99 protein-coding genes and 4 pseudogenes (1 of these 103 running past the window's edge) are annotated in these 113,204 nt (G+C 63.6%); 50 read left to right on the top strand and 53 right to left on the bottom strand.

Annotated elements, in window-relative coordinates; genetic code table 11:
* Window positions 1-242: the 3' portion of a serine hydrolase domain-containing protein gene (locus tag QYS36_RS10560; RefSeq protein ID WP_308839436.1), read on the top strand. 679 nt of this gene lie to the left of the window's left edge; 242 of the gene's 921 nt are visible here — the last part of the coding sequence; the start codon falls outside the window, past its left edge; the stop codon is at window positions 240-242.
* Window positions 243-487: 245 nt separating this feature from the next.
* Here QYS36_RS10560 and QYS36_RS10555 read toward each other — a convergent pair whose 3' ends face one another.
* Window positions 488-1,318, bottom strand: a complete 831-nt coding sequence (locus tag QYS36_RS10555; protein WP_308839435.1) for a hypothetical protein — start codon at window positions 1,316-1,318, stop codon at window positions 488-490.
* A gap of 291 nt (window positions 1,319-1,609) precedes the next feature.
* On the opposite strand from QYS36_RS10555, the gene QYS36_RS10550 reads away from it, so the two are divergent.
* Both QYS36_RS10550 and QYS36_RS10545 read left to right on the top strand, forming a co-directional pair.
* A complete protein-coding gene (locus QYS36_RS10550) occupies window positions 1,610-2,083 on the top strand; it encodes a hypothetical protein (protein WP_111461693.1) in 474 nt (157 codons plus the stop codon).
* A complete protein-coding gene (locus QYS36_RS10545) occupies window positions 2,070-2,429 on the top strand; it encodes a hypothetical protein (RefSeq protein ID WP_308839434.1) in 360 nt (119 codons plus the stop codon). Before QYS36_RS10550 ends, QYS36_RS10545 begins: the two co-directional genes overlap by 14 nt.
* Window positions 2,430-2,500: 71 nt before the next feature.
* On the opposite strand, the gene QYS36_RS10540 is transcribed toward QYS36_RS10545, so the two are convergent.
* A complete protein-coding gene (locus QYS36_RS10540) occupies window positions 2,501-3,406 on the bottom strand; it encodes a LysR substrate-binding domain-containing protein (protein WP_111461691.1) in 906 nt (301 codons plus the stop codon).
* A 159-nt stretch (window positions 3,407-3,565) separates the two neighbouring features.
* Here QYS36_RS10540 and ycaC point away from each other — a divergent pair, with 159 nt between their 5' ends.
* The 4 genes from ycaC (at window position 3,566) to QYS36_RS10520 (ending at window position 8,470) form a co-directional block, all read left to right on the top strand.
* Complete coding sequence (gene ycaC, locus QYS36_RS10535; RefSeq protein ID WP_192425075.1) at window positions 3,566-4,198, top strand: isochorismate family cysteine hydrolase YcaC; 633 nt, start codon at window positions 3,566-3,568, stop codon at window positions 4,196-4,198.
* Window positions 4,199-4,405: 207 nt separating this feature from the next.
* Window positions 4,406-6,754, top strand: coding sequence for an FdhF/YdeP family oxidoreductase (locus QYS36_RS10530; protein ID WP_308839433.1), 2,349 nt, complete (start codon window positions 4,406-4,408; stop codon window positions 6,752-6,754).
* A gap of 195 nt (window positions 6,755-6,949) precedes the next feature.
* The gene (locus tag QYS36_RS10525; RefSeq protein ID WP_308839432.1) at window positions 6,950-7,855 is read left to right on the top strand and encodes an SDR family oxidoreductase; all 906 of its coding nucleotides are present in this window, start codon (window positions 6,950-6,952) and stop codon (window positions 7,853-7,855) included.
* A gap of 63 nt (window positions 7,856-7,918) precedes the next feature.
* A complete protein-coding gene (locus tag QYS36_RS10520) occupies window positions 7,919-8,470 on the top strand; it encodes an ATP-dependent Clp protease proteolytic subunit (RefSeq protein ID WP_308839431.1) in 552 nt (183 codons plus the stop codon).
* Between the two features lie 136 nt (window positions 8,471-8,606).
* Here QYS36_RS10520 and QYS36_RS10515 read toward each other — a convergent pair whose 3' ends face one another.
* A complete protein-coding gene (locus QYS36_RS10515; RefSeq protein WP_308839430.1) occupies window positions 8,607-8,825 on the bottom strand; it encodes a hypothetical protein in 219 nt (72 codons plus the stop codon).
* Window positions 8,826-9,042: 217 nt separating this feature from the next.
* Between QYS36_RS10515 and QYS36_RS10510 the strand changes: the two genes are divergently transcribed.
* Entirely contained in the window at window positions 9,043-9,480 is a 438-nt protein-coding gene (locus QYS36_RS10510) for a hypothetical protein (RefSeq protein ID WP_308839429.1), read from the top strand.
* A 3-nt stretch (window positions 9,481-9,483) separates the two neighbouring features.
* On the opposite strand, the gene QYS36_RS10505 is transcribed toward QYS36_RS10510, so the two are convergent.
* Window positions 9,484-9,750 carry a DUF1652 domain-containing protein gene (locus QYS36_RS10505; RefSeq protein ID WP_308839428.1) on the bottom strand — a complete coding sequence of 89 codons (267 nt, stop codon included), beginning with the start codon at window positions 9,748-9,750 and terminating at the stop codon, window positions 9,484-9,486.
* Window positions 9,751-9,829: 79 nt separating this feature from the next.
* Complete coding sequence (locus QYS36_RS10500; protein WP_308839427.1) at window positions 9,830-10,054, bottom strand: PLD nuclease N-terminal domain-containing protein; 225 nt, start codon at window positions 10,052-10,054, stop codon at window positions 9,830-9,832.
* A gap of 415 nt (window positions 10,055-10,469) precedes the next feature.
* Between QYS36_RS10500 and QYS36_RS10495 the strand changes: the two genes are divergently transcribed.
* On the top strand, window positions 10,470-10,811 hold the full coding sequence (locus QYS36_RS10495; protein WP_308839426.1) for a hypothetical protein: 342 nt from the start codon (window positions 10,470-10,472) through the stop codon (window positions 10,809-10,811).
* A gap of 49 nt (window positions 10,812-10,860) precedes the next feature.
* Entirely contained in the window at window positions 10,861-11,133 is a 273-nt protein-coding gene (locus tag QYS36_RS10490; RefSeq protein ID WP_308839425.1) for a DUF1652 domain-containing protein, read from the top strand.
* Here the strand turns inward: QYS36_RS10490 and QYS36_RS10485 are convergent.
* The 4 genes from QYS36_RS10485 to denD all read right to left on the bottom strand — a co-directional run bounded on the left by QYS36_RS10485 (window position 11,130) and on the right by denD (window position 16,946).
* The gene (locus QYS36_RS10485; RefSeq protein ID WP_308839424.1) at window positions 11,130-12,929 is read right to left on the bottom strand and encodes a methyl-accepting chemotaxis protein; all 1,800 of its coding nucleotides are present in this window, start codon (window positions 12,927-12,929) and stop codon (window positions 11,130-11,132) included. The genes QYS36_RS10490 and QYS36_RS10485 overlap by 4 nt on opposite strands.
* Before the next feature lie 253 nt (window positions 12,930-13,182).
* Window positions 13,183-14,343, bottom strand: coding sequence for a mandelate racemase/muconate lactonizing enzyme family protein (locus QYS36_RS10480; RefSeq protein ID WP_308839423.1), 1,161 nt, complete (start codon window positions 14,341-14,343; stop codon window positions 13,183-13,185).
* 184 nt (window positions 14,344-14,527) lie between these two features.
* The gene (locus tag QYS36_RS10475; RefSeq protein ID WP_308839422.1) at window positions 14,528-15,934 is read right to left on the bottom strand and encodes a gluconate:H+ symporter; all 1,407 of its coding nucleotides are present in this window, start codon (window positions 15,932-15,934) and stop codon (window positions 14,528-14,530) included.
* A gap of 55 nt (window positions 15,935-15,989) precedes the next feature.
* Window positions 15,990-16,946, bottom strand: a complete 957-nt coding sequence (gene denD, locus QYS36_RS10470; RefSeq protein ID WP_308839421.1) for a D-erythronate dehydrogenase — start codon at window positions 16,944-16,946, stop codon at window positions 15,990-15,992.
* Between the two features lie 190 nt (window positions 16,947-17,136).
* On the opposite strand from denD, the gene QYS36_RS10465 reads away from it, so the two are divergent.
* Genes QYS36_RS10465 through otnI form a run of 5 tightly spaced genes read left to right on the top strand, consistent with a single transcriptional unit; the run spans window position 17,137 to window position 21,616 of the window.
* The gene (locus tag QYS36_RS10465) at window positions 17,137-17,847 is read left to right on the top strand and encodes a FadR/GntR family transcriptional regulator (protein ID WP_308839599.1); all 711 of its coding nucleotides are present in this window, start codon (window positions 17,137-17,139) and stop codon (window positions 17,845-17,847) included.
* Window positions 17,834-18,922, top strand: a complete 1,089-nt coding sequence (gene ltnD, locus QYS36_RS10460) for an L-threonate dehydrogenase (RefSeq protein ID WP_308839420.1) — start codon at window positions 17,834-17,836, stop codon at window positions 18,920-18,922. Before QYS36_RS10465 ends, ltnD begins: the two co-directional genes overlap by 14 nt.
* Before the next feature lie 2 nt (window positions 18,923-18,924).
* Entirely contained in the window at window positions 18,925-20,196 is a 1,272-nt protein-coding gene (gene otnK, locus QYS36_RS10455; protein ID WP_308839419.1) for a 3-oxo-tetronate kinase, read from the top strand.
* Window positions 20,193-20,834 carry a 3-oxo-tetronate 4-phosphate decarboxylase gene (otnC, locus tag QYS36_RS10450; protein ID WP_308839418.1) on the top strand — a complete coding sequence of 214 codons (642 nt, stop codon included), beginning with the start codon at window positions 20,193-20,195 and terminating at the stop codon, window positions 20,832-20,834. Before otnK ends, otnC begins: the two co-directional genes overlap by 4 nt.
* A 5-nt stretch (window positions 20,835-20,839) precedes the next feature.
* Window positions 20,840-21,616: a 2-oxo-tetronate isomerase gene (gene otnI, locus QYS36_RS10445; protein ID WP_308839417.1), complete on the top strand. Its 777-nt coding sequence runs from the start codon at window positions 20,840-20,842 to the stop codon at window positions 21,614-21,616.
* Window positions 21,617-21,783: 167 nt separating this feature from the next.
* Here otnI and QYS36_RS10440 read toward each other — a convergent pair whose 3' ends face one another.
* The gene (locus QYS36_RS10440; RefSeq protein WP_308839416.1) at window positions 21,784-22,821 is read right to left on the bottom strand and encodes a LacI family DNA-binding transcriptional regulator; all 1,038 of its coding nucleotides are present in this window, start codon (window positions 22,819-22,821) and stop codon (window positions 21,784-21,786) included.
* A gap of 154 nt (window positions 22,822-22,975) precedes the next feature.
* Between QYS36_RS10440 and pnuC the strand changes: the two genes are divergently transcribed.
* The 8 genes from pnuC to QYS36_RS10400 all read left to right on the top strand — a co-directional run bounded on the left by pnuC (window position 22,976) and on the right by QYS36_RS10400 (window position 29,351).
* Entirely contained in the window at window positions 22,976-23,548 is a 573-nt protein-coding gene (pnuC, locus tag QYS36_RS10435) for a nicotinamide riboside transporter PnuC (protein WP_308839415.1), read from the top strand.
* A gap of 1 nt (window position 23,549) precedes the next feature.
* Window positions 23,550-24,593 (top strand): AAA family ATPase, encoded by a 1,044-nt coding sequence (locus QYS36_RS10430; RefSeq protein WP_308839414.1) that lies wholly within the window; start codon window positions 23,550-23,552, stop codon window positions 24,591-24,593.
* A gap of 89 nt (window positions 24,594-24,682) precedes the next feature.
* A complete protein-coding gene (locus tag QYS36_RS10425; RefSeq protein WP_308839413.1) occupies window positions 24,683-25,849 on the top strand; it encodes a zinc-dependent alcohol dehydrogenase in 1,167 nt (388 codons plus the stop codon).
* A gap of 334 nt (window positions 25,850-26,183) precedes the next feature.
* A complete protein-coding gene (locus QYS36_RS10420; protein WP_308839412.1) occupies window positions 26,184-26,537 on the top strand; it encodes a DUF3509 domain-containing protein in 354 nt (117 codons plus the stop codon).
* A 293-nt stretch (window positions 26,538-26,830) separates the two neighbouring features.
* On the top strand, window positions 26,831-27,340 hold the full coding sequence (locus QYS36_RS10415; protein ID WP_308839411.1) for a DUF892 family protein: 510 nt from the start codon (window positions 26,831-26,833) through the stop codon (window positions 27,338-27,340).
* Window positions 27,341-27,418: 78 nt separating this feature from the next.
* Entirely contained in the window at window positions 27,419-27,967 is a 549-nt protein-coding gene (locus QYS36_RS10410; RefSeq protein ID WP_374990440.1) for a hypothetical protein, read from the top strand.
* A 120-nt stretch (window positions 27,968-28,087) separates the two neighbouring features.
* Window positions 28,088-28,696: an SCO family protein gene (locus QYS36_RS10405; protein ID WP_308839410.1), complete on the top strand. Its 609-nt coding sequence runs from the start codon at window positions 28,088-28,090 to the stop codon at window positions 28,694-28,696.
* Between the two features lie 22 nt (window positions 28,697-28,718).
* A complete protein-coding gene (locus tag QYS36_RS10400) occupies window positions 28,719-29,351 on the top strand; it encodes a cytochrome c oxidase assembly protein (protein ID WP_308839409.1) in 633 nt (210 codons plus the stop codon).
* Between the two features lie 36 nt (window positions 29,352-29,387).
* Here the strand turns inward: QYS36_RS10400 and QYS36_RS23980 are convergent, their stop codons facing one another.
* From QYS36_RS23980 to QYS36_RS10390, 3 genes and pseudogenes are all read right to left on the bottom strand, one after another.
* A complete protein-coding gene (locus tag QYS36_RS23980) occupies window positions 29,388-30,188 on the bottom strand; it encodes a methyl-accepting chemotaxis protein (protein WP_374990446.1) in 801 nt (266 codons plus the stop codon).
* A 57-nt stretch (window positions 30,189-30,245) separates the two neighbouring features.
* Window positions 30,246-31,034, bottom strand: a pseudogene (locus QYS36_RS23975) (MCP four helix bundle domain-containing protein); the annotation flags it as partial.
* Window positions 31,035-31,259: 225 nt separating this feature from the next.
* Entirely contained in the window at window positions 31,260-31,499 is a 240-nt protein-coding gene (locus QYS36_RS10390; protein ID WP_308839407.1) for a hypothetical protein, read from the bottom strand.
* Window positions 31,500-31,716: 217 nt separating this feature from the next.
* Between QYS36_RS10390 and QYS36_RS23970 the strand changes: the two are divergent.
* Together QYS36_RS23970 and QYS36_RS23965 are read left to right on the top strand one after the other, a co-directional pair.
* A pseudogene (locus QYS36_RS23970) lies at window positions 31,717-32,817 on the top strand (HAMP domain-containing protein); the annotation flags it as partial.
* A complete protein-coding gene (locus QYS36_RS23965; protein ID WP_374990445.1) occupies window positions 32,791-33,675 on the top strand; it encodes a methyl-accepting chemotaxis protein in 885 nt (294 codons plus the stop codon). The pseudogene QYS36_RS23970 and the gene QYS36_RS23965, both read left to right, overlap by 27 nt.
* Window positions 33,676-33,895: 220 nt before the next feature.
* Here QYS36_RS23965 and QYS36_RS10380 read toward each other — a convergent pair whose 3' ends face one another.
* The 3 genes and pseudogenes from QYS36_RS10380 to QYS36_RS10370 form a co-directional block, all read right to left on the bottom strand.
* Window positions 33,896-34,282, bottom strand: a complete 387-nt coding sequence (locus QYS36_RS10380; RefSeq protein ID WP_308839405.1) for an NUDIX domain-containing protein — start codon at window positions 34,280-34,282, stop codon at window positions 33,896-33,898.
* A gap of 271 nt (window positions 34,283-34,553) precedes the next feature.
* Window positions 34,554-34,961 carry a DoxX family protein gene (locus QYS36_RS10375; protein ID WP_308839404.1) on the bottom strand — a complete coding sequence of 136 codons (408 nt, stop codon included), beginning with the start codon at window positions 34,959-34,961 and terminating at the stop codon, window positions 34,554-34,556.
* A 444-nt stretch (window positions 34,962-35,405) separates the two neighbouring features.
* Window positions 35,406-35,573: pseudogene (locus QYS36_RS10370) on the bottom strand (general stress protein); the annotation flags it as partial.
* A 348-nt stretch (window positions 35,574-35,921) separates the two neighbouring features.
* On the opposite strand from QYS36_RS10370, the gene QYS36_RS10365 reads away from it, so the two are divergent.
* Window positions 35,922-36,185: a DUF1652 domain-containing protein gene (locus tag QYS36_RS10365; RefSeq protein WP_308839403.1), complete on the top strand. Its 264-nt coding sequence runs from the start codon at window positions 35,922-35,924 to the stop codon at window positions 36,183-36,185.
* A gap of 41 nt (window positions 36,186-36,226) precedes the next feature.
* Window positions 36,227-36,481: a hypothetical protein gene (locus QYS36_RS10360; protein ID WP_308839402.1), complete on the top strand. Its 255-nt coding sequence runs from the start codon at window positions 36,227-36,229 to the stop codon at window positions 36,479-36,481.
* Between the two features lie 13 nt (window positions 36,482-36,494).
* Here QYS36_RS10360 and QYS36_RS10355 read toward each other — a convergent pair whose 3' ends face one another.
* Window positions 36,495-39,032, bottom strand: a complete 2,538-nt coding sequence (locus QYS36_RS10355) for a PAS domain-containing protein (protein WP_308839401.1) — start codon at window positions 39,030-39,032, stop codon at window positions 36,495-36,497.
* A 370-nt stretch (window positions 39,033-39,402) separates the two neighbouring features.
* On the opposite strand from QYS36_RS10355, the gene QYS36_RS10350 reads away from it, so the two are divergent.
* Both QYS36_RS10350 and QYS36_RS10345 read left to right on the top strand, forming a co-directional pair.
* A complete protein-coding gene (locus QYS36_RS10350) occupies window positions 39,403-41,205 on the top strand; it encodes a sensor domain-containing phosphodiesterase (protein ID WP_308839400.1) in 1,803 nt (600 codons plus the stop codon).
* A gap of 82 nt (window positions 41,206-41,287) precedes the next feature.
* A complete protein-coding gene (locus QYS36_RS10345; protein WP_308839399.1) occupies window positions 41,288-41,920 on the top strand; it encodes a LysE family translocator in 633 nt (210 codons plus the stop codon).
* A gap of 83 nt (window positions 41,921-42,003) precedes the next feature.
* On the opposite strand, the gene QYS36_RS10340 is transcribed toward QYS36_RS10345, so the two are convergent.
* The 4 genes from QYS36_RS10340 to QYS36_RS10325 form a co-directional block, all read right to left on the bottom strand.
* Complete coding sequence (locus QYS36_RS10340; RefSeq protein ID WP_308839398.1) at window positions 42,004-43,470, bottom strand: alanine/glycine:cation symporter family protein; 1,467 nt, start codon at window positions 43,468-43,470, stop codon at window positions 42,004-42,006.
* Between the two features lie 325 nt (window positions 43,471-43,795).
* Window positions 43,796-45,616, bottom strand: coding sequence for a hypothetical protein (locus QYS36_RS10335; RefSeq protein WP_192425123.1), 1,821 nt, complete (start codon window positions 45,614-45,616; stop codon window positions 43,796-43,798).
* Window positions 45,617-45,659: 43 nt separating this feature from the next.
* Entirely contained in the window at window positions 45,660-46,535 is an 876-nt protein-coding gene (locus QYS36_RS10330) for a restriction endonuclease (RefSeq protein ID WP_308839397.1), read from the bottom strand.
* Between the two features lie 264 nt (window positions 46,536-46,799).
* The gene (locus tag QYS36_RS10325) at window positions 46,800-47,861 is read right to left on the bottom strand and encodes an SDR family oxidoreductase (protein WP_308839396.1); all 1,062 of its coding nucleotides are present in this window, start codon (window positions 47,859-47,861) and stop codon (window positions 46,800-46,802) included.
* Between the two features lie 88 nt (window positions 47,862-47,949).
* Here QYS36_RS10325 and QYS36_RS10320 point away from each other — a divergent pair, with 88 nt between their 5' ends.
* Window positions 47,950-48,330, top strand: coding sequence for a helix-turn-helix domain-containing protein (locus tag QYS36_RS10320; protein WP_308839395.1), 381 nt, complete (start codon window positions 47,950-47,952; stop codon window positions 48,328-48,330).
* Window positions 48,331-48,522: 192 nt separating this feature from the next.
* On the opposite strand, the gene QYS36_RS10315 is transcribed toward QYS36_RS10320, so the two are convergent.
* Together QYS36_RS10315 and QYS36_RS10310 are read right to left on the bottom strand one after the other, a co-directional pair.
* Window positions 48,523-51,714: a hypothetical protein gene (locus tag QYS36_RS10315; protein WP_308839394.1), complete on the bottom strand. Its 3,192-nt coding sequence runs from the start codon at window positions 51,712-51,714 to the stop codon at window positions 48,523-48,525.
* Window positions 51,715-52,017: 303 nt separating this feature from the next.
* A complete protein-coding gene (locus QYS36_RS10310) occupies window positions 52,018-53,463 on the bottom strand; it encodes a SulP family inorganic anion transporter (protein WP_308839393.1) in 1,446 nt (481 codons plus the stop codon).
* A gap of 388 nt (window positions 53,464-53,851) precedes the next feature.
* Between QYS36_RS10310 and fabV the strand changes: the two genes are divergently transcribed.
* Window positions 53,852-55,060: an enoyl-ACP reductase FabV gene (fabV, locus tag QYS36_RS10305; RefSeq protein WP_308839392.1), complete on the top strand. Its 1,209-nt coding sequence runs from the start codon at window positions 53,852-53,854 to the stop codon at window positions 55,058-55,060.
* Between the two features lie 480 nt (window positions 55,061-55,540).
* The gene (locus tag QYS36_RS10300; RefSeq protein WP_308839391.1) at window positions 55,541-57,139 is read left to right on the top strand and encodes an argininosuccinate lyase; all 1,599 of its coding nucleotides are present in this window, start codon (window positions 55,541-55,543) and stop codon (window positions 57,137-57,139) included.
* A gap of 140 nt (window positions 57,140-57,279) precedes the next feature.
* On the opposite strand, the gene QYS36_RS10295 is transcribed toward QYS36_RS10300, so the two are convergent.
* On the bottom strand, window positions 57,280-58,551 hold the full coding sequence (locus tag QYS36_RS10295; protein ID WP_308839390.1) for a cation:dicarboxylate symporter family transporter: 1,272 nt from the start codon (window positions 58,549-58,551) through the stop codon (window positions 57,280-57,282).
* 64 nt (window positions 58,552-58,615) lie between these two features.
* Here QYS36_RS10295 and QYS36_RS10290 point away from each other — a divergent pair, with 64 nt between their 5' ends.
* Window positions 58,616-59,533 carry a LysR family transcriptional regulator gene (locus tag QYS36_RS10290; protein WP_308839389.1) on the top strand — a complete coding sequence of 306 codons (918 nt, stop codon included), beginning with the start codon at window positions 58,616-58,618 and terminating at the stop codon, window positions 59,531-59,533.
* A gap of 180 nt (window positions 59,534-59,713) precedes the next feature.
* Here QYS36_RS10290 and QYS36_RS10285 read toward each other — a convergent pair whose 3' ends face one another.
* Window positions 59,714-60,820, bottom strand: coding sequence for a Gfo/Idh/MocA family oxidoreductase (locus QYS36_RS10285; RefSeq protein WP_308839388.1), 1,107 nt, complete (start codon window positions 60,818-60,820; stop codon window positions 59,714-59,716).
* A gap of 206 nt (window positions 60,821-61,026) precedes the next feature.
* Between QYS36_RS10285 and QYS36_RS10280 the strand changes: the two genes are divergently transcribed.
* From QYS36_RS10280 to QYS36_RS10270, 3 genes are all read left to right on the top strand, one after another.
* Window positions 61,027-61,404, top strand: coding sequence for a DUF1090 domain-containing protein (locus QYS36_RS10280; protein WP_308839387.1), 378 nt, complete (start codon window positions 61,027-61,029; stop codon window positions 61,402-61,404).
* A gap of 666 nt (window positions 61,405-62,070) precedes the next feature.
* Window positions 62,071-63,018, top strand: coding sequence for a helix-turn-helix domain-containing protein (locus QYS36_RS10275; RefSeq protein ID WP_308839386.1), 948 nt, complete (start codon window positions 62,071-62,073; stop codon window positions 63,016-63,018).
* A 306-nt stretch (window positions 63,019-63,324) separates the two neighbouring features.
* Entirely contained in the window at window positions 63,325-64,527 is a 1,203-nt protein-coding gene (locus QYS36_RS10270) for an MFS transporter (protein WP_308839385.1), read from the top strand.
* Window positions 64,528-65,393: 866 nt separating this feature from the next.
* On the opposite strand, the gene QYS36_RS10265 is transcribed toward QYS36_RS10270, so the two are convergent.
* The 13 genes and pseudogenes from QYS36_RS10265 to QYS36_RS10210 all read right to left on the bottom strand — a co-directional run bounded on the left by QYS36_RS10265 (window position 65,394) and on the right by QYS36_RS10210 (window position 79,214).
* Entirely contained in the window at window positions 65,394-66,689 is a 1,296-nt protein-coding gene (locus tag QYS36_RS10265; protein WP_308839384.1) for an FAD-binding oxidoreductase, read from the bottom strand.
* Window positions 66,690-66,735: 46 nt separating this feature from the next.
* A complete protein-coding gene (locus QYS36_RS10260) occupies window positions 66,736-67,158 on the bottom strand; it encodes a RidA family protein (RefSeq protein WP_308839383.1) in 423 nt (140 codons plus the stop codon).
* A 28-nt stretch (window positions 67,159-67,186) separates the two neighbouring features.
* Window positions 67,187-68,326 (bottom strand): tyramine oxidase subunit B, encoded by a 1,140-nt coding sequence (locus tag QYS36_RS10255; RefSeq protein ID WP_308839382.1) that lies wholly within the window; start codon window positions 68,324-68,326, stop codon window positions 67,187-67,189.
* A 507-nt stretch (window positions 68,327-68,833) separates the two neighbouring features.
* Window positions 68,834-69,601, bottom strand: a complete 768-nt coding sequence (locus QYS36_RS23960; RefSeq protein WP_374990444.1) for a methyl-accepting chemotaxis protein — start codon at window positions 69,599-69,601, stop codon at window positions 68,834-68,836.
* Window positions 69,602-69,691: 90 nt separating this feature from the next.
* A pseudogene (locus QYS36_RS23955) lies at window positions 69,692-70,699 on the bottom strand (cache domain-containing protein); the annotation flags it as partial.
* 386 nt (window positions 70,700-71,085) lie between these two features.
* Window positions 71,086-71,916 carry a metal ABC transporter permease gene (locus QYS36_RS10245; protein ID WP_308839380.1) on the bottom strand — a complete coding sequence of 277 codons (831 nt, stop codon included), beginning with the start codon at window positions 71,914-71,916 and terminating at the stop codon, window positions 71,086-71,088.
* 2 nt (window positions 71,917-71,918) lie between these two features.
* Window positions 71,919-72,773, bottom strand: coding sequence for a metal ABC transporter permease (locus tag QYS36_RS10240; protein ID WP_308839379.1), 855 nt, complete (start codon window positions 72,771-72,773; stop codon window positions 71,919-71,921).
* Window positions 72,773-73,654 carry a manganese/iron ABC transporter ATP-binding protein gene (locus QYS36_RS10235; RefSeq protein WP_308839378.1) on the bottom strand — a complete coding sequence of 294 codons (882 nt, stop codon included), beginning with the start codon at window positions 73,652-73,654 and terminating at the stop codon, window positions 72,773-72,775. Before QYS36_RS10235 ends, QYS36_RS10240 begins: the two co-directional genes overlap by 1 nt.
* Window positions 73,654-74,559, bottom strand: a complete 906-nt coding sequence (locus tag QYS36_RS10230) for a metal ABC transporter substrate-binding protein (RefSeq protein ID WP_308839377.1) — start codon at window positions 74,557-74,559, stop codon at window positions 73,654-73,656. The genes QYS36_RS10235 and QYS36_RS10230 overlap by 1 nt, the downstream gene beginning before the upstream one ends.
* 309 nt (window positions 74,560-74,868) lie before the next feature.
* Window positions 74,869-75,969 (bottom strand): polyamine ABC transporter substrate-binding protein, encoded by a 1,101-nt coding sequence (locus QYS36_RS10225; protein ID WP_308839376.1) that lies wholly within the window; start codon window positions 75,967-75,969, stop codon window positions 74,869-74,871.
* A gap of 41 nt (window positions 75,970-76,010) precedes the next feature.
* Entirely contained in the window at window positions 76,011-77,039 is a 1,029-nt protein-coding gene (locus QYS36_RS10220) for a histone deacetylase family protein (protein WP_308839375.1), read from the bottom strand.
* Between the two features lie 162 nt (window positions 77,040-77,201).
* A complete protein-coding gene (locus QYS36_RS10215; RefSeq protein WP_308839374.1) occupies window positions 77,202-78,206 on the bottom strand; it encodes an AraC family transcriptional regulator in 1,005 nt (334 codons plus the stop codon).
* 210 nt (window positions 78,207-78,416) lie between these two features.
* On the bottom strand, window positions 78,417-79,214 hold the full coding sequence (locus QYS36_RS10210) for an undecaprenyl-diphosphate phosphatase (protein ID WP_308839373.1): 798 nt from the start codon (window positions 79,212-79,214) through the stop codon (window positions 78,417-78,419).
* Window positions 79,215-79,443: 229 nt separating this feature from the next.
* On the opposite strand from QYS36_RS10210, the gene QYS36_RS10205 reads away from it, so the two are divergent.
* Both QYS36_RS10205 and QYS36_RS10200 read left to right on the top strand, forming a co-directional pair.
* A complete protein-coding gene (locus QYS36_RS10205) occupies window positions 79,444-80,727 on the top strand; it encodes an MFS transporter (protein ID WP_308839372.1) in 1,284 nt (427 codons plus the stop codon).
* Between the two features lie 74 nt (window positions 80,728-80,801).
* Window positions 80,802-81,242, top strand: coding sequence for an HIT family protein (locus tag QYS36_RS10200; RefSeq protein ID WP_308839371.1), 441 nt, complete (start codon window positions 80,802-80,804; stop codon window positions 81,240-81,242).
* A 117-nt stretch (window positions 81,243-81,359) separates the two neighbouring features.
* On the opposite strand, the gene QYS36_RS10195 is transcribed toward QYS36_RS10200, so the two are convergent.
* The gene (locus tag QYS36_RS10195; protein ID WP_308839370.1) at window positions 81,360-82,289 is read right to left on the bottom strand and encodes a DMT family transporter; all 930 of its coding nucleotides are present in this window, start codon (window positions 82,287-82,289) and stop codon (window positions 81,360-81,362) included.
* 159 nt (window positions 82,290-82,448) lie between these two features.
* On the opposite strand from QYS36_RS10195, the gene QYS36_RS10190 reads away from it, so the two are divergent.
* Together QYS36_RS10190 and QYS36_RS10185 are read left to right on the top strand one after the other, a co-directional pair.
* Entirely contained in the window at window positions 82,449-82,868 is a 420-nt protein-coding gene (locus QYS36_RS10190) for a 3-isopropylmalate dehydratase (RefSeq protein ID WP_308839369.1), read from the top strand.
* A 45-nt stretch (window positions 82,869-82,913) separates the two neighbouring features.
* Window positions 82,914-84,215 carry an NAD(P)/FAD-dependent oxidoreductase gene (locus QYS36_RS10185; protein ID WP_308839368.1) on the top strand — a complete coding sequence of 434 codons (1,302 nt, stop codon included), beginning with the start codon at window positions 82,914-82,916 and terminating at the stop codon, window positions 84,213-84,215.
* On the opposite strand, the gene QYS36_RS10180 is transcribed toward QYS36_RS10185, so the two are convergent.
* Window positions 84,212-85,408: an MFS transporter gene (locus tag QYS36_RS10180; RefSeq protein ID WP_308839367.1), complete on the bottom strand. Its 1,197-nt coding sequence runs from the start codon at window positions 85,406-85,408 to the stop codon at window positions 84,212-84,214. The two genes, QYS36_RS10185 and QYS36_RS10180, sit on opposite strands and share 4 nt — an antisense overlap.
* A 90-nt stretch (window positions 85,409-85,498) precedes the next feature.
* Window positions 85,499-86,287, bottom strand: a complete 789-nt coding sequence (locus QYS36_RS10175) for an ABC transporter substrate-binding protein (protein WP_308839366.1) — start codon at window positions 86,285-86,287, stop codon at window positions 85,499-85,501.
* Window positions 86,288-86,480: 193 nt separating this feature from the next.
* On the opposite strand from QYS36_RS10175, the gene ahpC reads away from it, so the two are divergent.
* Both ahpC and ahpF read left to right on the top strand, forming a co-directional pair.
* Window positions 86,481-87,044 (top strand): alkyl hydroperoxide reductase subunit C, encoded by a 564-nt coding sequence (ahpC, locus tag QYS36_RS10170; protein ID WP_042552238.1) that lies wholly within the window; start codon window positions 86,481-86,483, stop codon window positions 87,042-87,044.
* Between the two features lie 264 nt (window positions 87,045-87,308).
* On the top strand, window positions 87,309-88,862 hold the full coding sequence (gene ahpF / locus QYS36_RS10165) for an alkyl hydroperoxide reductase subunit F (protein ID WP_308839365.1): 1,554 nt from the start codon (window positions 87,309-87,311) through the stop codon (window positions 88,860-88,862).
* A gap of 871 nt (window positions 88,863-89,733) precedes the next feature.
* Here the strand turns inward: ahpF and QYS36_RS10160 are convergent.
* The gene (locus QYS36_RS10160; RefSeq protein ID WP_308839364.1) at window positions 89,734-90,129 is read right to left on the bottom strand and encodes a hypothetical protein; all 396 of its coding nucleotides are present in this window, start codon (window positions 90,127-90,129) and stop codon (window positions 89,734-89,736) included.
* Window positions 90,130-90,269: 140 nt separating this feature from the next.
* Here QYS36_RS10160 and QYS36_RS10155 point away from each other — a divergent pair, with 140 nt between their 5' ends.
* Entirely contained in the window at window positions 90,270-91,400 is a 1,131-nt protein-coding gene (locus QYS36_RS10155) for a M14-type cytosolic carboxypeptidase (RefSeq protein WP_308839363.1), read from the top strand.
* On the opposite strand, the gene QYS36_RS10150 is transcribed toward QYS36_RS10155, so the two are convergent.
* The 3 genes from QYS36_RS10150 to QYS36_RS10140 all read right to left on the bottom strand — a co-directional run bounded on the left by QYS36_RS10150 (window position 91,401) and on the right by QYS36_RS10140 (window position 96,097).
* Window positions 91,401-91,931: a hypothetical protein gene (locus QYS36_RS10150; protein WP_308839362.1), complete on the bottom strand. Its 531-nt coding sequence runs from the start codon at window positions 91,929-91,931 to the stop codon at window positions 91,401-91,403.
* A 153-nt stretch (window positions 91,932-92,084) separates the two neighbouring features.
* Window positions 92,085-94,460, bottom strand: a complete 2,376-nt coding sequence (locus QYS36_RS10145) for an ATP-dependent DNA helicase (RefSeq protein ID WP_308839361.1) — start codon at window positions 94,458-94,460, stop codon at window positions 92,085-92,087.
* On the bottom strand, window positions 94,457-96,097 hold the full coding sequence (locus QYS36_RS10140) for a VRR-NUC domain-containing protein (protein ID WP_308839360.1): 1,641 nt from the start codon (window positions 96,095-96,097) through the stop codon (window positions 94,457-94,459). The genes QYS36_RS10145 and QYS36_RS10140 overlap by 4 nt, the downstream gene beginning before the upstream one ends.
* Before the next feature lie 150 nt (window positions 96,098-96,247).
* Here QYS36_RS10140 and QYS36_RS10135 point away from each other — a divergent pair, with 150 nt between their 5' ends.
* The 7 genes from QYS36_RS10135 to QYS36_RS10105 all read left to right on the top strand — a co-directional run bounded on the left by QYS36_RS10135 (window position 96,248) and on the right by QYS36_RS10105 (window position 105,236).
* Window positions 96,248-97,408: an ATP-binding protein gene (locus QYS36_RS10135; RefSeq protein ID WP_308839359.1), complete on the top strand. Its 1,161-nt coding sequence runs from the start codon at window positions 96,248-96,250 to the stop codon at window positions 97,406-97,408.
* Window positions 97,409-97,515: 107 nt separating this feature from the next.
* Window positions 97,516-98,958: an ATPase domain-containing protein gene (locus QYS36_RS10130; RefSeq protein WP_308839358.1), complete on the top strand. Its 1,443-nt coding sequence runs from the start codon at window positions 97,516-97,518 to the stop codon at window positions 98,956-98,958.
* A gap of 30 nt (window positions 98,959-98,988) precedes the next feature.
* Complete coding sequence (locus tag QYS36_RS10125; protein ID WP_308839357.1) at window positions 98,989-99,351, top strand: response regulator; 363 nt, start codon at window positions 98,989-98,991, stop codon at window positions 99,349-99,351.
* A gap of 322 nt (window positions 99,352-99,673) precedes the next feature.
* A complete protein-coding gene (locus QYS36_RS10120) occupies window positions 99,674-101,164 on the top strand; it encodes an ATP-binding protein (protein ID WP_308839356.1) in 1,491 nt (496 codons plus the stop codon).
* A 454-nt stretch (window positions 101,165-101,618) separates the two neighbouring features.
* The gene (locus QYS36_RS10115) at window positions 101,619-102,728 is read left to right on the top strand and encodes a nitroreductase family protein (RefSeq protein WP_308839355.1); all 1,110 of its coding nucleotides are present in this window, start codon (window positions 101,619-101,621) and stop codon (window positions 102,726-102,728) included.
* A complete protein-coding gene (locus QYS36_RS10110) occupies window positions 102,725-104,041 on the top strand; it encodes a flippase (protein WP_308839354.1) in 1,317 nt (438 codons plus the stop codon). Before QYS36_RS10115 ends, QYS36_RS10110 begins: the two co-directional genes overlap by 4 nt.
* Before the next feature lies 1 nt (window position 104,042).
* The gene (locus QYS36_RS10105; RefSeq protein ID WP_308839353.1) at window positions 104,043-105,236 is read left to right on the top strand and encodes a polysaccharide pyruvyl transferase family protein; all 1,194 of its coding nucleotides are present in this window, start codon (window positions 104,043-104,045) and stop codon (window positions 105,234-105,236) included.
* A 737-nt stretch (window positions 105,237-105,973) separates the two neighbouring features.
* On the opposite strand, the gene QYS36_RS10100 is transcribed toward QYS36_RS10105, so the two are convergent.
* The 8 genes from QYS36_RS10100 to QYS36_RS10065 all read right to left on the bottom strand — a co-directional run.
* On the bottom strand, window positions 105,974-106,768 hold the full coding sequence (locus QYS36_RS10100) for a WecB/TagA/CpsF family glycosyltransferase (RefSeq protein ID WP_308839352.1): 795 nt from the start codon (window positions 106,766-106,768) through the stop codon (window positions 105,974-105,976).
* A gap of 239 nt (window positions 106,769-107,007) precedes the next feature.
* On the bottom strand, window positions 107,008-108,438 hold the full coding sequence (locus QYS36_RS10095; protein ID WP_308839351.1) for a mannose-1-phosphate guanylyltransferase/mannose-6-phosphate isomerase: 1,431 nt from the start codon (window positions 108,436-108,438) through the stop codon (window positions 107,008-107,010).
* Window positions 108,435-109,187, bottom strand: a complete 753-nt coding sequence (locus tag QYS36_RS10090; protein ID WP_308839350.1) for a WecB/TagA/CpsF family glycosyltransferase — start codon at window positions 109,185-109,187, stop codon at window positions 108,435-108,437. The genes QYS36_RS10095 and QYS36_RS10090 overlap by 4 nt, the downstream gene beginning before the upstream one ends.
* 62 nt (window positions 109,188-109,249) lie before the next feature.
* On the bottom strand, window positions 109,250-110,014 hold the full coding sequence (locus tag QYS36_RS10085) for a glycosyltransferase (RefSeq protein ID WP_308839349.1): 765 nt from the start codon (window positions 110,012-110,014) through the stop codon (window positions 109,250-109,252).
* Window positions 109,977-111,260 carry a hypothetical protein gene (locus QYS36_RS10080; RefSeq protein WP_308839348.1) on the bottom strand — a complete coding sequence of 428 codons (1,284 nt, stop codon included), beginning with the start codon at window positions 111,258-111,260 and terminating at the stop codon, window positions 109,977-109,979. The genes QYS36_RS10085 and QYS36_RS10080 overlap by 38 nt, the downstream gene beginning before the upstream one ends.
* Window positions 111,261-111,329: 69 nt before the next feature.
* On the bottom strand, window positions 111,330-111,791 hold the full coding sequence (locus QYS36_RS10075; protein ID WP_308839596.1) for a GDP-mannose mannosyl hydrolase: 462 nt from the start codon (window positions 111,789-111,791) through the stop codon (window positions 111,330-111,332).
* 1 nt (window position 111,792) lies between these two features.
* Complete coding sequence (locus QYS36_RS10070) at window positions 111,793-112,767, bottom strand: GDP-L-fucose synthase (protein ID WP_308839347.1); 975 nt, start codon at window positions 112,765-112,767, stop codon at window positions 111,793-111,795.
* A gap of 2 nt (window positions 112,768-112,769) precedes the next feature.
* On the bottom strand, window positions 112,770-113,204 hold a 435-nt coding region (locus QYS36_RS10065), incomplete at its 5' end, for a GDP-mannose 4,6-dehydratase (protein ID WP_308839346.1).

Below are 113,204 nucleotides of genomic sequence, written 5' to 3'. Positions count from 1 at the left end.
CGGGTTATGCCCTGGGCTTGATGCAGGGCGATGTGGCGGGCGGCCTGACCCTCGGTGGCCACACCGGCTGTGGGCCGGGTAGCGTGGTTGCGGTGTATCGCTGCGTCACGGCTGCGGGCACGGCGACGTGTGCGGTATTCGGCAAGGACGCTAGCGAAGGGGATGTGGAGGCTGAAATGGTCGCCTTGGTTCGCCGCGGGCTTCTGGATGACCGCACCGTCGCTATCTGCTGTGATTCGTAGCCCGGCTCCAGCGTAGCGATACCCAGGCTACCAGGCAGATTCGCTTGTGCTTTTATGGGAGCGCGCCATGCGCGCGAAATTACGGATGCACGCTTCTGTACCGTTGCAACTATCGCGCAGATCCGTAGGGCGGATGCCGCTTTTACGTCCGCCACAGTGGATTGACGCAGCGCGATCCGCCCTACAGGCCTGAGTCGGTTTTATTGAGCGCTGCGAGGTTGGCCGTGGGCGGTGCTTCGGCCGTATCACACCTGCTCCGACATCGGCTTGTGTTCGCCCTTGGTCCACAATTGCTGCCGCCAATTGTTCGCCATGTTCAGTTGGTGCAAGCCACCCCCCGAGCTATCACGTGGAGCGTCGCGGGCAGCGACTCGTGCAAGCAATTCCGCACCGATATCGATGGTTTGCGCGTAGTTGGCGCGGTTGAAGTCTCTGCCCAGGCTGAGCCGCTCGACCTCGAACAGGGCGATCTGTGCGTCGGCCAGGTCATTGGCCTGTTTTACCAGGTCGTCCGATCCATTCAGGGCTCCCAGCAGGCGATCTTTTTGATCGGCGCTCAGCGTCTCTGCATTGGTCAATACGAGCGCTCCCGTCGCATCGACACTGAAGCCGAAATCGGCACCTTTCAGGTCGGGCTGAGTGCTGGTGATGGTTTCCAGCAGGCGAGTGTAGGTCTGCTCGATCGTCGAGGAGATCGCGCTCAACTGCAGGTTCGCCGTTTTCATGGCCTGCGCTTGTGTTTCCAGGGCCTGTTTGGCGACCGCCGCAGGGTCTTGCCGCAGGCTGGCGCTCAGCGTCTGTTGGTCCTGCTCGCTCAATGCTCCGGGAGTGTGAAACTTCACGCCTTCAGAAAGGCTGGTCGTACTGCGCGTTTTTGCTGTTTCTGTGTAGGCCTGAAACTTGTCCAGGGCCTCTTGGCTGATCTGCACCCTGGTGCGCTCGGCCAGCCCGGCGCTGCCGGGACCGGCAATGGGATCGTTTTCGGCGCTGGTGCCTGCCGCCTGGCCTGGCGGGGTGCGCCACAGAGCAATTGTGTGTGAATTGGCAGCGGCGGAAAAAGTGAGTGAATCACTCATGTCCCTTGTATCTCCTGTTCGTCCTTGCCCGGTCAGCCTTTGCTACTGGCGATTGCCCATGCATTACCTGCATAGCGGCCGCGTTGCCCGGTTCTTTAATAAATCCGCTTGATACTGCAGTGGCGGGACCATAAGCCGAATCCATCCGTCACGTGCGGCGCGAGGCACCCGGCGCCAGACCTTCAGGATTTATTTCCTTTGTGCGTGGTCATTCACGGTGGATCTATTGCTGCGTCGTCATGCTTGTTCAGCGATATGACCACCTACCTGCGTACACATAAGGAGTATGTGATGGAAATGAAGATACTGGCCAGCGGTATTGGCGCCGCGCTGCCCAAGACCAGCATTGGTTTCAGCCTGTTCAGTGGCGTTTATATCCAGCTAAGACGTTCCAGCAGCGACCAGCCGCAGACCTTCGGCATCGCCTCCGGTCCCGAGATCGGTGGCAACAGCGGCACGTTGATCGCCGGCCATATCGAAACGGCGTGGATGAAGATCGACACCACCAAGCACGCCTGGTTGTGCAGCCGCTCTTCGCTGGTTGGCAAGTTGGGCGAGGTGGAACTGAAGGGCACACTGGCATTCAGCGGTACCGTGGACGTGAATTTCACCATCTTCGATGCGAACAACGAGTCCACCTTCTCGCTCAGCCGCATCAAGGTCGAGTCCAAAGGTGGGCAACTGGCGGACACCAAGATTCGTGGCGTGATCAAGGACATGATGGGCAAGACCCAGAACGGGAGCGCGCTCTGTGCACAGCCGTGACGTGGGTCGCTTCCCCCGCCTGAAGACCCTCTGCAACCTGATCCTGCTCGTGCTCCAGCTGATTACCGTGGCGGCGTATTGGGGGCTTGTCGAGGCAAGGCCCGATTACATGGCCATCAGCCAGGGGCTTTACCCGGACAGCGCGCTGCTGATGAACAGCCAAGTCGCCGACTGGTTGGTATCCACGCCGGCGTTTCTGGCCGTGGCATTGGTGTTTGCAGGAAGTGTCGCCAAGGAGTTTTTCGGGCTTTCCAAGGGGCGGCGGATCCTGCTCAACCTGGTGCTGCTGATCGCGCTGGCGGCGGTGTTCGGCCTCGCGGCTTCGCAGCTTCACCCGGGGGTTTGAGAGTCGCTAGCCGGGGGCAGGGTGTCGCGCCTGGTTGTCCACCCTTTGCGGCGTGGGCCATAGCAACTGACTCACGCCATATCGCTCTGCCCAAACTCTTCGGCCAGAAAGTCGATCAGCGTGCGCACCGACGGTAATAGACCGCGGCGTGACGGGAAGATGGCATGGACGATGCCGCATTTGGGTTCCCAGCCCGGCAGCATTTCCACCAGGGTGCCGGCGTCCAGATCCTCGCGCACGGCCACCCTTGGTACGTGGGCGATGCCGACGCCGGCCAGGGCGCCGTGGCGCAGGGCGATGAGGTCGTCGGTGACCATGCGCGGGCGGTGGGGGATGAGCAGCTTGCCGTCGCCCGGGCCGAACAGTTCCCACTGGTACTCACGCTGCGAGCCACCCCAATGCAGGCTCGGTAGCGCGCTCAAGTCGCTGGGCTGGAATTTCTTCGGTAGCTGTTCGAGGAAATCCGGGCGGCCGACCAGGCACTGGCGGCTGTTGCCCAGCACCTTCATCACCATGTCGGTATTTTCCAGCGGCGGGAAGCGCACACGCAGGGCGATATCGAAGCCTTCGTGGAGCACGTCGACGCGCCGGTTGGTGCTCTCGATAAACAACTCCACCGCCGGGTAACGCAGCATGAAGCGGGTCAGCATCGGCCCGACCCAGGAATTGAGCAGGGTGGTCGGGCACGCCAGGCGCACCAGGCCGCGTGGTTCGCTGCGGTTGCGCTCGATCACCTCGGCAGCGCCTTCGGCCTCCACGCGCATGGCCACGCAGCGTTGGTAGTACTCCTGGCCGATCTCGGTCAGCGAGCAGTGGCGGCTGGTGCGCTGCAGCAGGCGTACACCGAGACGCTCTTCGAGCAGGGCAATGCGCCGGCTCAGCTTGGACTTGGGAATATCCAGCGCGCGACCGGCCGGGGCGAAGCCGCCGTGCTCCACCACCTGGGTGAAGTAGTAGAGCGTGTTGAGGTCTTCCATGGGGTTACCGTTCTGAAAATGGAACGCTTGAGGCGATTTTTGCCGTCTGGTGCGAGATGGGTGTCGAATTTAATCTTTCCCACATGCGGCGACAACTGCAAACCACCCAAACGAATCAGCCAAATGAATCGGCAACCACCCAAGAAAGAGGATCGCACCATGACCAACTCCATCGCCTACAACCGCCTGGACAAAGACAACGCCGCCGTTCTGCTGGTCGACCACCAGGCCGGTCTGCTGTCGCTGGTACGTGACATCGACCCGGACAAGTTCAAGAACAACGTGCTGGCCCTGGCCGATATCGCCAAGTTCTTCAACCTGCCGACCATCCTCACCACCAGCTTCGAAACCGGCCCCAACGGCCCTCTGGTTCCCGAGCTGAAGGAGATGTTCCCGGACGCGCCGTACATCGCCCGCCCTGGCCAGATCAACGCCTGGGACAACGAAGACTTCGTCAAGGCAATCAAGGCCACCGGCAAGAAGCAACTGATCATCGCCGGCGTGGTGACCGAAGTCTGCGTGGCGTTCCCGGCGCTGGCGGCCATCGAGGAGGGCTTCGACGTGTTCGTGGTCACCGACGCTTCCGGCACCTTCAACCAGATCAGCCGCGACTCGGCCTGGCAGCGCATGACCGCCGCCGGCGCGCAGCTGATGAACTGGTTCGCCGTGGCCTGTGAGCTGCACCGCGACTGGCGCAACGATGTGGAAGGCCTGGCGAAGATCTGCTCCGATCACATCCCGGACTACCGCAACCTGATGACCAGCTACGCCGCGCTGACCGGCAACAAGTAAGCCTGGCTCCTCCGCAAAGGCACCTCCTGCAGGTGCCTTTTCGCGTTGCCTTGGAAACCTCGCCGACGCAGCGGCAGCACGGCGTTTCGCTTGCCCGCCCCTGACACACCCGCTCATCAATCGCCTGCCAGACCACAGGGCCGTTAGCCCGAACCTTTCGCGAAATGGCTTCGTCGTACCAGAACGAGCCACGTGCAGGAGAGGGATATGCTGACTGATCCAAAGACCCGTTATCGACCTTACACAGACGCGTCCGGAGGCTGGGGATCGGCCAAATCGGTGGCGGGCATCCTGTTGCGTGAACAGGCGGTGTTGAAGATCGGCGCGGCGCTGCTCAAACAGAACAAGCCCGATGGTTTCGCCTGCGTGAGCTGCGCCTGGGCCAAGCCGGGCGATACCCACCCGCTGGAGTTCTGCGAGAACGGCGCCAAGGCCACGGCCTGGGAACTGACGGCCAAACGCAGCAGCCCGGCGTTCTTCGCCGAGCACAGTGTCAGCGAGTTGCGCGGCTGGTCGGCCCATGCCCTGGAACAGCACGGCCGGCTGACCCATCCGCTGCGTTACAACCCGGGTACCGACCGCTACGAGGAAACCAGTTGGGAAACCGCCTACCAGCAGATCGGCGCCAGCCTGCGTGCGCTGCAGCCAGACGAGGTGGTGTTCTACGCCTCCGGGCGCGCCTCGCTGGAGGCCTCGTTCATGTACCAGCTGTTCGCCCGCGCCTATGGCAGCAACAACCTGCCGGACAGCTCCAACATGTGCCACGAGAGCACCTCCGTGGGCCTGCAGGAGAGCATCGGCGTGCCGGTGGGTACGGTGACGCTTAACGATTTCGAGCACACCGATTGCCTGCTGTTCTTCGGCCAGAACGTCGGCAGCAACAGCCCGCGGATGCTCCACCAGTTGCAGGAAGCGCGGCAGCGCGACGTGCCGATCATCACCTTCAATCCGCTCAAGGAGCGTGGCCTGCAGGCGTTCGTCAACCCGCAGTCGCCGGGCGAGATGCTCGGCCCCAATTCCACGCAGATCAGCACTCAGTACCACCAGGTGGCCATCGGCGGTGATACCGCGGCCATCGTTGGCGTCAGCAAGGCGCTGCTGGATCTGCACGATGCAGCATTGCAGCGCGGCGAGCCGGGTGTGTTGGATGAGGCGTTTATCGCCGAGCACACCCACGGCGCCGACGAATTCATCGCCTATGTCCGCCGGCAGCAATGGGCCGAGCTGGAAGCCATCACCGGCCTCAAGCGTGCGGCCATGGAAGCCACGGCGCTGGTCTATGCGCAGTCGCAGCGGGCGATGATCGTCTATGGCATGGGCCTGACCCAGCACCGCCAGGGCGTGCAGAACGTGCAGATGCTGGTGAACCTGCTGTTGCTGCGCGGCAACATCGGCAAGCCGGGCGCCGGCATCTGCCCGGTGCGCGGCCATTCCAACGTGCAGGGCCAGCGCACCGTCGGCATTACCGAGGATCCGGCCAAGGTGCCGGTCGAGCTGATCGAGCAGCACTTCAAATTCAAGGTGCCCGAGCAGATGGGCCTGAACACCGTGGATGCCTGTACGGGCATGCTGGAAAACCGCGTGCGCGGCTTCGTCAGCCTGGGCGGCAACTTTCTGCGCGCGGTGCCGGATACCACGCTGATCGAACCGGCCTGGCAGCGCCTGGCGCTCAACGTGCAGGTGGCCACCAAACTCAATCACTCGCATCTGCTGCCTGGCGAGCAGGCCTGGCTGTTGCCGTGCCTGGGGCGGATCGAGATCGACCGCCAGGAGGGTATCGAGCAGAGCCACAGCACCGAAGACAGCACCGGCTGCATCCACGGCTGGCGCGGCAGCAGTGAGCCGGCCAGCGAACACCTGCGTTCGGAGCCGGCGATCATCGCCGGGCTGGCGCGTGCCACGTTGAGTGGTGAAGTGGCGATCGACTGGGATGCCTGGCGCCGCGACTACGGGCTGGTGCGCAAGGCCATCGCCACTATCTACCCGGAAACGTTTCACGACTTCGAGGCGCGTATGTGGCAGCCCGGCGGGTTCCATCGCCCGCTTGGCGCCGTGCAGCGCCAGTGGGCAACGCAGAGCGGCAAGGCGCAGTTCGCCACGCCGCAACGGTTGATCGTCGACGATGACGTGAACGGCCCCTATGGCCGGCGCGACGTGCTGCAACTGATGACGATCCGCAGCAACGACCAGTTCAACACCACCATCTATGGCTACGACGACCGCTTCCGCGGCGTGCACGGCACGCGCTCGGTGATCTTCATGAATACCGACGATATCGTGCGCCTGGGCCTGGCGAGCGGTGACTGGGTGGATGTGACCACCGCGGTGGAGCCCGAGGTCGAGCGGCGTGTCGGGCCGCTGCAGATTCTCGCCTACGACATTCCCCAGGGCTGCTGCGCGGCCTACTACCCGGAGTGCAACCCGCTGGTGCCGCTCTGGCACCACGCCGAGCGCAGCAAGGTGCCGGCAGCCAAATCGATTCCCGTGACGCTGAGCCTTAGCACCGCGGTGGCGCCCGGAGATGCGCGGCCGACGCTGATCGCCAGCCAGCGCTGAGCGGTTCTCCGCGTCGCTCGGTGGAACAAGCGAAACGGCCGTGCTAGAGCGGCTCATGCCCGCTGCTCGGACGGGTTGAACTTCGAACGGCGGGCTTTCCTCCCAACTGGTAACGCAGGCGATTGATGCCTGCGGCGATTGCGCTTCACACGTGGCGGCAACCGTGAATCCACCAGCAACCTGCAGGAGAATCCGATGACCCGCAATACCAGCAACCAGTTCGCCATGCAGAACCCGTTGACCCAGTATCCACAGCCCGAATTTCCGGCACAGCACCAGACCGAGCCGGGCCTGGATCTGAACATGACCCCCGAACCGGACCATGGCGAAGAGAGCTATGTCGGTTTCGGGCGCCTGGCCGGGCGCAAGGCGCTGATCACCGGCGCCGACTCCGGGATTGGTCGTGCCACTGCCATCGCCTATGCCCGCGAGGGTGCCGACATCGTGCTCAACTACCTCCCCGAGGAAGAGCCGGACGCCCAGGAGGTGATCAAGCTGATCGAGGCCGAGGGCCGCCGCGCGGTGGCCATTCCCGGCGACCTGAAGGACGAAGCCTTCTGCGTGTCGCTGGTGCGCGATGCGGTCGGCGCCCTTGGCGGCCTGGACATTCTGGTCAATGTGGCCGGCAAACAGATCACCCAGAAGCATATTTCCCAGATCACCACCGAGCAGTTCGACCACACCTTCAAGACCAACGTCTATGCCATGTTCTGGTTGTGCAAGGCAGCAGTGGCGCATATGCCGCCAGGTGCGGCGATCATCAACACGGCGTCGATCCAGTCCTACGATCCGTCCGGCACGCTGCTCGACTACGCCACCACCAAGGCGGCCATCGTGGCGTTCACCAAGGCGCTGTCGAGCCAGGTGATCGAGCAGGGCATCCGCGTCAATGCGGTCGCGCCGGGGCCGATCTGGACCGTGCTGCAGCCCACCGACGGTCAACCGCCAGAGAAAATCCCCACCTTCGGCTCCCAGGTGCCGATGAAACGCCCGGGCCAGCCGGCCGAATGCGCGCCGTTGTACGTGCTATTGGCCTCCCAGGAGTCCAGCTACATCACCGGCGAAACCTTTGGGGTTACCGGCGGCAATCCGCTGCCGTAATGCCCTGTGGCCCGCAGTACGCCCGCTGCGGGCCCGTTTCGCCCATTTTCGCGGAGGTGCGCCATGACCCTTCACGTCGTTCACTTCACGGCACCGATCAATTCCCACACCTGCGGGCAACTGATCGACAGCTGCACCAAGGCATTGCAGCAGGGCGCCAGCCGCATCGTCCTGAAGATCGCCACCATGGGTGGCGAGTGCAGCTACGGTTTTTCCCTGTACAACTTCCTGATCTCGCTGCCCGTTCCGGTGCATACCCATAACCTGGGTACCGTCGAGTCGATGGGCAATATCATCTTCCTGGCCGGGCAGCGGCGCACGGCCTGCGCCTACAGCAAGTTTCTCTTCCACCCCTTTCACTGGACGCTCAACGGCTCGGTGGATCATGCGCGCATGGCCGAATATGCCATGAGCCTGGATTACGACATGCACCTGTACCGACGCATCGTCGAGGAGCGCACCGGTGGCGCCCGTGAGCCGCTGGATGTGGTGGCCTGCCTGACTGCCTCACCGCGTATCGTCGATGCCGAACAGGCCCTGGGGGCCGGCCTGATCGATGAGGTGGACTGCCTGACGGCCCAGGCGGATGCCGTGCAGTGGGTGGTGCATTCCTGAGCGACCATCGTGTTGTCGCGCAGGCGCTGAGCCTGGCGCGAAGCGAGGGTGGCCATGGCGGGATGACGACGGGGCCTGCGCCATTCTCCGTTTGGCGTGGCTCCCGTGCCATGGCCGGGAGCGCAATCTTCTCGGCTTATTCCTCGAGCTTGCGGCGGGCTTGCTCCGATGCCTGTTTGATCTTTTCCGCTTCCTGTTCCTTGGTCTTGATCGAGGTTGGGGTGATGGCCCGGTCGACCGCTTCGGTCTTCTCGCCAGGGCGCTGGTTTTGCTTTTTCACGACGTTGACGTTCTCGCCTTCCACGTCCTTGGCAGGGCTGTTGGGTGGCGTCTGGTCGATGGGGGTCTGGCTCATGGGCGCGTTCCTTTTGGCTGGATGGGCAGAGGGCTGATCACGCAGCCCGTGCTAGTTACGAGGCCTCGACTGGCCGTTGAGTTCGGATAATCGACGTCTGTATCCGGATGCTTCAAATGCGCGCTTTTCCGGCCCCCGGGGCGCAGAAAACCGGAATCTATGGGCGCGCGCCGAATCGAATCCAGGGACAGTCGACAATCACGCTACGGAGAACGACATGGGCGAATTCAGGATTTATCTCGACGACCAACTGCTGTGTGCGACCACTTCACCGGTGCTGGCGCAAGCAGCCTGGAACCGTGCCTCACGTGATGCCCGCGTGGCCGAGAAGGGCGGCTCGGTGCGCGCCTACGAAGGTGAAGTGACCGTGGCGGAGATGCGCCCCGAGCCGCGGGTGGGCCACCCATGGCCCGATGGTCGTGATCACCAGCCCGATCTGCGTGACGTGTGGGACAGCCTGTTGCGCGTGTTCAGGCAGCAGGGCCTGGATGATCAGGCACTCACCGGCGCGCTCAACCGCTTCGGGCTCACCACGGCAAGTGTGGAAGCCTCGGTACAGGATCAGTTGGACGGTCGCACGGTGCCGACGGCGGCCGAACTGGTGGTACTGCTCGATGCCGTTTACCAGGATCGCCAACGCCAGCCCCAGGCTTGAGCCTCAGGGCAGGCGCAGCTTGTTCACGCAATGGCGCGTGAACAACTCGGGCTTTTCCAGGCGTATGCGCTCTTCGATCAGTTCGATAATGGTGAAAACCTCCGTTGGAGTCAGCGATGTTCTGCAGGGAATATCGCGTACTTCTAGGGAGGTTTGCGAATCCACTTCCGAAAGTCGCACGACCATGTGCGTCGGCGACTCCAATGACACCTGTACAACCAATGGCTGGAAATAGTTGTACAGCAATGCAGCAGCGTCCAGGAATCTCATCTTTGCCACAACTATTGCTCTCGGTATTACTCCCTTATTAGTGGCATAGTGGATGAACGATACGTATTGTCAATCACCGTTACTTACTTTGTTCCGGCGAGGTGGGTGGTTTTGGCATGCCCCGCGGGCCGGCATATCCCCAGATGATCAAACCGATTACCGGCAATAGCACGATAATCAATGCCCACATCAGGCGCGTATTCAGAGGCTTGTCGCTGCGCCACAGATTCATGATGGTGACCAGGTCAACGAAGGCGATGACGACGAATGCGCCGAGCCAGAAAAGCAGCGAAGGATCGCCCATGGCGGATCTCCTTTCTTTGCGGCGAAGGCCCGTGGGTTCGGGTGTTCGCGGGGTGGTAGAGCGGCGTTGATGGCGCTCGCCGACAGCGGGGTCGGCGCTCGCTCGAGCGCCCGGCGGCCTGACAGTGCACCGGCGCTGTTTATTTCGAAGTGTCGCTAGTTGATTAAGTTCGCTCGAAAAGATGGTCGGCCCTATGGCATTACACGTTAGGCCGAGTTGATGACGGAGAAGACGTGCAGGATGCCCGTGCACGACGACCCGGTTCATGCAAAGTGCAAGACCTTTGCACAAGCGCAAGCGGCGCGATATTCAATAAAACCGGCATATTCATTTAATGGCTGAAGTTGGCATATGTGATGCACCTCCCCGAGGGCAGCAATGACTAACTGCCCACGGCCAATAAGAGGATCGCCAAATGAATACTGCCAACCTCGACCAACTAAGTGTTGCATTGCCCGATCATACGGTTTCCATCACCCCGCGCCCGGATGGCATGTACCTGCTGTGCATCAGCCGGGAAGGCGAGAACATTTTCCTCAAGGCGGTCGACAAGCTGGCCGTGGATACCGAAGACGGTGCCCGCGCGCTGCAGCGCGAGATCCTGCGCGACCGCAAGCTGGTCAGCGGCGAGGTGAACTGGAAGGGCACTGGCGCGCAATGGGTGTCGCGCAAGTTGCCGACCTTCACCGGTGCACCGGTGAACCCCACCGCTGCCAAGATGATGTGGTCACGCCGCAACCTGGATGCCCTGCATTGATTGCCAAAAAAAGCCCCGTCGATTCGGGGCTTTGTGCGTGGCGGTGAAGGTGAGCACGACAGCCGAGGCGCTGCCCGCCGATGAATTGAAGGCACAGCTGGAAGCGGCCTTTCTGCCCTGGCTGTGCCGATGCACGATCACCCACGAGGATGAGCTGGTGGTGCAGATCCGGGATCCTGCCAGCGCTGATGTGCTGTTGCAGGTGCTCGGTCGGCCTGTGTCGAGCCTGCGCAGGGCTGGAGAGTTGCAGCGCTTTATCCTGCAGCTGCGTCAGGAGTTGCAGGAGCGCGCTCGCCTCGATGCGGCGAGCCCGGATGCCTAAGCCTTGCCCAGCAGGCGCGAGGCATCGAAGCCCATGCGCATGTTGCCCCAGTGGCGGCCTTCGAAGAAGAACGGCACGTCGATCTCGGTCATGATTTCGCCGGTGTCGCGCAGGTAGGTCTGCAGCAGGAAGCGCTGGGTATTGCTCGCCGCACGCAGGCCTACGGGGTCGGAGAACATGCGCTTGTTGCGGCACACCGGCAGGTCGACGGCACGGTCGCCGGTGGGCGCCTTGGATACCCAGCTGTTGTTCACCGGGCAGTAGCCCTTGGTGTCGACGATAAAGGTGACGATGCCGCCGGGCGTGCCCTTGGTCAGCCGGTCGATCTCTTCCTGGCAGATCTGGGCGAAACGTTCGGTGTAGCCGGTCATGTATTGCTTGGGGTCGGTGTTGGCGATCAGCTTGTAGTTCTGGTCGAACAGGTTCACCCCTTCACGCTGCAGCGTCGCCAGGCGCGCCTGCAGGGCGTCGCGGCACTGGGTGGCGCGGGTGATGGCGGCATCGAGCTCGCCCTCGCCGAGCACGAAACGGCCCAGCAATGTCTGCACCCGCTCGGCAACCGCGGACAGATCCCGCGTGGCGGTAGCCGAACGCTGCATGCGCTGGTCGATGGCCTGGCTGTCGGCGTGAATCTGGGTGACGCGGTCATTGATGCCGGTGTTGGCATCGGCCACCTGCTGGATGTGCTCGGCGATCTCCGCCAGCTTGCCGTTGGTGGACTCGAAATCGCTGATCATGGTCTCGAAGTGGCCCGTGGCCCGCTCGACCACCACCTGGGTTTCCCGGGCGCTCTGGCTGATGCGCGCGGTCTGCTCGTGGGTGGTGCTGACCTCCTTGAGCATGGCGTCGATGTTCTGCGAGATGTCGCCGGTGGCGCGGCTGACGTTCTGCGCCAGGGTACGCACCTCGTCGGCGACCACCGCAAAGCCGCGGCCGCTTTCCCCGGCCCGGGCCGCTTCGATGGCCGCGTTGAGGGCCAGCAGGTTGGTCTGCGAGGAAATCTGCTGGATCAGCCCGACCACTGACTTGATGTTCGAGGAGCGCTCATTGAGCGCCGAAACCAGGGTGCTGAATTCGTTGAGGCTGCTGGAGATGGCGCTGATGTTGCCGGTGACTTCCAGCAGTTCGGCGTAGGAGTCCTGGGCCATGCCCAGGTTGTGCGCGGTGGTGCTGGAGATCGCCTGGGTCTGCTGCGAGACCTCTTCGATGCGGCCGACGGCGCTGTTGCTCTCGCTCATCACTTCATTGGCGAAGCGCGCCTGGTGGGTGGCGCTGTCGCTGGAGTCGCTGATGTTCTTCAAGGAACGGGCGGACTCGACGGCGATCTGTACGGTCAGCGCCTGCACATTGCTGATGATCTCGCGCTGCTTGGCCAGGAAGCGGTTGCAGGTGCTGGCCAGGGTGCGGATTTCATCGTGGGTGAGCAGGGGCAGGTCGCGGGACAGGTCGCCTTCACCGCTGGCGATTTCTTCCAGGGCACGGGTCATGTTGTCGACCGGGCGCACGATCAGGTGGCGGAAGTACCAGACCATGAAGCTGACCATGGCCAGGGTAAACAGCGCGCTGAGCGCCAGGGCGGTGCCCAGCGTGTCGAGCTTGCCTTCCACCTGCGCTAGCAGCGCCGGGTCGAGTTGTGCGCCGTGCAGCAGTTGCACGATGTCGGCACGCAGGCTGAGGGCCACCCAGACCAGCAGGCCGCTGACCAGCACGAGCAGGAACAGGCTGGATAATTTCTTGGTCAGGGTATCGAAAAAGTGCATTTCGATGGAATCGTACAGCGACTTTAACGACTGCATGTTGCAGCTCCTGACAGAGAAAAGATCCTTGGATTTCCACTACTTCGACCGGCCACGCGCAACCTTTAGTCAAAATCGTTCAGGTTGGCGACCTTTACCTACGGTGGTGAATGTGGCAGGGGCGCGCAGTGTAGTGCGTCGCCTGCCGAGGATAAAGCGTTCAGCATACAAAAAAATGACGTCAAATCTGCTTGCTGGAACGCCGCCACCGGCGCCGTGCCGGTGGCGGCCGTTTCGCTCGGGCCAAAGGGGCTCAGGCGCGCCTGCCGAACTCCGCCTGTTGGGCGGTCCAGCCGGCCACCCGTTGGCTGAGCGAGAGGCCCAGGCCAGGGCGGTTCGGCACCCGCATGCGGCCATCGCGGGTTTCCAGGCGCTCGTTGAACAGCGGCTCCAGCCATTCGAAGTGTTCCACCCAGGGCTCGGTCGGGTAGGTGGCGGCCAGGTGCACATGCAGCTCCATGGCGAAGTGCGGGGCGAGCATCACGCCGGCCTGTTCGGCCATGGCGGCGATCTTCAGGAACGGGGTGATACCACCGACCCGTGGGCCGTCCGGCATCAGGTAGTCGGCGCCGCGGGCTTTGATGAATTCGGCGTGCTCGGCCACGCTGGTGAGCATCTCACCGGTGGCGATCGGCGTGTCGAACGCGGCGGCCAAGGCGGCGTGGCCTTCGGCGTCGTAGCAGTCCAGTGGCTCCTCGATCCACACCAGGTTGAATTCCTCGAACCTGCGGCACATGCGCTGGGCAGTGGGGCGGTCCCATTGCTGATTGGCGTCGACCATCAGCGGGAAGTCGTCGCCCAGGTGCTGGCGAATGGTGGCGACGCGGTGCAGGTCGAGGGCCGAATCGGGCTGGCCGACTTTCAGCTTGATGCCGCCGATGCCTTTGTCCCGCGACAGGTCGGTGTTCACTTTCAACTGATCCAGTGGCGTATGCAGGAAGCCGCCGGAGGTGTTGTAGCAGCGCACCGAGTCGCGCTGGGCGCCGAGCAGGCGGGCCAGGGACAGGTTGGCGCGTTTGGCTTTGAGGTCCCACAGGGCCACGTCGAAGGCGCCGATGGCCTGGGTCGACAGGCCGCTGCGACCCACCGAGGCGCCGGCCCAGCACAGTTTGGTCCACAGCTTCTGGATGTCGCTGGGGTTCTCGCCGAGCAGCGCCGGGGCGATTTCCTGGGCATGGGCGAACTGGCCGGGGCCGCCGGCACGTTTCGAATAGCTGAAGCCCAGGCCGCGGTGGCCGTCCTTGCTCTCGATCTCCACGAACAGCATGGCGATCTCGGTCATCGGCTTCTGCCGGCCGGTCAGCACCTTGGCATCGCTGATCGGGTTGGCCAGGGGCAGGAACACCGAAGCCACGCGTACCCAGGCGATCTGATCCTGGTCCGCGCAGCCTTGGAAAGGGGTGTGGTCACTCACGCTGATTACCTCGCTCGACGTTATCGTAGGGGCCGCCAGCGGCTGGAAACTGCTGGCGTGACCCTGGACGTTAAGCTGATTGGGTAATCATTCAAGCCTGTAGTGGCGCGCCTTCTTGAGGCGCCTGTCGCGGTTCGAGAAGCCGGCAGCCACGGCTTTTGCAGGCCATGGCTGCCGGCGGCGCTCAACCAAGAATGGCGTTGAACAGCAGAAGCGTCAGCAGCGAGGTGAGCCAGCCCAGGGTGGTGGGCACCGACCAGGTGAGCAACTGATGCTTGGCGTTCTTCACGCCCAGCATGCGGTTGACCACCCAGAAGTAGCTGTCGTTGAAGTAGCCGAAGACCATCGAACCAATGGCGGCGGCCTGGGCGGCGAACACCATGTTCACATCGGGGATGGTCGCCAGGATCGGCGCAGAGATCGACGCACCGGTGATCATCGCCACGGTGCCGCTGCCCTGGATAAGGCGCACCAGCGAGGCGATCACGAAGGGGATCAGCACCGCCGGCAACGGCAGCGTCGCCACCCATTCGCCCATGTACTGGCCGGCGCCGCTGTCACGCAGCACGGCGCCCAGGGCGCCACCGGCGCCGGTCACCAGCAGGATGATCCCGGCGCTTTCCACACCCTTTTCCATCTCGGCGATCACTTCATCGCGGGGACGACGCGGCACCAGGCCATAAAGGGCGACGACCACGCCCAGGCCGACCGCGATCACCGGGTTGCCGAGAAAGGCCACGGTCTGGCCGAGCAGGCTCTGCTGCAAGGTGCTGCCGGCATCCAGCTTGGCGACCACGCCGATCAGGGTGTTGGCGAAGATCAGCAGAATCGGCAACAGGATCGGCAGCATCGACAGCCACAGCGGCGGCAGCTCGGCTTCACGCTCGTCCGCGCGCTGCAGCACGTCGCGATAGGCCACCGCCGGATCGACGGGCGCCTGGCCGCTCTGGGCGATCATCGCCTCGATGCGCGGCCCCATGAAGCGGGCGTAGGCGACCAGCACGAAGGTAGCGGGCAATGTGAACACCACGCCCCAGAACATCATCAGGCCGACATCGATATTGAAGATCCCGGCGATGCCCAGCGGCCCCGGGGTTGGCGGCACCGCGTGGTGGGTGAGCATCAGGCCGCCGGCCAGGGCGATGCCCAGGGTCAGCATGGATTTGCCGGTGTTGCGCGACAGCGCGCGCACCAGCGGATTGAGGATGACGAATGCCGAATCGCAGAAGATCGGTACCGAGACGATGTAGCCGGTGACCATCATCGCCCACTCTTCACGCTTGTTGCCCAGCCAGCGCACGAAACTGTAGGCCATGCGTTCGGCCGCGCCGGAGACTTCCAGCAGGCGGCCCATCATCACCCCGAAGCCGATCACCAGGCCGATGGTGGACAACGTGGTGCCGAAGCCGGTGGTGATCGATTTGACCAGGGCATCGGGCGCCATGCCGCCGACCAGGCCGGAGATGGACGCGGCGATGATCAAAGCCAGCAGCGCGTGGATACGGGTCTTGAGCACGAGCACGATGAGCACGACGATGGCCAGAACCAGGCCAACCATCAGCTGTGGCCCGGCGATGGAGGTTGCTTGCATGGTGGATTCCTCTTGTTGTTATTAGATGCAACGGTTGCGGCGCTGGCCGCGTTGGCTAACGACTCATGTCGCGTTGGTGAGCCCTGATCACCGCGTCGAAGTCCTGGTCGGCGGTGAAGCCCAGTTCACGCGAGCGGGTGATGTCGAAGTCGCCGGGCCAGCTGCACACGATGCGCTGGATGCGCTCGTCCGGCTCATGGCTGACCCGCTGGCGCGCCGCTTCGCCGCCAACCCGGGCGAGGCTGTCGAGCATCTCGCTGACCCGCACGCTGATGCCCGGCAGGTTGAGCGTGCGGCGCTGGCCGAGGGCCTCGGCCTCCAGGCGCGCGGCATGAATCAGGTTGGCGATCACCGTGCCGGGCGAGGACAGCCACAGGCGGGTGTCGAGCGGCACCGGGCAGTTGCTGGCCTGGCCGGCCAGCGGTTCACGCAGGATGCCGCTGGCGAACGACGAGGCGGCGGCGTTGGGTTTGCCGGGGCGCACGGAAATCGTCGGCAACCGACACACGCGAGCATCGACGAAGCCCTTGCGCGAGTAGTCGTTGATCAGCAGTTCGGCCATGGCCTTCTGCGCCCCGTAGGACGACTGCGGCAGCGGTGAGAGTGACTCGGGCACCTGCTCGGGCAGCGGCCCGCCGAATACCGCGAGGGAACTGGCGAATATGAAGCGCGGCGCCCGGCCCGCTTGGCGGCAGTGTTCGAGCAGGGCGCGGGTGGCGTCGAAATTGATGCGCAGGCCGAGGTCGAAGTCCGCTTCGGCCTGGCCGCTTACGATGGCGGCCAGGTGATAGATCAGGTGGGTGTCGGCATCGATCAGCGAGGCGAGGAAGGCGGGATCGGCAATGTCGCCGGTGCGCGACTCGACGCGTGGATCGATGATCGGGCAGGCGGCCAGATCCGCCGAAACGATGCGCCCGCCAGGCGGCAGGAGGTCGTGCGCATCGGGCGAGAGCAGCGCCTCGATCAGTCTTGCACCGAGAAAGCCGGCGCCGCCAGTTACCAGTATGTTCATGGATCACGCTCCGCTGGGGAGAATATCCGGGCATTCGGATGCCCCGTATTCTTGTTGTTGGATGAACTAGGTGACAGGAAGTTGTCATGTTGTATGATGAATTTAACGTTGGCGCAACCGTTCGCGTCGTTCTCGTGAGTTCGAGGCGCGCGAGAACCGTCGGGAAGGTTGCCGGGAGATCACTGTGCAGATGCTGAACGAAGCCACCCCCAAGCTCGCCGAGAGGCTGGCCAAGCGCCTGAGCGAGGCGGTGCACGACGGCGAGCTGGGCGCCGGTACGCGGCTGCCCACCGAGCAGGCCTTGTGCGACCAGTACGGGGTCAGCCGCACTGTGGTGCGCGAGGCCATTTCCATGCTCAAGCGCGAAGGCATGCTCATTTCCCGCCAGGGCAGTGGCACCTACGTGACCAGCAAGCCCTCGGTGGCCTTGCGCCTGTCGCAGCCGCAAGGCGATTTCTCGGCGGTGGTGGAGATCCTTGAACTGCGCAGCGCACTGGAAACAAAGGCCGCCGAGCTGGCCGCCAGCCGTCGCGACAATGCCCACCTGCGGGCGATGCGCAACGCCCTGGCCGAACTCGACGAAGCGGTCGAGCGTGGTGAGGACGGCGTCAGGCAGGACCTGGCCTTTCACCGCTGCGTGGTGGCCGCGACCGGCAACCAGCACTTTCTGGAAACCATCGATTTTTTGCACCAGTTGCTGCAGCAGGCCATTGCCGTGACCCGCCGCAACGAGGCGCGCAACGCCCACTACATGCAGCAGGTCGACCACGAACACCACGCCTTGCTGGAGGCCATCGCCGCCGGCGACAGCGAGGCCGCGCGCCAGGCCGCCTCCACGCACCTGTGCAACGCCGAAACCCGCCTGCGTGAGGCGCGCAGCGAGGCTGATGGCGACGGATAACAGGCCGTTGAAAAACGTTAGCGAGGCAGCGGACGCGAGGCGAAAACAGCCGAGAAAGCGGAGTGTACGAGTTGTACATGAGCATTTTGAGGCTGTTTTCAACGAAGCGGCGGCAACGCAGGTAGTTTTTCGACGGCCTGATAACAATCACAAGAGGAGTCACAACATGACAGCCACATCCACCATTGGCGTGATCGGGCTCGGTTCCATGGGCCTGGGCATGGCGCGCTCGCTGTTGCGCGCTGGCCTGCCGGTCTGGGGCTACGACATTCGCGACGAGGTGCGCCGGGCCTTCGCCGCCGAGGGCGGCCTGCCGGTCGCCAGCCTGGGCGATCAGGCTGCGGGCAGCGACGTGCTGTTCATCGTGGTGGTCAATGCTCGGCAAACCGAAGCGTTGCTGTTCGACGAGCAGGGCATCGCGGCACGCCTGCGCCCGGGCACGGTGGTGGTGGCCTGCGCAACGATTGCCGCCGCCGCCGCGCGGCGTATCGCCAAACGCCTGGCCGAGCACCAGGTGGCGATGCTCGATGCGCCCATTTCCGGTGGCGCGGTGCGCGCCGCCGCCGGTGAGCTGACCATCATGGCCTCGGGGCCTGCGACGGCGTTCCAGCAGTGCGAAGCCGCGTTGGCGGCTGTGGCGGCCAAGGTCTATCGCCTCGGCGATGAAGCCGGGCAGGGCTCGCAGATCAAGCTGGTCAACCAGCTGCTCGCCGGCGTGCATATCGCCGCTGCTGCCGAAGCCATGGCCTATGGCATCCGCCAGGGCTGCGACCCGAAGGCGCTGTACGAGGTGATCAGCCATAGCGCCGGCAACTCCTGGATGTTCGAGAACCGCGTGCCGCACCTGCTGGCCGGCGATTACCAGCCGCGCTCGGCCGTCGATATCTTCGTCAAGGACCTCGGCCTGGTACTCGACAGTGCCCAGGACGCGGTTTTCCCGCTGCCGATGACGGCCAGCGCGCACCAGATGTTCAAGCAGGCCTCGGCCGCCGGCCTGGGCCGCGAGGATGACATCGCCGTGGCGAAGATCTTTCCCGGCATCCAGCTGCCTGTCGCCGCCAACGAGGAGATGTGACCATGCCGCTGATCGGATGCATTGCCGATGACTTCACCGGCGCCACCGACCTTGCCAGCATGTTCGTGCGCGGTGGCGCGCGCACCGTGCAGACCATCGGCATCCCGCAGCGCCCGCTGGAGCTTGGCGAGGCCGAGGTGCTGGTGGTCGCGCTGAAGTCGCGCAACCTGCCGCCCGAGGAGGCGGTAAAGCAGTCGCTGCAGGCCCTCCAATGGCTGCAGGCGCAGGGCTGCCGGCAGTTCTACTTCAAGTACTGTTCGACCTTCGACTCCACTGCCGAAGGCAATATCGGCCCGGTCAGCGACGCCTTGATGAGCGCCCTGGGCAGCGATTTCACCATCGCCTGCCCGGCATTCCCGGAAAACCGCCGCAGCGTGTTCAACGGTTACCTGTTCGCCAACGACGTGCTGCTCAACGAGAGCGGCATGCAGGACCATCCGCTCACGCCGATGGGGGACGCCAACCTGATGCGCGTGCTGCAACCGCAGACCCGTCAGCGCGTCGGCCTGATCGACTACCGCACCCTGCGTGCTGGCGTCGCGGCGACCCGCCAGCGGATCGCCGAACTGCGTGGCGAAGGGGTCGGCATCGCCATCAGCGATGCCACCGACAATGACGATTTGAGCGTACTGGGCGCCGCCTGCGCGCAGTTGCCCCTGGTAACCGCAGGCTCCGGCCTGGCCCTCGGCCTGGCCCAGGACTGGAAGGCCCGGGGCCTGCTGGGCGCGGGTAGCGAAGCCGGCAAACTGGACCCAGGCTGGGGGCGCCAGGCGATCCTCAGTGGCAGCTGCTCGCGGGCCACCTTGGCGCAGGTGGAGCAGGCGGCAGCGCTGTACCCGGCGTTTCGCCTCGAGGCCGGCGAGCTGATGGCCCGTGGCGACGAGCTGGTCGCCGAGGCATTGGCCTGGGCCGCCGGGCAACAAGGGCCGGTGCTGATCTACGCCAGCAGCCCGCCCGAGGAAGTACGCCGCGTGCAGCAGCAGTTCGGCAGCCAGCAGGTGGGCGAGCGCGTCGAGGCTGCGCTAGCCGCCATCGCCCGAGCATTGGTGGACGAGCAGGGCGTCGGGCAACTGCTGGTCGCCGGCGGCGAAACCTCGGGCGCGGTGGTGAACGCCCTGGATATCGGGGGCCTGCGCATCGGCCCGAGCATCGACCCGGGCGTGCCCTGGACGCAAACCCTGGGGCGTGCCGGCAAACCCTTGGCGCTGGCGCTCAAGTCCGGCAATTTCGGCAGCAGCGACTTCATGGTCAAGGCCTGGGGGAAACTGGCATGAGCAAAGAGAGCCTGTTGCGCGAAGAAATCGTCGAGATCGGCCGCTCCCTCTACGGGCGAGGCCTGAGCCCCGGCTCGTCGGGCAACATCAGCGTGCGCCTCGACGATGGCTGGCTGCTGACGCCCACCAATGCCTGCCTCGGCCGGCTGGACCCGGCCGACATCGCCAAGCTCGACTGGCAGGGCAATCACCTGGCCGGCAAACCGGCCTCCAAGGAAGCCTTCCTGCACCGCGCGGTGTACGAGGGGCGTGACGACTCGGGCGCCATCGTGCACCTGCACTGCACCCATTCGGCGGCGGTGTCCTGTCTCGATTGCCTGGATGCGAGTTCCTGCCTGCCGCCGCTGACGCCGTATTTCGTCATGCGAGTGGGGCGCCTGCCGCTGATTCCCTACCACCGCCCGGGTGACCCGCAGCTGGGCGAGGCGATTCGCGGCCTGGTCGGCCAGCACAGCTCGGTGCTGCTGGCCAACCACGGGCCCGTGGTGTCGGGCAAGAACCTGGAGGCGGCCACCTACGCCATCGAAGAACTCGAGGAGACCGCCAAGCTGTACCTGCTGCTGCGCCAGCAACCGACGCGGCCTCTAAACGATGAACAAATTGACGAGCTGCGCCAGACCTTCGGCGCCCAATGGTGATCGCAATGCCACGTTTCGCTGCCAACCTGAGCATGATGTTCACTGATGCGCCCTTCACGGAGCGCTTCGCCCGCGCCGCTGCCGCCGGCTTCAAGGGCGTGGAGTACCTGTTTCCCTATGACTATCCGGCTGCCGAGCTGGCTGAGCGATTGGCCGAAAATGGCTTGAGTCAGGTGCTGTTCAACCTGCCGCCGGGCGACTTCGCCGCCGGCGAGCGGGGTATCGCCGCCTTGCCGGGGCGCGAGGCGCAGTTCCGTGAAAGCGTCGACCAGGCCATCGAATACGCCCAGGCCCTGGGCTGCCCGCGACTGCATGCGATGGCCGGGCTGGTCAGTGACGAGGCGCTGCGCCCACGCATGCGCGAGGTGTACCTGGACAACCTGCGCTACGCGGCCCGGCGGCTTGCCGAGCAGAATCTGACCCTGCTGATCGAGCCGATCAACACCCGCTCCATACCGGGCTACTTCATCAACCGGCAGGCCGAGGGGCATGCCATCGTCGCCGAGTTGGGCGAGCCCAACCTCAAGGTGCAGATGGATTTCTTCCATGCGCAGATCATGGAAGGTGACCTGGCCGCCTGCTTCAAACGGTTCCAGGCGGGGGTCGGGCATATCCAGATCGCCGGGGTGCCGGATCGCCATGAGCCGGACCTTGGCGAAGTGAACTACGCCTACCTGTTCGCGCTGCTCGACGAGCTGGGCTACGACGGCTGGATCGGCTGCGAATACAACCCACGTGGGCTTACCGAAGATGGCTTGGGTTGGTTGGCGAATTGGCGCTGAGGGGCCTTTCTACCCCTTGGTGTACCGCCGCGGCTATCGCGTGGTCGGTGATTTGCGCAGGCGGGTGAAGGTATCCAGTCCGTGCCTGCGATTCTTCGCGGGCATGGCCCGCTCCCACAGGGATCGCTGCTCTTGTCAGATATCCGTCTAACAGGGGAAAGCAGCTTTCAGGCGCTCTGCCGCTCGACGATGCTGAAACCGCTATCGATGCGCACCTTCACCGGCTCCGCGTGGGGATGGTCGAGGCGCTGCAGCAGGGCGTGGGCTGCCTGCAGGCCGATCTCCGCGCCGTTGATGCGCACGGTAGACAATGTCGGCTGCAGGTGCACGGCGACGTTCAGGTCGCCAAAACCCATCACCGCCAGGTCGTCCGGCACACGGATGCCGCGTTCGGCGGCCTCCACCAGCACGCCGTGAGCCAGGGTGTCGGAGCTGCACACCAGCACCTCCGGTCGTTCGCCTGCGGCCAGCAGCCGTTGCAGCCCCTCGCGGCCAAGGTCGACAGTCGCCGGTGGCGGCAACACCACCCGCGGCACCTCACCAATACCCTGGCTGGCCAATTCCCCGACCAGGCTGTCGCAGCGGCGTTGGCCGCGTGGGTCGTCGAGGGTTACCACGGCAAAGCGCCGGTAGCCCTTGGCGGTCAGGTAGCGGGCGATGGCCACGCCGATCGCCTCGTGGGAAAAGCCCACCAGCATGTCCAGCGGTCGTGGCGCCAGGTCCCAGGTTTCGACGATGGGAATGCCCGAGCGCGACAGGCGCGTGCGGCTGGCCTTGGTGTGCAACGTGCCGGTGAGCACGATGCCGTCGGGGCGGCGGCGCAGGATGGTGTCGAGCAGCTGCTCTTCGCGCTCGGCGCTGTAGTTGGTCAAACCGATCAGGGTTTCGTGGCCCGCTTCGGTAAGGGTGTCGATCAGTGCCTGCACGGTGTCCGCGAAGATCGAATTGGCCACGGTCGGCACCAACAGGGAGATCAGCCGGCTGCGCTGTGCGCTGGCTTCGGTGAGCATGGCCGGCACGTAGCCGGTTAGCTGTACCGCGCGAAACACCCTTTCGCGCAATTCGGCGCGCACGATCTGCGGCTGGTTGAGGGTGCGCGACACGGTGATCGGTGATACGCCGGCGACCTTGGCGACATCCGCCAGGGTCGGCGCCTTGCCCGCCGGCAGACACGAGCGCGTGCGGGTGGGGCGGTCATCACTCATGGGCATCCTCGCGTGGGTTGTGCAGCGGGCGATAGTAGCAAGCCAGCGCTTGACTGCGCGCGTTGGCCGCAGGCGTTGCGCTATGCTGCGCCATCGACCACCCGCATGGCGCCCACCTCTTTCCTGACCTGGCTGCCCTGACAAGGATCCGTTGATGCCCAGCCCCCTGGAGCTGTTTGCCAATATCGCCAACCTGATCGCCGTGTGGCTGGCGGCGCGCAACAGCGTGCACACCTGGTCGGTGGGTATCCTCGGCTGCCTGCTGTTCGGCTGGCTGTTCTTTACCGTGCAGCTGTATGCCGATGTCACCCTGCAAGGCTTTTTCATCGTCACCAGTGTGATGGGCTGGTGGGCCTGGCAGCGTGGCAATGCCGGCGGCGAGTTGCCGATCAGCCGCACGCCGGCGCGGGCATTGCTCGGCTATCTGGCCATGGCGGTGATCGTTGCCGTCGCCTACGGTCTGTTGCTGCATCGCTTTACCGATGCCTACGCGCCCTTGGTGGACTCCCTGGTGCTGACCTTCAGCGTGCTGGCGCAGCTGCTGCTGATGCGCCGACGCCTGGAAACCTGGTATGGCTGGCTGCTGGTCAATACCCTGGCCGTGCCGCTGTTCGCCTCTCGCGAGCTGTACCTCACGGCCGGGCTGTATGGCCTGTTCTGGTGCAATGCCTGGTACGGCCTGTACCGCTGGCGCCGCGCATTGCAAGCACAGGAGCGGTTGGCCTGAGATGGGCAAAGCCTTTCGACGCGGCCTGGTGGTCGGCAAGTTCGCGCCGCTGCACCTGGGCCACGAGCTGCTGATTCGTACGGCGCTCGCCCAGTGCGAGCAGCTCTTTCTGCTCAGCTACTCGTTGCCCGAGCTGCCCGCTTGCGAGGCGCCGCGCCGCCAGCGCTGGCTGCAGGCGTGCTTTCCCGAGGTGCCGGCGCTGGCGGTCACCCCTGTGTGCATCCAGGCCTGGCGCGGCGAGGGCAAATTGCTGCCCGATTTGCCGCACAACGAAGCGCCCGATCACCAGCAGCGTCAGTTCGTCGCCGAGCTGTGCCAGGTGGTGCTCGGCACCACGGTGGAGGCGGTGTTCACCAGTGAAGGCTATGGCGATGGCTTTGCCGCGCACCTGGCCGCGTGTTTCGGTCACCCGGTGCAGCATGTCTGCGTCGATCAGGCCCGTACTGCCGTGCCGATCTCCGGCACCCGCTTGCGTGAGGATCCCCACGGCCTCAAGGGGTTTCTCGCGCCGCCGGTGTATGCCGATTTCGTCGAGCGGATCGTGCTGCTGGGCGGCGAGTCCACCGGCAAGAGCAGCCTGGCCGCAGCCCTGGCGCGGGCGTTGGGTAGTGTGCATGTCGCCGAGTTTGGCCGTGAGCACTGGCTGGCCAAGGGCGGCGTGCTCGAATACCACGACCTGCTGCATATCGGCCGCACCCAGGTCGCCCACGAGAACGCCGCTGCCGAGCGCGCCAATCGCTACCTGGTCTGCGACACCTCGCCGCTGACCACGCTGTTCTACAGCGGCGCGATGTTCGGGCGCGCCGAGCCCGAGCTGCAGCGCCTGGCTGAACGGCCGTACGCGCACACCTTCTTGTGCGCCGACGATTTCCCTTTCGTGCAGGACGGCACCCGCCAGGACGACCGCTTTCGCCGCCGTCAGCAGGCCTGGTATCGCGACGAATTGCAGCGCCGCGGCTGGGCCTATCACGAGCTGCACGGCACGCTCGCCGAGCGCGTCGCCCAGGCCCTGGAAATGCTGCAAAGGCCCGTACCACAAGCGTAAGCGGCCACTCATCCTCGCGGCTGAACCAAACCGGCCGGCGTTTCCTCGGACTCTAGAACAGGCCCACAAACCTCGTTCTGGAGAGCAGCATGCGTGCATTGACCTACCACGGCAGCCACGACGTTCGCGTCGACAACGTACCCGACCCCGTCATCCAGGAGCCGGACGACATCATCCTGCGGGTAACCGCCACCGCGATCTGCGGCTCGGACCTGCACCTGTACCGCGGCAAGATTCCCCAAGTGAAACACGGCGATGTGTTCGGCCATGAGTTCATGGGCATCGTCGAAGAGGTCGGCAGCGCCGTCACGGCGGTGCGCAAGGGCGACCGGGTGATCGTGCCGTTCGTGATCGCCTGCGGCAGTTGCTTCTTCTGCGACATGAACCTGCATGCCGCCTGCGAAACCACCAATGACGGCCGCGGCGCCATCCTCAACAAGAAGCAGATCCCCTCCGGCGCCGCGCTGTTCGGTTACAGCCACCTGTATGGCGGCATGCCCGGCGGCCAGGCCGAGCTGGTGCGCGTGCCCAAGGCCAATGCCGGGCCATTCAAGATCCCCGACGAGCTCGATGATGAGCGCGTGCTGTTTCTCACCGATATCCTGCCGACCGGCTACCAGGCAGTGATCAATGGCGGGGTGAAGGAGGGCAGCAGCGTAGCCATCTACGGTGCCGGCCCTGTAGGGCTGATGGCCGCTGCCTGCGCGCGGATGCTCGGCGCCAGGCAGATCTTCATGGTCGACAACCAGCCGTACCGCCTCGAATACGCACGCGCCACCTATGGCGTGGTGCCGATCAATTTCGACAAGGTCGATGACCCGGCCGAAGCGATCATCGAGCAGACCGAAGGTCACCGCGGCGTGGATGCCGCGATCGATGCGGTGGGCTTCGAAGCCAAGGGCAGCGCCACCGAGACCCTGCTCACCCAGCTCAAGCTCGAAGGCAGCAGCGGCAAGGCGTTGCGCCAGTGCATCGCCGCGGTGAGGCGCGGCGGCACGGTGAGCGTGCCGGGTGTCTATGCGGGGTTCATCCACGGTTTCCTGTTTGGCGACGCCTTCGACAAGGGGCTGACCTTCAAGATGGGCCAGACCCATGTGCACGGTCTGCTACCGGATCTGCTGGAGCGCATCCAGAGTGGTGTGCTGCAGCCAGAGGTGATCATCAGTCACCGCATGAACCTGTCCGATGCTGCCGAAGGCTACCGCCTGTTCGACAAGCAGGAGGACGATTGCCGCAAGGTCATCCTGCGACCTTGAGCCGTGCCAATGGCGGGCCGCCTACGGGCGGTCGTGCCACGGGACATTGACCAGTGCTGCCTATATAAAGGCAGTATTTTGTTGCTTTGTAAGCATTGTAAATTAACTGGTAAACAGCGCTGTAAATAGGTGTCAGGATAATCTTCGGTAGTTGTATTTTGATGGCATGCAAAATGCGGTGCCCCTGAAGTTGTATCTTGCACTTTGCATTGTCGGCGGGTGCGAAAGTTGCCTGAAGTGCCCTGTTTACAGGTGTTTACTAACTTCCTTGAATTGGCATGCAGTGTGCAATATCGAGTGACGTTAAATCGTCATTCACCAAGGGAGTTTTCCAATGACTGCTGTTGCCATTGAAGTGCTTGCATCTGCGCTGCCTGATCACGAAATCACGTTGACGCCGCGCCCGGATGGAAAATTTCTGCTGACAGTTGCCAAGGGTGGCGCGACTCAGCTGTGCAGGGCGGTGGATCGCCGTACCGTGGTTGATCAGAACGAGCTGCGTGCCCTGGCGCACGAGCTCGAGCGCGACCAGAAGCTGGTCAGCGGCGAAATCTCCTGGAAAGGCACCGGCGCCCGCTGGGTGCGCCGCCAGCTGCCCACCTTCACCGGCGCGCCGGTGAGCCCGACCGCCGCCAAGATGATGTGGACGCGTCGCAGCCTGGATCATCGCCAGCGCCCGACGGCCTGAGCGCCAGCTGTTTCCGAGCCCCGCACTTCGCGGGGCTTTTTATTTGCAGCCGCTAGCCCGCATATCTATACAAATAACTTTATACAAGCGGATGTTTGTATAGGTTATTCAGGGCGTGTGCAGGAATTAATGGTTTTATTCATGGTTACTTCAAGTTGGGTTGTTCAGTGTGGGGTCAGCCCTCTTCGATAAATGTGTGGGCTGTAAATAACCGCTCGTCCTTAATTGCGAACGTATTGGTTGGCGGCTCGTTCCCAATAATGAATCTTCAATCACGTTCGGAGCGAATGATCATGGCGACCAAGACCGAAAACCTGTTGAGCTGGCTGCGCGACGCCCATGCCATGGAGCAGCAGGCCGAGCAGATGTTGAAAGCGCAGGCATCACGCCTCGAGCATTATCCCAAGCTCAAGACCCGTATCAAGCAGCACATCGAGGAAACCCAGGGCCAGCGCGAATTGCTGGAAGGTTGCCTGGAACGCCTTGGCGAGAAACCCTCGATGCTCAAGGATCTCGCCGGCAAGCTCAGCGCCTTCGGCCAGGCGGTCGGCGGCTCGGTGATGAGCGATGGGGTGGTCAAGGGTGCGATGAGCGGCTACGTGTTCGAGAACCTCGAAATCGCCTCCTACACGGTGCTGATCGCAACTGCCAAGGCGGCTGGCGACCGGGAAACCCAGCGTGTCTGCGAGACCATCCTGCCCCAAGAGGAGGCGATGGCCGAGTGGATCAAGAACCACCTGCCTGAGCTCACCGACGCCTTCCTGACCCGTTCAGAAGCGCCGGACACCGAAGCCAAGCGCTAATTGCCCAGGCGACGCCGTACAGCGCGGCTGCACGGCGTCGCCGTCATCACTCACCTTCTTCGTATCGGTACCTTCCTAGTGTCCAGAATCATCATCTCCAGCGATCCCGAACCCCCTGCGGAAAACGGCGAAGTCTCCGACTCGATGATGTTCGGCACCCCCAAGGAGCGCCTGGATTTCTACCGGCGGGAAATCCAGTACGAAACCAATCTGATGGCCGATCGCACCAACGCCTACCTCGCGGCCCAGTCGTTTCTGGTGATCGCCTACGCCTCGTCGATGGCCAACGCCAATCCGGGCTGGGGCGACCTGTTTACCCTGGTGGTACCGACCCTGCTGGCGCTGCTGGGTATCGTCAGTTCGCTGAATGCCTGGCCGGGCATCCGCGCCTCGGCGGCGATCATCGGCCACTGGCATTTCAAGCAGGAGCAGTTGCTGCGTAGCGAGCCCCGGTTCGGCCATGCCTATGACGAGTCGCCGCTGTTCAGCGAGCACGAATCCAGCCAGGACAGCTATTACAAGTCGCTGCGCTTCTCCCTGCGCTCACCCTGGATGTTCACCGTTTTCTGGGCCGGCCTGGGGGCCTTCTCGGTCTGGCTGCAACTGTCGTCGACGACCAAGGTCTGAGCAGCGGCGCCTGAGACCTGCGGTTACCTTTTACAGATCGCACTGCAGCTGATCACCTGCGGTCAGTAAGTCGAGGCAGGCACTGGGGCGCTGCCGGCGCTGGGCGAGGAGGCCGCGTACGTGAAACCCACCTGGATCGCCAGCGCTGTGCTCATCCTGTTGCTGCTCGCGGCCTTGCCGCTGTCCTTCCAGCTGTGGCCGGCGCCTGTTCCGCTGGCCGCGGCCGTGGATGGCGGCCAGCGCATCGGCGGGCCGTTCGAACTGCAGGGCCCCGATGGGCGGCGCGTGACCGAGCAGAGCTTCGAGGGCCAATGGCTGCTGGTGTTCTTCGGCTTCACCCGCTGCGCCGATGTCTGCCCGACCACCCTGGTGCAGATCGCCAAGCTGCTCGACGGCCTCGGCGAGCAGGGCGCCCGCCTGCAGCCACTGTTCATCAGCCTCGACCCGGAACGCGACACGCCGGAGGTGCTGGCCGCCTACACGAGGTTTTTCGATGAACGCATCCTCGGCCTGACCGGCAGCCCGGAACAGATCCGCCAGGTTGCCGACGCCTACGGGGTATACGTTCGCAAGGTGCCGATGGGCGATACCTACATGCTCGACCACACCGGCTCGGTATACCTGATGAGCCCGGCTGGTGAGCTGGTCAGCCTGATTTCCCCGCAGAGGACGGCGGCCGATGCGGCGCGGGAAATCTCCGCCGCCCTTGCGCAAGCCGGCAATGGCTGAGCGGCCCGGGGAGGGCGCCGCCGTGGGTAAAACTGCACGCAACTGGCCGCTGCTGCTCGGTTTCCTGGTGCTGGCCGCCTGCTGGCTGGGGCCGCTGCCGGCGATGAGCCGCACGGCGTTTTCCGCCCACATGCTCTTGCACCTCGGCGTGGTGGCGCTGGCCGCGCCGCTGCTGGCCATCGGCCTCGCTCGCGCCGGCCTGCGGGTGGATGGGCTGCGCCACAGCAGCGCCGGGATCGCGCTGATCTTCACTGCCGAGATGGTGGTGGTGTGGGGCTGGCATGCGCCGCCGCTGCATGAGGCGGCAGCGCTCAACGTCTGGGCCTTCGTTGCCCAGCAGGCCAGCTTTCTCGCCGTCGGGCTCGGTGTCTGGCTGCTCGGCTTCGCCAGTGACTCACGCCGTGGCCTGGCGGCAGCGATGTTCGGCTTCTTCCTGACCTTCGTGCACATGACCATGCTCGGCGTGGTGCTGATCATGGCGCCCAAACTGATCTATCCGGCCGAGTTGTGCCTGGGCGCGTTCGGCTTCGAGCAGCTGGAAGACCAGCGCTTCGGCGGCATTCTGATGGCCGCGTGGAGCGCCGTGGCTTATCTGGGCGGGGCGGTGGTGCTGGGCGCGCGCCTGCTGTCGTCGACCAGCACGGCGAGGCCCTGAAGATACGCCGCCAGCACCAGGCTGGCGGCGCAGGCGTTACAGCTTGAAGTTGCCGACCAGCTCGTCGAGTTGGCGCGACAGGTTCTGCAAGTTGCTGCTGGCGTCGTTCAACTGGTCGGCGATCACTGTGGTTTCCTGGGTGAACTGGTTGATCTGCTCGACGTTGCGGTTGATCTCCTCGACCACGCAGGACTGCTCCTCGGTAGCCGTGGCGACCTGGATGTTCTGATCACTGATCTGGCTGATGTGGCCGTTGATCTGGGCCAGCGCCTCGGAGGCCTTGCCGGCGTACTCGACCACCCGTTCGCTCTGCTGGCGGCCCTTGGCCATGGCGTCGACCGCCGAGCGCGATTCGGTCTGCAGGCGGTCGATGACCTTCTGGATCTCTTCGGTCGAGGCCCCCGAGCGGCTCGCCAGGGTGCGCACCTCGTCGGCCACCACGGCAAAGCCGCGGCCCTGTTCGCCAGCGCGGGCGGCTTCGATGGCGGCGTTGAGCGCCAACAGGTTGGTCTGCTCGGAAATGCTGCGAATGGTGCCCAGGGTAGCGCTGATCGCCTCGATCTGCCCGGCCAGTGCGCCGACCACCTTGGCGGTCTGTTCCAGCTCGCCGTTGAGCGCGTCGATCTGCCGGTTGGCCTGGTCCACTACCTCACGGCCGCCATTGGCATGCTCGGTGGCTTCGCGGGCCACGCGGGCGGCGTTCTCGGCGTTGCCGGCGATTTCGTTGACGGTCGAGCCCAGCTCGTGGATCGCTGTGGCCACCTGCACGGTGCGATCGCTCTGGGCCACGCAGTTGCTCTGGGTCAGGCGGGCGCGCTCGGCCACGTCGCGGGCCATGGTGGACAGCTGGCGGGAGTTGCCGGCCAACTGCTGCATGATGCCGTGAACCTTTTCCAGGAAGCGGTTGAAGCTCTGGGCGATGTCGCTCAGCTCATCGCTGCCACTGAGTTCGATGCGCGAATTGAGTGCCAGGTTGTCGGCGGCATAGCCCAGGCTGCTCTGCAGGGTGGAGACGCGGCGACGCAGGTTGGTGACGATCAGCCAGGAGGCGACGAACGACACCAGCAGGCCCAGGGCGATGATCACCAGCTGGCGTACGCGGCCCTGCTCATAGTTGTCGGTGCTGCGCTGGTTTTGCTGCTCGGCCTGCTGCAGCAGGGTGTCGAGCAGTTCACCGGCGCCCTGGCGCATCACGCCGTAGCTCTTGGCGTACTGGTCGCGGTAGATCTGCTGGGCACGGGGCATGTCACCGGCGTCCAGCGCCTGCAGCATGGGCATGAGCTCGGCGCTTACCATCGCCTCGAACTGATCCAGAAGGCGCTGGGCCTGAGCCCGGCGCTCCGGATTGACCTGCGCCTCGACGGCATGGCGCATGGCCTCGCGCATGCCGGGGATGTCCTCGTTGAGCGCTTCCTGCACCCGGGTTTTCACTCCACGCTCGTCGCGCAGCGCGGTTTCCTGCAGCAGCATCATGTCGATGCCCACGCGCATGCGCGGAATTCGCGAGGCCGCTTCAGCCATGGCGCGCATCGGCGCGGACGTATTGAGGTAGAGCGCGCTGGCCTCCTTCTGCATGTTCGACATGCTGTTGAGGCTGGTCATGGCGACCAGAATCAGGGCGATGCAGGGGATGGCGACTGCAATGATTAGGCGGGTCTTGAGTGTCAGTGTGTCGAGGCGCATGGGTGCAGTTCCATGTCATTGAATTTTGCCCAGTATAGGGGGGGCAGTGATCTCATGTCGCCATTATTTTCGGTGGCCCGAAAAGCGCTGCGGCAGAGCCCGAATTATCACAAAGCGCTCTACCGTGCCAGTACGCCGATGGCGGCAATACGCGCAGATCCTGCGCCCCTGTTGTTCAGTTCGCGGAGCCTGCGCGAGAGCCCGCCGACCCCTGTTGATGCGCGGTTAGGCCGGCAAGGCCAGCAACCCTGAGGTGTTGCTGGGCAACGGTGTGGCGCTGCTGGCCACGCCGTTCAAGATGAACGAGGTGCTGGAAAACGTCCGGCCCTCGCTTTCCGGACACTGAAGCAAGCCTCGCTGCCCGACGGGCGGCGGGCAGAGACCGGGATACTTCACCACGGCGCCGACGCTGCCGATCGATTGCGCATCCGTGCCATGTGCTTTCGCCATCGTGCGAACGGACACGCGCGCTTCACTCTCGGCGCACCGGTGCGCGGGCGTCGCAGTCGCCATGGCGGCAGGGCTTACAAAATTTACAGTTTCGTTTTTGCCCGCCGATAGGGTGGGTCACACCGTGGGAAAACCGGCCATTTCACTGGGCAGGCGTTTCACGCTGCTGCAGGTGCCGGCGCGCACGTGACCAAAGGGCTTTGGCCTATTCGCATCATCAGGGAGTTACTCAATGTCCATTGCCAATCTACTGCTCAACATGAGCGTGAGGAAAAAACTGTTCAGTGGTTTCGGCCTGATCCTGGCCATTACCTTGGCAATCGTCTGGGTCGGCCAGTCGGCCCTGCAAACCACCTTGCGGCGCTTCGACATATTACTGGGGGTCAGCAGCATCGACGCCAGGCTGACCGAGGCGCGCCAGCAGGAAAAAAACTTCATCCTGCGTGGCGACGACAAGTATCTGCAGCAGGCCGAGGCCTTGACCGACCAGGTCCAGCAGCAGGCCAAGGCCAGCGAAAACCAGATGCAGCGCCCGCAGAACAAGGAGTTGATGCGCAAGATCCAGGAGGACGTGCAGGGCTATCGCGATGAACTGCAGAGCCTCAAGCAAGCCACCGAAAATAGCCAGTCGGCGCAGCAGGCCATGGAAAATGCAGCCCGCGCCGCGCTCGAGCGCTTCGCGGTTGTGGAGGAGCGCCTGCGCAAGGCCGCCGTCGAGCAGATCCGCCTGAGCGGCGACCAGACCAGCATCGACGTGCTGAGCCAGGCCAACCAGGCCAATGCCCTGAGCATGGAGCTGCTCGAGGCACGCCGCCGGGAAAAGGACTTTCTGCTGCGCGAGGACGAGCAGTACGCCAAGTTGCTCCAGCAGCACTTCGTCTCGCTGGAACAGAAGGGCCGCGCGCTGACGCGTGAGCTCGATGATCCGTCCGACCGGGCCGATGTCGAGGCGGCGTTGGCGCAATTGCAGCAGTACAACGAACAGTTCGGCAATGTGCGCAAGTCCATTGTCGCGTACGACAGCACCGAAGAGGACATGACCGAGCGGGCGCGTCAGGTCGCGGCGGCCGCCGAGAAAGCGCTGGAGCTGCAGTTCAACCTGCTCAACCGTGACGCCAGCCAGGCCAAGACCATGCTGTTCAGCGCCGCGGCCATCGCCTTCGTGCTGGGGCTACTGTGCGCGCTGCTGATCACCCGCATGATCGTCGGCCCCCTGCAGCGGGTGGTCAGCGTGGCGCGGCAGGTGGCCAAGGGCGACCTGTCCAGCGATATCAAGGCCGACCGCAATGACGAGCTTGGCCAATTGATGCAGGCCATGCAGGACATGACCCTGAGCCTGCGCGACCTGCTGGGGCGCCTGGGCAATGGCGTGGCCCAGCTGGCCACGGCGGCGGAGGAGCTGTCGGCGGTAACCGAGCAGACCAGCGCCGGGGTCGCGCAGCAGCGCATGGAAACCGAGCAGGTGGCCACCGCCATGAACGAAATGACCGCCACCGTGCTGGATGTCGCACGCAACGCCGAATCGGCGGCCGAGTACGCGCGCAACGCCGACGAGCAGACCCAGGAAGGCCAGCAGACCGTCCAGCAGGCGGTATCGCGCATCGAGAAACTGGCGGTGTCCATCGAGGACTCGGCCCATGCCATCGAGGCGCTCAAGCATGACAGCGGCAATATCGGTACCGTGCTCGACGTGATCAAGGGCATCGCCGAACAGACCAACCTGCTGGCCCTCAACGCGGCCATCGAGGCCGCGCGGGCGGGCGAATCGGGGCGTGGCTTCGCGGTGGTAGCCGACGAAGTACGTGCCCTGGCGCGCCGTACCCAGGAGTCCACCGAGCAGATCGAGGGGCTGATCGGCAATCTGCAGAGCGGTGCGGAGAAGGCCGTGGCGATGATGGGGCAGAGCTGCGCCCAGGCGGAAACCACGGTGCACGCCGCCAAGCAGGCCAACAGCGCGCTGAACGCGATCAATGCCGCGGTCTCGGAAATCCAGCAGATGAACCAGCAGATCGCCACCGCCGCTGAGCAGCAGAGTTCGGTGGCCGAAGAGATCAACCGCAGCGTGTCGAGCATTCGCGACGTGGCCGAGCAATCCTCGGCAGCCACCGAGCAAACCTCGGCGGCCAGCGTCGACCTGGCGCGCCTGGGGGCCGATCTGCAAACCCAGGTCAACCGCTTCAAACTGGCATGAGCCAGCGTCGCTGAACCTGCCCCGGCGTCGTGCAGCAGCGCGGCGTCGAGGTTGCGCCGAGCCGTGGTCGGCTGCGACTACAGGCTGGCGGCCTGGTGGCCCAGAGCGCCCGGGCGGGTTGCCGATATCGCTGGACAACGGCGTGTCGAGCACGCCTGCGAGCCGTTCTTCAACACCAAGCCGAGGGGGCAGGGCACCCCCATGGACATGCCGCCGCCGATCAGGCGGGCTCCCGGGAATTACCGGGGAAGTACAGCTCCAGTAGCTTGCGCGCGGACTTCTTGATCGCCATGTCCAGGTCGGCGGTGGAGAACCAGCGGCAATCGGCGATTTCGTTCAGCGGGCGCGCAGCCAGGGTTTCCGGCACCGTGACGCGAAAGACGTGGTGCGGGCGGCTGTCGAACTGGTGCAGGGCGAGAAACTCCAGGCCCTGGCTGTCCAGCCCCGTTTCTTCGCACAGCTCACGCAGCGCGGCTTCGGCCGGGCCCTCGTTGGCTTCGATCTTGCCGCCTGGCAGGGTCCATTTCGCGTCGGCCTTGCGCACCAGCAGGACTTTGCCGTGCTGATGACAGATGACGGTGGCGCGGTGCTTGGCGGATTTGATCATGGTGTTCCCGAACGTCGGTTGCAGTGTTCATACAGGGTGCGGGAATGGCAAAAAGTTCGGACTGTTTGACCACTGACCGGCATTGCTGCCACGCCCCACAATCCGACTCTAGACGCTTGCGCGAAGGATTTCAGTCACGCTGCGTGCCGTATGTCGAATTGATCACGGCTTGCCCTTGCCGATCGTGAGTTTGCTGCGGCGGGCCCGCTCGGAAGGTGCCGTCGAGCGGACACCCGATCACCCGATAGAGGCCAACAGCATGCAAGGCGGCTCATTGCCAGGGCAGCCGCTGGCCCAGCGCGAACTTTCCGGCGCCGGCGATCAGCAGGGTGGTGAAGATGATCGCCAGCAGCCAGGCAAATTGCCCTTCGCCCAGGCTCCATTCAGGGTGCACGACTGCCAGCGACACCACCAGCACGGCCAGTACCGGCAGTGTGGCGAGCCGGGTGAACGTTCCGGCGATGATCAGCAGCGGGCACAGCACCTCGGCGAAGATTGCCAAGCCGAGCGTCAGCTGCGGGCCCAGCCCGAACGGATCTTCGATCAAAGCGAGCTCGGCCTGGAAGTTGAGCACCTTGGGCAGCCCGTGCACGACCAGCAGCAACAGGCTGCCCGTCACGCGTAAAAACAGCAGTGCCCAATCGTGGGGGTGTCCTTGAGGTACCGTCGCAGTATTCATGAGGCCTCCTGTGTGAAGGCTTCACTGTGTGCGTCTGCCCGGCGTAGGTCTTGTATGGCTGTGCTCGATGAGCCTGCACCTGTTCACCACCAGTCGAATTTGCAACACAGTGGCAGTCGGCACCGTTCTTGAATAACGGGTGCCCCGTTCCAATGGCGGTGGAGAGCTGTTGCCGAAATGAAGTAACGGGTGGGTGCGCTGTTATAAGTTTGTACGCGTGTTGGTTTTGTATAGGAAAGAGTGTTTTTTGATAAAGAATTTGTTTGCAAATGGCACTCTTGTACCGCTTTTTTAAACACTGGCGAGTAACGCTGTTGGTGGGAGTGAATTGAAAAATTGTACAAGGGTTTATTATGTACAGCTTATAGGGTGTTAGTTGTTGTTTGGCCGCTTCATCCCGCTATAAAAAAATCCAGGCCCTGGGCAGGGCCTGGCTTGTCGCTGTCAGGATTCCTGCTTACTGCCACCGCCACCGCCATGACTGTTCTGGCCGCCCTTGCGGCCTGCTTCTGCGGCCTTTGCACGGTCGTTGGCAAAGTTGCCGCCGCTGTTCTTGCCGCCCTTGCGGCCTGCCTCTGCCGCCTTGGTACGATCATTTGCAAAGTTGCCTGGATTGCTATGAGCCATTTTCATCTCCTTGTCGTTCAGGGGTGAGGCATGCCTCAGGAAATACGAATTAAGTTCTGCGCAATTCGTTCGAAATGAATGGCGTGCTTTAGGATGAACGGCAACCTCGACGGGTAGTGCGTTGTGAAGGTTTAAACGGAGCGTGCAAAATGCAGGGGTCGCCCGGCATGTTATTGCATTGTGCATGATGAATATTTTGAACAGCGCTGTTTTTATTGGAAAAGTTTTTGGCATTCTTGATGCACGGATTTTAACGGCGAACTTATTGGCCTATCGCCGCCAGGCACTTTCTTTCATATATAACTACGCGCTCAGCGTTCGAGGTGAGTCGTGATGATGTCCATCTTGGAACAACGGCAGATCATTGAATCCGCCTTTCTGCCCTTAAACTGCCGCTGCACCATCGAAGCCGATGACAGCATGACCCTGGAGATTCGCGCACCCCGGAACGATCAGGTACTGCTGCGCGCCGCTGGTATCCAGCGCGGCGAACTGTCCAGCTCCCGTGCCATCTCGCAATTGGTATTGCGCCTGCGTCAGCAGCTGACGAGCGGGGAGACCGAGAGCCGTGCCCGGCCAATGGGCTCCCTGGCTTGAATGGCCGCGCGTTGATCATCAGCAGTAGAAAAGGGGGACCCATGAGTAACGAGCCAATGGATAGCCTGTGGGCCGAGCAACGCGGTAGCGTCCTGGCCCAGGCCCTGGGCATAAGCCGCGAGGAAGTCGAGCAGTGGGTGATCGACGATTATCCGGACACTGAATCCGAGGGGCTGCTGGCCGGCCACGTCGTGGAACTCTCCGACGAGGCGCCAGCAGCGCTGGTCGAGAAGCTCGGCGGCACCTCTGTCAGGTTGCCGCCGCTGCCATTCAAGCAAGGATTGGAAGGCGCCTGATCCACCTGTCGGCTCAGCTGGCCGAGTGATCGGCGCTCAGCAGCCGTGCCAGGCGATCAGCCAGGTCGCGGCGCCGGAAGGGCTTGGCCAGCACCTCGAAGCTGCTGATCTGGGTGGGCGTCAGGTTGGCATAACCGGTGATGATCAACACCGGCAGGTCAGGCATTCGCTGGCGCAGTTCCTGGGCCAGTTGGGCACCGGTCTTGTTTTCCATGATGTGGTCGGTCACCAGCGCATCCGGGCGCAGGCCTTCTTCGATCAGTTTGAGGGCCGCCGCGGCAGAATCCACTTCGGTCACTTGATAGCCCAGGTCGAGCAATTGCAGGCTGGTGGTATCGCGTACCAGGGTTTCGTCATCGACCAGCAGGATATGCGTCGGGCGCGCTGCGTGCGGCACTTCCTCGTCACGCTCGGGCTTCTCGCAGGCGGCCGGTGCATCGGTGGTCGGCAGCCACAGGCTGACCCGGGTGCCGTGCCCTGGCGACGAGTCGATGGCGAAGCCGCCGCCCGACTGCACCAGCAAGCCCTGGACCATCGACAGGCCCAGGCCGGTGCCCTTGCCCACGCCCTTGGTGGAGTAGAACGGCTCGGCGCAACGGCGCAGGGTTTCTTCGTCCATGCCACAGCCCGAATCGCTCAGTACCAGGCGGGCATACTGGCCACCACTCAGGCCTGCCGGGTTCTCGCCGTGCACCTCGTTGAGTTCGGCAACGATGCTCAGCCGGCCGTTGTCGCCTATGGCATCGCGGGCGTTGACCGCCAGGTTGAGCACCGCCAGCTCCAACTGGTGCGGGTCGATGAACACCGTGGGCATGCGTTCCGGGATATCGATGCGCAGCTCGACCATCGGCCCCAGGGAGCGCTGGATCAGGTCGCGCATGTTGCGAATCAGTGTGCACAGCGCCACGGGTTGCGGCTTGAGGGTTTGCCGGCGGGCAAAGGTCAGCAGCCGGCCGACCAGAATGCGCGCGCGGTCGGCAGCCTGCAGCGCGCCATCGGCCAGCTTGGTGCAGCGCTCGTCCGGCAGGCGCCGGCGAATCAGTTCCAGCGAAGCCATGATGGGCGTCAGCAGGTTGTTGAAGTCGTGGGCGATGCCGCCGGTGAGCTGGCCAACCATCTCCATCTTGTGGGCTTCATGCAGCTGCGCGAGCGCCGCCTCCCGCTGCGCCACCATGGTGGCGACGCGCTCTTCGAGGGACTCGTTGAGCTCGCGCAGCTCGGCCTCGGCGCGCACCCGTTCGCTGATGTCGACACACACGCAGATGGTGCCGACGACCTTGCCCTGTTCGTCGAGCAGCGGTGAAACGTGATTCTGTACCCACACCATGCTGCCATCGGGGCGGCTGTGGCAGCGGCTGTTTTCGAACGGGCGGCCATGGCGAACGCTGTATTCGCAGGCCGAGGTGACCGGCGCGCTTTCCCCCGACTCGGCCAGCTCGTACAGGCACTGACCGAGCAGTTGGGCACGGCTGCGACCGACGATCTGGCAATAGTGATCGTTCACACGCACCAGCTTCATGCTCGCGTCGCACACGGCGATGCCGGCCCCGGCCTGGTCGAACATGGCTGACAGCTGCGTGGAGCTCTGCCGCAACGCCACCTCGGCGCGGGCGTGGGTGATCCATACCCAGGCGAGCTTGGCGGTTTCCTCGGCCAGCTGGATTTCGAAGTCGGAGAACAGGTGCTGGCTGTCGTGCTCGATCACCAGCACCGCCTCGAGTACGCCATGGCGCACCACGGGTACATGCATGGCAGCCGGCGCGGCGTCGTCGCCTTCCTGGATCAGCGGCCGGCCGGCCAACAGCACCGCGTTCTGCTCGGCACTGTAAGGTTGCAGCGCTTGGCCGCAGGGCGCCTGGGGTACCACGCTCTGGCGCAGACCCACTGTCGCCTCGGCATCGAGGTTTTCAGCGAGGAACACCTGGGAGGCGTTCAACTCTTCGGCCAGCCTGCGCAGGATCAGGGCCTCGACCTGATCCGGCTCACTGACCGACGGCAGCGCCTGGCCCAGTTCGAGCAGAAAGGCCTGGCGGCGCTCGAACTGCACGCGCTGAGTGGTTTCATTGACCACGCACAGCACACCGCCAACCGAGCCGTCGGCTTCCCGCACGGCCGAGTAGGAAACATCGAAATACACCGCTTCGCCGCGGCCATGGCGCTCGATGTAGAAGGGGCGATCCTTGGCTGAGAAGGTCTCGCCGGTTTCACGCACGCCGCGCAGCAGCGGCTCGAGGTCGTCCCACAGCTCCGACCAGTTCTCCACCGCCGGGCGGCCGAGGGCACGCGGGTGCTTGTTGCCGATGCTCGGCGCGTAGGCGTCGTTGTACAGGGCGATGTATTGGGGGCCCCAGAACAGCACGATCTGCGCCTTTACTGGCAGCACGGTGCTCATCAGCGTCTTGAGGGCCGTCGACCAGCCTGCAGGGGCTCCCAATGGCGAGGTACTGCTATCGAGCGCGTGCAGCAGCTGGCCAGCCTGCCCGCCATTGGCGAGGAAACCGAGGCGCTCGGTGAGCAAATCGTCGGGTGCTGGCTTGGTCAACTGATCCATATCATCAAGGCGAGCGCAGTAATGGGAGGCAAACGGGGGTGTCTGCTAGCTAAGAGCGTTCGAAGCGGCTGCGCGTTCCGCTTTCTTTCGCGTTGTCGACTCGCTGGCGCCAAGCCGCTGCGCCTGCTTGATGGTGGATGTCGAGTGAGCGCCAGTCTACTCGCTGACCGCACTCCACTTCTTGAATGCGGTCTGATATTCAGCAAGCCGTCGTCGCTGCCTGGATGCGCCGTGTTGCCAACCGCCGAGCGGTCGTAAAGATTCACGCAACTCCCTATGGGCTGTGATGTCATTTGGTTATCATCTGCCGGAAGGTCTGCGAAAGAGATTCCGGCACCCTTTTTTGCACGCAATAACCGAGAGAAGAACAATGCTGGCTCCTTACCCACCTCTGCCGATGAACGAGCTGAGCCGGCAGCGGCTGATCGATGAGCATCCGTGCTTCGTCGAGGGCAACAGCGATACGTTTCTCGATGAAGTGGTGAAGATCGCCGCGCTGTACTTCAACACGCCCATTTGCCTGATCACCATTCTCGACCGCAAGCGCCAGTGGTTCCGCGCGCGCGTGGGTACCGACCTGCAGGAAACCCCACGGGCCGATTCCTTTTGCGCCTATAGCGTGGCCCTCGGCGGCAGCGTCGAGGTCTGCGATGCCCAGCAGGACGAGCGCTTTCGCGGCAACCCGCTGGTCACTGGCGAGCCCGGCATCCGCTACTACGCCGGCGTGCCGCTGGTGCTCGACGGCGGGCTGGTGCTCGGCAACCTGTGCGTGATCGACACCCAGCCGCGCCCGCTGATGTCCGCTGCCGACCAGGCCATGCTGGAACAGATCGCGCGCCTGGCGGTGGCCCGCCTCGACGAGATGCGCGCCGCCGCCTTCATCGACGGCACCACCGGGCTGTACAACCACGCCAAGCTGGACGAAGACATCAGCGATGCGATCGACAGGGGCGAAAGCCCGTTGGCCGTGGCGATCGAACTGGTGTCGCCGGCGCAGCTCAACGACATGCTCAAGTCGCTCGGTTTCCAGTTCCTGACCGACTTCACGCTGGCCGTGAAGAACCTCCTGCGCAGCCTGCTGCCGGCCAGCTGGGAGCTCTACAAGATCAGTGCCTTGCGCTTCGCCTGTGCAGTGCCCGGCAACCAGCTGGAGCAGGCCGAGGCGGTATTCGCCACGCTGCGCGAAGCCTTCGGCAAGCCCATCCATTGCCAGGAGCTGCCGGTGCTGCCGCAGATCGGTATCGGCGTGCTGCGCCTCGAGCCCGGCGCGGTGCCCGAGGACTGGATGCGCCTGATCGTCTGCGCCGCCGATGAGGCGCGCCGAACGGGGCAGGGCTGGGCCTATTACGATGAACAGATGGACGCCGCGCAGCAGCGCAGCAATCGCCTGCTCAACGACCTGGCTGGCGCGGTGCGTGCCGATGACCAACTGCGCCTGGTGTTCCAGCCGCGCGTGGATCTGAACAGCGGAGCCTGCCTGTCCGTGGAGGCGCTGCTGCGCTGGACGCACCCGATCCTGGGCGAGATCAGCCCAGGCGAATTCATCCCCCTGGCCGAGCAGACGGCGCTGATCCACGCGGTCAGCTTCTGGGTCATCAACCAGGCGATCAACCAGATCGATGCCTGGCGCCGCGAGGGCGCGAACCTCAAGGTGGCCATCAACGTATCGGCGGCGGATCTCAACAACGATCACCTGACCGACGAGATCGTTCGTCTGCTGGCGCGCCACGAACTGGATGGCTCGTGCCTGGAAGTGGAGTTCACCGAGAGCGCGCTGGTCGGCGACTTCTCGGTGGTGATCACCCAGATCGAGCGGCTCCAGGCCATGGGCGTGGAGATCGCCATCGACGATTTCGGCAGCGGCTACAGCAACTGGTCGTACCTGCGCGACATCCCGGCCAACACGGTGAAGCTCGACCGCTCGTTCATGGACGACCTGCAGCCGGGCAGTAAGGATTGGAACATCGTGCGCGCGCTGATCAGCCTGGCCCGAGAACTGGGCCAGCGCGTGGTCGCCGAAGGCATCGAGACCGAGCACACCCTCAAGGTGATCCGCGACTGGGGCTGCCAGGAAGCCCAGGGTTTCTATATCTCGCGGCCGCTGGAGGCCGGTGACATGCTGGCCTGGCTGAATCGCTGCACGTTCGCCACCAGCAGCTCGGAAATGGCATGAGCCGCCTCGGTTGAATTCGGTGCTGCCTGAAAAATTTGGTTACTGCTAGCATCAGGCTCGTCAGCCATCACGAGCCGCCGCCATGGCCCTGCATCTCTGGTTCACGTTCTTCCTGGCCTATCTGGCCACCACGCTGACGCCGGGGCCGAACGTGCTGCTGGTGGTGCGCAACGCGCTGCGCCACGGGCCGACTGCCATGGGCGCGACTCTGGTTGGCAACCTGTCTGCCCAGCTGCTGGTGGTTACTGGGGTCGCACTCGGTGTGGGCGCGCTGCTGGTCGCTATGCCATCGGCATTTCTGGCCCTGAAAATCCTCGGAGCGGGCTACCTGATCTACCTGGGTGTGCGCCAACTGTTCAGCCGCAAAGTAGCCGTCAAGGCGACTGAGGCTGCGACGACCGGCAGCCCGGTGGCGAAATGGCGTATCGCCGGTGAGGCCTTTCTGGTCTCGATCAGCAATCCCAAATCGATGATCTTTCTGTGCGCCTTCCTGCCGCAGTTTCTGCAGGCGGATCGTTCCGTGCCGCTGCAGTTCATCATCATGTACCTGACCATCGCCGCGGTGGTGATCAGCGTGCACCTACTCTATTGCTACACCGCCTTTCGCTTCAGCAAACACCTCAGCGCCGGCTATTGGGTTGCGCTTATCAGGCGCCTCAGTGGCGCGCTGTTCATCGGCCTGGGTCTGCGCCTGCTGACCGCCCGGGCGGTGTAATCCGTCAACTGTTTGCTGACTGCCGATAGCAGAACGCCGACCTGGGCAGGTCGGCGTTGTTGCCTGCAACGCTGGGCCTCGCCTTAGTTCTTCAGCGCCGTGGTGGCCGATTCGCTATAGGTTTGCGCGTGGGTGACGTGATCGCTGCCGTCCCAGCATTCGATGTTCTTGAGGTCCGGCATGTCGTCGCGGTGGAACACCGGCTCCACGCCACGCTGACGCTGTTCGCGGTAATGCTTGAGCAGGCGGGCGACGGTGCCGGCCAGTGGCACGATGGCGATCAGGTTGGTGAGCGCCAGCAGCGGCATGAATACGTCCGCCATGGACCACACCACGGACATATGCACCACCGAGCCGATCATCACGAAGGCCATCACCGCCACCCGGAACAGGTTGAGCAGCAGCTTGCTGCCGAACATGTACTGGATGTTGGATTCGCCGTAATAGTAGTTGCCGATCACCGAGGTGAAGGCGAACAGCAGGATGGCCAGGGTCAGGAAGTGCAGTGACCAGTTGCCCAGCTGTTCGGCCAGCGCCCACTGGGTCAGGCCGGCGCCCATGGTGCTGTCGCCATAGGCATGGCTGGGGTCGGCCAGCAGCACGATGATCGCCGTCATGGTGCAGATCACCATGGTGTCGAAATACACGCCCAGGCTCTGCACCAGCCCCTGCTTGACCGGATGAGACACCGACGCCGTGGCACTGGCGTTGGGCACCGAGCCCATGCCGGCTTCGTTGGAAAACAGCCCGCGACGCATGCCCATCATGATCGCCGCACCCACGCCACCACTGGCGATCTCGCGAAAGCCGAACGCATGGGCGAAGATCTCGCCGATCATCGCCGGCACCTGGCCGATGTTCAGCACGATCACCAGGGTGCCGAGCGACAGGTACATCACCGCCATCACCGGCACCACGGTCACCGATACCTTGGAGATGATCTGCACGCCGCCAAAGATGATCGCGCCGGTCAGCACCGTCAGCACGCCGCCGATTATCCAGCTCAGGTTCGGGTTGCCGTCCTCTCCACCGAAGGAAGTCTGCATCACGTCGATGATCGAGTTGGCCTGCACCGAGTTGAACACCAGGCCGTAGGTGATGCTGATCATCACCGCAAAGGTGATCGCCAGCCAGCGCCAGCCCAGTGCGCGCTGAATGTAATAGGCAGGCCCGCCGTGGTAGCGGTAATGCTTGTCGGACTTGTACAGCTGGCCCAGGGTCGACTCCACGAAGGCGGTGGCGCCACCCAGCAGGGCCACCATCCACATCCAGAACACCGCACCCGGGCCACCCAGCGCGATGGCCGTGGCCACACCGGCGATATTGCCGGTACCCACCCGCGACGCGGCGGAAATGGTGAATGCCTTGAAGGACGAAATAGCCTTCTGGTCGCCGTGGTTGCGCTCGGTGATCACCCGGAACATCTCCGGGATCATGCGCACCTGCACGCCGCGGCAGACCCAGGTCAGGTAGGCGCCGCTGAGCAGCAGCATGGGGATGGCAAGGTAGGTCCAGAGCAGGCCGGAGAAGGCGTCAAGCAATGCAGACACGGGCGTCTTCCTGTGGTCGTCTTGTTCGAAGGGGCGCGAGGATAGGGCAATATGCCCGAATTCCCAAACCCGATTGCGCTGCCAACCGGCCACACCTGCCCGATTCCTTTCCCTGCAGCGGTTCTGCTTAGGGCGGGAAAGGGCGGGTTGGTTCAGGTTAACGAAGCGGCTCGCGTGCGTGTGAGACAGTCACGTCATCGATCTAATGTATTGACATGAAGTTTCGCGCATTCACCGTGGTGACGTGAGAGTGAGTTATTTTTTTATAGAAAATAATTAGTGCCTGAGAACGGTTGATTGTTCTAGGGGCGGAAAATATATTGCGTTACTTGCTTTGGGTTTGTGATTGATTGTCTGCTTTGAGTTTTCTCAGTTCTTCTTTGAGGAGAGCTACTTCGTCAAGAAGATTTTTGTTTTCTTCGAGAATAAATTTTTTAGATGGGCTGCTAGGGTTGTGGTATGGCTTTATAGAGTAAATTAGGTCTAATTCATCTTTGTAAGGCATGAGAGGCTGATATAGCTGATGGAACGCGCGGCCGACGGCGCCTCTGAATAATTCAAGATTTGGTCTTTTAGCACCCACTGACAAAATGTGATCTGTGGCGATGCCGGGATATGGGTCTATGTAGATTACTTTTGTTATGCCAAGTTGATAGGCTTTTTTTGCGCAGAGTTCACAGGGGCTTGCAGTAGTAAGCAGTATACCTCCGCTAAGCTTCTGTCCTCCATTTTTCGCAATTTGCAAGAATGCATTTTCTTCTGCGTGTAAAGCACGGGTATGTACTTGATTTTTTTCTCCTTCAATTTCATTTTGGACGCTTTTGAAGCAGAATGGAATGTTTCTTGTTTTTGCTCCCTCCTGTATTAATCCTATATATTTGTCGCTTATGGCCTTTCGGAATACGTTGTCATTTTTCTCGTAGTCGCTGTAATCAGAAGGGTTGTTTCCCCGGAGCAAGTCTTCTGCATTACGCAAAAGGCATGGTGTCTGACCTTGAGGCGTATTATTCCAGCCAACGCTTTTTATACTATAGTTCTCATCCGTAACTACAGCTCCAACTTGGCGAGATATACAGCCTGAGCTCTGTTTGACGGTATATGCGACCTGCATGCAGTTTTCGACAGAAGTTGGCATCACCAGCCCTGGATGCATCATGAGTGCCAAATACCAACCGAGTTGCGATACTAGATCATTCTGATTAAATTCATTTTTCTTCGAGTTGTGAATGTGTATGTCGGATATCTCAATGCAGGCCTGGATGTTCTGAGCAATAAATTTCTTTTCTCCCGATATTTTTTCGGGGTATTCCTTGCTGTCGAGATCGTTGATTTCTTTACTAGATAGTTTTCTCGCTTCTCGTAAAGTATTGAGGCGCTGTGTATCAGGTGTGTTAATCGAGAGGAGGTAAAAGTTAGCGTATCGCCTTTTTAGGAAAAAGGCCTCGTAAGGGTTTCGTATTGCATCAATTACTATCCTACAAGGTGTATTTTTTTCTTTTGACGCAGCGTGCGCAATTTTAATTATTTTGTTTATGTGCTTGGGGAAATTAAATAGTTTTTCGCTGTTGAAGCGGCTGTCATCTGCAGCACCTGAAGATCTTACGTTGTCACCGGCGCTTTGATACAGTTTCGTAAATGCAGCGAGACCGATATGCTCTTTGATTATATTAGTGGCGACAGGGAGTCGTTCGAAATAAAGATCCAGCCACTCTTGATTGGTTGCTTTTTTTTTGGTGTGTTTGGTAGGGGTAAGGATCTGCAGCTTTTCACGTACAGAGATAAGGTCTTTATATGTTTGTTCTATTGTCTCTTCAGTGGTTGTGTCGCTAATTGTGTTTTTTAAGTATTCGTAGAACTGTTTTTGTTTTAGCAGTAAAAGGTGGTAGGTGATTATGGAGCGCGCTTCAAGTTTGTAAAATGTATGCCACTTTTCATTGTTGAGAAATTTATGAATAATTTTATGTTTCTTTAATTCATTGTTGGTTAGCCCTTCGTATCCATCTGCCGGGATGTCAAGGGACTGGGCGCAAAGTTTTGCTGCTGCTGTAGAGCAGCCGGATCCAGTTCGCCCAGTAAGCCCGATGATTAAGAAATCTCTCGCTTCTTCATAAATACTTTCAATTGCTTCGGCCGATGTAGAGTTCATAGTGCAGGCTCAAGTTCTTATATTTAGGTTTTTTGATTTTCTATTAAGGCTGCGTAGCAGTTCCTTTGCAGCCAGGCCACTTGGTACATCCCCAAAACTCCCGGCCGATACGCGGCCCTCGTTTGGCTACACGTTTGAGCATGGTCGAGTTGCAAACAGGACAGGTGGGCGTTTCGATTTTTGGGCCTACTTCTTCCAAGACTGGTTTTTTCTGAGAGGCTGTATGCGCCGGTCGAATCGGCGCGCGCTTGGCCGCAGCAATCCACTTATTCAGTTCCACCCCATCCACCAGCCGAATGTTGCGACCGCTGGCAAACTCCTTGGCTTCGGTGGTGAAACTGCCTGCTGTGACGACGAAGCCGCCAACAGCACCGTGGGTGACCATCGCGCCGAGAAACTCGCGGATGACCGGCACACCAACTCTGATGGCGCGCCACTGTTTGCACTGAACGATATAGCGCTCGTCCTGAGGGCTACGCAGGATCAGATCAACGCCGCCGTCCGGGCCGTTACTCCCGGTTTCGGTTATGCCGTAACCCTGTTGGCGCAGGGCCTCACCAACCAGTTGTTCGAATTCTTGCCAAGAGATGTTTTCCAGAGTGCGCCCGCTGAGCGTTGCAGAAGCGACCTCTGCGAGCAGTCTGCGGCGACGGATACGGCCGAAGATTGAGGCGATGGCACCGAATACGCACGCGGTGGGAATGATGTATTGAAACGCTGTCGCCCAACCGCGAAAGGCTGCGCTGGTCAAGTGGTTGGAGAATTGGCTGGCATCGCTCAGGCGCGGAGGGGGGCTGGTAGCGTAGGTGTGTAGCCAGTACCAGCTGAGCAGCGCCAGCAGGAAGCTGAGCCACCAGGGCAGGCGGCTGGCGATGGAGATAAGGTCGTCGAACGCGGAGGTCTTGCGACGTCTGGCCATCCCATTACTTCCCTATCTGCGGCCACTGACCGGCAGATGTCATGTCCCTGACTACCTTACTGCTGCGCTATGAAACACCGATCAACAGGTTACTTCACTAGCGCGGCAGAGGCGTGGCTTATCGCTATCAACGAGGCCGACGTTAGCCAATCTGATAGCCAATACGCAAGCCATCCGATAGTGGTAGTCGCGGGTTTAGTACTGTCGGGAGGAGTTTTGAGCAAGGAGCCCCTATTGAGGCTCCCGACGTAGGGGGGGCAGGGTTTACGGAATCAGCCTGGCCTTACGCAGCTGCTCGAAAACCGCGAAGAACGCCTCGTCGCTGGCCTGGTAGTCGAGAAAGCCCAGCTTGCGGCTTTTCGACATGTCGGTGACCACTTCGATGGGGCGGCCCAGGTCGGCGTCGGTGTGCCACGGGGAGGTCAGGCGGGTGATGTCGGCTTCAGCCAGGTCGTGCTGGGCGGCGAGGCTGAGCCAGATCTCCGCGTCGTTGGCCATCTGTTCTTCAAGCGGTGCGGGCTCGCCGTCGAAGGGCGCGGCCTGGATGCCGAACCACTCGGCGATGCGTTGCCACATCCATTTCCAGCGAAACACGTCGCCGTTGACGATATTGAACGCCTGGTTGGCGGCCGCCGGGGTGGTCGAGGCCCAAAGCAGTTGTCTGGCCAACTGGCGGGCATCGGTCATGTCGGTGAGGCTGTTCCACTGCACGGCCGAGCCAGGGAAGCGGAAAGGGCGGCCGGTTTCCCGGCAGATCGAGGCGTAGACGGCGAGGGTGGTTGCCATGTTCATGGCATTGCCGACCGCCACGCCGGTGATGGTGTGTGGGCGGTGCACGCTCCAGGTGAAACCGTCACGCTTGGCGGCGGCGAACACTTCATCTTCCTGGGCGTAGTAGAAGTTCTCCACGTCGAGGCGGCCCTGTTCCTCGCGAAACGGCGTCTGCGGCAGGGTGCCCTTGCCGTAGGCCTCGAACGGGCCGAGGTAGTGCTTGAGGCCGGTGACCAGGGCGACGTGCTCGACGCTGCCGGCCGGGCGCAGGGCATCCAGCAGGTTGCGGATCATCGCCGCGTTGACGCGGATGTTTTCCGCCTCGGTGGCCTGGCGCGCCCAGGTGGTCAGGTACAGGTGGGTGGGCTTCAGGCCTTCGAGGGCCGTGGCCAGCGAAGCGGGGTCGAGCAGATCGGCGGCCAGCGGGGTAACGTTATCGGCGGCCTTCGGGTTGCGAGCCAGGCCGCTGACCTGCCAGCCCTGTTCGGCCAACAGGCGCGAGGTAGCGCTGCCGACGATACCGCTGGCGCCGACGACCAGTGCGTGATGTGCCATGAATCTATTCCTCCACAAGAACGAGTGTTGGCACCATAACGACGCTGCAGACTCAAACCAAGACGGCACCAAAAGGTAACCACCCCCGATGCAACCTGGCACTCCCGATGAACAATGGCGCGAAGACTGCGCGCCGCGCCGCGTACTCGAACTGTTCGCCACCAAGTGGACGAGCATGATCCTGCACACCTTGCATGCCCGCCATGGCGGCACCGCCCGCACTGGCGTGCTGCAGCGCAGCCTGCCCGGTATCTCCAAGAAAATGCTGGTGCAGACGCTGCGCGAACTGGAAGCCAGCGGCCTGATCGACCGCCAGGTGCACGACAGCGTGCCGCCCACCGTCGACTACTCGCTCACCGAGCTCGGCCGGCGGCTGGTCGAGCCCATCGAGATGATCTACGACTGGGCTCGCGACAATGCCCAGGCGCTCGATGCCTTGCAGCCGCGGCAGACCTCACGCAGGCGTTGAGGGTGCGGGGCGAGTGCGCTTTCAGGCCTTGAGCTCGGGGTGAGCAGCCTGAGCTCGCCATGCTGAACGTGGTGGACAGGCTGCGCGTTGGCCACCAGCTCTCCTGCGACGTGCAGCACCAGCTGCGCAAGCGCGCCCATGGGGAGCATGGGAACGCCTGTCGCGCGTCGCTGCTGCCAATCCGGGCTTGGCTCAGGAGCCGACGGTTGACCCCCGATCCATGACGGTATCCAGGTTGTCGCCGTCGCCCTTGTAGTCCTCGTGCTGGCCGTCCCAGTAGGTGTGTCCGCGGTCAACGAAGTAGTCCCATTCGTCGTTGCGGTATTCGAAGATGCTCTTGTCGTCCGGCGCATCGCGCTGGCCGTAGCTGTGCATGTATTCGTCGAGGAATTCGAAGCGCTGCAGGCCGTCGTCGGTGAGCAGGTCGTCGCCTTCCAGGTCGGTGAACAGGTCCTTGAGGCTGTCGCGGTAGTCGTCGAGTTTGTTGTTGTACTTGATGTCCTCGATGATGCTGAAGGGCAGGGTGGCGATGGTCAGCGCGGCGGATATCCAGAACATCGGGCCGACCGCGGCGCGGGCGAAGCTGAGCTTGGCCAGGGCGCCGGCCGAGGCAGCGCCGCCGCCCACGCCGAAGGCCCCGGCGGCCACCGTGATGGCGCCCTGGGCGATCATCGCCTTGTCGCCGGCATCTGCGCCTTTCTTGATCATCAAGCCGCCAAGCACCGCATCGGCGACGCCGACGAAGGTGTTGGCGCCGGCATCCAGCACGCGCAGGAAGGCACCGGCGCCGCGGCTGAAGGCATTGGAGTCGGCGAGCACTGGCGTGCCGCTGAAGCCTTCCTTCATGCCCTTGATGACCTCCTTGTAGTCGGATTGCGAGAGGTCGAGCTTGTCCGCCATCTTGGCGTCGTCGGCCAGTGGCGCGCTGGCCAGCAATTCATCGAGATTGGTCTGGAAGCGCGCGCCGATTTCCGAGGTGAACGGCCGGTTCTCTGGCAGGCCCTTGCCGAAGATCTCCGGCAGGGATTTGTCCAGGCCCAGCATGGCGTTGAGGTGGCTGCCATTGACCTTGTCGATGATGTGGGTGCCGAGGTTGACGAAGTGCTGGCTGGCGCCAAAGAAGGCGACCATTTCCTTGGCGATGGCCAGGCGCTCTTCCGGGGTGCCGCCCAGCTTGCCGCCGGCCATCTGGTAGATGCCCGAGGCCAGGGATATCAGGCCGCCGGTGGAGCCCAGGGCGCCGTTGCTGTTCAGCACGCTGATGGTGGACAGCATGCCGCCGTCGGTCTTTTCGTTGAGCGCCTTGTAGACGTCTTTCTTCATCAGATCGTCGATGTCGCTCTGGGTGACTTCGCCGTTCTTGATGAAACGGTCGCCCAGCTCCTGCAGCGCCTTGCCGAAATCCTTGGCGGTCTGCTTGTCGCCGAGGAATTCGTTGATGAATTTGTCGAGGCTTTCGGCGGTGCGCCGCGGCAGGTCGACACCGGCTTTTTTCAGGGCGGTGAGTACGGTCTTGACCACGTCCTGGGTGGCCAGGGCGAGATTGTCGTCGTTGATCAGCTCGGGGTTGGCCATCAGCTTGTCGAGGTCGACGATGGTGGCGTCGAGCTGCAGCTTCTGGGCGAACTCGGCGGCCTTTTCCGGGTTGGCGATGGCCAGTTGTGCATAGGTTTCGCGGATGTCGGCGGCAGCCAGGTCGTCTTTGCCGTCGGCCTGCAGGTCGCGGATGTGCTTGACGTAGTCCTCGCTGAAGGCCATGTCCTCGAGTTTCTTGGTCACCTCGTCCTTGTTGGGCAGGGCGTCGAGGGCGCTCTTCTGCGCCGCGAGGAAATCCTTCTGCACGGCTTCGCTGGAGAACAGCGTGGTGAGCTGCTCGTCGACCTTGCGGCCGTCGATGATGGTTTCGAAGTCCTCACCCTTGGTACCGCTGGTGCTCTGGCCCTTGCCGATGTCGAGGGTGACCATGTCCAGGCCGCCCTCCAGGGTGCCCTGGGCGCGCAGGGCGCGGTACATCTTGGCGCGGTCGTCGTCTTCCTTGATGGAGCCGTCTTCGATGCCTTTCTTCCAGCCGTCGATGACCTTTTGCCAGGTCAGCTCGCTGACGGTCAGCGAGCGTTTGCTGTCCTTGGGGTCTTTCTCGCTGGTTGTCATGCTGCCGATATCCAGCTCGCCGGTGGTCGGTAGCTGGCTGTCGCCACGGGCATCGTCGACCATCTCGAGGTTGTTGCGGCGGCCCTGGTCTTCGGCGACCAGGCGATCGTACAGGGTGGGATTGAGTTCGCGGGAGACGATGACCTTGCGGCTGTTGTCGCCGTCGAAGATTTCAGCGCGCACGAAACCGTCGCCGACTTCGCCTTCGGGGCCGATGGTGGCGCCGGCGATTTCCTCGCTGGTCAGGTAATCGTCCGGGTGCAGCATGGCGTAGCCTTCCTTCTCCTGCTCGTTGGCCTTGAGCATGATCTCGGCGTTCTTCTTCAGCTGGGCGAACAGTTCCGGGCTGAGCGCCTCGGCGACCGCGACCTTGTCGCCGTCCCAGGTTTCGTAGGTGATGAGGCCGTTGTCGCCGACGTTGCCTTCCCAGCGAATCGCCTTGTAGTCGGGGTAGGGCGGTGCTTCGCCATCGCGCTCGAGCAGGCTGTGGCCGTCTGCCTGGGCGCGGTCCATGGCACCGCGGGAATCGTCGTTGCTGATGAGCTTTTCCATCTTGCTCAGGTAGTCGAACAGGCCCGGGTTGTCGTCCTTGTGCAGCACCACCTTGTCATCGCCGTTGTGATAGCGGATCACCCCGGGGCCCATCTCGTCGACCTTGCCCACGCCCAGGCCGCTGTAGGGCGGCCAGGTTTCGTTGTCGCTGGCGCGGCGGTAGCCGTCTTCCTCGCTGGCCGCGATGCCGTCGAGGGACTCCTTGAGGCTGCCGAGCTTGTCGAACATGTCCGGGTTGTCGGCCCTGGCGAGCACCATGCCTTCGCCGTCCCTGTTGAGGTAGCGGATCACGTCGGGGGAGAGGCTTTCGATGGCCTGGTAGTCGCGCACGCTGTCCGGCGCCTTGTCGTCCTTGCCGGCGCGGCGGTCACCCTCGGCGGTGGCCTGGTTGAGCGCCTTGAGGGTCTCGAAATCCTTCTTCACCTGCTCGAACAGCGCCGGCGAGGTGGAGCGCAGCACGATGACCTTGTCGCCGCTGTGGGTTTCATAGCGGATGGTGTCGTTGGCCACCTCGTTGGCCGGGCCGATGCTCTTGTAGTCGCCGAGGGCAGGCGCCTTGGCGTCTGGCGCCGCGGGTTTGTAGTCCTGGCGAGGCTTGGTCTGGGCGAGTGCCAGGTTGGCATCGAAGGTTTTTTCGGAGGAGGACGGCGGCGTTTTCGACAGACGCGGGATGCTGCTCATGGTGGGCTCCATTCGACCTGAGGGATAGTTGCCTGACAACGACGACTCCAGCACAGAGCCGAAACAAGCACGACACCACGGGCAGAGCCGCGGTGAGCGGAACTGTGCAAAGGGCGGATGACAGAATCATTGCAGGCGGCGCAGGGCAAACGGCTCGCCATGGTCGGCGAAGCGGCGCCAGGCCAGGGCTGGTGCGGGGGAGCGGGGCAGCAGCAGGCACCGGGCAACTCGTCCTGTTTAACAGCTTTTCACAACGGCGCGCTGCGAAACAGGCCCGGCGCGTTTCGCCGGGCGCTGTGAGTGTCAGGCCGGGTGCATGCCGGAGCGCTTGAGCAGCTGCTTGCAGCGTTCGGACAGGTGCACCACGCGCAGGTGCTTGCCGGCCTTGCTGTAGCGCTCGCGCAGGGTCATCAGGGCGGCAATCGCCGAGTAGTCGACGAAGCTGAGGTGGCGGCAGTCCACGGTGACGTGCTCGGGGTCGTTGGCGGTGTCGAACTGATTGAGAAACTGCGTGGTCGAGGCGAAGAACAGCGTGCCGCGGGGCAGGTAGAGTTTGCTGCCGTCGGCTTCCAGGTGGCTTTCGGCATACAGCTCGCGGGCGTGTTGCCAGGCGAAGTTCAGCGCGGCGATGACGATGCCGCACGACACCGCCACGGCCAGGTCGGTAAGCACGGTGATGATGGTCACGGCGATGATCACCAGCACGTCGTTGAGCGGTACCTTGCCGAGCACCCGCAGCGAGGCCCAGGCGAAGGTCTGCTGGGCGACCACGAACATCACGCCGACCAGGGCGGCGAGGGGAATCAGCTCGATCAGCGGCGACAGGAACAGGATGTAGAGCAGGATCATCACTCCGGCAACGATGCCGGACAGCCGGCCGCGACCGCCGGAGCTGAGGTTGATCATGGTCTGGCCGATCATCGCGCAGCCGCCCATGCCGCCGCACATGCCCGAGGCGATATTGGCCGCGCCCAGGGCCACGCATTCGCGGTCCGGGTGGCCGCGGCTTTCGGTGATTTCATCGGTGAGGTTGAGGGTCAGCAGGGTTTCCAGCAGACCGACCATGGCCATCAAGACTGCGTAAGGCAGGATGATCTGCAGGGTTTCCAGGCTCCAGGGAATCTGCGGCAGCGCCGGTACCGGCAGGCCGCCGGCGATCTTCGCCATGTCGCCCAGGGTGTGGGTCGGCAGGTGCAGGAAGTAGGTAAGCAAACCGACACCGAGAATCGCCGCCAGGGCCGGCGGGATCACCTTGGTCAGGCGCGGCAGGCAGTAGACGATGGCCATGGTCAGCGCTACCAGGCCGAGCATCAGGTACAGCTCGTTGCCCTCGATCCAGCGGCCGTCGCGCTGGAAGTGCTCCAGCTGCGCGGTGGCGATGACGATGGCCAGGCCATTGACGAAACCGAGCATCACCGGGTGCGGCACCATGCGCACCAGCTTGCCCAGGCGCAGCAAGCCGAAGGCCATCATGATCAGGCCGCCGAGCAGCACGGTGGCCAGCAGGTACTCGACGCCGTGCTGCACCACCAGCGCGACGATGACCACCGCCATGGAGCCGGCCGCGCCGGAAATCATCCCGGGGCGGCCGCCGAACAGCGCGGTGATCAGGCAGATGAAGAAGGCGCCATAGAGGCCCATCAACGGGTTGACCTGGGCCACCAGGGCGAAGGCGATGCATTCGGGCACCAGCGCGAACGAGGACGTGAGACCGGCCAGGATATCGGCGCGCAGACGGGCGATTTTCATGGGTTACCTGAATCGAGCAAGACGGACACCCGGCAGCAGGCGGGGTGCGGTACGGCCTGTGCGGCCTTGGAATAGGAAGGCCTGCGATGGTAAGGAATCGCGTGGGCGAAGGCCAGTGCGGGGGGATGGCTGGGGAAAAGATTCCCGGGTTTCGCTGCGCTCCGGACCACCGCCATGCGCTCGTAGCCTGGGTTGAGCAACACGATACCCGGGGACCTGGATGGCGCCATTCACAACGTCGTCGAGACCCTGCGACAAAACAACCAGGCGACCAAATGTGGCCTGGCTGGCTTTTGCAGCGACCAATAGGTCTAATTAGCCTTTTTCTCGGGCGGGAAATCGGCAGTAAACTGTCGCCTGCCCAACACACGATGACGAGGTAAACACGTTGATTATCCACCCTAAAGTTCGTGGCTTCATCTGTACCACCACCCACCCGCTGGGTTGCGAGCGCAACGTGGCCGAGCAGATCGAGGCGACACGCAAACTGGGCGTGCGTAATGACGGTCCGAAAAAGGTGCTGGTGATCGGTGCTTCCAGCGGCTACGGCCTGGCTGCGCGCATCACTGCCGCCTTCGGCTTTGGCGCCGATACCCTGGGCGTGTTCTTCGAGAAGCCGGGCACCGAGACCAAGGCCGGCACCGCTGGCTGGTACAACTCGGCCGCGTTCGACAAGTTCGCCAAGGCCGAAGGCCTGTACAGCAAGTCGATCAACGGCGACGCCTTCTCCGATGAAGCCCGTGCCAAGGTCATCGAGCTGATCAAGAACGAGATGGGTGGCAAGGTCGACCTGATCGTCTACTCCCTGGCCTCGCCGGTGCGCAAGCTGCCGCAGAGCGGTGAAGTGATCCGTTCGGCGCTCAAGCCGATTGGCCAGCCGTACAAGTCGACCGCCATCGACACCAACAAGGACGTGATCATCGAGGCGTCCATCGAGCCGGCCACCGAGCAGGAAGTTGCCGACACCGTCACCGTCATGGGCGGCCAGGACTGGCAGCTGTGGATCGACGCCCTGGCCAGCGCCGACGTGTTGGCCGAAGGCGCGCGTACCGTGGCCTTCAGCTACATCGGCACCGAAATCACCTGGCCGATCTACTGGCACGGTGCGCTGGGCAAGGCCAAGCAGGATCTGGACGAAACCGCCCTGCGCCTGGACCAGAAACTGGCCGCTGAAGTCAAGGGCGGCGCCAACGTGGCCGTGCTCAAGTCGGTGGTCACCCAGGCCAGCTCGGCGATTCCGGTGATGCCGCTGTACCTGTCGATGGTGTTCAAGATCATGCAGGAAAAGGGCGTCCACGAAGGCACCCAGGACCAGCTCGACCGTTTGTTCCGTGACCGTCTGTTCCGCGCCGATGGCGCCCCCGCCGAGGTCGACGAAAAAGCCCGCCTGCGCCTGGACGACTGGGAACTGCGCGACGACGTACAGGACGCCTGCAAGGCCATGTGGCCCCAGGTGACCACCGAGAACCTGTTCGAACTGACCGACTATGCCGGTTACAAGAAGCAGTTCCTCAACCTGTTCGGCTTCGAGCGCAGCGACGTGGACTACGATTCGGACGTGGCCACCGACGTCCAGTTCGACGTGGTGCAGCTGTAATCCGCAGGCACTAGCGGCACGCAAAAAGGGACGCCTTGCAGGCTGTGTGAAAACTACTGCGCTCGGCCATGCTGCGTTAAAAACCGGCTCAAAATGCTCATTTACACCACGTAAACTGCGCTTTTTCGCCGGTTTGCGGGGGCGCCTAGCCCTTGCCTGACCTTCGCTCGCTACGTTTTCACACAGCCTGCTGGCGTCCCTTTTTTGTTCCTGTTGTGCCGTGCTGAACAAGGGGGCACAGCGTCGTCCCGGCGCGTCTGGGAGGCGTCGCCAGATCGACCCAGGCCTGCTGGTGAACACCTGACGCCTGCGCGAGGCATCCGCAAACCATGGCCTTTGGCTGAATCGATTCGGTATCTTTTAGATATTGAGTGGATATTTTTAATATATTTTATATCTCTATTGCCCGTCGCTAGCATGTCGGGGCTGCTGTCTTTCACGGCAGCCGTGCCCTCATTGATAGCGAGCGGGATTGAAACCATGAGAACAACAAAGACCCTGCTGCACCTGGCCGTCGTCTATGGGCTGTGCGCCTCCAGCGGCGCGCTGGCGGCCAATACCGCCGAGCTGCCTTGCCGCACCACGGCCGAATGCGCCGAGCAGGCGCGCAAGATCGGCGCGACGGTAGACCAATCGGTGCTCAAGGGGGGCGCCTACGAAAGCCAGTTCGCCTGGATAAACCGCATCAACAAGGCTTCGATCGTCATGCTCACCGAGGAGGGCATCGTCAAGGCCCCCCAGGGCAAGCGCATCGCCAGCGGTGTGCAGCACGTGATCGAGCAGGCGACCGCCGCCGACGGCAAACGCCCCAGCGATGTGCTGCAGATCGAGCAGATCATGATCGACAAGATCGGCCCGCAAGCGTCGCTGATCCATTCCGGGCGCAGCCGCCAGGACATGTACGCCACCTATCGCCTGGCCGTGCTGCGTGCCCAGGTGCTTGCCTACGGCGATGCGCTCAACGCCTCGCGCGCGCGCCTGCTGAAGCTCGCCGGTGATAACGTCGACACCCTGATCCCGGCCTACACCAACGGCGTGCAGGCCATGCCGATCAGCTACGCCCATTACCTGCTGGCGTTCGAGGCTTCCTTCGAGCGCGACGCGCAGCGTATCCGCGAGCTCTATGCGCGGCTGAACCTCAGCCCGATGGGCACCGCGGTGTTGGCCAACTCCGGCTGGCCGCTGAACCGCGAGCGCCTGGCCACGCTGCTGGGCTTCGATGGCGTGCGCGAGAACTCGCTGGATTCGAGCCAGGTATCGACCTTCGACATTCCCCTGGAGGCGGCGGGTATCGCCTCGTCGTCGGCGATTCGCGTGGGGGCGCTGATCGGCGACATCCACACCCAGTATCACCAGACCCGCCCCTGGCTGCTGCTGGAGGAGGGCTCGACCTATACCAGTAGCGCCATGCCGCAGAAGCGCAATCCCGGCCTCTTGATGCGTACCCGCGAATCGGCCTCCGATGTCGTCGGCCTGGCGGGCGCCACCACCATCCGCGCGCACAACGTCACCACCGGCATGACCGACTACAAGGCCGCGTTCGACGACCTTGGCCTGTTCAAGTCGGCCACCGAGATGTTCGAGCGCCTGGACATGGTGCTCGATGCCCTGGTGATCAATCCCGAGCGGGCCATGGAAGAGCTGGATGCCGACTGGACCACCTCGATGGAGCTGGCCGATACCCTGGAACGCGAGCACCAGGTACCGTTCCGCATCGGTCACAGCTTCGCCTCGCTGATCGTCGGTCAGGCGCGTGCTCAAGGCCTGCTGCCGAAGACGTTCCCCTACGCTGAGGCGCAGAAGCTCTATGCCAAGGCCGCGCAGAAATACGATTGGCAAGAACAGCGCCTGCCGCTGAGCGAGAGTGCCTTTCGCGCCACCCTGTCGCCGCGCACCATGGTCGAGACGCGCAAGGGCACCGGCGGCCCGCAACCTGCCGAGGTCAGGCGCATGCTGGCCGAGGCCGGCAAACGCCTGCAGGCCGATGAAGGCTGGATGAGCGAGCGCCGTCAGCAACTGGTCGAGGCGGACCAGGCGCTGGACAAGGCCTTCGCCAAGCTATTGCCGGCTTCGCGTTGATGTCGGGGCGGCGAGGCCTTGCTGGCCTCGCCGCTCAGTTTCGGCAGAGCCCGAAAGGTCAGAGATCGGCGCCGCTACGCCTGGCTGCTGCGTTCGCTCGTGCTGGCCGGCACGCTATCGAGCGATGCGCTGGCGCGCCGTCAGCCCAGCACTTCGCGCAGCTTGTGCCTGTCCACCTTGCCACCCCAGTGGGCGATGACCACGCAGGCCACGCAATTGCCCAGCACGTTGGTCAGCGAACGGCATTTCATCAGGCGTTCCACGCCGATCAGGATGCCGATGCTTTCCAGTGGCACGATATTCAGCACGCTCAGCGTGGCGGTGAGGATGACGAAGGCCGAGCCGGCCACGCTGGTCGAACCCAGGGACGTCAGCAGGCTGACCAGCAGGATGCTGCCCAACTGCAGGGCGCCCAGTTCGATGTGGGCCAGTTGGGCGAGAAACACGATGGCGACCGCCAGGTACAGGTTCGAGCCGTTGAGGTTGAAGCTGTAGCCGGCGGTGAGCGTCAGGCGCACGGCCTGGCTGTCGCAACCGGCCGCTTCCAGTTTATCGATCAGGCGGGGCAGGGCGGCGACCGAGGAGCCGGTGGTGGCTACCAGCAGCAGCTCTTCCTGGATGTAGCCGAGCAGCCGCTGCAGTCGGCAACCGGCCAGGCGCAGGGCGATGGCCGGCACCAGCAGCAGATAGACCAGGCATGCGGCATAGGCCACCACGACGAACTTGACCAGTGGGACGGCCGCTTGCAGCCCGTACTTGCCGATGATGAAGGCGAGGGCGCCGAAGGCGGCCAGCGGCGCGAGGCTGACGATCACCTGCATGACGCGAAACACCTGCTTCACGGTCTGCTCGAGGCGCGGCGCCAGGTACTGGCCGGCCTTGCCGCTACGCCCGAGCAACAGGCCGCAGACCACGGCGACCAGCAGCACCTTGAGGATGACGCTCTGCTCCAGCGCGTCGAGCAGCAGGCCGGGCAGTTGCGAGTAGAGTGGGCCGTCGTCCGCGGCTGGCACGGCGGGCCAGTCGCTGCCCATGTGCTGCAGGCCGCCGCCAGGCTGCATGAGCAGGGCGACCAGCAAGCCGACCAGCAATGACAGCAGCGACATCAGTTGCCAGTAGCCAACGGCCTTGAGCCCCAGCCGCGCCGTGGCCCGGTAGTCGCTGAGGGCGGCGACGCTGGAGCACACCAGCACGAACATCACCACCGGCGTGCACAGGCCGATGGCGGAAATGAACAGATCGCTGAGCGGCTTCATCTGCACCGCCAGATCAGGCCGCCAGACACCCAGCAGGGCGCCCAGGACGAGTGCCAGCAGAAGCAGGGCAAGGCCTGTTCGCGAATGCCTGAGAATCATCAAGGCCTGTCTTGTTCTTGTTGTCGGCGTGACGTCGAGGCCACCGGGGGCGTTCATCCTACCCCATCGCCGGAGGGATTCGGTATGGTGTGCCGGCTTTACCAACCTCCCCGAGGGCTGCATGGAACTTCGTCATCTGCGCTACTTCGTCATGGTTGCCGAAGAACGGCACTTCACCCGCGCTGCCGCCCGCCTGAACATCCAGCAGCCGCCGTTGAGCCAGCAGATCCGGGCGCTGGAACAGGAGCTCGGCTTCGACCTGTTCATCCGCCACGCCAAGGGCGTCGACCTCACCGTTGGCGGCGAGGTGTTCCTGGGCGAGGCGCGCGACATCCTCCAGCGGGTGTCGCAGGGCGCGCTCAAGGCCGCGCGCACGGCGAAGGGCATCGAGGGGCGGCTGAACGTCGGCTTCACCAGCTCGGCGGCGTCGCACCCGCTGATTCCCAGGATCATCCGCTGCTATCGGGATACCTATCCGGGGGTGGATATCGGCCTCAATGAAGGCAATGCCCAGGAACTCACCGATGAGCTCAGTGGCAGCGATCTGGATGTCGGCATCCTGCGCGCGCCGGTGGGCAATCCCCCAGGCGTCGCCTACCACCGCCTGCTCAACGAAGAGCTGCTGCTCACCCTGCCGGTGGGGCATCGGCTGCTGGCGGGCAAGGGCGCGGTTTCGCTGAAGGATCTGGCCGGCGAAGCGCTGATCCTGGTGCGCCGCCCCGGTGCGCCGGGGATGTACGCCAACTTCCTGCAGGCCTGCCGTAATGCGGGTTTCGAGCCGCACGTGGCATTCGAGGTGGAGCGCATGCTCACCAACGTCAGCCTGGTGGCCGCTGGCGCCGGGGTTTCCGTGGTGCCGGCGTCGATGCGCGGCTTTCACGAGCACAGCGTGGCCTACCGCTCGATTGGCGATGCCAAGCCGCGCCTGGTGGCGCCGATCACCCTGGCCTGCCGGCAATTGCATCAGTCGCCCCAGGTGGCCAACTTCATTGCCCTGGCACGGGAGCTGGGGGGCGAACACCGCAGGCAGCCACGCTGAGGTGCAGCTGGCTTGGCCTCGGCCGGTTGGCGAGCCCAGCAGAGCGAGCGCGCCGGGTGGCCGTCTCGAGCCCCGCAATGGCAAACGCCCGGTGCGCAGCACCGGGCGTTTTCAGTCGCGCCTAGCCGCCGGCAACCAGGTAAGGCGGTGCGCGCGCGGGTCGGCTACGGCTCGCTGGACTCAGCTCACCGGTTCGCTGGTGTTGACGTACTCCGGCACGTTGGCCAGCGGCAGGCGGCGTGCCTGCTCGACACTCACGCCCGGGCGCTTGGGCAGCGGGTCGAGGCGCTGCGGCTGGCCGGTTTCCAGGGCGCGCTCGATGGCTTCCAACACGCGTACGTCGCGCCAGCCTTCGTCGCCGTCGGGCTCCGGCTCACGGTTCTGCAGGATGCAGTCGGAGAAGTACTGGGTTTCCCCGGCGAACTGGTCGACCACCGGGTGCTCGTGCTCGCTGGTCTTGCCGCCGATGGTGGCGCGGTAGCTGACCGCGGTGCCTTCGCCAAAGCCGAAACAGGGTGAGGCCTCGAATTCACCCTTGCTGCCGAGCACCTGCAGACGCTCGGTGTAGGGCAGGCTGTAGCTCACGGTAAAGACCGCCATGCGCTCCTCGGCGAAGCGCATGGTCACGGCTACCGTGTCTGGCGTGTTGATTTCACGGCCAGGGGTTTGCACGGCAACCGCGCGTACTTCCAGGGGCTCGTCGTCGAACAGGTTGCGCACGGCATTGATCGGATAGGGGCCCATGTCGGTCACCGGGCCGGCCCAATAGCCGCTCTGCATGCGGTGGTTGGCCGGGTCGACGGTCTGCGTGAAGGTGGCGTTGAACAGCCGTGGGTCGCCGATATCGCCGGCGCGAACGCGGTGGATCATCTCCACGGTGCCGGGTTCGAAGTGCAGGCGGTAGGCGATCATCAGCTTGGCGCCCGAGCGTTCGGCCGCCGCGGTAATGGCCTGGCAGTCTTCCTGGCTGGTGGCCATGGGCTTTTCCAGCAGCACATGGATGCCGGCATCCAGCGCCGGCTCGGCGAACTCGCGGTGGCGGAAGTTGGGCGTGGCCAGGTAGATGGCGTCGATCTCGCCTGAAGCGAGCAGGGCGGGGAATTCTTCGTAGCGGTAGCTCTTGATGTTGTAGAGCGCTGCCAGCTTGTCGGCCTTGATCGGGTCGCCGGTTACCAGTGCGGTGATCACCGAGTTGTCGGTCTGGCCTACGCCGGGCATGAACGCGCCCTGGGAAATCCAGCCGCCACCGACCACCGCGTAACGAACCTTGCCTTGAGCATCGGGCATTTCATCAACTCCTCTGCAACGCCGAACTGCATTGTTCAGCTTCTTATTCAATCGGCAGGTGAGGCTAGATGAAGTTCCCGCAAAGCGCCTGCCGGTCGGCGTTCGAGCGCCGTTTGCAGCGGCTGTGAAATCATCGCGGCAAACCGTGGTCTGTATGCGCGGCACGCCGTCCGGCGCAGCTGTCTGCCGTTAATGGAGCGCGTTAGATGAAAGCCCTGATTCCCTGCCTGTTGTTGGTGGCCGCCTTGCCGGCTCTGGCCGACTCATCTGCCAACCCGCTGTGCGAGACCAAGGCCGAGAAAATCGAAAAGCAGCTGCAGGCTGCCTGGGCCGAAGGCCTTACCGGAAAAGCCAAAGGCCTCAGCGCGGCGCTGGACGGCGTACGCGAGAACTGTTCGGACAAGGAATTGATGCGCGAGCTGCAAACCAGGATCGACAAGGCCCGCGATGAGATACGTGAGCGCGAGGCTGACCTGCGTGATGCCGAACTGAGCGGCGACCCGGGCAAGATCGCCAAACGCCAGGCCAAACTCGATGAAGCCATGCAGGAGCTGAATGCAGCCGAGGCCGAATTCCCCCGCTGAGTGGGCGAATCTGCCGGGGCTGCGCCAGCAGCCTTGTGCGCCCCGGGGGAGCGCCCTGGCGTTTCGATAATCGCCCACAACCCGGTTTGCACCCGTCGACATGACTAAAACGGGATAGCCGCCGCCCATGCCGAGGGCTAGCATCGACCCTAGTTGATTGGCCCCATAATAATTATTCGCCGTCTGCGGCTACTGCCGGGCGGTTTATTTCTCGCAAAGACTGCCCCTACAACAGGTCTAGCAGAATGATTGTCTCCCCTTGCGTTGCGCACCCTCCCCACTACCGTGATCACCTGGTTCACGCCGCTGCGTCTTTCGATGAAGCCGTGTTGCCCTGGGTTCGACGATCGTTTGCCCCTCTGCTGGCCAACGCCTGCTTCGCCAGGATGGCGCCGGTAGGCATTAGCCGGTCGGCGATCTCCCGAGGTCGTTGATCACGGCAAACGTGCGATGGGCCAGCCTGGCTGGCCGGTACCTGCCCGGAATCGGGCCTGGAGGGGTGCTGTGTCCTACTTTCAGAATCATCACGCTGCATCGTCACACCAGGTAGCGGCGTTGGCAGCGGCGCGCCGGTCTGCGCAATCATCAGGCATGGCGGCGGCCATCCGCCCCGCTGGCATGGCCGGTGGCGCGGAGCTTGCAGCAAATGGTCGAGCGTCTGCAAAGATGGGTACGACCACCATGCTGGTGCAATGCAACTGCTTCGACGATGTGGATGTGCACGCCAACTCGGTGATCGGTTGGCAGCAAACCTATGACCAGTTGGGTGCCGGGCACGCCCATACCACGCTCAAACACCTCACCGCAGAGCGCTTCCAGATTTTCCGCGAGACCTTCGACAAGCGCATCGTGCAAATCGGTGCTGCGCCGGCGGGGCGACTGTGCCTGGCGATGCCGGTGTGCAGCAGCGAGCCGAGTGTGTTCCAGGGCAAGCCGCTGACGAGCGATAGTGTCACCGTTCTTCACGGTGGCCAGGAGTTCTTCGTCCAGTCCCCGGGCGGCATCGACCTGCTGTGCGTGGCGGTGGATATCGCCAGCCTGGAGACCTTCGCCTCGCGGGCGTTTTCCAGCACGCAGCTGTGCCAGCTGTCGCGCATCACCCGGCTCGACCTGGAGCCGGCGATGATCAACCACATGCGCCGACATCTGGAGCGCTTGATCGATCGCGCATTGCTGGGCGAGGCGCTGTCGGAGGCGGAGCTCGAAGAGCAGGTGCTGGAATTCATGCTGGCGTTTCTCGACAGCGCGCTCGAGTGGTCGGTGGGGCGCAGCGCCAACTCCACGGTGAGCACCTATCTGGTCAAGCAGAGCCAGGAACTGGCCCTGGCCAACCAGGATGAGCCGCCCTCGGTGCTCGACCTGTGCAAGTACCTGAACGTGAGCCGCAGTACCTTGCAGCGCAGTTTTCTCAGCGTGACCGGTTTGCGGCCCGTGGAGTACCTGCGTGCGCTACGCCTGAATATCGCCCGTCGCCGGCTGCGCAGCACCGAAACCGAGCAGCTGACGGTTGCCCGTGTTGCCAGCGATCTGGGATTCAGTCACCTGGGGCATTTCTCCGGCGCCTACCGAACCCTGTTCGGTGAGACGCCTTCGCAAACCCCGCGTGCACGTTGAGGAACCCGAGTGATGAAAACACCAATCAGCTTTGCTGCTGATCAGGGGCCGCCAATCAGTTAGCGGCGCCGTTCAATCGATAACCGTACTTGCCAAGTAAGCGTGGCTGGAAAGTTGCCGGGCAGCCTCGTTGCGCCCGCCAATCCGTATGCCGCGACAGTGCGGGTGAGGTTTCAAGTGCAGGTTTCAGCCAGTAGCACCGTTGTTTCGCAGCACGCATTGCTGCGCCGTTAAACCACCAGCACGTGGCACTTCAACTGCAGATAGGGATGAAGTGCCAGCCGTCCAACTTATCAGGAATAGGTCATGAACAGCCCAAGAAAAAATCCAATAGACAATGTTCGTGTTTATATATGCGCCGGCCTGTTGTCGGCCTGCGGCGCGTTGCTGCTCAATGTCATGCCGGTGCTGTTCGGCGCTATCGGCGAGACCCTGGGTTACGGCGAGCAGCAGCTCGGCACACTGGCATTGGCCAGCAACCTGGCCTTCGCCCTGGTCGGCGTGATCTCGCTGGCCTGGCTGGGCGTATTCGGCTGGCGCACCATCGCCGCCGTGGCAACCGTTATCGTCACCCTGGGGATTCTGGCCATTCTCAACAAGCCCTCGTACGGCCAGTTGCTGGTGATCATGGCCGTGGCAGGCGGCGCGACCGGCGCGCTCTACGCCCTGGCGATGGTGATCTTCGGTGGCAGCGACCGCCCCGAGCGGGCCTTTGGCTTCAAGCTGGGGATGGAGTCGATTCCCGGCGCGGCGCTGCTGATTCTGCTGCCGGTGGCCGTGGCGCCGCAGTGGGGCTTCGACGGCATCCTGATCGTGCTGGCCGTGTCGGCCTTGCTGATGGGCCTGGCGCTGTTCGGGGTGCCGAGCCGCGCGGTGAAACGTGAAGACCTGATTGCCGCAAGCATTCATGCCGATGCCGGCAAGCACCAGTTCATCGTGTGGATGAGCCTGGCAGCCAGCCTGGTGTTCATGACCGGGATCATGGCCGTGTGGCCGTTCCTGGAACTGATCGGCAAGAAGACCGGGCTGTCCTCCAACGAGATCGGCGCCGTGCTGTCGATCGGCTTCCTGATCAACGCCATCGGCGGCTTCATTGCTTCCTCGCTGGGACTCAAGCTCGGGCGCGTGCTGCCTGTTGCGGCCATCGTCGCGGTGGTGCTGGTCGGCCTGGTGATCATCGGCCAGTTCACCTCGATGACCACCTTCACCGTCGGCACGCTGCTGTTCCTGCTGTCGATCAACTTCGTGCTGGCCTACACCTTTGGCCTGATGGCCGAGTTCGACACCTCCGGCAAGCTGGTCGCCCTGGGCACGGTGTGCATCTCCCTGGGCGCCGCCTTCGGGCCCGCCATTGCCGGCGACCTGATCGAGCGTTATGGCTACTCGGCCGCGCTGATCTTCTCTGGCGTCTGCGCGGTGCTGACCCTGGTGATTCACGCCGGGCTTTCCATGCGCGCCACGGCCCTGCAGCAGGGCGCCGCGCAAAGCCGCCTGGTGCCGATGCCTTGAAAGCAGCCCACCGTTACGCTTTGCGCCCGGTGGCCACCTTCCAATAGCAGGCACCACTCTGGCAAAACAGGCACGTAGCTCACGCTCGTGCCTGTTCTGCTTTTTGCAGTCGGGGTGCTGGACACAAGGGCGCACTATGTCAGGGCAGGTCGGAGGCCTAAGAACCTGTTCATGATCTTTCATCCCAGGTTCGTTGATTTGGTAGCTAAGTGGCGGAAGCGGCCGTTCGCGATCTCGTGGGAGGGGCTTTAGCCCCGAGCTCTTTACGCCTAGCCAAACCTGTAGGGTGGATGACGCTTTTTCCATCCACCGTTGCGGTCGGGATGATGGACGGATGAAGCATCGGACTGTTGCAATATCTGTGGGAGCGGGCCATGCCCGCGAAAATCAGGGCATAGCTCGCTCTCATATTAATCCGCCAGCATTACTGTGTTGTTTGCGCGCTCAGTTCCGCTCTGACGAGCGGGTTCCTTTTGGCATTGCCCCAAAAGGAACCAAAAGGTCTAGCCCCGACATACGGCCCCAGCTGCGCTGGGGTTCCCTCATTGCATCGTCGTTCCGGGGGCCGGCCTGGAAGGGCCATCCATGGCCCATCAGGCCTCTCGCCGCATCCATGCGGCTCGTCCCCCTGCACAACGATTCCATTCGGCCTTCTGAAGGGGCGATTGGTGTCGTCTGTTATTGCCGTGCAGAAGAAACACCAAAAAGCCAAAGTGGCGAACGTCCGCTCTTGCCTTGTAGCTGCCGCTGCATGCGAGTAAAGATCGTGAGCAGGCTCTAAGGCGAGTTGTTGAAACAGCTAAATCACAGGCAAAAAAATGCCCCGCACTTTCATGCAGGGCACAAGCCGGAGCAGGGCAAAGCGCTTAGCTGAGGCGCTCGAAACGATACGGGCTGGGATCGACGATGGGCGTGGTGCCGCACAGCAGGTCGGCCGCCAGTTGCCCAGCCGCAGGTGAGGTGCCGAAGCCGTGACCGGAAAAGCCGGTTGCCAGGGTCAGGCCGGGAATCTTCGCGACCGGGCCGATGACCGGGTTGGAGTCCGGGGTGATGTCGATGACGCCGGCCCAGCTTTGCTCGATCTGGGCGTTTGCGAACATCGGCCAGGCCGCTACCAGGTTGCGCATCGCCTCGGCATTGAGCGACGGGTTGGCCGCCGGGTCGAGGGTGCGCACCTTCTCGAAGGGCGTGACGGAGGTGCCTTTCCAGCTGCGCGCCAGGGCCAGGTCCTTGAAGAACTCCTTGCCGAAGGACACCCGCAGGAAGTCGCGCTGGGCCTTGAGCTGGGGCAGGTAACGCATGCCGATCAGCAGGTGGTCGAGGGTCAGGTGAGCATCCAGGGCGCCGCGCTGGGTGACGATGAAGCCGCCATCCTTGTGGCGCCGGAACGAGAAGTCCGGGGCGCCCAGGGCGATCTCGGTCGGCCCGTCCATGGGTTTGGTGCGCATCACCGAACAGGTCAGCGGCAGGGTCGGCAGGTTGATGCCGTGGTTGCCGAGAAAACGCCGCGACCACATGCCGCCGGCCAGCAGCACCTGCTCGCAGCGAATCTCGCCGCGCTCGGTCAGCACGCCGCTGACGCGCCCACCGCTGGTGACCAGGGTGCGCACCGCGCAGTTCTCGATGATCAGCGCGCCCTTGGCCATCGCCGCCTTGGCGATGGCGCTGGAGGCCAGGGTCGGCTCCGCGCGGGCATCGGACGGCGTGTAGATGCCGCCAGCCCACTGGCCCTGGCCGCCGGGGGCCAGCTTGGCGATTTCCGCGGCGCTGACCAGCCGCGAGTCCAGATCCAGGGAGGCGACCGATTTCAGCCAGCCGTCGTGCATGGCCATCTGCGCATCGTTACGGGCGACGAACAGGATGCCGGCCTGGCGGAAGCCAACGTCCTGGCCGACCCGTTCCGGCATTTCCGTCCACAGCCGCTCGGCGGCCAGGGCCAGGGGAATGTCGTGCATATGGCGGTTGGTCTTGCGCACCCAGCCGAGGTTGCGCGATGACTGCTCGGCCGCGATGCGGCCTTTTTCCAGCACCACCACCGGGATGTTGCGCTCGGCCAGGGTCAGGGCGGCGGTAAGGCCGATGATGCCCCCACCGATGATGACTACGGCGCTGCTAGCGGGAAACTCGGTGGAGGTTTGTACGGGCTCTATTCGAGGCGACATGAAGAGCACTCAACGGTAAGGGTGATGAGGTGACCGTGAACCTGGCTCACTGAGCCAGGTTGATTTTCTTCACGTCGGCGCGCGAGGCGCCACGGAAAGCGGTCAGCTCCAGCTCGACCTTGTAGACGGTCGAGCCCAGAGGCGGACAGGTCACGGTCGAGGCCGGGTCGATGCCGCGAAACTTCTCGCCGACGATGGTCATCACCGCAGGCACGTCCTGCGGGTTCTGGATGAACACCCGCGAGCACACCACGTCGGCCAGGCTGGCATCCACGGCGGCAAGTGCCGACTCGATGTTGGCGAACACCTGGTGGGTCTGCTCGGCCAGGTCCTCGGAGATTTCCTTGGTGTCCGGGTTACGGCCGGCGGTGTTGGACACGAAGATCCAGTCGCCGACAGCCACCACTCGGGAGTAGCTGCCCATTTCTTCGTACTTGGAACCGGTTTTGACTTTGCTGATGCTGGTCATGGCGTAATGTCCTTGAAGGGATGAGGGGTTAGCGAAGGGCCGGGGTTTCCCAGAGGTTCAGCTTCACGCCGATGCCCAGCTCGAGCGCCTTGCGGTACACCACGGTGCCCCAGGCCACGTCCTCGACCGGCATGCCACCGACCGACATGATGATGATTTCGTCTTCGCTGCGACGGCCCGGGGCTTCGCCGGCGATGATCTTGCCGATGTCTTCGAGCTGCTCGAGGGTCAGCTTGCCTTCCTCGAGCATGTCCATGAACCGCACGCCGATCACCGGCACGTGGTTGTGGGCCGGCTTGGGCAGTTCTTCGTACCAGGCCTGGTACAGGCCAACGTTGTCGAGCACCTTGCGCACGTCCGCCTGCTCCATGCCTTCATCGATGTTGCAGCCGGCCGGCATGGCCAGGAAGGCGCCGGGCTTGACCCACTCGCGCTTGACCAGCGGGTATTCGCTCGGGTCGCCGGTACGGCCGGAGGTGCAGTAGGTGACCAGGTCCGAGCCGCGCACCACGTCTTCGATGCTGTCGACCACCTCGATGGTGGTGATCTGCGGGTAGGTTTCCCGCACCCAGCCGATGAAGTCGTCGAGGCTCTTCTGGCTGCGACCCTTGAGCTTGAGGGTGTCGATCAGCGGGCACACGGCGATGAAGGCGGCGAGGGTGGTCTTGCCCATCACGCCTGGGCCGAGCAGGCCGACCACTTTGGAATCCTTGCGCGCCAGGTGGCGGGCGCCGACGCCGGGGATCGCGCCAGTGCGATAAGCCGACAACAGGTTGGCCGACATGTGGGCGAGCGGGGCGCCGGTGTCGACGTCATTGAGGGTGAACATCAGAATCGAGCGCGGCAGGCCCTTCTCGCGGTTCTCGACGTTGGAGCCGTACCACTTCACGCCAGCGGTACGGAAGCTGCCACCCAGGTAGGCCGGCATCGCCATCATGCGGCGGTCGGCGGCGTGGCGCGGCATGCTCGGGAATGGAGAGTCTTCCGGGAAGCACACCATGGCGCCGTGGGAGTCGTTGTTCGGGCCGGCCATCCGATAGTCGCCTTTGTACAACAGGTCGAATACCTCTTCCATGGTATTGACGCAGGCGAGCATGTCGGTCACGCCAGCGCGGATCATGTCTTGTTCGGAGAGGTAGATGAAATCGATTCTTGTATTATTAGTCATGGCATTCTCGGGGTCGGAAGTGCAGGCCTGGCACAACGTGGTGGGTGACGCTGCCGTGCAGTGTGCAAACAAGAAACTTCGTTGAAGTTCCACAACGCTCAGTGCGAACAGCGCAATTGGTAGTAACGGAATTGGTTTATTCGCGGCGAATTAAGCAAAACCAAAAACCAGTTGGGCCGAGTTGATGGTAGGTAAGTCGCCCCGATGCCGGCTATCCCATATTGGTCACTGTTGCAGGCAAATCGCGGCCGCAGGCGCACTCTTTTGGGGCGCCAGATAAAGCGCCTGTTCGGGCGGCATTCAAGTGCCTACGAAAGTGTTTATCACGGCTGTTCACGGGCGCGCGGGACGGCGCCAGAGGGGGCTATGGCGATGCGCTCCAATAGCCGGAATGTCGATAACGGGACGCTATCGAGCGCGGGTGTTTGGGGGGATTTCAGGGGATAGCAGAGGGCGGCGAAACAATCCCGCAGGGCAAGCATTGCGCTTGCCCTGCGGGATTGTCGATCAGGTACGGAAGCGACCGACCAGGCCGTTCAGTTCGCCCGATAGCGACTCCAGCCGCTGCGAGTCGGTTCGTGCCGAATGGGCCAGTTCTTCGACCAGCTGGGCATCGGTGTGGATCTGCGCGATGTGCCGGTTGATGTCTTCGGCCACGTGATGCTGCTCCTCGGCGGCGGTGGCGATCTGGTTGTTCTGATCGCGGATCTCGTCCACCGAGGTGCGGATCTGCTCGAAGCTGTCGCGGGCCTGCTGGATGCGTTCCACGCTTTGCAGCGACATGCTCAGGCTGCTCTGCATCTGCTTGGTCACGTCCTGGGTGCGCTTGGCCAGGCCACCGAGCAGGCCGTCGATCTCGCCGGTCGAGTCGGCGGTGCGTTTGGCCAGCGCGCGCACTTCGTCGGCGACCACCGCGAAACCACGACCCTGCTCGCCGGCCCGCGCCGCCTCGATGGCCGCGTTGAGGGCCAGCAGGTTGGTCTGCTCGGCGATCGAGCGGATGGTGTCGAGGATGGCGTTGATGTTCTTGCTGTCCTGCTCGAGCACCTGCATGGCCTGGGCGGATTTCTGCAGGTTTTCGCTGAGCTGGGTGACACTGCCGGTGGCTTCGTCGATCTGCAACTGGCCGTCATGCACCTGGCGCTGCCCGGAGTCGGCGGACGAAGCGGCATTGCTGCAGGAGCGGGCCACTTCGTTGGCGGTGGCGACCATCTCGTTGAAGGCGGTGGACACCAGTTCCACCGCTTCACGCTGGCGGCCGGCGGCGTCGTTCATGTCGCGGGCCACCCGGGTGCTGGCGTCCGAGGCGGTTTGCAGGTCTGCCGAGGCGCTGCCGATGCGCTGCACCAGGGTGCGGATGGCGCCCAGGAACTGGTTGAACCAGCGCGCCAGCAGGGCGGTTTCATCATTGCCGCGCACCTCCAGGCTGCGGGTCAGGTCGCCTTCGCCCTGGGCGATGCCTTCCAGGCCGCCGGCCACGCTGCGGATCGGCTTGACGATCAGCCCGGCGAAGCTGGCGCCGACGATGGCGAACAGCACGGCCAGCACCGCGGCGATCACGCCGATCTGCCAGGTCAGGCTGGTGGCCTTGGCCATCACTTCGCTGCGCTCGATCAGGCCGATAAAGCGCCAGCCCAGGGTTTTCGACGACCAGACGTTGGCCATGTAGGACTCGCCGCCAAGCTCGACCTCGACCAGGCCGCTCTCGACGCCGGCCAGCTGCGCATAGCCATCGCCCAGTTCGCTGATCAGCTTGAAGTTGTGCTCCGGGGTGCGCGGGTCGACCAGCACGTTGCCGTTGCTCTCCAGCAGCATCAGGTAGCCGCTGTCGCCCAGCTTGATCTGCTTGACCAGTTCGGTGAGCTGCTTGAGCGACACGTCCAGGCCCACCACCCCGGTCGGCTGGCCTTGCTGGTTGTCGACGGTGCGCACGGTGCCCATCAGCACCACGTCATCGGGCGCCCAGTAGTAGGCGGCGGTGCGCACGGTCTTGCCGGGCGCGGCCATGGCGGCCTTGTACCAGGGCCGTACGCGCGGGTCGTAGTTGCTGATCTTGGCGTCGTCCGGCCAGGAGACGTAACCGCCGTCGGCCTTGCCAAGCGACAGGTAGGCCGTGCTCGGGTGGCTGGCGGCGAATTGCCCGAACATCTCCAGGAACGTCTTGCCCTGGTCGGTCTGCGGAATCTGCGCGGCGTCGGCGCCGGTGTAGTTCTTCAGCTCGCCGGCGTTACGCACGGCAGGGTGCTTGGCCAGGTATTCGACGTTCTGCGCGATGGCGTCGAAGAACTGGTTCATGGCGTTTTCGATCTGCCTGATCTCGCGGCTGCTGCTGTCCAGGAAGTCTTCCTGCGCCTGTTCGCGCAGGTTGACCACTACCACGACGGCGACCAGTACGACGGGCACACAGGCAATGGCCGCGAAGGCCCAGGTGAGTTTCTGTTTGATGTTCACGGTGGTCCCTGCAGGGTGGTAAAGCGTTTTTGTTGAGTTTTTTAAAGCTTAGAAGCAGGCAGAAGGAGTCGTTGGCGAATTTGTAGTCGTTGTGAACACTGAATCGGCGTGGCCGACACAAACTTGAGCGCCCAGCCATGAGGTTCTACGTGACGGGCAGTCACCAGGTATAGGCTCCAATGCTGGCTGGTGGCCATCACTGTCGAGTCGAGGGTGCCTTACTGGTGTTGCAGATGTGCGAACGCAGAAGTGGCTCGCGAAGTGCTGCCGCGCCCGCTTGCGGCGCGGCGGGTGGTGCCGGCGGCCAGTTACCGCTGCGCCGCGATCCTGCGCTCGCGTCGGCTGGAATAGACGAACACCGCCACGAACAGGACGCTGAGCAGCACCACGATGGTTGGCCCCGGTGCGCTGTCGATGAAGAAGCTCAGGTACACGCCGCTCAGCGCCGCGCCCACGGCGATGGCCAGCGCGGTAAGCAGCATGGCGCCCATGGTGCGGGTGAGCAGGAAGGCGATGGCGCCTGGGGCGATCAGCAGCGCCACGGTGAGCACGATGCCAATGGCCTTGAGGGCACCGACGATGGTCAGCGACATCACTGCCAGCAGGCCATAGTGCAACAGGCGTACCGGCAGGCCGACGGTGCGCGCCTGCACCGGGTCGAAGGCGTGCAACAGCAGGTCGCGCCATTTCAGGCCGATGAAGGCGCTGACTGCCAGGGCGATCAGGCCGCTTTCCAGCAGGTCCGCCCAGCCGATGCCGAGCATGTCGCCGAACAGGATGTGATCCAGGTGCACGTCGCTGTGAATCTGCGTGTAGAGCAGCAGGCCGAGGCCGAACATGCCGGAGAACACCACGCCCATCAGGGTGTCCTGCTTGATCCGGCTGTTTTCCTTGAGGTAGCCCGAGGCGATGGCGCAGAGCATGCCGGCGACGAAGGCGCCGAGCGAGTAGGGCAGGCCGACCATGTAGGCGATCACCACCCCGGGAAACACCGCGTGGGCGGTGGCGTCGCCCATCAGCGCCCAACCCTTGAGCACCAGGAAGCACGACAGCAGCGCGGCAGGAATGGCCACCAGCACGGCGATCAGCAGGGCGTACTGCATGAAGTCGATCTGCAGCGGCAGCAGCAAGGCTTCCATGCTCATGGCTCCAGGCGGGACTGGGCGGCGCGGCGGCGTGCCGCCAGCAGGCCGTGCTTGGGCGCGAAGACGAACGCTACGAGGAACACGCAGGTCTGCAGCACGATGATGATCGCCCCGGTGGCGCCATCGAGGAAGTAGCTGGCATAAGCACCGATAAAGCTGGACAGGCCACCGATGCAGGCGGCGATCAGCAACAGCCGTTCGAACCGGTCACTGAGCAGGTAGGCGGTGGCGCCCGGGGTGACCACCATGGCGATGACCAGAAAGGCGCCGACCGTCTGCATCGCCGCCACCGTGCAGGCCGACAGCAGGATGAAGAAGATCGCCTTCAGGCGCGCCGGGTTCAGGCCGATGGTGCGCGCGTGATGCTCGTCGAAAAACACCACCATCAGGTCCTTCCAGCGCAGCGCCAGCATGGCCAGGGTGATGCCGGCGATCAGCAGCAGTTGCAGGGTGTCACCCGGGGTGATGGCGAGGATGTTGCCGAGCACGATGGTCTGGATGTTCACCGAGGTGGGCGACAGCGACACCATGAACAGCCCGAGGCCGAAGAACGAGGAGAAGATCAGCCCGATGATCACGTCTTCCTTGAGCTTGCTGCGCTGGTTGAGGAACAGCATGGCGCCTGCCGCCAGCGTGCCGGCGCCGAACGCACCCAGGGCGAAGGGCAGGCCGAGCATGTAGGCGCCGGCGACGCCAGGCACGATGGAGTGGGCCAGGGCATCGCCGATCAGCGACCAGCCCTTGAGCATCAGGTACACCGAGAGCAGCGCGCAGACCACGCCGACCAGGGTCGACACCCACATGGCGTTGACCATGTAGCCGTAGGAAAAGGGTTCGAGCAGGCTGGGCACTATGGATCCTTGTCGTCGACGCGGCCGCGGATGGTCGACTTGCCGTCGTAGAGCACCAGTGGGCGTTCGTCGTCGGTGATGATGCCGATCAGCGGCGAGCTGCGCTGGCCTTCGCCCGGCAGCTCGAAATGGCGCAGCACACCGCCGAAAGTGCGCTCCAGGTTCTCGCGGGTGAACACCAATTGGGTCGGGCCGTAGGCGAGCACGGTGCGCGCCAGCAGCACGGTGCGGTCGCAGAACTCCGGCACGCTGCCCAGGTTGTGGGTGGACACCAGCATCACCCGGCCCTCGTCGCGCAATTCGCCGAGCAGCCGCACGATGGCGTCCTCGGTCTTCACGTCGACGCCGGTGAACGGCTCGTCGAGCAGGATCACCCGCGAGTCCTGGGCCAGGGCGCGAGCGAGGAACACGCGCTTTTTCTGCCCGCCGGACAGCTCACCGATCTGCCGGGTGCGCAGCTCGCCCATGCCGACCCGGGCCAGGGCGGCGTCCACTGCTTCGCGGTCGGCAGCCTTGGGGCGGCGCAGCAGGCCCATATGGCCGTAGCGGCCCATCATCACCACGTCCTCGACCAGCACCGGGAAATTCCAGTCGACGTCTTCGCTCTGCGGCACGTAGGCGATCAGCTTGCGCTGCAGCGCCTCGCGTACCGGCATGCCGAGTACGCTGATGCTGCCCTGGTCCAGCTTGACGAAGCCCATGATGGCCTTGAACAGCGTCGACTTGCCGCTGCCGTTGACGCCCACCAGGGCGGTGATGCTGCCGCCGGGGCTGGCGAAGCTGGCACTGCGCAGGGCGGTGTGGCCGTTGCGGTAGGTGACGCTGATGGCGTCGACGCGGATGCCGCCCAGGCTGTCCTCTTCATGCAGGGCGTTGGGCATTATTCGGCCAGCCCGTCGGCGATGGTCTGCGAGGTCACGCGCAGCAGGTCGAGGTAGGTCGGTACCGGGCCATCGGGCTCGCTGAGCGAGTCGACATACAGCACGCCGCCATACTTGGCGCCGGTTTCCCGGGCGACCTGCTGGGCCGGTGAGGCGGAGATGGTGCTTTCGCTGAACACGGCGGGAATCTTGTTGGCGCGCACCGCGTCGATCACCTTGCGCACCTGCTGCGGCGTGCCCTGCTGATCGGCGTTGATCGGCCACAGGTACAGCTCCTTGAGGCCGAAGTCGCGGGCCAGGTAGCTGAACGCACCTTCGCTGGAGACCAGCCAGCGGCGTTCTTCGGGCACCTTCCGCAAGCGCTCGCGGATCGGCCCGACGGTGGACTTGATCAGCGCCTGGTAGGCCTTGGCGTTACGCCTGTAGGTATCGGCATTGGCCGGGTCGTGCTCGACCAGTGCATCGCGAATGTTGTCGATGTAGATCATCGCCGCATCCGGCGACATCCAGGCATGGGGGTTGGGCTTGCCGCTGTATGGGCCCTGGGCGATGCCGATCGGCTCCACGCCCTCGCTGAGGGTCACCGCGGGCACCCCCTGCAGGCGCTGCAGAAAGCGCTCGAACCACAGTTCCAGGTTCATGCCGTTACGCAGGATCAGCTGCGCATCGCGGGCCTTGAGGATGTCGCCCGGGGTGGGCTGGTAGTTGTGAATCTCGGCGCCGGGCTTGGTGATCGACTCCACCTCGGCTTTGTCGCCGGCCACCTGACGGGCCATGTCGGCGAGCACGGTGAAGGTGGTCACCACCTTGAGCTTGCCATCGGCGGCGGCCAGTTGCGGCAGCAGGGAGACCAGAAGGGCGGCGAGCAGGGGGGCACAGGTGCGCCAGCGGATCCGACTGAACATCTTTATCCTCGTATGGCTTGGCCCGTCATCTCACCGCGATGGTGACCCGGGCAGAGTTGCCACTCTAGCGACAAATAGATGCCAATGAAAACTATTGTCATTAGAGATTTGTTTGTGTTGACTGCGGGGCGTTGGCCGGCTCGGCGGGCGCTGGGGGCTCGATGTTCAGCATAGCCGGGCGATTCATCTGCATCTGAGCCACTGCGCGATTGGCAGGTTCAGACAATCGGCAAGCCGCGTGGGCCAGCGCGGCTGCCGTAAAATACAGACCCCGCGTCAGGCGCGGGGTCGTCGGGGGAGGAAGGTGGCTCAGCTGCCGCTCTTGATCCTGGTCCAGGCGCGGGTGCGCACCCGTTCGACCTTCTGCGGCAGCGGCTCGACGCTGTAGAGGGTCTTTTGCGCTTCAGCGGTCGGCGTCAGGTCGGCGTTTTCGCTGATCGCCTTGTCGACCAGCTTCATGCCATCGGTGTTGGGGTTGGGGTAACCGAGGAAGTCGCTGATCGGCGCGATGACTTTCGGGTCGAGCAGGTTGTTGAGAAACGCGTGCGCTTCCTCGACGTTCTTGGCGCTCTTGGGGATGGCGAAGGTATCGAACCAGATCGGCGCGCCTTCCTTGGGCAGGCGCCACTCGACCTTCACGCCATTGCCGGCTTCCCTGGCGCGGTTGGCGAACTGGTAGAAGCTGCCCGAATAACCGATGGCCACGCAGATGTCGCCGTTGGCGATGTCGGTCATGTATTTGGCCGAGTGGAAGTAGGTCACGTAGGGGCGGATGCTCATCATCAGCTCGGTGGCCTTGTCGTAGTCCGCCGGGTTGCTGCTGTTCGGCGGCAGGCCCAGGTAATGCAGTGCCAGCGGGAGGATCTCGTTGGGCGCATCGAGCATCGCCACGCCGCACTGCTTGAGCTTTTCCATGTTCTCGGGCTTGAACACCAGGTCCCAGCTGTCCACGGGCGCGTTGTCGCCGAGGGCGGCCTTGACCTTGTCCGGGTTGTAGCCGATCAGCACGGTGCCGTACATGTAGGGCACACCATACTGGTTGCCGGGGTCGTTGGTCTCCAGCAGCTTGAGCAGCGCCGGGTCGAGGTGTTTCCAGTTGGGCAGCTTGCTTTTGTCGAGCTTCTGGAACACGCCGGCCTTGATCTGGGTGTCGAGGAACATGTTGGACGGCACCACCAGGTCGTAGCCCGAGTTGCCGGTGAGCAGCTTGGCTTCCAGCGCCTCGTTGGTCTCGAAGGTGTCCCAGGTCAGCTTGATGCCGCTCTGCTGCTGAAAGTCCTTGAGGGTCTGCGGCAGGATGTAGTCGGCCCAGTTGTAGACGCGCAGCTCGCGCGCCTCGGCCATGGCACCGCCGGCCAGCAGGGCGGCGCCGCACAGGGCGCTGCCGAGCAGGGTTTGGAAGGTTTTCATCGTGGTGTACTCCCTTGAAGCGTCAGTTAGTGGCAGCAGGCTCAGGCGCCTTCGAAACCTTCCAGTACGTTCACCGCATTGATGCCGATCTCCTCGACGGCGTAACCACCCTCCATCACGAACAGGGTGGGTCTGCCGAGGCGGGCGATGCGTTCGCCCATGCGCAGGTAGTCCGGGCTGTCGAGCTTGAACTGCGAAATCGGGTCTTCCTTGAAGGTGTCCACGCCCAGCGACACCACGATCACCTCGGGCGCGTAGTCGGCGATCCGCGCGCAGGCCTGTTCCAGGGCCGCGCTCCAGCGATCCCAACCACTGCCGGCGGCCAGCGGCAGGTTGAGGTTGAAGCCCTGGCCGGCGCCTTCGCCGACTTCGTCGTGGTAGCCCAGGAAGAACGGGAATTCGAAGGACGGGTCGCCATGGATCGAGGCCACCAGCACATCGTTGCGTGGGTAGAAGATCGACTGGGTGCCGTTGCCGTGGTGGTAGTCCACGTCGAGGATCGCCACCCGCTTGCAGCCGCCGTCGAGAAACGCCTGGGTGGCGATGGCGGCATTGTTGAGGTAGCAGTAGCCGCCCATCAGGTCGCCGGCGGCGTGATGGCCTGGCGGGCGGCACAGCGCGAAGGCGCTGGCGGCGCCGTCGCTGATCAGCGCCTGGCCGGTGAGCGCGACCTGGGCAGAACTCCAGGCCGCCTGCCAGGTACCGGCGGTGATCGGCGCGCCACCATCGAAGCTGTAGTAACCCAGTTGACCATGCAGGTTATCCGGCAGCACGCTGCGCAGGGTACGGGCAGGCCAGGTGAAGGGCAGCAGGTCGCCGTCGCGGCCCATGGCGGCCCAGCGCGCCCAGGCGCCTTCGAAAAAGCTCAGGTAGTCGCGGTCGTGAATGCGTTCGATCGGCGCGCGGCCGAAGTCGCGCGGGGCAAGTACCTCGCCAAGCCCCTGCTGACGTACCCGCGCCAGCACATGGTCGGCGCGTGACGGCATCTCGAAGCAGGGCTTGAGTTCCCCGTCGATGATTTCACAGCGACCGTGGTGCAGGTGATGGTCATCGCTATAGATCGTGCGCATGCTTGGCCCTCCGCTTGTGGTAGCTGCATTCTTGGTCGCATCGTGGTGCCGGGGAAATGAGCGGAGCGGCCAAAAGGGGATAGATGTGGCCAGCAAATGGCGCAGCGCTGACCCCATCGGTGCGCGCAGCGGGCACCCCAAGGCGCCAGCGGGCACGCGTCTTCAAGCCAGGGCAGGGCGCCGGTAGCGGCTCGGCGAGGTGCCGCTCCAGCGCTGGAAGGCGTGGCGAAAGCTGGCGGTTTCGCTGTAGCCGAGGGCTTCGGCAATGCGCGCGATGGGCAGGCGCTCTTCGCCAAGCAGGCGGCGGGCCTGTTCGAAGCGCAGCTCGTCGAGCAGGCTCTGGTAGCTGCTGCCCACCTCCTGCAACTGCCTGCGCAGGGTGCGCGAGGAGCAGCGCAACTGCCGCGCCAGGCCATCGAGCCCCGGCGAGTCGGGCAACTGGCTGGCGAGCAGCTGGCGCACGCGGCTGATCAGCGCCTGGTGAGAGATGAATTCGCGGTTCAGCTGGTGGCAGCGTTGCAGGGTATCGCGATGCGTCACCGGGTCGGCCAGCGGCAGGCGGCGGTCCAGCCAGGCGCTGTCGAAGACGATGACGTTGTCGGCGGCGTTGAACTGCACCGGGCAGCCGAAATCCCGGGTGTACTGACGCTGGTAGCGAGGCGCCTTGTGGCTGAAACGCGCGCTGGTCAACGGCAGCGGGCGGCCAAGCAGGTCGTCGCAGATCAGCTTCAGGGACGCCAGGCAGAACTCGGTATTGAAGGTCGCCAGTTCATCGGCGTCGCGGTAATCGCTGGCTTCGATCCAGGCCTGTGCACCGTCGCGGCGCAGTTGCAGCGTGAACAGCGTGCCCAGCAAGGCGGGAAAGCTGAACGCCACCGCCAGCGCCTCACCCAGGCTCGCCGCCGACAGCAGGCTGAACCCCAGCAACCCGTAGGACGACACGTGCATGCGCCGGCCCAGCAGCAGGCCAAGGTCCTGGCAGCGCGCGGTGGCGTTGCGAAATACCTGGCGTTCCTGGGCGATGCTGATGCGCATCTCCGGGCGTTGCAGGTCGGCTGGGGCGATACCGCTGCCGGCCAGCAGCTCATCGATGCAGGCGCCGTCCTGGCAGAGCGTATCCAGGGCCAGGACGACCGCGTGGAGGGTGGTCAGGTGGGAGTGCTGCATGGGGGGCACGCCTTCTCGTTTCGGATCCGAGAATCACGCAATAAGCGTGCCTTGCGTGCTCCCGAGCCTGTTCACGCGGTTCGGCGGAAACTGCCGGCGACAGATGTAGGAGAAGGTAACGCCGAGCCAGCCTGGCGCCGGGTGCCTGGCGCAGCGCTACCCAGGGCACGCTTGCCGGGTGTCGCTGCGCTCTGCCCGGGCTACGCCACCCTACAGCGCGATGAACAGCAGGAAGGCGCCGAGCAGCAAGCGGTAGATCACGAACGGCAGCATGCCGATGCGATCCATGGCGGCCAGGAACAGCTTGATGCACAGGTAGGCCGACACGAACGACAGGCCGATGCCCCAGGCCATGTCGCCCCAATGGGCAGCGTCGCCCTGGTCGATCAGGTGCACGGTCTTCAGGCTGCCGGCGGCGAGAATCAGCGGGATCGACATCAGGAAGGAAAAGCTCGCCGCGCTCTTGCGATCGAAACCGAGCATCAGCGCAGCGGTCATGGTGATGCCCGAACGCGAGGTGCCGGGGATCAGCGCGAGCATCTGCGCCAGGCCGATCAGCAGGGCGTGGCGCCAGGTCATGCGGCTCATGTCGGCGTCGCGGCTGCCGGTGGCATCGGCCCACCACAGCAGCAGGCCGAAGACGATGGTGGTGGTGCCGATCACCAGCATCGAGCGGGTGTACTGCTCCAGCATCGATTCGAAGATCAGCCCGGCGAGGCCGGCCGGAATGGTTGCCAGGATGATCATCCAGCCCATACGGCTTTCCGGGCTGGCACGGCGGTGCAGCACATGGCTGAACCAGCCACCGAGAATCGCCACGACCTGCTTTCGGAACGCCAGCAACACCGCCATCAGCGTGCCGATGTGCACGGCCACGTCGAATGCCTGGCCCTGATCCGGCCAGCCCAGCAGTTGCGAGGGCAGGATCAGGTGAGCGGACGACGAGACGGGGATGAATTCGGTGATGCCCTGGATGAGCGACAGAACGAGCAGGTGTAGCCAGTCCATGAGGTTCCTTAATGGCTGAGCTGATAGAGGTAAGCTGCGGGTATGACCCGGCGTGAGCCGATTTTCTCCATCGGCGCCTGTCGGTTGCCTGAAGCATGGCTACATATTTTGCCGGCAGGCGGCATGCCAGGCGTTGCGGCGCTGCCCTCGGCCCGCGGATTTGCTATCGTGAGCGCCCCGCGGGCGATGCCCAACCCCGTGGCTCCGTGGATCTGCGAGAACTTTCCCCATGCAAGCTGCAGCATCGTCGGCCCCTGGTCGGCCACTCACCCGTAGTGACTACAAGACCCTTTCCCTGTCCGCCCTCGGTGGCGCCCTGGAATTCTACGACTTCATCATCTACGTGTTCTTCGCCACCATCGTCGGCAAGCTGTTCTTCCCGCCGGACATGCCCGACTGGCTGCGCATGCTGCAGACCTTCGGCATCTTCGCCGCCGGCTACCTGGCACGCCCGCTGGGCGGCATCATCATGGCGCACTTCGGCGACCTGATCGGCCGCAAGCGCATGTTCACCCTGAGCATCCTGATGATGGCGGTACCGACGCTGATCATGGGCCTGCTGCCGACCTACGCGCAGATCGGCATTCTGGCGCCGCTGATGTTGCTGCTCATGCGCATGATCCAAGGGGCGGCGATTGGCGGCGAAGTGCCGGGCGCCTGGGTGTTCGTGTCCGAGCACGTACCGGCGCGGCACATCGGCTATGCCTGTGGCACGCTGACCTGCGGCTTGACGGTCGGCATCCTGCTCGGCTCGCTGATGGCCACGTTGATCAATAGCGTGTTCACCGCCCAGGAAGTGCTCGACTGGGCCTGGCGCCTGCCGTTCCTGCTGGGGGGCGTGTTCGGCCTGTTCGCCGTGTACCTGCGTCAGTGGCTGCACGAAACCCCGGTGTTCACCGAGATGCAGCAGCGCAAGGCACTGGCCGAGGAACTGCCGCTGAAAACCGTGGTGCGTGATCATCGCGGCAGCGTGGTGATTTCCGCGCTGCTGACCTGGCTGCTGTCGGCCGGCATCGTGGTGGCGATCCTGATGACGCCGACCTTCCTGCAAACCTTCTACGGCTTCGATGCGGTCACCTCGCTGCAGGCCAACAGCCTGGCCATCATCATGCTCAGCATTGGTTGCATCATCAGCGGCGCCTTGTGTGACCGTATCGGTGCCGGCCGGGTACTGGTGGTCGGTTGCAGCGCGCTGGCAGCCTGCGCGTGGCTGTTCTACAGCGGCCTGTATGCCAACCCGCAGTGGCTGTTCCCGCTGTACGCGCTGGTCGGCCTGTTCGTCGGCACCATCGGCGCGGTGCCCTTCGTGATGGTGCACGCCTTCCCGGCACCGGTGCGCTTCAGCGGCCTGTCGTTTTCCTACAACATGTCCTACGCGGTATTCGGTGGCCTGACCCCGGTGGCCGTGTCGCTGTTGGTCAAGTGGAGCCCGCTGGGCCCGGCCTACTACCTGATCGCCCTGTGCGGGGTGGGGGTGCTGGTTGGTATCAGCCTGTTGCGCAAGGGCCGCTGAGCAAGCACGCTATTTCGCAGCAGCCGGCCGAGCCGGTATGGTGCGAGCACGTTCATAACGCGATGGAGAAACCCATGAGCCTTTACGGCGATTACGATTCGCAGAACATCTTCGCCAAGATCATTCGCGGCGAGATGCCTTGCTACAAGCTGTACGAAGACGACGACGTGCTGGCGTTCCTGGACCTGTTCCCGCAGTCGTTCGGCCACACCCTGGTGATCCCCAAGCGCGCCGAGGCCCGCAACCTGCTGGAGATCGACGCGGACAACCTGAGCAAACTGACCCTGGCCGTACAGAAGGTCGCCCGCGTGCTGGCCGACGAATTGCAGCCCGATGGTGTGCAGATCGCCCAGTTCAATGGGGCGCCCGCCGGGCAGACGGTGTTCCATATCCACATGCACGTGATTCCGCGTTTCAGCGAGCAGGGGCTGCAGGCCCACGCCAGTGGCAAGGCCGACCCGGCCGAGCTGGAGAAGCTGCAGGCCAGGCTGGTCAAGCGCTTTCAGAACGCCTGAGCGAAGCGGCAATAGTGGGAGCGCGCCATGCGCGCGAAAAAAGACGGGTATGGCTTAGGCGTCTCGCCCGCTCCCACAGGTTGGTCCCATCATGATGCCTAGCGCTGCACTCAATCCTTACCGCGCCCGCCGCTTGAGCCACTGGCTCAGCCACTCGTAGCCGCTGACCAGCAGGATGCCGCACAGCACCAGCAGGGCGCCGAGGATGAAGTTGACCTCCAGCGGCTCGCCCAGCAGCACCACGCCGAACAGGATGCCGAACATCGGCGTCATGAACGACAGCACGCCCAGGCGCGATGCCAGGTAGTTGCGCAGCAGCCAGAACCAGGCCAGGAAGCTGGCGAACGACACCAGCAGCGCCTGGAATATCAGGCCACCCACGGCGATGGGCGTGGGGTTGAAACGCAGTTGCTCGGTCAAGGCGCACACCATGATCAGCAGCACGAAGCCGCCGAGCAACTGGTAGAACAGGGTCTGGGTGACCGGCGCGTTGGACAGCCGCGAGCTGCGCACCACCACGGTGGTGGCGCCCCAGGCCATGGCACCGAGCAGGCCCAGGAAGTCGCCATACAGCTGCCGTCCTGCATCCCTGGTTTGCGCGTCGCTGGAGCCCCCGGCGAACGACACCACGATACCGATGAAGGCGATGCCGATACCTAGCCATTGCAGGGGCTTGAGGCGTTCGGCAGGCAGCCGCCATTGCAGCCCCAGGGCCGCGAAGATCGGCGCCGTGTAGAGAAAGATCACCATGTGCGAGGCGCTGGTGTGGCGCAGCCCTTCACCGACCAGCATGAACTCGACCGCGAACAGCGAACCGACCACCAGCCCTGGCCGCCAGTTGCCGGCGCGCACCCCGAGCCCGTCGCGCCGCCACAGCATCAGCAGGGCCACCAGCAACGCGGCGATGCCCGAACGCAGGGCCAGCATCAGCACCGGTGCCGCGTCATCGGCGGCGGCCTTGAGCACCACCTGCTGCATGCCCCAGATCATGCACAGGCCAACCATCATGCCGCCGGCCAGGCCGTCGATGTTCTTGCGCGTGTCCATGCAGGTCGCTCGTGGAGAGTGTGGGCGCCATTATGGTGCGGCCAACCTGTGCAAGCCAGCGCACTCGTCGCGATGGATTTATTGCACGCTTATGGCAATGTGCTTGTCTGTGAGCAGAGCCTGTTGCTCGACACCCCTGCGATTCTCCGGAGAGAACCCATGCGTCTGATTTATGCCGTACTGCCTCTGCTGGTCCTGGCCGGTTGCTCGTCCTATCAGGCCGATCCCGACAAGGTCACCGACATCCCGACCGAGCGCCTGCGTGGCTATCAGGAGCCGCTGCAGGGCGGCGGCGAGGTGGTGGTCACCCGTGATCTGGGCCTGATGGGCGGCGGCTGCTACGTGGCCGTGCTGGTCGACCGCAAGCTCGCGGCGCGCATCGCGGTCGGTGAGCAGGGCCGTTTCCAGGTGCCGGCAGGCAAGCGTATCGTCGGCATCGCTGCCGACAGCGAAGACCAGACTCTGTGCGGCAAGGGCCGCCTCAACCGCGAAGTGGCGGTGCAGGTCGAGGCTGGCGGCGTGGCCAATCTGCGCATCGTCAGCCAGAACCGTGGCGGCTTCGACATTCTTCCCGAGTAGGCGAGGTAGAATTGTCCTTCACTCGCTACCGCACAGGATGTGCCCGTGAAGGATTTACCCATTGCGATCATCGGTGCCGGCACCGCAGGACTGGCCAGCGCCATCCTGCTGGCCCGCCAGGGCTGGTCGGTCACCCTCTACGAACGCGTTGCCGAGCTGCAGCCGGTAGGTGCCGGCATCCTACTGCAGCCCTCGGGGCTCGCGGCCTTGCGCCACCTTGGTTTGCTCGATGAATGCACCACCCTCGGCGCGCCGGTCAGCCGCTTGTTCGGCACGTCGGCCTGCTCGCAGCGGGTGATTCTCGACACCCGCTACGCGCACTGGCAGGCCGATTCCTTCGGCCTCGGCATTCACCGCGGCGTGCTGATGACCGCCTTGCTCAATGCGGCCCGTGCAGCCGGGGTGACCATCCGTACCGGCACTGCCATTTCCCGCTTCGTGCAGTCGCCCAGCCACGTACGGTTGCTCACCGACGATGGTCGCGGCAACGAATCGGTGCTCGGCGAACATCTGGCGCTGATCCTGGCCGACGGCACCCGTTCGCAACTGCGCGCGCAGATGCAGGTGCGCCAAACGGTCAAGGCCTATCCCTGGGGGGCGCTGTGGAGCATCGTGCCGACCCCGGCGGGCGCCGATTGCACGGACCTGCGGCAGTGGTACCGCGGCTGCTCACAGATGTTCGGCATCATGCCCACCGGCGTGACCCATGAGCAGCGGCAAACCAAGCTGAGCAGCCTGTTCTGGAGCCTGCCGGTGGCCAGCCATGGCGCCTGGCAGCAGGCCGGGCTGGAGGCCTGGAAGAACTCGGTACGGCAACTGGTAGGCGAGCCGGCCGAGGCCTTTGTGCAGGCCATCGATACGCCCGAACAGCTGATGCTGGCCAGCTACGCCGACGTACGCATGCAGCAATGGCATGACGGCCGGGTGCTGGCCATCGGTGATTGCGCCCATGCCATGAGCCCACAGCTGGGGCAGGGCGCCAACATGGCCCTGGTCGATGCCGTGGCGCTGGCCGATGCCCTGGGTGCTTGCGGGCGCGCCCAAGCTGTCGATCCTGCGGCCTGCTTTGCCGCCTATGGCGCGGTGCGCGGCGCTCACCTGCGTTACTACCGCCAGGCGAGCCGGCTGTTGACGCCCTTGTTCCAGTCGCACAGTGCCTGGCTGGCGGTGCTGCGCGACAGCGCGCTGTTCGTGGCCCGGCACCTGCCCATGGGCCGCCAGCATGCCGTGACCACCCTGGTCGGGGCGCGTACCGGCTGGCTGTTCTCGGGCAAAGGTGCGGCGCCGCTGCATGCCTGGCGCAGACCTTCTGCGGTAGAGCCGGTGCTGGAGGCGACCTCGGCCTAGGCGGTCTTCTGAGCCTTCTGCACCTTCCACGCCCAGGTGAACACCAGCAGGCCGGCGACTGCCGTTGCTGCGCCGATATAGCCGGTCGAGGTCCAGCCGAACCCGGCGCTGATCGCCAGGCCACCGAGCCACGGGCCCAGGGCATTGGCGATGTTGAAGGCGGCGTGGTTGGACGCTGCAGCCAGTGTCTGGGCGCCGGTGGCCACGTCCATCAGGTGAGTCTGCAAGGCCGGCGACAAGGCGGCGATGGTGCCCAGGGCGAGAATCGCCGGCAGCACCGTCCAGATCGACTGGGTGGCGGTTGGCAGCACCAGCAGCACCAGCGCGCTCCACAGCAGAATCCAGGCCACCGACTTGAACTGCAGGCGGTCGAACAGCCAGCCGCCGGCCATGTTGCCGAGAATACAGCCGACGCCGAATACCGCCATGGCCACCGGAATCATTCCCGGGCTGACCCGGGTGACTTCCAGCAGGGTCGGCGCCATGTAGCTGAACACGCAGAACATGCCGGCAAAGCCGATCGAGCCGATACCCAGCGCCAGCCAGATCGGCGCGCGGTTGAAGGCGCGCAGCTCGCTGATCGGGCTGCTGCGCACCTCGCTGCGGTCCAGCGGCAGGAGCAGGGCGATCATCGCCACGGTGGCCAGGGCAATCACGCTGACCAGCGCGAAGGCGTAGCGCCAACTGACGCTCTGGCCCAGCCAGGTGGCCAGCGGGTTGCCGATCAGAATGGCCACGCTCAGGCCCATCAATACCCGGCTCACCGCCTTGGCGCGTTTGTGCGGCGCGGCCATCGAGGCGGCGACCAGCATGGCGACGCCAAAGTAGGCGCCGTGGGGCAGGCCGGCGAAGAAGCGAAACACCATCAGCGTCAGGTAATCAGGCGCCAGGGCGCTGGCCAGGTTGCCCACCGCGAACACGCCCATCAGCAGCAGCAACAAGTGCTTGCGCATGAGGCGTGAGCCGAGCAGCGCAAGGATCGGTGCGCCCACCACCACGCCCAGGGCGTAGCTGCTGATCACATGGCCGACCTGGGGTTCGCTGACGCCCAGATCCTGGGCCACGTTGGGCATCAGGCCCATGATGGAGAATTCGCTGGTGCCGATGGCGAAGCCGCCCAGTGCCAGGGCCAGTTCGATCAGCAGAATCGCCCCAGCGCTCAGGCGCGGGGCGGCGTGGGCGGAGCCACTCATGGTTTACCTCATCGGGGGGCGGCGAATCAGGCGGGGCATTATTCACCCATTGGCAGGCCGAGAAAACCATTGTTGGGCCTGCAGCGTGATTTAACGGTAACGCTGGAGAATGGCGGTGAACTCGCCATCGTCCTGCATCTGCCGCATCGCCTCGAGCAGCGCCTGGGTGGGCACGTCTGGCGCATCGCGAACCAGGCAGGCGACCTCGACGTGGGTCAGCTCGTGCACTTCGTGAAGTTTGTCGGCCTCCTGGCGGTCGCGGTTGAACCACAACAAGGCCAGCTCGTTGGTGACCGCATAATCGTAACGTCCGGCTGCCAGCTTGCGTAGAACCAGGCCTTGGGTACGCGCGTCGTTGCGCTGCAACCGCCCGGCGGCGAACAGCGCGTCCAGCGTCGGGTAGTGAAAGCCCAGCACCGTGCCGATTGGCTGTGTGGCAAGGCGCTCCGGGGCGGTGGGCTGAGCGGAGCGGCTGACCAGCAGATCACGCTGCAGCATGAAGGGCACGCTCCAGGCATAGCCTGGATAAGGTTCGTCGAGCCAGGCCGGGTTGACGTAACAGCGCACGTCGATTTCCTGATTCAGCAACGCGCGATGCACGCGCATGCGCGGCATCACCTGCAGGTCGGCGCGGCGCTCGACTTTTTCGGCCAGGCGCGTGGCCAGGTCATGGAGGATGCCATCGACCGCCGCACCGTTGTGGATGAGCACCATTGGCATCACACCGCTTTCGGTAATCGAAAAGCGCAGCTCTCGCTCCTCGGCCGTGCTGTAACTGCTCGCGAGGGCAAGCATCAGCAGGCCCAGACGCGGTAGCATGGGGCGAACCCGGCGGGCAGAATCGCTGTCGCAACGGTTGGTGGTCTGAAAGCTGTTCATTGGTCGCTCGCGGTGGTGCTGAACGCTCGCCCATTGCTGAGCAGGAATTTTTCAGATTACTGTTTTAAAAGGCTTTTTATATGGCTCGATTGACTCAGCTAATTGGATTGATGGTTTCAATCAATGGGCTCTCTGAGCCATATGGGGCTACTATCTGTCCTGTAAATTTTTCAACCCTCCAAGGAGTTCACAGATGTCTTTGATCAACACTCAAGTTCAGCCGTTCAAGGTCAACGCTTTCCACAACGGCAAATTCATCGAAGTCACCGAAGAAAGCCTGAAAGGCAAGTGGTCGGTACTGATCTTCATGCCGGCAGCCTTCACCTTCAACTGCCCGACCGAGATTGAAGACGCTGCCAACAACTACGAAGCCTTCCAGAAGGCCGGTGCCGAAGTGTACATCGTCACCACCGACACCCACTTCTCCCATAAGGTATGGCACGAAACCTCGCCTGCCGTTGGTAAAGCTCGCTTCCCGCTGATCGGCGACCCGACTCACCAGCTGACCAACGCTTTCGGCGTACACATCGCTGAAGAAGGCCTGGCGCTGCGCGGTACCTTCGTGATCAACCCGGAAGGCCAGATCAAGACCGTCGAAATCCACTCCAACGAGATCGCTCGTGACGTGGCCGAGACCCTGCGCAAGCTGCAAGCCGCTCAGTACACCGCTGCCCACCCGGGCGAAGTGTGCCCAGCCAAGTGGAAAGAAGGTGCCCAGACTCTGGCTCCGTCCCTGGACCTGGTCGGCAAAATCTAAAAATGGGCGTAGCGCTACTGCGCTAGGCATTGTTTCGTTGAAATCAGGTGGGGCCGCCTAGGACGGGCTGCTCATTTACAGCTCGTAAAGTCGCCCGCGACTCCGACCGGCCCTCGCCTGATTTCGCCTCGCACTGCCGTCGCTCGCGACGCGCTACATCCCATTTTCCACCTACAAGCCAACAGGCTTTAAAGGTGCCCGAACGCCCGGGCGTAACCCGTCCGGGCGTTTTATTGCCCGAATTTTGTCATTGAGGACCCGTATATGTTGGACGCAACCCTTAAATCCCAGTTGAAGGCGTACCTGGAAAAGGTCAGCCAGCCGTTCGAGATCGTCGCGTCCCTCGATGACAGCGACAAATCTCAGGAGCTCAAAGGCCTGCTCGACGATATCGTCAGCCTGACCGACAAGATCACCCTGAAGACCGATGGCAACGATGCCCGCAAGCCGTCGTTCGCCCTCAATCGCCCGAACGGCAACATCAGCCTGCGCTTCGCCGGCCTGCCGATGGGCCACGAATTCACCTCGCTGGTGCTGGCCCTGCTGCAAGTCGGTGGCCACCCGTCGAAGCTGGCGGCTGAAGTGATCGAGCAGATCCAGAACCTCGAAGGCGAATTCAACTTCGAGACCTACTTCTCGCTGTCCTGCCAGAACTGCCCGGACGTGGTCCAGGCGCTGAACCTGATGGCCGTGCTCAACCCGAACATCCGCCACGTCGCCATCGACGGTGCACTGTTCCAGGATGAGGTCGAGTCCCGGCAGATCATGTCGGTGCCGAGCATCTACCTGAACGGCGAACTGTTCGGCCAGGGCCGCATGGATGCCGAGCAGATTCTCGCCAAGATCGACACCGGTGCTTCGGCCCGTGATGCCGAGAAGCTCAACGCCAAGGACGCTTTCGACGTGCTGGTCATCGGGGGTGGCCCGGCTGGCGCTGCGGCAGCCATTTACGCAGCCCGTAAAGGTATTCGCACCGGTGTGGCCGCCGAGCGTTTCGGCGGTCAGGTGCTCGACACCATGGCCATCGAGAACTTCATCTCGGTGCAGGAAACCGAAGGCCCGAAACTGGCCCGCGCCCTGGAAGAACACGTCAAGCAGTACGAAGTCGACATCATGAACCTGCAGCGCGCCAGCGCGCTGATTCCGGCGTCCAGCGCTGGCGGCCTGCATGAAGTGAAGTTCGAGAGCGGCGCCAGCCTGAAAGCCAAGACGGTGATTCTGTCCACCGGCGCACGCTGGAGAGAGATGAACGTGCCGGGCGAGCAGGAATACCGCAACAAGGGCGTGGCCTACTGCCCGCACTGCGATGGCCCGCTGTTCAAGGGCAAGCGCGTAGCGGTGGTCGGCGGGGGCAACTCCGGCGTGGAAGCGGCCATCGACCTGGCCGGCATCGTCTCCGAAGTCACCCTGCTCGAGTACGACAGCAAGCTGCGTGCTGACGCCGTGCTGCAGAAAAAGCTCTACAGCCTGCCCAACGTCAAGGTGATCACCAGCGCCCTGACCAGCGAAGTGAAAGGCGACGGCCAGAAGGTCACCGGCCTGGTCTACAAGGATCGCAACTCCGATGCGTTCGTCCCGGTAGAGCTGGAAGGCATCTTCGTGCAGATCGGCCTGCTGCCCAACTCCGAGTGGCTCAAGGGCTCGGTGGAGCTGTCGGACCGTGGCGAGATCATCGTCGACGCCCGTGGCGAAACCTCGCTGCCCGGCATCTTCGCCGCCGGCGACGTGACCACCGTGCCGTACAAGCAGATCGTCATCGCCGTGGGCGAGGGCGCCAAGGCTTCGCTGAGTGCGTTCGATCATCTGATCCGTAGCTGATCCACTGCTGCACATGAAAACGGGCCCATCGGGGCCCGTTTTTTGTGTTTCGCAGAGTTTGGGGGAGCAGGCGGGGTGACACCGGACTGGCAAGTTTGTGTGAGTGCGCGGGTGTTTTCCGCGCTCAAGCTGCTTATCTGCTTATCTGCTTATCTACGTTCTACTGACGTCTCCGGTTTCGCCCTCCGGGCGAGTCACTTTTGCGGGCAAAAGTAACCAAAACCCTCCGCCCGATCATCCGGCCCCGGCTACGCCGGGGTTCGCTCACTCCATCGCCGTTCCAGAGGCCCGCCGCGAAGGGCCATCCATGGCCCATCGCGGCTCTCGCGGCATCCATGCCGCTCAACCTCTTCCACGACGATTGCGTTCGCCCTCCTGGAGGGGCTCTGCCCGTCCGCTGAACCGGAGGCAATTCACGGAGCTTTGTGCGCTTGAGCATGGGGTCAGCCCTGGGGCTGACCTGGATGCAACTATAGGCTACATCCCGCAAGCCCCGTTCGTGCAGGCGCGCGAATGTCCCCTTCAGGAGGGTGAGTGGAATCGTTGCGTAGAGGGGCGAGCGGCATGGATGCCGCGAGAGGCTTAAAGGGCCAGGGATGGCCCTTGTAAGCCGACCCTCGGAGCGACGATGGAGCGAACGAACCCCGACGCAGTCGGGGCCGGATGATGGGGTGCGCTTTCTTTTGCTTACTTTTCTTTGCGCACTTCAAAGAAAAGTGAGTCGCCCGAGGGGGCGAAACAGGGAGCTTCTGCACACAACGCAGTGGCGTCTAAACACCTAACGACACGACACACCGATTTGCCAGTCCGGTGCCAAGACTGGCGCCCCCGAGATCTTGCGAAGAACCTTTTTTCGTGCCATACGCCCGACTCAATCGATCTCTTCGTCACGAATCAGCACGTAACTGCTGCCATTCTCGTCATCCAGGCGCTCGCAAACGAAGTACATCTCCACCTTGCCGGCGTTCATGGCGGCCAGCAGGTCGCCGGGCTGGGGCGTGAAGAAGGCCTTGGAGCCGGGCTTGGCTTCGCAGGCGATCAGCGCGGTGAAGAACAGCGCCGGATCGATGCCGTCGAAGTAGTCATCGCGCTCGGCGGCGTCCCAGTCTTGCGGGGTCTCGAATGGGCCGGTGAACAGCACCTTGGCGTCGCCCATGTCCTGTTCTTCGGCATCCAGATCGTCTTCATCGGGGCGGTACACCGTGCAGTCCAGCGACTCGGTGGCGTCCAGCACGCGCTGGCGTTGTTGATCATCGACTAGGGACACGGCGGCTCCGGCTATCAGCGAAAAAGTGAGGCGCCAGTGTGAGCTGCAGCACCGCGCGCTGCAATCGTCGCCTGTGCATTTCCTCGGCGTCGGGAAACTGCGATGCTGCCGCCACCGTGACCATAGCAACGAGAACAGCCATGAAGATCAGCTCGGATTTCGACAGCGGCAACATCCTCGTGCAGGACGCCAGCGACCCGCACAAGGTGCTGCTGGCCATGCGCAAGGATCTCAACAGCGATCACTTCCAGTGGTTTCATTTCCATGTCGACGGCCTGACCCCGGGCGCGCGCCACGACTTCAGCATCACCAACGCCGGGCAGTCCGCCTACAGCCACGCCTGGGCCGGTTACCACGCGGCGGCCTCTTACGATCAGCAGACCTGGTTCCGGGTACCGAGTCGCTTCGAGAATGGCGCGCTGCACTTCGGCCTGGCGCCTGAGCACGAGCAGATCTGGTTCGCCTACTTCGAGCCCTACAGCCGTGAGCGCCACGCCGCACTGATCGCCAGGGCGCTGGCCTTGCCGGGTGTCGAGCTGCAGGCCAGCGGGCGCAGCATCGAGGGCCGCGATATCGAACTGCTGCGCGTGCATCGCCATGCCAGTGCGACGCGCAAGGTGTGGATCATCGCCCAGCAACATCCGGGCGAGCACATGGCCGAGTGGTTCATGGAGGGCATCATCGAGCGTCTGGGCAATGCGGCCGATAGCGAGCTGGATGGGCTGCTGCAGCAGGCCGATCTGTACCTGGTGGCGAACATGAACCCCGATGGCGCCTTCCGCGGCCACTTGCGCACCAATGCGGCGGGGCAGGATCTCAACCGCGCCTGGCAGTCGGCGAGCGCCGAGCGCAGCCCGGAGGTGTTGTTCGTGCAGCAGGCGATGCGTGAGATTGGCGTGGACCTGTTTCTGGATATCCATGGCGACGAGGAAATTCCCCACGTGTTCACCGCCGGCTGCGAGGGCAACCCCGGCTTCACCCCGCGCCTGGAGGCACTGGAGAGCGAGTTTCGCCAGCGCCTTGTGGACAGCGGCGCCGAGTTCCAGACCCGCTTCGGTTACCCGCGCAGCGCACCGGGCAAGGCCAACCTCAACCTGGCCTGCAACGCGGTTGGCGAGGCGTTCGACTGCCTGTCATTCACCTTGGAGATGCCGTTCAAGGACCATGACGATACCCCCAACCCGCAGACCGGCTGGAACGGCCAGCGCTCGAAGAAGCTGGCTGCCGACATGCTCGGCGTGATTGGCAAGATGGTCGATCGTCTGCGCTGATCAGGCGTGTTCGTGCAGGGTGCCTGGTTCATCCTGCGCGGCCTTGAGCTCCTGCAAGGTCTGCATCTTCTCGGCGATTTCCCGCTCGGCGGCGGCGCGCTGCTCAGGCGGCAGGTTCTCCAGTTGTTCCTCGGTCATGCCGACTTCCTTGAGGATCTTGTCGCGCATCTTTTCAGCCGGCGTCATGGCCATGTAGGCCATGAACTCATCGACGGCGCTCGGCTTGGGTGCGGCCTGGCCTTCGTTACCGGCGGCGATGTCTTCCGCGCCCGGCGAGCTGTTCTCGCTTGCCTGGCTGGCCGAGCTGTTGAGGTTGACCAGCATCCGCGCGAAGGCTTCGTCGTAGGCCTGCTGGTGGGCGTTCGACTCATCGCTTTTGAACGTCGGCGCGACCTGCTGATTTTCCCGCGGCTTGCCGGGCTCGACCAGCAGCGCGGCGTCGCTGCTTTTCTTGAAGTCCAGGTCCTCGGCGCGGCTGCGCTGCAGGGCCGTGGCCATCGTGTAGGGATTGAACGAACCGATGATGCTCATGACGGGCCTCCTTGTCGTGAGCTTGTAGCTCAGCAAAGCTTGTGCCACCGCGTCATGTGAATACAACTGATTGATACGTAAGTATATTTTTAGAGTGCTGAAGCGTGACAGGCAGCGCCTTGCCACCGGCGGCAATGGGCTGCCGCTGGTCTTTCAGCCTGGCGGGTCGAAAAGACCGCGCTGGGTAAGGGCGGGCAGGGGTTCGGCGGGCGTTGGCTGTTGCACCGCTGGCGGCCTGCGCACCAGGGGCGCCAGCATGGGTGTTTCCGGCACCCGACTGCGCTCCACCTGCCACCAGCCCGGTAGCAGGGCGCGTACTTCGGGCAGGGTGAAGCGGTCGTCCATCAGGTGCACCACGCCGCTGTCCTGGGGGGTGCGAATCACCCGGCCGGCGGCCTGCACGACCTTTTGCAGGCCGGGGTACAGGTAGGTGTAGTCGTAGCCGCTGCCGAACATCTCGGCCATGCGCAGCTTGATCTGCTCGTTGATCGGGTTGATCTGCGGCAGCCCCAGGGTGGCGATGAAGGCGCCGATCAGTCGATCGCCCGGCAGGTCGATGCCTTCGCCGAACACGCCGCCGAGCACCGCGAAGCCGATGCCCCTGCCGCCGGGCTTGAAACGCTCGAGAAACTGCTGGCGCTCGGCCTCGTCCATCTGCCGCGCCTGTACCCAGCGTTCGAGCTGCGGATGCTCACGGTCGAACAGCTCCAGCACCTGTTGCAGGTAGGCGTAGCTGCTAAAGAACGCCAGGTAGTTGCCCGGGCGCTCGCTGAATTGCCGCGTCATCAGCGCGACGATGGGCGCCAGGGAGCGTTCGCGGTGCTGGTAGCGGGTCGACAGGTTGCTGACTGCCTGCACCTGCAGTTGCGCGGCCTGGAAGGGGGATTCGACATCCACCCAGGGCGTCGCCTCGGGCAAGCCGAGCAGGTCGGCGTAATAGCGCGCCGGGCTCAGGGTGGCGGAAAACAGGGTGGTGCTGTGGCTGTCTTCGAAGCGCGGCGCGAGAAACGGCGCCGGCACGATATTGCGCAGGCACAGTACCGAATGGCTGCGCCCGCGCAGGTCTTGCTTGCGGCTGATATCGAACAGCGAATGGGGCCCGAAGGCTTCGGCCAGGCGACAGAAGGCCATGGCATCGAGGTAGAACTGCAGCAGCTCGCCATCGTTGCCGGTGGGTTGGTCGGTCAGGTGATCGGTGAGCGCGCTGACCGCCTTCTGCAACGACAGGAGTAGCAGATCCGGCGGCTGCGGGTAGGTCTGGTACTCCTTGCTCTGCTCTTTGTGCAATTGCTTCCAGTGGCGGCTGATGCGCGTCAGCACCGCATTCAGGCCCTTGGGCGCGTTGCTGCGCATGGCCTCGAAGCGCGCCTGGTCGAGCTCGGCGCTGTACATGCGCCGGGCCCGTTCGATCAGGTTGTGGGCTTCGTCGACCAACAGCGTCACCCGCCACTCGTTGATCAGCGTGAGGCTGTAGAGCAGGGCGCTGAGGTCGAAGTAATAGTTGTAATCGCACACCACCACATCGGCCCAGCGGGTCAGCTCCTGGCTCAGGTAGTAGGGGCAGACCTCGTGCTGCAGGGCGATCTCGCGTACCGCGGCCTGGTCCAGCCAGATGCGCTCGACCGCGGCCTGGCGCGCGGCGGGCAGGCGGTCGTAGAAGCCGCGAGCGAGCGGGCAGGACTCGCCATGGCAGGCCTTGTCCGGGTGCTCGCAGGCCTTGTCCCGCGCCACATGCTCCAGCACGCGCAGCGGCAGGGTTTCGCCGCGCAGAATAGCCAGCGCATGCAGCGCCAGTTGCCGGCCCGGGGTCTTGGCGGTCAGGAAGAACAGCCGATCCAGCTGGTTCTCCGGGAATGCCTTGAACTGGGGAAACAGGGTGCCCAGGGTCTTGCCGATGCCGGTGGTGGCCTGGGCCATCAGGCAATGGCCATCGCGCGCCGCACGGTAAACGGCTTCGGCCAGCTGCCGCTGACCAAGGCGAAATTCGGCGTGGGGAAAGCGCAGCTCGGCCAGCGCGGCATCGCGGCGCAGGCGGTGCGCCTGCTCCTGCTCGGCCCAGGTGATGAAGCGCCGGCACAGTTCCTCGAAGAATGCCTGCAGCTCGGCAGCCGTGCGGGTTTCGCGGAACACGCTTTCCTTCTGGGTGAGCACGTTGAAGTACACCACGGCGAGGTCGATCTGCTGCAGATCGCGGCTCTGGCAGAGCAGCCAGCCGTAGACTCGCGCCTGGGCCCAGTGCAGCTGCCGGTGGTTTTCCGGGATGCGGCTGATGTCGCCGCGGTGGGTCTTTATCTCCTCGAGCAGGTTGCTCAGCGGATCGAAGCCGTCGGCCCGGCCGCGTACCTGCAACGAGGCGAATTCACCCGCCAGCGGCACCTCGGCTTGGTAACCCTCGCCGCGCCGGGCGACCACCGTGGCATGCCCGGCCATGCCCTCCTGGGCGGTGGGCGAGGGCGTAAAGCGCAGGTCGAGGTCGCCGCACTTGGCGGTGAACTCGCACAGGGCGCGCACCGCCACGCGATAGCTCACGCCTCGGCCCATTGCACGTAGCAGACGTCTACCGGCATGCCATGCTCGGCGCAGAACGCCAGCCAGCGGCGCTGGTTGTCCTGCAGGCGATCGCCAGGGCCTTTCACTTCGATCATCCGGTAGCGCTTTTCCTCGGGCCAGAACTGGATCAGGTCCGGCATGCCTGAGCGATTGGCCTGGATATCACCGAGCAGGCGGCGAAACCAGGCTTGCAGGTGCGCCGCCGGCAGGCAGTCCAGCGCCTGTTCGAGCAGGGTTTCGCTGAGCACGCCCCAATGCACGAACGGCGACTGGATGCCGAACTTGTCGCGGTAGGTCTGGCGAATGCTGTCGCGGTAGCGCTCATCCTCGAGTTGCGCGAGGCACTCGGCGAACAGCGCGCGGCGCCGCCCATAGAACTCGGCGGTAAGCAGGTCTGCCGGGCCATGCTGGAACGGGTGGAAGAACGCGCCAGGCACGGCGGCGAATATCGCCCGCCAGCAGAGCAGGCCGAACAGGCTGCAGATCAGCGTGTTCTCGACGTAATGCACCGGCGCCTCAAGGCACTGCAGGTGCTGTTGCACCAGCTGTTCGACCGCCAGCATGGGGGCTTTGCGCAGCTGCAGATCCAGGCGCGCGGGTGCCGCTGCTTTGCTGCGTTTTGGCACAGGCAGACCCAGCTGTCGGGACAGCCGCAGCAGTGCGCGTTCGGCCAGTTGCAACTCGCCGTCGCTGCTCGGTTCGCTGATCGCCTGGTTGGCCAGTTCGAGGGCTTCCTGGTAGCGCAAGGTGCGCTCCAGCACGCGGATACGCCGTTGTCGCGCGGCGCCATAACCGCTGCTGGCGTACACCTGCAGCGCCAGGTCGAAGTCTGCGCAGCGTTCCAGATGCTGGCCGATGCGAAACAGCAGTTTGGCGCGGCGCTCAGCGATATAGGGATTGTCGTAGCGGCGCGCGTCGATACCGGCGAGCAGCTCAGCGCTGACCTCGCCGGCTTCGAAGGCCTCGCGGCAGCGCTGCAGGTGCAGGTAGTCGTCGACGTCCTCGCGGCAGCGCAGGGCCCGTGAGTCCGCCGGGAAGTCGACCCGCTCGTAGCGGAAGATACCCAGGTCGGCGAGCACGAACTCCGACCATTCCTGGCGCAGGTTGCCGAAGAACATCAGGCGCAGGCGCTCGCTCAGGTCGTCGATGGTCAGGCTGTAAAGCGCGTCGTCGAGCGTCGGGCACCAACTGGCGAACGGCTGGCTGTCCTCGAAGTGCACGGCGAGCTGGGCCAGCAGCTCGTCCTTGCGGGCGCGGCGGTCGCTGAGCTGGCGGGCGAAGCTGGCAATGATCTCGTCCTTGCGCAGCAGCGCCAGCAACGTATCGAGCGACAGCGGCGCATCGTCGAGCACCCAGCCATTGGCGATCAGCGCCGCGGCGGCCTGGCGGCAGCAACCGATTTCCTCGTAGTTCAGCTTGCTGGCGCGAAAGTGCACGCCCTTGCGCATGATCATGCGCACCAGCAGGGCCTGGGCCGACCAGTCGAGCTCATCGAAGGCCCGCAGGAAGGCCTCCTCGCGGGCGTCGAGCAGGTCGGCGTGGCGGTCGCCGATCCAGGCCAGGGCCTTGCGAAAGTTGTGCAGGTAATAGAAGCGTGGATCGATACTTGAAGACATGGGGCTGGCAGGGTACTGTTTTTTTATACAGATATCAGGCCGGTCGTCATCTGGCAATCGCCACGGGATGGGCGGATGCTACAACTTACTGTCACTCGGCATGGATCGCGGACTACACTGCACCTCCATCGCCGCCTGGAACGGGCCCCCATGAACAGCCAGTTTGCGCCTCTCTCACCCGGCAACCTGACCGAGCGACATTACGAGATGCTGGTCCAGGCGGTGATCGATTACGCCATCCTCATGCTCGACCCCGCCGGTCATGTGGTGTCCTGGAACGCCGGCGCGGCGCGCATCAAGGGCTATGACGCAGGCGAGGCGATCGGTCAGCATCTGTCGATCTTCTACACCAATGAAGATCGCCGCGAAGGCAAGCCCGACCTCCTGCTCGACCGCGCATTGCGTGCAGGCCGCGCCCAGGATGAAGGCTGGCGAGTGCGCAAGGACGGCACGCGTTTCTGGGCCCTGGTGGTCATCGATGCGATTCGCAACGAGCAGGGCGATATCATCGGCCTGGCCAAGATCACCCGCGATATCACCGATCGCCGCGAAGCCGAGGACCGCTACGACGCCTTGCGCGCCCAGCTGTTCCAGGCCCAGAAGCTGGAAGCCCTCGGCCAGCTGACTGGCGGCATGGCCCACGACTTCAACAACCTGCTGACCATCATCCTCAGCGCCGCCAAGCTGGCCAGCCGCACCGATGATCCCGAGCGCCTGGCCAGCCTGCTCGACAGTATCCAGACCGCTGGCGAGCGTGGCGCGCAGATGACCCGCAACCTGCTGACCTTCGCCCGCTGCGAGCCCAAGTCCAGTGGCCTGGTAGACCTCAACCAACTGCTGGATGCGGCATCGACCTTCATCAGCCAGGCGCTGCCCAAGACCATGACCCTGCAGATGCAGGTGGATGATGGGTTGCACTGTGTGCAGCTGGACCCGAGCGAACTGGAAATGGCGCTGCTCAACCTGATTCTCAATGCGCGCGATGCGATGAGCGGTAGCGGCGTGGTGCGGCTGGAGGCGCGCAACCAGCGGCTGGCCGCTGATGGCGGCGGGCTGCACGGCGATTTCGTGGTGATTGCGGTAGCCGATCAGGGCTGCGGTATCGACCCGGCCATTCGTGCGCGCCTGTTCGAGCCGTTCTTCACCACCAAGGAGATTGGCAAGGGAACTGGCCTGGGCCTTAGCCAGGTCTATGGTTTTGCCCGGCAGGCCGGTGGTGACGTGCGGATCGAAAGCGCAGCGGGGCAGGGAACCACCATGCAACTCTACTTGCCGGCATGCGCCGTTCAGGCGGCAGATGCGCGGGAATAACATGGTAGTATCGCCATTCATTTTTTCAGCCAGCGCTACGGAGCTTGGGCAGTGAGTTTTCCAGCCCAGGCAATATTTGCGTAATTTCGACTGAGGCAAGCCAGATCTTGGAACAGCTACAACGCCTGCAAAGTGGGATCGAGGGTCTTGACGCTCTCTTGAAGGGTGGTCTGGTGGCCGGGGCATCCTATATCGTTCAGGGGCGCCCCGGCTCTGGCAAGACGATTCTCGCCAACCAGGTCGCGTTCAATCATGTGCGCGACGGAGGCCGGGTTCTGGTCGCCACGCTACTTGCCGAATCCCATGAAAGGCTCTTTCAGTTCCTTTCCACGATGAGCTTCTTCGACCCGAGCAAGGTCGGCGCGGAGATCCAGTTCGTCAGCGCTTTCGACACCCTTGAAAATGAGGGGCTCGATGAGGTCGTCAAGCTGCTGCGGCGCGAGATCAGCCGCCAGAAGGCCACGCTGCTGATCGTCGATGGCCTGCTCAATGCCCGTTCCAAGGCAGAGAACCAGATCGACACCAAGAAATTCATCTCCGAACTGCAGGGCCATGCGGCCTTCGCCGGGTGCACGGTGTTGTTTCTGACCAGCTCGCGGCTGGACGACGGCAGCCCCGAACACACCATGGTCGACGGCGTGATCGAGCTGGGTGAAGAGTTGTTCGGTGCCCGTTCGGTGCGCCGTATCCACCTGCGCAAGACCCGCGGCAGTGGCGCCTTGTCCGGCATGCACGAATGCGAGATCACCGACGACGGGCTGGTGATCCACCCGCGTCTGGAGAGCCTGTACAGCCACCCCAGCCAGCCTGACAGCGACATCCTGGAGCATGTGTCCAGCGGCATGCCAAGCCTGGACAGGCTGATCGGCGGAGGCTTGTCGGCATCCTCGGTGACCCTGGTCATGGGGCCGTCCGGGGTTGGCAAGACCACCCTGGGGCTGAACTTCCTCGCCCAGTCGACCGTGGAAGAGCCCGGCCTGCATTTCGGCTTCTACGAAACGCCGCAGCGCCTGCGTCTCAAGGCCAAGGCGCTGGGCATGGATCTGGAAGCCCTCGAAGCACGCGGCGCGTTGCACATCATGTGGCAGCCCACCACTGAGGGCCTGCTCGATGGCCTGGGCGCGCGGGTCATCAACGCCGTGCGTGAGAAGGGTATCAAGCGCCTGCATATCGACAGCCTGGGCGGTATGGCCCGGGTTGCCACTGGCAGTGCGCGGTTGATCGAGTTCTTCAGCGCGCTGATGAGCCAGCTGCGCGCCATGGGCGTTACCGTGTTCGCCACCTGGGAAATGCGCGACCTGTTCGCCGCCGAGATCAACGCCCCGGCACCGGAGTTGTCGAGCATCGTCGACAACCTGATCCTCATGCGTTTCGTGGAAAAAGATGCTGAACTAAAACGCCTTCTTTCCATACTTAAGATGAGGGACAGCCGTTACGATCCCTCGCTCCTGGAAGTGGTCATCAGTGATCATGGTATTGAACTCAGCAAGGCCTTCAGACATGCGGCTGGTGCGCTGTCGGGCAATGCCGTCCCTGCGCAGGACGCTTGAGCCATGTGTGCCTGACCGAGCCGATAATCTATGACAACCATCCTGATAGTCGACGACGAATACCTGATAGCGGATATTCTCGGCTACGCCATGGAGGATGAAGGCTACATGGTGGTGAAGGCCAGCAATGGCCGGCGCGGCCTCGAGGTGCTCGACCGCGAGCGCCCCGAGCTGGTCATCACCGACTTCATGATGCCGGTGATGGATGGTCTGGAATTCGCCCGTGCAATTCGGGCCAAGGCGGGTCTTGCCGATTTGCCGATCATTCTGATGAGTGGCGCCCAGGGCAGTGTCGGGCGCGCCAGCCCCGAGCTATTCGCTGCGGTGTTCGACAAGCCCTTCGACATCAATCTGGTTACCGCCAAGGTCAAGGAACTGATCGGCCCCAGCTGATCTTCTCCGGCGACCGGTGCAGGTGCCGACCGATTACGCTTTGCTCCCCTGTCATACAAGCTGAACGCCTCTAGGCCGCGGCGGTCGAACGCTGCGCAAGCCCGGGCGCATTTCCATGCGCCCGGAATGAGGTGTATGGCGAGAGTGCGAGATCCATGGATGAAGCTGTAGGGCGAATAGCGGTCGATGCCCGGTCGTTCGTCGCGATTTCGCTAACGCAAAGCGGCGCTCGCGATTCTCTGAGTGCCTATGGGCAGGGCCGCGCGGAGGCCGCCCACTTGCTGCATCGGCGCCCCGGCGCCGGCGCGCGAGGAGAGCGTGCATGCGCATCCTGATCTGTAGCGGCGAAGCCAGCCGGCTGGTGCCGCTGCTCGAGCCCCTTGGCGCGACCTGCCTGACATTCCAGAGTCTTGCTGCAACCCTCGCTGCGATGGGCGAGCGCGGTGATGTCCTGCTCCTCGCCGAGCAATTGCTCGACCCGCAGGAGCAAACCCTGCTCGTCAGGCTCGCCGAGTCGACCGTTCCGGTCTTGCTGCTGGGCGCCGCGAACGCCGCGCCCAGCTCCGCGCAGCTCGCCCAGGGTATAGCCCTGGTGGTGGAGCCGCCTTTCACTTCGCGTGGCTTGTGCAGCGCCGTGCGGGCCCTGAGCGGTGAGCGTGCGCGCTCGCCTGACGAGGAGCTGGCCCTGCAGCAGAGCCAGCGGATGGATGCCGTCGAGTCGGTGATCGATGGCGTCGCCCACGACTTCAACAACATGCTCACCGGCGTCATTGGTGCACTCGACATCATGAAGCGCCATGTGGCGGCTGGCCGTTTCGATGACCTGCCGCGCTTCATCGACGCCGCGAGCATCTCCGCCGACCGCGCCAGTGCGCTGACCCAGCGCTTGCTGACGCTTTCCCATCGCCAGCCGCTGGAAGCGCAGCCTATCGAAGTGGAGCCGCTGCTCGCCTCCCTCGAGGCGCTGATCAGGCGCTCCATCGGTGAGCGCATCTGCCTGCGGGGCGATTACCAGCATGCCGCCGTGTGCGTGCTGGCCGATGCCCGGCAGCTGGAAAGCGCGGTGCTCAACCTGGCCCTCAATGCCCGCGATGCCATGCCCGAGGGCGGGCAGATCGGCCTGCATACATCGCTTGTCGAGCTGGCCCAGGAGAACCGTGCGGCCTTGCCGGACCTGGTGCCTGGGCGTTATCTGCTGATCGCCCTGTCGGATACCGGCAACGGCATGAGCAACGCCACCCTGGAGCGGGTTTTCGACCCGTTCTTCACCACCAAATCGGTCGGCCAGAGCAGTGGCCTGGGGCTCTCCATGGTGCATGGCTTCGCGCGCCAGAGCGGCGGCCAGGTGACCATTCACAGCGAGCCTGCGGTTGGCACCACGGTGCGTCTCTATCTGCCTGTGGTCGATGCCCCGGGCCGGGCGGTTGGGCCGCTGGCTGGCGCGTCGGCGCCTGCGCAGTCGCGCATCCTGCTGGTCGAGAGCGATTCGTCGGTGTGCCTGCTGGTCGGTGAAGTGGCTGCCGAGCGCGGCCATCAGCTGATCAATGCCGCCGACCCGCAAGCGGCGCTCGAGCTGCTCGGGCGCGAGGCCTTCGACCTGCTGATCGTCGATGTCAGCCTGCCCGGCATCAGCGGTGTTCAGCTGGCCGAGGTGGCGCAGGCGCAGCGTCCCGGGCTGTCCGTGCTGCTGGTTGTCGCTGCGGCCGATGCAGGGCAACCGGCCTCGGCTGCGGCGCTGCGCAGCATCGCCAGGCCGTTCTCGATACGCGAGCTGCGCAAGGCCCTTGGCGACCTGCTGCCGGCGCGCTGCTGAGCACGAGGCTGGTCAGCCATTTGCCGCGTTCAAGCCTTTTTCAGCTACCGGGCAGAGCGCTGCGCACCGCGCTACAACGGCCTTTCGGCAACTTTTTTCACGCAAAGCACGTGGATGCGGAATCAAAGCGTTGCTCCGTAGTCCTAAACCCTGACAACGAATAGCGGCACCCCAGAGCGCCGCCTCCAACACCCTCGAAACACCGGGTTGGATGTCGAACCGTTGCAGCACCAGACGCCGTTTTCGCGCTGCCCTCTACCCGAGTAGGCAGAGGCCGGACGGGTGGTTGCCAAGGGAAGGGATGCTGCAGCCTGCACTGCCTCGACAAGCATTGGCTGGCGTGCAGATGCCTGTGGTTCGGCTTTAGAACTGCCAGCGTCCATCAATCGAGTGTCGCCGTACCGTTACGGCGATTGTGGGGGAGATATTAACCATTGAACGGTAATCACAGCCTATGAAAATGTTGAAGGAATCCCTCAAGAAGGTCTTGCCGCGGGACAGTATCGATAACCTCAAGACCTTGCAGAAGAGACTCGCCATTGGCTGGATCCGGGCGTTGTCGCGCTCGGCCATGCTGCGCCGTTTCCATTACTCGTTCTTCTCCTCGGCCTTCGACCGGGAGGCCTACGCCGTGGTGGTCGGTCACCTGCAGCATGAGCAGAACCTGTCCGGTGCCGAGCCGGTGAACTACTTCCTGCGCCGTGCCGTGCACCGCATCGAGAAGGGCCTGATCATGCAGCCGCGGCGTCAGGTGTTCGCCCTCGACTACATCAACGATACGGTCGACAGCTACATCGCCTCGCTCAACGGCAACGTCGATCGCGACGAGGTCAGCTGGGCCCATGACGTGCTCGCCGAGTATTTCTCCGTGACCGGCGATCATCCGGTGCTCAACCGCGCCCGCGAAAAATTCGCCCGCTTCGAGCGCCCCAGTGGTTCGCCCCATACCCTGCGCCACCCGGATGCCGAGCGCGTGCCGTTCGCGGCCGACGTCAGCACCCCGAGCGTCGACTTCACGGCCATGCGCCAGCTGGCCATGAAGCGCCGTTCGGTGCGCTGGTACCAGCAGGATCGCCCGGTGCCGCGCGAAGTGATCGACAAGGCGGTGGAAGTTGCCGTGCAGTCGCCCAGCGCCTGTAACCGCCAGCCCTATCGTTTCGTGGTGTTCGACGACCCGGCCTCGGTGGCCCAGGCGTCGCGCCTGCCGATGGGCGTGGCCGGTTTCGACCACAACTTCCCGGCGATCGTCGCCGTGGTCGGCCGCCTGCGCGCCTACCCGCATGTGCGTGATCGCCATGTGATCTACATCGACGGCGCCCTGGCGGCGATGTCCTTCATGTTCGCCCTGGAGACCCAGGGCGTGTCGTCCTGCTCGATCAACTGGCCGGACATTCCCGAGCGTGAAGAGGCTGCGGCCAAGTTGCTCAAGCTCGACCCGGACGAGCGCATCGTCATGTTCATCTCCCTGGGTTACGCCGCCGATACCGGCCTGGTGCCATACTCGCAGAAGCTCTCGCTGGAGGAAGCCCGCAGTTATATGCGCCTGGAGTCGCCCGCTCGATGAGTGCCTCGCGTGTCCAGGAGGGCATGAAGTACCTCCTCAATTCCGGCTGGATGCTGGCCGAGAAGTTCCTGATGCTGGCCATCGGCCTGGCCACCACCGTGGTGCTGGCGCGCTACCTGGGGCCCGAGGATTTCGGTTACCTGAACTACGCGCTGGCGCTGCTGGGGTTGCTCAGCATCGTCGTGCACCTGGGGCTAACCGGCCTGGTGGTCAAGGAGCTGCGCAGCAACCCGGACAATGAAGACCAGATCCTTTCCACGGTATTCATGATCAAGGTGGGCTGCTCGGTGATCGCCTTCGCGATCATGATGAGCACCTACCTGTTCGGCAACGACCGCAATTTCCTGGTGCTGCTGTTCACCGCCCTGGCGCTGTTCTTCACCCCGTTCGAGATGCTCATCGACTGGTTCCAGGCCCGGGTGCAGGCCAAGTACGCCGCGGTGGCCGGTTTCGTCGGCCAGTTGGGCGGCAACGGCCTGAAGATGATCCTGGCCATTGCCGGTGCCGGTCTGGTGTACATCGCCCTGGCCCACGTGGTGGTGGTGATGGTCACCTCGGTGATCCTGGTCAGCTACGCGGTGATGCTCAAGCGCGATTTCCGCTTCGACTTTTCCTGGCCGCTGGGCAAGACGCTGCTCAAGAAGAGCTTCCTCATCTTCCTCGGTTCGCTGTCGGCGGTGATCTACCTCAAGGTCGACCAGATCATGCTGCAGTACATGCTCGGCGAGTACGCCGTCGGTGTGTATTCGGCGGCATCGCGCCTGTCCGAGGCCTGGTACCTGATCCCGACCATTCTGATGGCGTCGGTTTTCCCGAAGATGATCGACCTGCACAAGAGCGACACCGCCGGCTACAACCGCTTCATGCAGGTGGCGCTGGACGTGCTGTTCTTCGTGGCGTTCGCCCTGGCCGTGGTGGTGTTCCTGCTCTCCGACTGGATCGTGCACCTGCTCTACGGCGCCCAGTATGCGGACGCCGGGCCGGTGCTGGCGATCCATATCTTCGCCGCGACCTTCGTGTTCATGCGTGCGCTGTTCAGCAAGTGGATCATCATCGAGGAGGCGTTCATCTTTTCCCTGGTTACCCAGGGCCTCGGGGCGTTGAGCAACATCGTCCTCAACTACTTCCTCATCAGAAGCCACGGCGTGGTCGGGTCGGCCTGGGCAACGCTGATTTCCTACGGCGTGGCCGGTTACGTGAGCCTGCTGCTGTCACGCAAGACACGACCGCTGTTCATCATGATGACCAAGAGTATTTGCCTGCACGTGTTCATTAGCGTGCCCCAGTTGATTCGTGAATTCAGGAGAAGGTGATATGTACGTCGAGATTCGCAAGGCCGGTTTCGTCAACAAGGGGGCAGCACTGATGCTGCATGCCGCCCTGCAGCAAGTGCGGCACAACCTGCCGGCTGCCAAGGTGGTGATGGAGCCCGGCCGGGCCAAGAGCCCCTATCCTTATGTCAATCGTGCGTCCCTGGGGCTGTACCAGAAGGCCTGGCTGTGGCGCAAAGGTATTCCGTTCGGCGACCTGGCGGCGCTGGTGCCGGCCGGTATTCGCGAGCAGTACGGCATCGTGCTGGACAAGGAAATCAACGTGGTGCTGGACGCCGCCGGTTTCGCCTACAGCGACCAGTGGGGCCCGGACCTCTCCGAAGAGCTGGCGCGCTCCAGCAAGCGCTGGAAGCAGCAGGGCTCCAAGGTGATCCTGCTGCCCCAGGCGTTCGGGCCGTTCCGCGACCCGCGCAGCCGTGAAGCGGTGAAGGCCTTCGTCGACAACTGCGACCTGATCTTCGCCCGCGAACAGATTTCCTACGACTACCTGACCGAGATCGTCGGCGAGCGCGACAACATCAAGATCGCCCCGGATTTCACCAACCTGATTTCCGGGCCGGTGCCGGACTATTTCGACCCCGAGGTTCACCAGATCTGCCTGGTGCCCAACTGCCGCATGCTCGACAAGACCAACGACAGCATCGCCAAGGGCTATGCACCGTTCCTGGAGCGTGCCGCCAAGGCACTGGTAGAGCGTGGCGCCAAGCCGTTCCTGCTGATCCACGAGGGTGAGGGCGATGCGCGCCTGGCCGAGCAGGTTTCCAAGGCGGTAGGCGGCCTGCCGATCCTGCGTGAAACCGACCCGCTGGCCATCAAGGGCATTCTCGGCGCCTGCCGCGGCACCCTGGGCAGCCGTTTCCACGGCCTGGTCAGTGCGCTGTCCCAGGGCGTGCCGTCGCTGGCCACTGGCTGGAGCCACAAGTACCAGATGCTGTTCGCCGACTACGGTTTCTCCGAAGGCGTGCTGGACATCAACCTGAGCGACGAAGAGCTGAACCGCGCGCTCGACAACCTCACTGACCCGGTGCAGATGCAGGCCCTTTCTGCTCGCCTGAACGCCCATTCTGCCGAGCTCAAGGGCCGTACCCAGGCGATGTGGAACGAAGTATTCGCACTGATCGAGCAGGGCCGCAGCGTGCGCAGCGAGAAGCCGGTTGCGGTAGCGGCAGGGCGTTAAACGGACAAGGGCGATGCCGCATCGGCGGCATCGCCTTTTCCAGCGTGCCAGACCAGGGTTCTTTGTTTGGTAGGGTGACGCCTGGTTGATACCGGACTGGCAAATCAGTGTGTCTTCTCATTAGGTGTTTGGACGCCGCTGCGTTGTGTGCAGAAACTCCCTGTTTCGCCCCCTCGGGCGACTTACTTTTCTTTGAAGTGCGCAAAGAAAAGTAAGCAAAAGAAAGCGCACCCCATCATCCGGCCCCGGCTGCGCCGGGGTTCGTTCGCTCCATCGTCGCTCCGAGGGTCGGCTTACAAGGGCCATCCCTGGCCCTTTAAGCCTCTCGCGGCATCCATGCCGCTCGCCCCTCTACGCAACGATTCCACTCACCCTCCTGAAGGGGACATTCGCGCGCTTGCACGAACGGGGCTTGCGGGATGTAGCCTGTAGTTGCATCCAGGTCAGCCCCAGGGCTGACCCCATGCTCAAGCACACAAAGCTCCGTGAATTGCCTCCGGTGCAACGGGCGGAGGTTTTTGGTTACTTTTGCCCGCAAAAGTGACTCGCCCGACAGGGCGAAACGGGAGACGTCAGTAGGACGTCGATAAGCCGATAGACCGCTTGATCGCCGAAAACATCCGTAAACTCACACAAACTTGCCAGTCCGGTGCCAAGGCTGATTTTCCTGAGATTCCGCGAAGCACAAAAACGCCCGGGCGATCACTCGTGCGGGCGTTTCAGTACCTGCAGTCGACTCAGGATTTGCGGTCGTAGGCGCTTTGTTCGCTGACTGGGACATTGCTGTCACGGCCATTGCGCACGATGTAGTAGAAGAACTGCGGAATGCCGATGACATAGCGGGCGAACAGCCGGCGCGGTTCCATCAGCAGGCGGTAGGCCCACTCCATGCCGATCTTGCGGAACGCTGCCGGGGCACGGTTGAAACGCTGAGCGGCGAAATCCAGAATCGCGCCACCGCAGACCATCAGGGCAGGGCGCTTGAGCTGGCGTTGCAGCTTGACCGCCACTTCTTCCTGACGCGGCATACCCATGCCCATCACGATCAGCGGAACCTTGCCAGGCTCGAGGTGCTCCTCGACGAACTCGAGATAGCGCTCGGTGGGCTGGAAACCGTCGATGGCGTGGAAGTCGCGGTCGCCGAACAGCGCGTTGGCGCCTTCTTCGGTCCATGGCTCGCAGGTGCCCATGGCGAACAGCTGATAGCGCTCGCTTTGCTCGCTCTGCAAGGCGTGATCGATCAGGGCCGGAATGAAGTCGGTGCCGTTGAGGTTGGCGCCGGGCTCCAGGCCGTTGAGCGAGCAGGCCAGCTTGATGCCGATGCCGTCGCGCAGCAGGTAGTTGACCTGCAGGAAGTGGCGGCGGGCGCGCTTGTCCTGCTGAATCAGGTTGTACCCATGCTGGTTGAGAAAGCCAACGATAGTGGGCTTCTCGGGGGCGGTCAGCTCTTCGAGCAACGGCTTCACATCATCTTCTTCCAGCAACTTCAGTTTGTGGATAACTGGGTCGTACAGGAGTTGAGAAGTTTTCACGGGCGAGCCTCGTTGTCGGAAAGTAGGAAATTATCCGGAGTCTGTTCACATGGGCTTCGCGCTTGGCTTGTTCTTGTATAAATCCATTTAGCGGCGAAATGAAAGGCGCTCCTTGCCTCATCGGTCGTGAACTGGCGATACCATAGGAAAGGTGGCGAACCACCCGGCGGCGGGGCCCGGCAAGGCCCCGGTGAGCGTGGCCAGCACCGGTCTTGGCTTGCAACGGCGCTGGCCTGGCATCAGGCAGCGGAAACCTTGAGTTCCTTGACGCGACCATAATTGTCGGAGAAGCGGATGATGTCGTCTTCGCCCAGATACGTACCGGACTGCACCTCGATCAATTCCAGCGGAATCATGCCCGGGTTTTCCAAAGCATGAATCTGGCCGATCGGGATATAGGTCGACTGGTTTTCGGTGACCATGTAGGTCTCGTCACCATTGGTCACCTGGGCCGTACCGCTGACCACGATCCAGTGCTCGGCACGGTGGTGGTGCATCTGCACCGACAGCTTGGCACCCGGCTTCACGGTGATGCGCTTGACCTGATAACGGGCGCCATTGTCGATGGAGTCGTACATACCCCAGGGGCGATAGACCTCGCGGTTGTTGAGGTGCTCGCCACGGCCTTCCTGCTTGAGCTTCTCGACGATGCGCTTGACCTCCTGGGCCTTGTCCTTGTGCGCGACCATGATGGTGTCCTTGGTCTCGACGATGATCAGGTCTTCGACGCCCACGGTGGTCACCAGGCGATAGTCGGCGTGCACGTAGTTGTTGCGGCTGTCGTGGCTGAGCACGTCGCCCTTGTGCACGTTGCCTTCGGCGTCCTTGTCGCTGACGTCCCACAGCGCGGACCAGGAGCCGATATCGCTCCAGCCGGCGTCGAGGGCGACCATCACCGCGTCTGCGGTTTTTTCCATCACCGCATAGTCGATGGAGTCTTCCGGGCAGGCGGCGAACGCCTCCTTGCCGATACGCACGAAGTGCATGTCCTGTTCGCTCTGCGCGGTGGCGCGGCGGCAGGCGTCGAGAATCTCCGGCTGCCAGCGCTGCAGCTCTTCCAGGTAACGGCTGGCGCGGAACATGAACATGCCGCTGTTCCAGAAGTGCTCACCGGAGGCCAGGTAGCGCTCGGCGGTTTCGCTGTCAGGCTTCTCGACGAACTGCTGCACGCGGAAGCCGCCGTCGCCGACCGCTTCACCTTTCTGCAGGTAGCCGTAACCGGTTTCGGCGTGGCTCGGCACGATACCGAAGGTCACCAGCTTGCCGGCCTGGGCGAAGGGCAGGGCGGTTTCCACGGCGCGGTGGAAGGCGTCGACATCCTTGATCAGGTGGTCGGCGGCGAGAATCAGCAGCACCGGATCCTGTTCCTGCTCCAGCGCCTTGAGCGCGGCCAGGGCAACGGCCGGTGCCGTGTTGCGGCCCACCGGCTCGAGCAGAATGCTGGCGTTCTCGATACCCAGGGTGCGCAGCTGCTCGGCAGCCAGGAAGCGATGCTCCTCGTTGCAGATCAGGTACGGCTGGCTGACCTTGAGGCCGTCCAGGCGGCGAATGGTCGCCTGCAGCATGGACAGCGAGTCATCAGCGATGGGCAGGAACTGCTTGGGGTTGAGTTGGCGCGAAAGCGGCCACAGGCGCGAGCCGTTACCACCGGAAAGTATGACAGGAATCATCGTGGAGCTCCTCCCATGAAGAGTGATTGCCGAAGTTTGAATTCCCTGAGCAGGATCGGCAGGATCAGGAACGCGTCGCGGGCGTAGCGGCCCACCAGACGGCGTGGTTCGGTATAGGCGCGGTGCAGCCACTCCAGCGAGTAACGCTGCATCCACATCGGCGCGCGCTGCAGCTTGCCGGACAGAAAGTTGATCGAAGCGCCCACGCACAGGCCAATGCCGACGGCCTGATCGGTTTCGAAGATCTTGTGCGCGAGAATTTCCTGGCGCGGGCAGCCCACCGACAGCACCACCAGATTGGACGGGTGGTCGACGACGAACGACAGGCAGGCCTGCACCGCTTCGTCACTGTCGATAAAGCCCATCGGCGGGTTGTGGTGATGGAAGGTGACGTGCGGGAAGCGCTCGCGCAGACGGGCGATGTCATCGTCTTCGCAGCCGATGATGGTTACGCTCCAGGCACGCTCGTCAGCGATGTTCATCAGCTCGGCGGTCAGCGTGCTGCCGGGGATCGCGTCCTCGACCGGCACCTTGAGCATGCGCAGCAGCGGCAGCAGCACGCGGCTGTCGCAGATGCGGTGACGGGCCACCGCATAGGCGCGCTTGAGGTCGCGGTCGGTTTCCAGCTGCACCACGTGATTCACGTTGGGCGTCACGATATAGCTGTACTTGTCGGTGCTGTGCTCAACCAAGTCCTCGATCAGGCGATCCTTGGTGCCAGCGTAGAACTCGATGTCAAAAGCCTTCATCAACACCTCTTCGCGCCTCTTGCGCATATCACTGACGGGCAACGGCTGTTGTTGCTCGCGATTCATTTACCCAAAGCCGCCTTCAGCAATTTGCTGTGGGTGTGCACGTAGTGCAGGACATACAAAGAGATACTGTGCAACGGCGATAGTTTCATGACCTCCCGACGAATGCGCATGTCTTCCTTCAGCGCATCGAAGCGGCGGCTGGTGGAAACCCCGGTGGTATCGAAAATGCACAGCGGCGACTCGATCCTCAGCACATCGCGCTGGTGGTCCTGGCCCTGCAGGAATTCGACGATCATGCAGTAGTCCGCCGAGAGCTTGAAATCCTCGCGAAAGCGCACGTTGCGCAGCCGCTCGTTCTCGAAGTACATGGCCTGGTGGCTGGACGGCATGCCCAGCACCAGGTGCTCGATCTTCTTGGCCTTCTGCGGGGTGAGGCGTCCCTCGGCGTTCTGCAGGTAGTAATCACCGTAGACGTAACGTGGCTTGCTCTGTGCCTGTTCGATGGCATCGGCAACCTTCTGCAGCACGTTCTCGTCGTAGAAGAAGTCGCCGCTGTTGAGGAACAGGGTGTAGCCCTCGGTCGCCGAGCCCTTGATCAGGCCCTTGTTCATGGCGTCGTAGAGGCCCTTGTCGCGCTCGGAGGTGATCTCCGCGTAGGGCTCGTCGATGGTCGCCAGCCACTCGGCGCCGCCGTCGGTGGAGGCACCGTCGACGACGATCCAGCGAAAGTTGCGGTAGGTCTGGGCAGCCACACTCTGGTAGGTCTGCTTGAGACCCTCCAGGTTATTCCAGTTGATGGTTACGATACTGAATTGGGTCATGGCGTGTGCCTCTGATCTCACGAGTCGGGGATGCTTGCGCGGCATGGGCGCGGGCGTAGTACAGGAAGCAGGCGGCGCCGATGCCGAGAACATCGCCGCCGTACATCAGGGAGTTGGACAGGAACATGTTGAGCATCTGGAACCAGAACACCAGCTGGAAGGCACTGAGCAGCGGGCCCTTGTTCGGGCAGCGTTTCATGATGCGCAGGTAGCCGACGTAGAAGATCAGCGCGATCAGCGGGGTGAGGAAGCCGTAGCGGTAGTACACGCCGAAGATGCCCACGTCCGAGAGGTAGAAGTGCGGGTTGTAGAGCGTGCTGAAGCCGCCTTTCCACTGCAGCGACAGCGAGCCCATGCCGATGTACATGTTGTCCGCCACCGCGCCGAGGATGATCGCCGTGGTGTTGTCGCGCACGCCGGGGCCGGTGGTGGCCTCGTCGAGCAGCGCCTGGAACTTGTCGAACTGGGCGTAGTAGAACTCCGGGAACATGAAGAACGAGGCCACCAGGATGGTCGCGGCCAGCAACCCCAGTTTGAGCAGCGAGTCGATACGGTCGCGGAAGATCCACAGGCCTGCCAGGCACCAGATGATCATGGTCTGGCGGGTCTGCAGCACCAGCCACAGGTAGGAGGCGAAGAACAGCAGGGTGAACACCTTGGGCAGCGAGATGCGGTCCTTCATGCTGTACATCAGCATGAAGGCGCAGATGGTCACGTAGCTCGAGCCGATGCGGTAGCGATCAGGGCGCAGCAGCGCGCTGCCGGCGTCCTTGGCATCCACGGTGAAGGACACGCCGGTGTTTTCCGGGATGATCTTGAAAAAGTAGCAGTAGCCGACGAAGGCGCAGGCCAGGCCCGAATACAGGAAGAAGGTCTCCAGGTGCTTCTGGGTCGGTGCCGTCTTGATCATCAGGTACAGCGCCGGGAAGAACACCAGATAGGCGAAGCTGCGACGTTCCTCGAGCAGGCCGTAGATGAATGGCTGGTCGAAGTTGAGCTCGGCCATGATCGCCGAGACCACCGGCAGCACCAGGCCCATGAAGATGATCCACAAGCTGGTCTTGGACTGGTAGATGCGCTTCCATACCAGGAACAAAGCCCCCGAGCAGCCCAGGATGCCGAGCAGCCACAGCTCGCGCAGGTAGGGGATGCCAGCCTTCTTGTCATCGGTCAGAAAGAAACAGGCCGAGTTCAGCACAAACAAGATCAGCAGCAGATTGCGGTATGCCAGGAGTTGCTTGAACAAGCTCGCCTTCCCATATCGAAATTGTCTTGGCTCGCCAGTGCCACCGCGTAGGCGTGGCTTGCGAGGTATCTAGTACAGCGCCTGCAAATAGTCGCGGGTGTTGCTGTGGATGCGCGGTTCATCGCGCATCTGCTCGATCGGCCACCAGCGGTAGCGACCGTGTTGCACGCTTGGCGGCTGCAGGTTGTGCTGCGCGCCCAGTTCCAGTGCGTAGGCAATGACCACGTAGTGGGTATCCGGCGCCTCACCGAACACGCTGTCGTCATAGAAGTGCTCGTACACGCCGAGCAGCCTGCCCTGGTCGCGGCCGAATGCCTGGCCCAGTTCTTCCCGGGTCAGGCGCGTAAATGCCGCATCCAGCGTTTCGTTCTTCAGGATCCGCCCACCCGGGGCGAACCAGCTGCCCTGGGCGGGGCGGTTGAGCCGCTCGCCCAGCAGCAACTCGCCCTGCAGGTTGCGTACCAGCAGGTCGATGGACACCAGCGGGGTGCTGGCGACCACGGTCTTGAAGGTATCGGCCGGCAGGAACATGTCAGCTGCGCACATCGTCGATGTGTTCGACGAACCAGCGGTAGGCGTCGCGCAGACCGCTTTCCAGGTCGATGCTCGCCGTCCAGCCGAGCTTGGCCAGGCGCGAGACGTCCATCAGCTTGCGTGGCGTGCCGTCGGGCTTGCTGCTGTCGAAGCTCAAACGGCCCTGGAACTCGGTGACCCGCGCGATGGTTTCGGCCAGCTCGCGAATGGTGCAGTCCTGGCCGGTACCGACGTTGATGTGCGAGAGCATCGGCTGGGTGTGCGCCTGGTAAGTGGCGTCATCCAGATTCATCACGTGCACGCTGGCCGCGGCCATGTCGTCGACGTGCAGGAACTCGCGCATCGGCGTGCCGCTACCCCAGATCACCACTTCATCGTCGCCACGCAGGGTCGCTTCGTGGAAGCGACGCAGCAGGGCAGGAATGACGTGGCTGTTTTCCGGGTGGTAGTTGTCATGCGGGCCGTACAGGTTGGTTGGCATCACGCTGCGGTAGTCGCGGCCATGCTGGCGGTTGTAGCTTTCGCACAGCTTGATCCCGGCGATCTTGGCGATCGCGTAGGGCTCGTTGGTCGGCTCCAGCACGCCGGTCAGCAGCGCTTCTTCACGCATCGGCTGCTCGGCATGTTTCGGATAGATGCACGAGCTGCCCAGCGACAGCAGCTTCTGCACGCCGGCCTGGTGGGCGGCGTTGATGACGTTGGCCTCGATCATCAGGTTCTGGTAGATGAAGTCGGCCGGGTACTGGTTGTTGGCGTGGATGCCGCCGACCTTGGCCGCGGCCAGGTAAACCTGGTCGATGCGCTGCTCGGCGAAGAAACGCTGCACGCTGGCCGCATCGATCAGGTCCACGCTTTCGCGTGGCGCCGTGATGATGTTCTGGTAACCCAGGCTCTGCAGACGGCGCACGATCGCCGAACCGACCATCCCGCGATGGCCGGCGACGAAGATGCGCTGGAGAGAAGTCGCGCTCATCCTCAGTTCTCCACGGATACCGGCATGTCGTGGCCGTGCTCCTTGAGCAGGGCATGACGCTGGGCGACCTTGAGGTCTTCGCGAACCATCTCGGCGCACATTTCCTGCACGGTGATTTCCGGGGTCCAGCCCAGTTTGGTCTTGGCCTTGGTCGGGTCGCCCAGCAGGGTTTCCACTTCGGCAGGGCGGAAGTAGCGCGGGTCGATGCGCACGATCACGTCGCCGACTTTCAGGGCCGGTGCCTTGTCGCCGTCGATACGCTCGACGATGCCTTGCTCGTCCACACCAGTGCCTTCGAAACGCAGGTGCACGCCCAGCTCGGCCGCCGACCAGGTGATGAATTCACGCACCGAGTACTGCACGCCGGTGGCGATCACGAAGTCGTCCGGTTGCTCCTGCTGCAGCATCATCCACTGCATGCGCACGTAGTCCTTGGC

Source organism: Pseudomonas sp. G34 (genome assembly GCF_031119625.1).
Lineage (GTDB): Bacteria > Pseudomonadota > Gammaproteobacteria > Pseudomonadales > Pseudomonadaceae > Aquipseudomonas.
The sequence above is the reverse complement of the archived record's forward strand: the minus strand, read 5'-3'. Positions and strand labels throughout refer to the sequence as shown.

What these genes read in the sequence shown, in the direction of transcription:
- QYS36_RS10555 (WP_308839435.1), bottom strand. Translation starts at nt 1,318, where the DNA reads ATGAGTGATTCACTCACTTTTTCCGCCGCTGCCAATTCACACACAATT.
- QYS36_RS10550 (WP_111461693.1), top strand. Translation starts at nt 1,610, where the DNA reads ATGGAAATGAAGATACTGGCCAGCGGTATTGGCGCCGCGCTGCCCAAG.
- QYS36_RS10540 (WP_111461691.1), bottom strand. Translation starts at nt 3,406, where the DNA reads ATGGAAGACCTCAACACGCTCTACTACTTCACCCAGGTGGTGGAGCAC.
- ycaC (WP_192425075.1), top strand. Translation starts at nt 3,566, where the DNA reads ATGACCAACTCCATCGCCTACAACCGCCTGGACAAAGACAACGCCGCC.
- QYS36_RS10530 (WP_308839433.1), top strand. Translation starts at nt 4,406, where the DNA reads ATGCTGACTGATCCAAAGACCCGTTATCGACCTTACACAGACGCGTCC.
- QYS36_RS10525 (WP_308839432.1), top strand. Translation starts at nt 6,950, where the DNA reads ATGACCCGCAATACCAGCAACCAGTTCGCCATGCAGAACCCGTTGACC.
- QYS36_RS10520 (WP_308839431.1), top strand. Translation starts at nt 7,919, where the DNA reads ATGACCCTTCACGTCGTTCACTTCACGGCACCGATCAATTCCCACACC.
- QYS36_RS10515 (WP_308839430.1), bottom strand. Translation starts at nt 8,825, where the DNA reads ATGAGCCAGACCCCCATCGACCAGACGCCACCCAACAGCCCTGCCAAG.
- QYS36_RS10510 (WP_308839429.1), top strand. Translation starts at nt 9,043, where the DNA reads ATGGGCGAATTCAGGATTTATCTCGACGACCAACTGCTGTGTGCGACC.
- QYS36_RS10505 (WP_308839428.1), bottom strand. Translation starts at nt 9,750, where the DNA reads ATGAGATTCCTGGACGCTGCTGCATTGCTGTACAACTATTTCCAGCCA.
- QYS36_RS10500 (WP_308839427.1), bottom strand. Translation starts at nt 10,054, where the DNA reads ATGGGCGATCCTTCGCTGCTTTTCTGGCTCGGCGCATTCGTCGTCATC.
- QYS36_RS10495 (WP_308839426.1), top strand. Translation starts at nt 10,470, where the DNA reads ATGAATACTGCCAACCTCGACCAACTAAGTGTTGCATTGCCCGATCAT.
- QYS36_RS10485 (WP_308839424.1), bottom strand. Translation starts at nt 12,929, where the DNA reads ATGCAGTCGTTAAAGTCGCTGTACGATTCCATCGAAATGCACTTTTTC.
- QYS36_RS10475 (WP_308839422.1), bottom strand. Translation starts at nt 15,934, where the DNA reads ATGCAAGCAACCTCCATCGCCGGGCCACAGCTGATGGTTGGCCTGGTT.
- denD (WP_308839421.1), bottom strand. Translation starts at nt 16,946, where the DNA reads ATGAACATACTGGTAACTGGCGGCGCCGGCTTTCTCGGTGCAAGACTG.
- QYS36_RS10465 (WP_308839599.1), top strand. Translation starts at nt 17,137, where the DNA reads ATGCTGAACGAAGCCACCCCCAAGCTCGCCGAGAGGCTGGCCAAGCGC.
- ltnD (WP_308839420.1), top strand. Translation starts at nt 17,834, where the DNA reads ATGGCGACGGATAACAGGCCGTTGAAAAACGTTAGCGAGGCAGCGGAC.
- otnK (WP_308839419.1), top strand. Translation starts at nt 18,925, where the DNA reads ATGCCGCTGATCGGATGCATTGCCGATGACTTCACCGGCGCCACCGAC.
- otnC (WP_308839418.1), top strand. Translation starts at nt 20,193, where the DNA reads ATGAGCAAAGAGAGCCTGTTGCGCGAAGAAATCGTCGAGATCGGCCGC.
- otnI (WP_308839417.1), top strand. Translation starts at nt 20,840, where the DNA reads ATGCCACGTTTCGCTGCCAACCTGAGCATGATGTTCACTGATGCGCCC.
- QYS36_RS10440 (WP_308839416.1), bottom strand. Translation starts at nt 22,821, where the DNA reads ATGAGTGATGACCGCCCCACCCGCACGCGCTCGTGTCTGCCGGCGGGC.
- pnuC (WP_308839415.1), top strand. Translation starts at nt 22,976, where the DNA reads ATGCCCAGCCCCCTGGAGCTGTTTGCCAATATCGCCAACCTGATCGCC.
- QYS36_RS10430 (WP_308839414.1), top strand. Translation starts at nt 23,550, where the DNA reads ATGGGCAAAGCCTTTCGACGCGGCCTGGTGGTCGGCAAGTTCGCGCCG.
- QYS36_RS10425 (WP_308839413.1), top strand. Translation starts at nt 24,683, where the DNA reads ATGCGTGCATTGACCTACCACGGCAGCCACGACGTTCGCGTCGACAAC.
- QYS36_RS10420 (WP_308839412.1), top strand. Translation starts at nt 26,184, where the DNA reads ATGACTGCTGTTGCCATTGAAGTGCTTGCATCTGCGCTGCCTGATCAC.
- QYS36_RS10415 (WP_308839411.1), top strand. Translation starts at nt 26,831, where the DNA reads ATGGCGACCAAGACCGAAAACCTGTTGAGCTGGCTGCGCGACGCCCAT.
- QYS36_RS23980 (WP_374990446.1), bottom strand. Translation starts at nt 30,188, where the DNA reads ATGGCCCGCGACGTGGCCGAGCGCGCCCGCCTGACCCAGAGCAACTGC.
- QYS36_RS23965 (WP_374990445.1), top strand. Translation starts at nt 32,791, where the DNA reads ATGCAGGCCATGCAGGACATGACCCTGAGCCTGCGCGACCTGCTGGGG.
- QYS36_RS10380 (WP_308839405.1), bottom strand. Translation starts at nt 34,282, where the DNA reads ATGATCAAATCCGCCAAGCACCGCGCCACCGTCATCTGTCATCAGCAC.
- QYS36_RS10375 (WP_308839404.1), bottom strand. Translation starts at nt 34,961, where the DNA reads ATGAATACTGCGACGGTACCTCAAGGACACCCCCACGATTGGGCACTG.
- QYS36_RS10365 (WP_308839403.1), top strand. Translation starts at nt 35,922, where the DNA reads ATGATGTCCATCTTGGAACAACGGCAGATCATTGAATCCGCCTTTCTG.
- QYS36_RS10360 (WP_308839402.1), top strand. Translation starts at nt 36,227, where the DNA reads ATGAGTAACGAGCCAATGGATAGCCTGTGGGCCGAGCAACGCGGTAGC.
- QYS36_RS10355 (WP_308839401.1), bottom strand. Translation starts at nt 39,032, where the DNA reads ATGGATCAGTTGACCAAGCCAGCACCCGACGATTTGCTCACCGAGCGC.
- QYS36_RS10350 (WP_308839400.1), top strand. Translation starts at nt 39,403, where the DNA reads ATGCTGGCTCCTTACCCACCTCTGCCGATGAACGAGCTGAGCCGGCAG.
- QYS36_RS10345 (WP_308839399.1), top strand. Translation starts at nt 41,288, where the DNA reads ATGGCCCTGCATCTCTGGTTCACGTTCTTCCTGGCCTATCTGGCCACC.
- QYS36_RS10335 (WP_192425123.1), bottom strand. Translation starts at nt 45,616, where the DNA reads ATGAACTCTACATCGGCCGAAGCAATTGAAAGTATTTATGAAGAAGCG.
- QYS36_RS10330 (WP_308839397.1), bottom strand. Translation starts at nt 46,535, where the DNA reads ATGGCCAGACGTCGCAAGACCTCCGCGTTCGACGACCTTATCTCCATC.
- QYS36_RS10325 (WP_308839396.1), bottom strand. Translation starts at nt 47,861, where the DNA reads ATGGCACATCACGCACTGGTCGTCGGCGCCAGCGGTATCGTCGGCAGC.
- QYS36_RS10320 (WP_308839395.1), top strand. Translation starts at nt 47,950, where the DNA reads ATGCAACCTGGCACTCCCGATGAACAATGGCGCGAAGACTGCGCGCCG.
- QYS36_RS10315 (WP_308839394.1), bottom strand. Translation starts at nt 51,714, where the DNA reads ATGAGCAGCATCCCGCGTCTGTCGAAAACGCCGCCGTCCTCCTCCGAA.
- QYS36_RS10310 (WP_308839393.1), bottom strand. Translation starts at nt 53,463, where the DNA reads ATGAAAATCGCCCGTCTGCGCGCCGATATCCTGGCCGGTCTCACGTCC.
- QYS36_RS10300 (WP_308839391.1), top strand. Translation starts at nt 55,541, where the DNA reads ATGAGAACAACAAAGACCCTGCTGCACCTGGCCGTCGTCTATGGGCTG.
- QYS36_RS10295 (WP_308839390.1), bottom strand. Translation starts at nt 58,551, where the DNA reads ATGAACGCCCCCGGTGGCCTCGACGTCACGCCGACAACAAGAACAAGA.
- QYS36_RS10290 (WP_308839389.1), top strand. Translation starts at nt 58,616, where the DNA reads ATGGAACTTCGTCATCTGCGCTACTTCGTCATGGTTGCCGAAGAACGG.
- QYS36_RS10285 (WP_308839388.1), bottom strand. Translation starts at nt 60,820, where the DNA reads ATGCCCGATGCTCAAGGCAAGGTTCGTTACGCGGTGGTCGGTGGCGGC.
- QYS36_RS10280 (WP_308839387.1), top strand. Translation starts at nt 61,027, where the DNA reads ATGAAAGCCCTGATTCCCTGCCTGTTGTTGGTGGCCGCCTTGCCGGCT.
- QYS36_RS10275 (WP_308839386.1), top strand. Translation starts at nt 62,071, where the DNA reads ATGGGTACGACCACCATGCTGGTGCAATGCAACTGCTTCGACGATGTG.
- QYS36_RS10270 (WP_308839385.1), top strand. Translation starts at nt 63,325, where the DNA reads ATGAACAGCCCAAGAAAAAATCCAATAGACAATGTTCGTGTTTATATA.
- QYS36_RS10265 (WP_308839384.1), bottom strand. Translation starts at nt 66,689, where the DNA reads ATGTCGCCTCGAATAGAGCCCGTACAAACCTCCACCGAGTTTCCCGCT.
- QYS36_RS10260 (WP_308839383.1), bottom strand. Translation starts at nt 67,158, where the DNA reads ATGACCAGCATCAGCAAAGTCAAAACCGGTTCCAAGTACGAAGAAATG.
- QYS36_RS10255 (WP_308839382.1), bottom strand. Translation starts at nt 68,326, where the DNA reads ATGACTAATAATACAAGAATCGATTTCATCTACCTCTCCGAACAAGAC.
- QYS36_RS23960 (WP_374990444.1), bottom strand. Translation starts at nt 69,601, where the DNA reads ATGAACGACGCCGCCGGCCGCCAGCGTGAAGCGGTGGAACTGGTGTCC.
- QYS36_RS10245 (WP_308839380.1), bottom strand. Translation starts at nt 71,916, where the DNA reads ATGGAAGCCTTGCTGCTGCCGCTGCAGATCGACTTCATGCAGTACGCC.
- QYS36_RS10235 (WP_308839378.1), bottom strand. Translation starts at nt 73,654, where the DNA reads ATGCCCAACGCCCTGCATGAAGAGGACAGCCTGGGCGGCATCCGCGTC.
- QYS36_RS10230 (WP_308839377.1), bottom strand. Translation starts at nt 74,559, where the DNA reads ATGTTCAGTCGGATCCGCTGGCGCACCTGTGCCCCCCTGCTCGCCGCC.
- QYS36_RS10225 (WP_308839376.1), bottom strand. Translation starts at nt 75,969, where the DNA reads ATGAAAACCTTCCAAACCCTGCTCGGCAGCGCCCTGTGCGGCGCCGCC.
- QYS36_RS10220 (WP_308839375.1), bottom strand. Translation starts at nt 77,039, where the DNA reads ATGCGCACGATCTATAGCGATGACCATCACCTGCACCACGGTCGCTGT.
- QYS36_RS10215 (WP_308839374.1), bottom strand. Translation starts at nt 78,206, where the DNA reads ATGCAGCACTCCCACCTGACCACCCTCCACGCGGTCGTCCTGGCCCTG.
- QYS36_RS10210 (WP_308839373.1), bottom strand. Translation starts at nt 79,214, where the DNA reads ATGGACTGGCTACACCTGCTCGTTCTGTCGCTCATCCAGGGCATCACC.
- QYS36_RS10205 (WP_308839372.1), top strand. Translation starts at nt 79,444, where the DNA reads ATGCAAGCTGCAGCATCGTCGGCCCCTGGTCGGCCACTCACCCGTAGT.
- QYS36_RS10200 (WP_308839371.1), top strand. Translation starts at nt 80,802, where the DNA reads ATGAGCCTTTACGGCGATTACGATTCGCAGAACATCTTCGCCAAGATC.
- QYS36_RS10195 (WP_308839370.1), bottom strand. Translation starts at nt 82,289, where the DNA reads ATGGACACGCGCAAGAACATCGACGGCCTGGCCGGCGGCATGATGGTT.
- QYS36_RS10190 (WP_308839369.1), top strand. Translation starts at nt 82,449, where the DNA reads ATGCGTCTGATTTATGCCGTACTGCCTCTGCTGGTCCTGGCCGGTTGC.
- QYS36_RS10180 (WP_308839367.1), bottom strand. Translation starts at nt 85,408, where the DNA reads ATGAGTGGCTCCGCCCACGCCGCCCCGCGCCTGAGCGCTGGGGCGATT.
- QYS36_RS10175 (WP_308839366.1), bottom strand. Translation starts at nt 86,287, where the DNA reads ATGAACAGCTTTCAGACCACCAACCGTTGCGACAGCGATTCTGCCCGC.
- ahpC (WP_042552238.1), top strand. Translation starts at nt 86,481, where the DNA reads ATGTCTTTGATCAACACTCAAGTTCAGCCGTTCAAGGTCAACGCTTTC.
- ahpF (WP_308839365.1), top strand. Translation starts at nt 87,309, where the DNA reads ATGTTGGACGCAACCCTTAAATCCCAGTTGAAGGCGTACCTGGAAAAG.
- QYS36_RS10155 (WP_308839363.1), top strand. Translation starts at nt 90,270, where the DNA reads ATGAAGATCAGCTCGGATTTCGACAGCGGCAACATCCTCGTGCAGGAC.
- QYS36_RS10150 (WP_308839362.1), bottom strand. Translation starts at nt 91,931, where the DNA reads ATGAGCATCATCGGTTCGTTCAATCCCTACACGATGGCCACGGCCCTG.
- QYS36_RS10140 (WP_308839360.1), bottom strand. Translation starts at nt 96,097, where the DNA reads ATGTCTTCAAGTATCGATCCACGCTTCTATTACCTGCACAACTTTCGC.
- QYS36_RS10135 (WP_308839359.1), top strand. Translation starts at nt 96,248, where the DNA reads ATGAACAGCCAGTTTGCGCCTCTCTCACCCGGCAACCTGACCGAGCGA.
- QYS36_RS10125 (WP_308839357.1), top strand. Translation starts at nt 98,989, where the DNA reads ATGACAACCATCCTGATAGTCGACGACGAATACCTGATAGCGGATATT.
- QYS36_RS10120 (WP_308839356.1), top strand. Translation starts at nt 99,674, where the DNA reads ATGCGCATCCTGATCTGTAGCGGCGAAGCCAGCCGGCTGGTGCCGCTG.
- QYS36_RS10115 (WP_308839355.1), top strand. Translation starts at nt 101,619, where the DNA reads ATGAAAATGTTGAAGGAATCCCTCAAGAAGGTCTTGCCGCGGGACAGT.
- QYS36_RS10110 (WP_308839354.1), top strand. Translation starts at nt 102,725, where the DNA reads ATGAGTGCCTCGCGTGTCCAGGAGGGCATGAAGTACCTCCTCAATTCC.
- QYS36_RS10105 (WP_308839353.1), top strand. Translation starts at nt 104,043, where the DNA reads ATGTACGTCGAGATTCGCAAGGCCGGTTTCGTCAACAAGGGGGCAGCA.
- QYS36_RS10095 (WP_308839351.1), bottom strand. Translation starts at nt 108,438, where the DNA reads ATGATTCCTGTCATACTTTCCGGTGGTAACGGCTCGCGCCTGTGGCCG.
- QYS36_RS10090 (WP_308839350.1), bottom strand. Translation starts at nt 109,187, where the DNA reads ATGAAGGCTTTTGACATCGAGTTCTACGCTGGCACCAAGGATCGCCTG.
- QYS36_RS10085 (WP_308839349.1), bottom strand. Translation starts at nt 110,014, where the DNA reads ATGACCCAATTCAGTATCGTAACCATCAACTGGAATAACCTGGAGGGT.
- QYS36_RS10075 (WP_308839596.1), bottom strand. Translation starts at nt 111,791, where the DNA reads ATGTTCCTGCCGGCCGATACCTTCAAGACCGTGGTCGCCAGCACCCCG.
- QYS36_RS10070 (WP_308839347.1), bottom strand. Translation starts at nt 112,767, where the DNA reads ATGAGCGCGACTTCTCTCCAGCGCATCTTCGTCGCCGGCCATCGCGGG.